Genomic DNA, 115,343 nt, shown 5'->3' with positions numbered 1-115,343 from the left:
GCCTGTCTCGCTTTATCTAATGCAATCCGAAGTGCTGCATTCGTATCTGCATTATCGCCAGACTGACGAACCGCTTGAAATATTTCTTTTGATATTTTGGTAAAAATTTTGCCACGCTTTGCGTCCTGACGCCCTTTACGGTGTTTAATATTACTCCATTTTGAGTGTCCAGCCATGAGTATAATCCCCTTTTTTATCATCTCCTTTCATCATAAAAGACACATGAAGGTTTTGGCAACCATTCATGTGTCCGTGTTCCTTACCTTGTTCTCGTGAAAGGACGACTTGCTGCATCGCCTAAATCATCGAGCATTGCATCAAACGTTGATCCAATCTCATCGAAAGCACCGCCATCACGGAGTCTTGACTCCATGTCATGGATACGACCGAATCCATTGTCTTCTGTTACAACATGAACATTTCGGTTACCAGCTAACGGCTTTGCTAATGATTCGACACGACGTTCGATGCCATTATTCGTGGAATTAACACCGACTAGAATGTCATTATCACGAACAAGGACATCGGTATCCGCTACGCCTTCTTCACGACTAACACGTTTTTCAAGCTCTCGAGCAAGCTTTCCATCGCCTGTTGCATAATAACCATTACCGTTTGGACGATCGTAACCAGTTAGCCTGCCATTTAACAGACCATTTTCATCCACCATATCCTCGCGGTGGTTACCAGTTACCCCTCGAGCCATTCCAGTCGTCTGACCTGGATAGGAATAAGATGCCTGTTGCGTATCTAATCCGTAGTGACTTGGGTTATGATACGCTGCCTCATCCCCGTTTTGATTCATGTTGCCACAAGCTGTCATTCCAGCTGTTAGCGTTAGTGCACATGTTAACGTTAAGAGCGATTTTTTCATTATTTCATTCCTCCTTTCACCTATAGCATGAGCGTGAAAGGAGGAAAACATGCTGGTTGATAAAGGCAGGATTACTCGTTATATTGATCTGGCGATAGTTCGCCAAATTCTCGGAAATCTTTAGTTTGACGGCACGTTTGACATTGCATGTTCATTGGATAAAATCCGCATACTACTGGAACAGGAATACATCCTTCCGTCATTGGTCCAACTGGATACCACATTGGCATTTGCTCAGGTGAGACAAACTGTGGATATGGAGTCGCAGGAGGCTGTGGCTGTGGCTGTGGCTGTGGCTTTGGTTTCGGCTTCTCATAAGCTGGTTTACTAACTGGTTTTTTAGGTGCTTCTTTCTTAGGTGCCTCCTCCATGATTGGCATTTCTGGCATAGGCGGTAATGGCATCGTAGTCGGGAGTGGTGGTGGTGCAACCTGCTGTTCCTTCTTCCATGATGCTTCCGCTTGGATTTGCACAGATGCCTTTTTCTTAGGCTGTGGGGCTTGAGGTGCAACTTTTTTTGGAGCCTCCTTTTTAGCTTGTGTGATTGGAGCCTCTTTTTTAGGCGCTTCCTTCTTAGCTTGTGGCATTTGCACCTCTTTAGCCGGCTTTAAAAGCGTCTCTTTTACAAATTCCTTCTTCCCCTCTTTCCCTTGAGGAATATACAGCTTCATACCTGGATAAATGAGGTCCGGATTCGATAAGTGGTGATTAGCCGCTTTTAGCGCTTCAAAATCAACGTGATATTTTTTAGCGAGCTTCCAAAGCGTATCTCCTGTCTGCACTATATGAATTTTCATTGCGTTCACCCCTCGTGCATAATAGACACAAAAAAAGCATGCCTTTTTTACACCATATGTGTAAATAAGCATGCTTATGTCCGTTATTTTTGATGCACGACACGAGAGAGTTCTTCCCACTGAAAGCATGGATAGCTACCTAATACATGGACGCCACAGCCTAGTGCTCGCAATTCCTCTGTGACAGAAGGGATCAAAATATCATCCTGCTTCATTGCAACATCAATGAGGAAGAAGTAGTTACCAAGTCCAGTTTTAGTGGGACGTGATTCAATTTTTACAAGGTTTATTTTTCTCCAAGCAAATGCAGCCAATACTTGATGCAATGCTCCTGCAAAGTCAGACGCTAAACTAACCATCATCGTTGTTTTATACGTCGTGTTCTCTGAAATAACAGGATGATTAAACGAATTATCGTCTTTTCGTAACAAAAGAAATCTCGTACGATTGTTATCGTAGTCGTTGATCGTATTTTGAGCGATTTGTAAATGGTATGCCTCTGCTGCGATATCGTTTGCAATTGCTGCCGCGTTCTCCTCTGGGTGATCCTCCACGTGCTTAGCCGCCGCCGCAGTTGAGTTTACGTAGGAAATCTCCGCATCTGGTAAATACTCTCGTAAAAACTGATGACATTGCGCAATAGCATGCGGATGAGAATACACTTTTTTAACGCCTTGCCATTCCTCGGCACGTGTCGGATGGATCAACAAATGCTGATGAATAGGCGAATCAATTTCTGCCACCATATTCATTCGCTGATGATGAATGAAGTAGTCTAGCGTAATATTAACCGTCCCCTCAATTGCATTCTCCATCGGAACAATTGCCTGCTCTACTTTATCCTCTGCTACCGCGTCCATCGTGTCCGGAATTGATCTGCATGCGATCCGCTCAGCATGAGGAAGTAATGCTAATGCCGCTGCTTCTGTAAATGAGCCCCTCGGCCCTAAATATGCTATCTTTTCCACGCCAATTTGCCCCTTTGCCTTATTATGCACCCGATCCGACGACTTCTACTTTGCGCACGGAATCAAGCTCTTGCATATGCTTAAGCAACGTTGATACGTCCTCGTTCATCGCCGCTGTCTCAATTGTTAACGTAATTGTTGCTCTTCCCTGAAGTGGGATTGATTGATTGATCGTCAATACGTTTGCACCAGTATTTGCTACCATTGACAGTAATTTTGACAGTGCGCCTGACTGATCCTGAAGGTGAATCGACAGTGTCACAATCTTCTCTTTCACCATCGTATGAAACGGGAATATACCGTCTTTATATTTATAAAAAGCACTTCTACTTAATTCAACTCGATCTACTGCTTCGTTGATTGTCCGAGTCTCCTCGCTATCTAAAAGCCTTTTTGCTTCTACTGTTTTAAGCATTGCCTCTGACAGCATATCTTCTCGGACAAGGTAAAATTGATCTGCTCGTTTCATTCTTTCACCACCCCACCGTATTTCATCATTATAAAGTGCACATTCAAGCTTTACAACTACTTGAGAAAATATAATCTGAATTTTCCTGAATATTTCGTATGTAAGGAGGGGACATTTGTCCTCCTAGCTAAGATAAAACCACCCTCGCTATGCTTAGGTGGTTTCGCTTTATTTTTAGTCAATAAATTCGAATTCATACTGAAGGATTCGAACAGTATCTCCATTTTCGGCACCAAGATCACGAAGCGCCTGGTCAATACCCATATGACGCATCTTACGTGCAAAACGCTGTACAGAATCATGACGGTTGAAGTCAGTCATCTTAAACATTGTCTCAATCTCATGTCCAGAGATCGCATACGTTCCGTCTTCATCCTGCGAAATCGTAAATGGATCTGCCTTCTTCGTATACGTGTATACAACACGCTGATCTGTTTCGTCCTCTTCGTAAAGTGGGAACGTTGGTGTTGTTTCGATCCGATTCGCAACCTCGCGAAGTAAAGCATTAAGTCCTTGTTTCGTAACAGCTGAGATTGGGAAAATTGGTACATCTGGTCCCACCTGCTCGCGGAACATTTCTAAATGCTCTTCGGAATCTGGTAAATCCATTTTATTTGCAACAACAAGCTGCGGGCGTTCTGTGAGTCGCATATTATACTGCTTTAATTCCTCGTTGATCGTGATGTAATCCTCATAAGGATCACGTCCTTCTAGTCCACTCATATCAATGACGTGTACAATAACACGTGTTCGTTCAATATGACGTAAGAATTGGTGACCAAGTCCAACTCCACTGTGTGCGCCTTCGATTAATCCAGGTAAATCAGCCATAACAAAGCTGCGCTGATCATCTGTCTCCACAACTCCTAAGTTAGGTGCAAGAGTTGTGAAATGGTAGTCGGCGATTTTTGGCTTCGCACTAGAGATTACTGAAAGGAGCGTGGACTTACCAACGGATGGGAATCCAACTAGTCCAGCGTCTGCTAAGACTTTAAGCTCTAATACAATATCCTTTTCCTGACCTGGTTCACCATTCTCTGCAATTTCAGGTGCAGGGTTTGCTGGAGTTGCAAATCGAGAGTTACCGCGTCCTCCGCGTCCCCCACGAGCAATGATTGCTCGTTGCTTATGCTCTGTTAAATCGGCAATGACGTTACCAGTAGCCTCGTCCATTATTGTTGTACCTGGTGGCACTTTAACAAGCATTGGCTGACGACTTTTACCGTGCTGGTTCTTCGTCATACCATTCTCGCCGCGTTCTGCTTTAAAGTGTCGCTGATAGCGGAAATCCATTAGCGTACGCAGACCTTCATCTACTTCAAAGACAACGTCCGCGCCTTTTCCACCGTCTCCGCCAGCAGGACCTCCGTTTGGTACATACTTCTCACGACGATAGGCAACGATTCCGTTACCGCCGTCTCCACCTTTTACATAAATCTTAACCTTATCGACAAACATCGATTTTCACCTCTTCATTATTCAGGTCAAACGAAGCTTCATATAAAAGCTTTCTTCTGACCATGTAAATTGCTCTATACGTGTGATCCAAACTTTTTTTAGTTGTTGCAGTTCTTCTTCAAATGCTTTTATATCTATTAGCTTTCCATGAAAGTCAAACTCCACATACTTTCCGTCCGTCTCACTTAGGTTAATTAATAGCTCATTTTCGACGCTACCGGCTGTTTTACCATCAAAAATATCAGACAGTAGGTTAAATAAAGATACTAAATCGTTCTCGTGCATGGACCAATCTGGATCTTCGGTGCTGACCTCATATTGAACAATAAACGGTCGGCTTTCCCAATTATAGGAGATAAGGCGCTTCGCAAACTGATCAAACCCCATTGATGATAATCTGCTCTCATTAAAAGCTTGCTGCACGACAAGCTCTACTATTGCCTCTACTTTATCCAGTCTCCCGATTTTTAAATATCCTTTAATCAACTGCAAGTCATTCAATCGATCATGACGATAATGACGCAGTACGTCGAGCATGTCCCATTGCTTCAAATCAGCCACACCCCTATGCATCCGTAATTCAGCTCACTATATAGTATAGCATTTTTTTGCACACATAACGGTTATCATAGCATAAATCAAGACGAAACAAAACTTTTTATAGGGTTACGTAAATAGACGTTTACCGTTTTAAGAAAGTAGGAAAGATAATTTACAAGTATGTACATATAGAGGAGGAAGCTCAATGACAAATATATACGGAAATACACCCTGTTTTCTGCAAGGAACAAATCTCGTCACGCATCCTGAAAAAGAACAAGAAATGAATGCAGTTGTTTACGGAGTGCCATGGGAAGGCGCTGTTACTTGGGGCGATTATACGGGCTGCGAACTAGGTCCTAAAGTAATGCGCTTAAGCTCTGGTCGCTATAGTGGATACTTGCCTGAGTTGGATCACATTGATGTCTTTGAGCATTTGAAGCTTGGGGATAAAGGCGACGTTGCCGTCACTCCTGCCGAGCCAGAAGAGACAATGGAGAAGATTCGTGCCTTTGCCTCAAACGTATGGAAGAGCGGGCTCTTTCCCATCGCATTAGGTGGCGATCACGGTATCACGTATCCCATTATTGATGCTCTAGCTAAAACTGGTAAAAAGGTTGGCATCATTCACCTAGATGCTCACTATGATAATAATCAACACTCTAACGGAGACCCTTACGGACGCGGAGCACCCTTTGCTCGCCTTTACGAAACAGAAGGCGTGCGCAACGAATCTCTCGTGCACATGGGAATTCATGGACCGCGTAATAAAAAGGAAAATGGTCAACTCGCTCAATCAGTCGGTACTACGACACTTACCATAGAGGATATTCGTCAAGCATCTTCTCCACGTGCAATCGCGAAACAGGCATATGAAATCGCAAGTAAAGACACAGATGTCGTTTACTTGAGTATTTGTAGTGATGTGTTAGATCATGCATATAATCCTGGAGGACCTGTAGATGCAAACGGACTTACTTCTTATGAGCTCTTACAAATGGTTCATGAGATTTGTACATTAGGAGTTGTCGGAATGGACTTTGTTGAGGTTTACCCACAGCAGGACCAAACGGACTTCAGCTCTCACTTCGCAAGCTTTGTCGCTCTTTATGCGTTGGCTGGAGAAATTAAGAGACAAGGTTTAGTTAAGTAATAAATAAGTCCTTGTATCTAGTTTTAAAAATAATATAGGTGGAATTAAGTATATTAACTCCCCTTAATTCGCATTTTTCATTAAGGAACTTTTTTGCCGACTACGTAAGGTGTAGTCGGTCTTTTTTTGTGGAGATAGGGCAGAGATTATGTAATCTGTTACATGTACAAAGCGAGGTTGCATCACAATTTTTGATAGAAACTGGAAGCAGATAAAGGTAGGTTTTGGCCCGTACCTATTATAGGTTGGTACATAACTCTTTAAGCAACAGGCATGATGTCCATAACTCTGAAATGCGGAACATAACTCCTACATACGGCACATATTTCTCCAAATAGGAACATTTCTTAATGTAAATCCTGCACTCCCTAAACATTTTAAAGCACTAACGCTTCATTGAACCTCAACTAGCGCCAGAACACCATACATACGTAAAAATACAGTGGCACTCCGCGCAAAAAGCTATACCATGCGTGTATTCAATAAAAGAGGTTCATCACTTTAATACAAAAGAATAGATTCATTTTTAAAGCACTCCCTTCAAACAAAGCAATTAGCCCTCACCCAATAAGTCAGTCACTCAGTCAAAATCATGTAAATCATCTTCATTCAATCTCAACAACAAAAAAAGCCACCAACCGAATAGTTAGTAGCTCTCAAACATTTATTTACCTGTCCATCACTTCATCAATCGCCTGTTTAGCCTGATTGACACAATCCGGTAAACCAATTCCGTTATAGCTTGCACCAGCGAGCACTACTCCTGGTAGTGTTTCCTTTAGCTTTTCGCGAACAGAAGCAATTTTATTACCGTGATTAACCTCATACTGAGGCATCGATTGCTCGAAGCGTTTAATTTTATAAAAACTCGGGCTTTCTTCAATTCCCATAATATCTTTAAAGTCACGCTTAACTGCTTCCATAATGACTTCGTCTGACTCATACACAATTGCCTCATCCGACGCTCGACCAACATAAGCCCGAAGTAATCCATACCCTTCAGGTGCTGTATGAGGCCATTTTTTATGCGTCCACGTGCAAGCCGTAATCGTATAGTTGGACTTTTTAGACACTACAAAACCAGTACCATCTAAATCCTTTTTAATCGCAGACAGTGGGTACGCGACTGCCACTGTTGCAACAGAAGTAGCCGTCATTTCCTTCAAAGGCTTTACAAAATCATACTGAGACAAAATCTCCGCAGTATGCTGATGCCTTGTCGTCATGATAACATGATCGACGACATCTACTGTGCCATCATTAAACGTCACTCTGTACCGCTCTCCGTCTTTCTCCACAGACGTTACAGGCATATTTACATGCGCATGCTCTAAACGTTCACCTAACGCCTCCACGATTGACTGTAAGCCACCTTCAAATGTTAAAAACATATTAGCTGGCTTTTTGTCAGGTCCAACAAAGATCGGTTGAATTTTTTGCTGGGTTGCCTGCTGCGACTTCATACCGAGGATTAAGCTACGATGCTTTTGCTCGATTTGCTGAAACTGTGGGAACGTTGCTTGTAAGCTTAGTTGATCAATATTTCCAGCGTAAATGCCTGAGAGTAAGGGCTCAATGAGATTATCGACAACTTCATCACCAAGCCTGCGTCTAAAGAAAGCTCCAACAGACTGATCGCCAGTATGATGTGATTTTGGTAACGCTAAATCGAGGGCTGCTCGAACTTTACCCTTAAAAGAAAATAATCCAGTCGATAAAAACGGCCTCCACTTCGTTGGAATGCCCATTACCGCTCCCTCAGGAATGCGGTGAAGCTTTTTATCATGCAAAATGTAAGCTCCAGATTGATTGGTCACAAGGTCATCCACAAGCCCTAGTTCGTTTGCTAGCTCACTCATACTTGTTTTGCGTGTTAAAAATGAATCTGGACCTTGCTCAATGACAAAACCGTTTGTGTAATCTGTTTGAATGCTACCACCCAAACGCGGACCAGCTTCATACAAAGCATAGTCCGCGTCCATGGTGCCTCTGGCAATCTCTTTTTGGATAAAGTAAGCTGCAGTTAATCCAGTGATTCCTCCACCAATAATTGCAACTCGTTTTTTTGACATGGTTTACTTGTCTCCTAAATGCTTTTGAATTACGTCTGCTAATCCGTCTAGGAACTCCGGCTTAGCATTCGGCATCTCAGGGCGATAGTAACCTGTTCCAACCTCATCCGTTACTACTTTACACTCGTAGTCGTTATCGTAAAGTACCTCTAAATGATCCGCTACAAAGCCAACTGGGCAATAGACAAATGCTTTGTATCCTTCTTTTTCGTATAAATCACGAGTTAAATCTTGCACGTCTGGTCCAATCCAAGGATCAGGCGTATTTCCCTCACTCTGCCAACCAATAGCAAAGTTTTTAATACCAGCTTTCTCTGCAATAAGCTTAGCCGTGTCCTCAAGCTGTTGCGGATACGGGTCACCGTTTTGAAGGATCTTTTCTGGCAAACTGTGAGCGGAGAATACTACCACGTGATGCTCTTTCTCCTCGTCAGACATTTGGCCAACTGTCTTTTTAATTTGATCCGCCCAGTACTTCACAAACTTAGGCTCCTCGTACCAGCTCTCTACGCTCGTGATCGATGGACCATTAATAAGCTCAGACTCCTCTTTTGCACGTCCGTTGTATGACTTAACGCTAAACGTGGAATAGTGAGGCGCAAGTACAATACTTACTGCTTCTTTAATACCATCTTTTTTCATTTGTAATACAGCATCTTCGATAAACGGGTCGATGTGCTTTAACCCTTGATAGACGTGAAATTCTACATCATTGTAGCGACGGTTTAATTCATCGCGCAGTCCATTAGCCTGATCCTCTGTAATTCGTGCTAATGGCGAAATGCCTCCGATATCTTCGTAGCGTTCTACTAACTCATCTAAATCCTCTTTAGATGGCTTTCTTCCTCTTCTGATATGCGTGTAGAATGGCTCAATTTCTTCCACAGAGCGTGGCGTACCATATGCCATTACTAATAAACCCATCTTCTTTTTCACGATTCATCATCCTTTGCTGTCGGTTATTTTTGCGCTAATTTTTCTTTTGAATAGTCATGAATAAAAGCAGTGAGCTGCTTTAGCTTCGCAGGATCAATCTCTGGGAAAACTCCGTGACCTAGGTTAAAAATAAAGCCTGGCTGTTGCATGCCTGCATCTAATATTGCTTTTGCCTTCTTTTCGATAACAGGCCAAGGAGCCATAAGAACACTCGGGTCTAAGTTACCCTGTACCGCTTTAACGATACCGTCACGACGAGCCTCTTCGATCGGATAACGCCAATCTAGACCAACTACATCAAGATCTAGGTCCTGCCAGTCCATCGTTAAGTGACGTGCTCCAACTCCATGCATAATAAGCGGAACGCCTTCATCTTTTAGTGAAGCAAAGATTCGTTCCATCACTGGCTTTACGTAAAAGCGATAGTCTTCTTGGTTAAGTGCTCCAATCCAAGAGTCAAAGAGCTGGATTGCCTGCGAGCCTGCATTGATTTGCGCTTTCACATACGTGATGACCATGTCACCTAGCTTATCCATTAGAGCAAACCATGTCTCGGGCTCTGCATACATCATTGCTTTTGTTTTATTGTAATTCTTTGAAGGTCCGCCTTCAATCATATAGCTCGCAAGTGTAAATGGTGCTCCACTGAAGCTGATAAGTGGAACCGTTAATTGTGTGCGTAAGATTTTAATTGTTTCTAAAACAAAATCAACGTCCTTCTCAGGAGTTAGCTCATAGAGCTTGTCTACGTCCTGCATGGACGTAATTGGTTTATCAATAACTGGACCAATTCCCGCTTTAATCTCTACATCCACTCCGATCCCTGGAAGCGGAGTCATAATATCCTTGTAAAGAATCGCTGCATCGTTATTGTACTGATCTACTGGGAGCTTCGTTACCCACGCACATGTTTCTGGACGCTTTGTAATCTCTTCTAAGCTGTATTTCTTTTTAAGCTCGCGATACTCTGGCTGCGATCTGCCTGCCTGTCTCATATACCATACTGGTACATGCTCGACTTCCTTCTTTGTTGCCGCTCTCAAAAATGTGTCATTAAACGTATTCACGTATTACACCTCTAATCTGTCCAAATCCCTCTTTTAGGTCATTCTTCCCTAAAGAAGACCGCTCAGAACATATTTTTATATCCGTTTCACATTTTAACGTTTTTTGTCGCTCTGTGAAAGTAAAAACCTCGTTTCGTCACAGAAAAGACGTGAACAAAAAAGCCCAGCCACTCAAAGTAGAGTATTTCGCTGAGCTTTTTCCTATAATAAATAGTTCTCCAATCTAGCGGCTTGAGAAAAGTTGCCAACTTGCTTCTGCAAGATTCGAGGCGTCTCCCTCTCTATTTGTAAGAGGGTCAAACGGCACGACTACATATGTGGATGAGGAGAAAAAGTTGACTCGGCTAATAGTATAACTTCCGTCACCGACAACTTCATCTACAAAGGAACGGTCTCCATTTTCTACTTTATAAATTCGATAGTGCAGACGATCATCGTCACTTTCTGACCAGCGTAAATCAATGGTGCCCCCAAACAGACCTGGGGACATATCGGCTTCTAAGTCAGAGATGGCAACAAAGCGAATCGGATCCTCTAAGTCTGTTATTCCTTCCGGACGTTCAAACGCCATTAAACGATCGCTATCAGAGGAAAGAATAGACTTAAATGCTTGTACAGCGGACGAACTCGACATGGTTATCTCTTCGCCTTCGATGGTGCGATCCTGTCCCATCCAAACGACGCCACTTTCTTCAGGTGTAAAGCCTGCAAACCAAATGTCTCGTGTCCCTTGCGATGTTCCTGTTTTACCAGCAAGTGCCCCGTCAAAGCTTCCAGCCTGACCTGTCCCTTCTGTTACTACTGACTCTAGCATACGTGTCATGTACCACGCTGTTTGCTCAGACATGACTTGGACTTCCTCACGATCAACCTGTGCGACAAGTTCACCATCTCGGTCATAAATAGCCTCGATAAAGTAGGGCTCAGAGTAAAGTCCATCATTTGCAAACGTTCGGTAGGCAGCTGCTATTTGCATGGGGCTAACTCCGTCTGTAAGACCGCCTAGTGCGATCCCAAGTCCACTTTCATCGAGATTCATCTGCTGCAGTGCTAAAAATCGCTTTGCATAGTCAACACCGATTTGGTCTAAAAGCCAAACAGATGGCATATTAATAGAATCTCTAAGCGCATCATACATGGACATTTCTCCGCTATACGAGCCGGATAAATTAGTTGGTGTATAGTCACCAAACGCTTGCTCCTCGTCCGAAAGCAAGGAGTAAGGATGATAGTTGCCAGATTCTAAAGCTGGCGCATAAACAGCTATCGGCTTAAAGGTAGAGCCTGGCTGTCTGAGCGCCGTCACTCGATTAAAGCCTTTTCTTACGTAGTCTCTTCCACCCTGAACGGCTGTTACGCCCCCGGTTTCATTGTCGAGTAGGACAAAGCTTCCTTGAACTGGGTTGGACTCAGGGGCTTCTGGAAAGGTTGCCGCCTGTTGAAATTGATTATAGGACGACTCCTGCATCTCTTGATTCATTGCGACGACGATTTCGTAGCCACCTTCTAAAATAGCCGTCTCACTAATACCATACGTGTCTACCGCTTCATCAATCACAAGATCTACATACGTTAAATGTGCAGGGTTCGCAACGATACTATGTTGCTCAGTTGGAATCGTACGCCCTTGAAGAGCAACCGTCTCCTCCGCTGTGATGTACTCCTGCTGTTGCATAAGTCGTAAGACAACGTCACGGCGCTGCTTACTATTTTCTGCATCAATAAATGGAGAATACAAATTAGGCCCTTTAGGTAGAGCGGCAAGTAACGCTCCTTCTTCAACAGCTAATTCCGAGACATCCTTATCAAAATAGAGCTTAGAGGCAGCTTGAATACCGTGTGCCCCATGACCAAAATAAATACGGTTTAAATACATTTCGAGAATTTCTTCTTTTGAATACCGATGCTCTAAGTTGATCGCAATCAATACTTCCTCTGTCTTACGTAGAATCGATTTTTCGGGAGATAAAAACACATTTTTAGCTAGTTGCTGGGTAATCGTACTTCCACCCTCTGCTGCTGACTGTGTCATAATATCCCGATATAAAGCCCGTCCTATTGAGCGAAAATCAATGCCTGTATGTTGCATAAAGCGTTGATCCTCGACCGCAATAAAGGCCTCACGTACATGCGTTGGTATCTCATCTATACCGACAACTTCTCTATTCTCCGTGAAAAGTCTCGTAATCTCTTGTCCGTCTGTATCTGTAATTGTAGTGGATTCTTTCATAATTAAATCAGTTTCATCTATTGCATAATTACCGAATAGGATAATACCAAGGTATGTGGTGACTCCTGCGATACTTACAAGCAGGATAAAAATAATACTAAACGTGATCTTTTTCATCATCATGAGCACCCCCTAAAAAAAACGTACCTACATATAATACGACTTTCTCACACATTATGTTTCAAAATCGCTCAATTTCGTGACACTTTTTGAAGAATTGTAGGAAATAATAAGTTGATCCTGTATAGTGAAAGCGTAAAGAAACGGAGGGTACGTCATGGACTCATTTGTCATTAATGAATTAACATTTTTATCTATTTGGGTAGCACTATTAGCCGGAGTTATCTCCTTTCTCTCCCCATGTGTCTTTCCTCTAGTGCCTGCCTATCTCGCGCAACTAACAGGCTCAGAGGTTTCAAATAACCAGCTTCAGGCGACGAGGAAACTCGTCTTTAGCCGTAGCATCGGCTTTATTATTGGATTTACGACGATCTTCTTAGCTCTCGGTGCCTCCAGCTCCTTTTTAGGACGCTTCTTTTTAATGAACTCTACTCTCATCGAACAGCTAGGCGGTATAATTATTGTCTTATTCGGTTTACAGATGGTTGGTATTTTTCAGTTTCAATTCTTAATGAGCGAAAAACGTCTGCACCAGCCGAAAAAATCAGCAAGCTTTGGTCGTTCTGTATTATTTGGACTCGTATTCGCTGCTGGTTGGTCACCTTGTATTGGCCTTGTTTTAGGCTCGATCCTAGCGCTTGCAGCAAGCAATAATGACCCTGCTGGCGGTATGCTCCTACTGCTCGTTTACTCATTTGGTCTGGGTATTCCATTCCTACTCGTTGCGATGCTGTATGCCAAATCATTGGACAAGATTCGCAACATCAACCGATTCCTTCCTATTTTTCAGAAAACAGGAGGGGTTGTCATGATCGCACTTGGTATTATGCTGTTCACTGGTCTCTTCTCACGAATGGCCGGCTACCTATCACAGTTTGTTCCATTCGGTATTTAATTGATTTAAGCAGGCATGCGTTTGTGCCTGCTTTTTTAATGGGAGAAAATCCTGTTCATTTTTCTACGTAAAAAATGGAAAGGTCTGACGTTGTTTGCTACACTTGTAGATGAAATGTTTAGTTGAAGGGGGAACGTGTCATGGTCAAAGATCAGCTCGAGAGTAAATTAACAGAATATTATGAGGAAATGGTGGAGATTCGCAGGTACTTACACCAGCATCCAGAGCTATCGTTTGAAGAGGTTGAAACACCTTTATACATAGCAGAATATCACAAAAAATTAGGGCACGAGGTACGCGAGAAAGTCGGCGAGCGAGGCGTTGTAGCAAAGCTTCACGGAGGTAAGCCTGGTCCAACGATTGCACTTAGAGCGGACTTTGACGCATTGCCTATGCAGGACGAAAAGGATGTGCCATATAAATCAACTGTGCCAGGTAAAATGCACGCATGTGGGCATGACGGACACACGGCTACACTACTCGTGCTTGCCAAGGTATTAAATGAGTTAAAGGATGAATTAACAGGTACGATTGTCTTTATTCACCAACATGCAGAAGAAGTCGCGCCTGGTGGTGCTCAGGCGATGATTGCCGATGGTTGTTTAGATGGTGTCGAGGCTATTTACGGCACACATTTATGGGCAACTACCCCTCTAGGCTCGATTGAATATACAGAGGGAGCGTTAATGGCTGCTGCGGATAAATTCCAAATTGACATCCAAGGTCAAGGTGGTCACGGTGCTCAGCCTCATTACACGAAAGACGCAATTTTGATTGGATCTCAAATTGTGCAGTCTATTCAGCATATCGTGAGTCGTAGCATTGACCCAATGGAGGCTGGCGTTGTTTCAGTTGGTGCATTTGAGGCTGTCAATGCATACAACATTATTGCAGATACCGCTAAGATTACCGGGACTGCTAGAAGCTTCTCTGAAGAGGTTCGTCAGACGATGGAGGATCGTTTAGGTCAAATCGTCTCCAATGTTGCCGCTTCTTACGGCGCTGAAGCTACCTGCACATATACTCGCGGTTACTCCGCTTTAATTAATCATGCGAAAGAAGCGCAGTTGATTGCAGAGCTGGCTAAGTCCATTGACGATACAAAGCAGGTAACGTTATCAAAGCCTCAAATGGGCGGCGAGGACTTTGCCTATTATTTAGAAAATGTGCGTGGAGCGTTCTTCTTTACAGGTGCCATGGATCCAGAGGCAGACTTTGCCTATCCACACCATCATCCACGTTTTGACTTTGATGAACGAGCGATGCTACATGCTTCTAAGGTATTAGGTAATGTGGTGTTAAAGGAAGTTGGGGTTTTGTAAGAGCAGGCTGAATAATTGTGGAAGAACAGCGATATAAGTATTCGTTGAATGGAGAGGCCAATGTTCGTTATATTGGCCTCTTTATTATTGGGATAGGCAGAGATGGCGCGAATGGAAGACTGTGCTGCGTGAAATTCTGCGTTAACTACGTGCAATAAAATTAATCGCGCAAGTCGAAGGGCGAACCGCGCGAGTTGAGGAGCGGACTGCGTATGTTGAGCAGTCAATCGCGCGAGAACCACCGTTAACTGGGTGCAATAAAATTAATCGCGCAAATCGAAGGGTGAACCGCGCGAGTTAAGGAGCGGACTGCGCATGTTGAGTAGCTAATCGCGCGAAATTCAGCGTTAACTGCGTGCAATAAAATTAATCGCGCAAATCGAAGGGCGAACCGCGCGAGTTGAGGAGCCGACTGCGTATGTTGAGCAGTCAATCGCGCGAAAACCACCGTGAACTGCGTGCAATAAAATTAATCACGCAAATCGAAGGACGAATCGCGCGAGTTAAGGAGCCGACTGCGTATGTTGAGCAGTCAATCGCGCGAAAACCACCGTTAACTGCGTGCAATAAAATTAATCGCGCAAACTTCCCCTAGCTCGCCGTTTCTATAAAAAATAAGCTAGGATCACATTCATCTGAATGTACTCCTAGCTCCTGCTTACTACTTTCTTTCCTTTTTATACACTCGAGGCAATCTCAGCTGACTGTGATAGCCATACACTGCCGCAACAGCAACTAAAATCAGCGTTGCTGTTACCACGTCCATAAATAGCAATCCGAAAACCGCAAATAACAGTGTTTGAAAGCTACCTAAAAAAAGTAACCAATAGCGATGCCCATTGATTCTCGTCTCCTGATCAATTGGATAGAGAGACACAATTGTATGGGTGCGATAGTGGTTTTTGAGCGTCTCTATCTGCATAGCCGTCATAAACGCAAACAACGCTGCAACTAGAACCATTCCCCATGGTAAGTCTACCGCCCAAATAAATAGTAGACCAAGTAGAGTTAGTCTCACATAGAATCCAAGATAATCATTTGCCCGAAAGAATGCTCGCGCAAATAAATACCGATACACGTTCTCGTTCTTATATGAAACAAGCTGAATAATTGGGTTCGCCCACGCTCTTGGCTTCACTTTTTCTTTTAAAGCAGGTACATCCGTGAAATTGTTTGCGACTCGGTAAAAGCTTCTCACCGTATTTTCCTCAATAAAGATTAGTCGCTCCCATTTAAGCTGGTAGATAGAGAGCTTTTTAAAATAGAGAATGTAAATGAGAGTGAGAATGACTGCGAACGCAAGGATCACCCATAGAGATTGAACGGTGATGATGGCATAGACGACCATCACATTGAGCACGAAACGAACGCCGACGTGCAGTCCCGCGCGCTCAAGCATACGTTGCTCCTCAAAGCTTGTGAGTAAATTCCACAGTTTTAGTAGTGCAAAAAGAGCGAGTGTGCCAAAGATGATGTCGCCACCTGTCCCAATCCGGTCTACGTATAAAGGTAAGAATAAAAAGAACACGAGCGATAGCCAAAACGTCTCCATTACAAGGCTGTATACAAGTGACTTTTTAAAGTACTCCTTCAAACGTGCCTCCATAGGAAGTAAAAATACGAGGTCCGCCTGCTTCATGAATGTGCGTACGCGACCTCTTGTAATCATCAAGCTAAAGACTACCGTTAAAAGAATCGCCGTTGGGAAGGTTTCCGGTAGCCACTCAATAAATTGTCCATAATAATAGCTACCAAATACGATCAATAAATAGATAGCGAATAAAAATCCACTGTTACCGATCAACCGCAAGTAGCGGATCGCCATCGTCCAATACTCATTTTTACGATCGGTCCAAAGCTCGTTATGCTCCCTCATTGGACTCTTCCTTTGTTACCTGTACATAAATATCGTCAAGATCCGCCCCCGGCATAGACGCCTGCTCGCGAAGCTCCTCGATCGTTCCCTGCATAATTAATTCCCCGTGGTGTAAGAAAATAAATCGATCGCAGTATTTCTCGGCTGTCGATAAAATATGGGTCGACATCAGAATGCCACAACCACTATCTTTAAACTCCTGCATGTGGTGCAGGAAGGAGCTAATTCCTACAGGATCGAGTCCCACAAAGGGCTCGTCCGCAATATAAAGAGAAGGATTGACTAAAAAGGCGCTCATAATCATCACCTTTTGCCTCATCCCTTTAGAAAATTGGTTAGGAAACCATTTTTTCATCTTTGTCATTCTAAATTCTTTTAAGAGGTTATTTGCTCTATTAGCAAACTCCTCCTGCGGTACTTGATAAGCCATTGCAGTAAGCTCTAAGTGCTCCCACAGCGTAAGCTCGTCATAAAGTAAAGGCGTTTCTGGTATGTAGGCGATCGATTTCCTGTACGCTTCTACGTCATCCTTAATGAGCTTATTTTGCAGTGTAATGGTTCCGCTATGAGGCTCCATCAGCCCTAAAATATGTTTAATGGTTGTACTCTTCCCTGCTCCGTTCAGTCCAATAAGACCAACTATTTCATTCCGATTTACTTCAAATGAAACATCCTTTAAAACTGGCTTCGTGCGCTGGTAGCCGCCAGTAACAGAATCTAGCTTAAGTAATTGTGTCATGGTAACCCACCTTCTTTTTTGTTCTCATGCTTACTATACCGTATTCTCCCACCTCATTAACAGTAGGAGCTTTATACACAAGTTTACTAGAATATGATACGATAGCGAATGAACGAATATTCCAACAATAATAGGTTGAGGTGATACATATGTCCGACTGTATTTTTTGTAAAATCGTAGAAGGAGAAATCCCTTCCGCTAAGGTGTATGAGGATGATCATGTTTATGCATTTTTAGATTTAACACAAGTGACAAAAGGTCATACGTTAGTTATTCCAAAGGACCACCAAAAAAATGTATACGAGCTTGAGGAGCAAACGGCGAGCGAGCTATTTAAAGCAGTTCCAAAAGTTGCGAATGCGTTAAAGCAAGCTTTTGAGCCAGTTGGTATGAACTTACTTAACAATAACGAAGCGCCAGCAGGTCAATCTATCTTTCACTACCACATTCATTTAATCCCTCGCTACGAAGGTGATTCCTTTGATGTTGAGTGGCCTGATAACTCGGGTAACTATACGAGTGACGATCGCGATAACTTAGCTAAACAGATTCAATCACAATTATCTTAACGGAGGCTAGAATAATGACCGTATATAACTTTAACGCTGGACCGAGTCCGATTCCAGCAGAGGTGTTACAACAGGCGAAAAATGAAATGTTCAACATCGAGCAATCATCTGTGGCGGTCATGGAGCTCAGCCACCGAGGTGCGGTTTATGAGAAGATTCACTACGAAGCACGTGATACGTTGCGCGAGATTTTAAATGTTCCTGAGACGTTTGAGATTCTCTTTTTACAAGGTGGTGCCTCCGTACAATTTGCGATGACGGCGATGAATTTCCTCCACCCAGATAAAACCGCACAGTTTGTCTCTACAGGCTCCTGGTCGGAGAAAGCGCAAAAAGAGGCTGGATATTTTGGTCAAACCTCCCTCCTTGCTTCATCAAAGGAAGACAACTATCGCTTTATACCTGAGGTGGATTTACACAAAGCCCCTGACGATACAGCGTATGTGCATGTAACATCAAATAATACGATTTTTGGAACCCAATGGGGGGAGCTCCCTAAAAAAGCGAAGCATCCTGTGTTTGTGGATATGTCGAGTGATATCTTAAGCAAAGAGATTAACTGGGATAACATAGACTTAGCCTACGCAGGCGCACAAAAAAATGCTGGTATGTCAGGAGTAACGCTCGTCTTTATTAAAAAGGAGTTATTAGAGCAAGCCCGTGATGTTTCCCCGTCCCTTTCGTATAAGCAGCACGCCAAGGCAAATTCTCTTTACAATACGCCACCAACTGCAGCTATCTATATGACTGGCCTTGTCGCAAAGTGGATTAAAAATCTTGGCGGTGTGTCCGTGATGGCGGATCGCGCTAAAGAGAGAGCAGACCGTATTTATCGTGCTATCGATGAGTCTAATGGATTTTATCAAGGTCATGCGGTCGAAACTAGTCGTTCACTGATGAACATCACGTTCCGTTTGCAAACGGAAGAGTTAGATAAAGCCTTCTTAAAAGAAGCGTCCGATCGAGGCTTTTTAGGGCTTAACGGTCACAGAAGTGTCGGTGGATGTCGCGTCTCTAACTACAACGCAATCACTGACGATGCGATTGATGCACTACTAACATTAATGTCGGATTTTCAGAAGTGAGATTTTTTAATATAATTTACAAGAATGCGAATTTTTCTTTAGAAACAAAAAACATTATTGTAAATTAGTAAAATGAGGACGTATGCCATACGATTGCATGCGTCTTTCGTTTTTATTTTATGTCATTATAAGGGATTAAGCGAGGTAATATCTCCCTCATACTAACATCTGTATCTGAGAAAAGCACAAATAAATATTCAGAAAATACAGAAATGATATTGAGAATAGTAAATCTATTGTGTTATTATGGATATAACATTTTCCTAGTAAAACATTGTTAGGGATAAACTTTATATGAAATGGAGGGAGACTATGGATCAGCATCCAATGCACTCTATCAAACAATCTCTTATGTTTAGTCATAAAATCGCCCAGCTCAGCAAAGCTTTATGGAAATCGATTGAAAAAGATTGGCAGGCCTGGATCAAGCCCTATGACTTAAACATAAACGAACACCACATTCTTTGGATCGCCCATCACTTAGAAGGAGCATCTATCTCGGATATCGCTAAATTTGGCGTGATGCACGTGTCCACGGCCTTTAACTTCTCAAAAAAACTGGAGGAGCGCGGATATTTATCTTTCTCAAAAAAAGATAACGATAAGCGTAACACGTATGTCTTTTTAACGGAGAAAGGAGAAGAGCTTCTACTTGAGACATTTAAGACGTATAGCCCTTCTACGTATGGCGTTTACGGTGGTTCTCTCCCCATTAAAAATCTTTACGGTAAATTCCCTGAATTCTCGGAATTGATGAGTATCGTTAAGCACGTGTACGGTCCTGATTTTATTGATATTTTTGAAAAGTCTCTTTCAAAATTTGACGAAGAGTTCACCGAGGAAGACGGTAAAATTGTTGCTGTCGCGAAAGATAGTCCTTCTGTCGACGTCACGCACTCTTAATTTATATATGAAAGCTGTCTTATTCGGGAGGCTCCCCCTTCGGAATAAGACAGCTTTTTTGTTTGGGTTCGATGAGTTGGGCGATGCGGAGATTGCGGCGGTGATGGTTATCTGTTTGTTGCGCTTAGTTATCCGTTCGTCGCGTAGAGTTTTGCGCTAATCGTTTATACTTATCCGTTCACTTACTATTCAAACACAATATTCAGAATTCATCACTATATTCACCTATTAATGTGCTTATGTAACCGCTTTTAACTCCCCCTTTTAAACCTTCTCAAATAATTTACACTTTTTAACGATTTTTTTTAAAGAAAAGCATTGCATTCTTTTCAAAAGAGGAGTAAATTACAGAAGTGGTTTTAAGAATTATTTAGTCGTCCGTTAGGGGGTTGTTTAAATGAACTGTGTCAAATCAGTCTCCATTGAACAGGAAATTGGAAAAGGACGTATGTGGTTTTTATCGATTGCGATGACTCTTGCATACTTTATGATATTCTATACTGTGTTTTCTACGTTTGTCGTGAATGCACCAATGATCGATCATGGATTTTTTGTTTTAACTGTGGCGTTACTATTAACGCTACCATTGCACTCCTTCTTACACTGCCTACCAATCTGGCTAGTAGGAAAGAAAGCTACATTTGGATTAAAGCGAAATCATTGGCCGTACTTTTGCTATTCAACAAGACAGCCATTATCTAAGCAGATTAGCCTAATTGCTACTATCTCGCCAGCGCTATTTATTACAGCTGGATCCATTTTAGCAGCGATCATGTTCCCGCAGTACTTGCATTACATCTCCATGGTATCTGCGTTAAACTTCGGTCTATGTTTACATGACTTTTTTACGTTTAAGCAAATTAGTTCTGCCCCAAGTGAATCTGTCATTGAAGAAAACCAAAGAGGTTTTTACGTATTAATAAAAGGTCAAGAATAAAGTCAAAGAGAGAGACTGCCAATCTAGCAGCCTCTCTCTTTTTATTTGGATGTTATAAGGAGTTCAATATCATTCTGTTCAAGATCTAGAGATTCTACTTGAATTTGAAAATCTTCTGATACGCCATTTACGATATCTACATAAAAGCCTCTTTCGTTTTGTGCCACCGTGATCCATTCTGGCAGGTCTACAGTTGATTCAATAAGGGCGAAAACTTGCTCTGATGGTAGCTCAAATGACGCTACGCGGAACGAATCTTCTAGTAACCAAAGATTCCCCTCCTCCGTGACTTCAGGAACGAGTGTCATTTCCACAGGAATAGACACTCCAAACAATGCAAGCTCCGTTTGAAAATAAACAGCTTCATCAATTGTAATATCAAACTCTTGATTTTCACCCTGAAGCTCCTGTTGAAGCCAACTGTTTAAGTCCTCACGCGTTGTTGTAACGGTAAAAGACGGTCCCTCTACTGTGTCGACAGCTGGACGGTCAAAGGGCTCTGCAGACGCGTCAGGTAGTTGCTGATTGATCCAAATCCCGCCTCCGATGAGGAGAAGTAGTAAAAGTGCTATAAGACTAAAAAAAGCTATTTTCCATCTATTCATAGGTTTCCTCCTCAAAATTAGTAAAGATTCTTTTCTATTCTAACGAAACTTTGTTAAACTAGAGAAGATACTTCACTCATTCCCTCGTTTTCTTTCGAGATAACGCCATTTTAAGCGGGAATGACTCATATTTACAATAGATTATAAAAGGAACGCTATTAGGGGGTCCATTTATGTATATACCGTTTGTTTTATTTGCGACATTTTACTTATTTGTGATTAACTCAATGACGAACTCATTATGTGTACAAAAAGAAATTCCGGAAGAAAAGCAGGCAAAGATTTTCCGTACCATTAATGTGTTAATCACGATCCTCATTACGTCCTCATTCTTCCGCATTTACTTAACATAAAAGAAGCGAACAGGTCATAAAACCTGTTCGCTTTTTTTAATACCACCAAGCAGCTCCAACAATTACTAACAGAATAAATAAGACAACAAGTAGCGCGAAGCCATTGTTATTTGTGTAGCTCATGCGTTTACCCTCCTAACTGATTAGCAGCACCAAGAAGCGCCGATGATGACTAACAGAATGAATAAAACAACTAGTAACGCAAATCCAGAGTGATTTCCTTGTGACATGGTCATGACCTCCTCATCCTGTATTCTTTAACAGTGTATGGAGGTCTCTTTCATGCGTATAGACGCTTTACCTATTCTAAATTTTAGGGAAAGTATGGATAGGTGATCTATTCCTGTGCTATATTAAAGTGGATGATAGCTAGGAGGGACGAATGAAAATGAAAAAGGGACTATTAATTAGTTCGTTATCCATTCTTTTGCTTGTAGCATGTACGAATGAGGATACGAATGAAGGTAATTCAACGAATAATGCAAACACAAATGAAGCATCTGGGGCAGTAATTGCCGAGACTAGCGTAGGAGATATTACGGAGGAAGAGCTTATGAGTGAGCTTCGTGCCATGTATGGTGAGCAGGCTCTTCAAACGCTTATCCAACGCAAGATCTTTGAAGCTGAAGCTTTGAATCAACAAGTGACCGATGAGGACATAGATGAAGAAATCCAATTCCTCATGGAGTCAATGGGAATGGAAGAGGAAGAACAATTTTATGAAATGATGCAAATGCAGGGAATTCCGAATGAAGAAGTTCTTCGCCAGCAAGTAACGCAGCATCTCGTTTTAGCAAGTATCGTCGGCGATCCTGAAGAAGTCGATGATGAAACACTTCGCGCGGAGTATGATCAAGGGCAAGAGGTAGAAGCTCGCCACATTCTAGTTTCAGAAGAAGAGCTTGCAAATGAGCTAGTTGATCGCCTAAACGACGGAGAAGACTTTGCTACGCTTGCAGAGGAGTACTCCGTTGACCCAGGATCTGCTGCTGAGGGTGGTAACTTAGGAAGCTTTGGTAGAGGTACTATGACGCCGCCATTCGAAAAGGCCGCATTTAATTTAGCAGAAGGTGAGATTAGCGAGCCAATTGAAAGTCAGTTTGGTTACCACATTATTGAAGTTACTGGGCGGACACCATTTGAACAGGAATTTGAAGAAGTAGTGGATCAACTCCGCTCCTCTTATAACGACCGCAAACTATTTGAAATGAACGAAGTTCAGCAAGAGCTGATTCAAAATGTGGACGTCAACGTGTTAGATGAGGACTTTGCTCACTTATCGACAGAGACAGAAGAGACATCTGATGATGATACCGAAGAAAATAACTCAGAAGAATAGTGACTATTTCATACAGGACTACCCTTATAGGGGTGGTCTTTTTCTTTTAAAATCGTACGGTAAAGACCTCCCACGCTAGTACACATACTCTAAGTACCCACAAATTATTCCGATATAGTAATAACGCGAAATTTGTCGATTCATGTAACCACTTTCTCCCCTTTAAAATAACACCCCGCATAAGTCCGCAACGTTAATCATTGTTATCTAACTGTAATGTTTTAACAAGGTTATTTAGGGAATAGAAGCATTACAACCAACATTTAAGGAGGATTATGATGAATGAACTAACTTTAGAGAATATGACATATGGACAGTTTCAACAGCAACTAGTTGAGTTAGTATTAGATAAAATGAAGGCTTCTGGTGAGCGTACTCCACTTTTGTTCTTCCCAACGGTTTTAGAACGCGTCGAGAGTTATTTATTAGTCCACTGGAAGGAAGCATGGGAGGATTGCCGCGGATTAACGTGGGCGGAATGGCAAGAATCAAAATGCGCTACTAAATTTAATGAAGAGGTTGTCGTAGAATTTACGAAGGATGAAATCAAAGCCACTGCAAGAGAGCTTGGTGGGGATGATTTTATTCAACAAACAACCTAATCACAAGAATTAAAAGATGCTATCTCCTTGCAATAATTGCAGAAGATAGCATCTTTTTTATTCGTGGAATGTTGGTTTATAAAATGACCGGTTCTCCATTGGAAAGATACGCTCGGAGAATTCACCAGGTGACACTCTCTCTAGCGCACGGTCCATCATATTCATTTTAGCATCTACATTATCAATCATATGAATGATCTCTGCTTCTCTCACAAGCGGTGGCTTCGGACTGCCCCACTCCCCTTTAGAATGGTGAGAAAGTACGATGTGCTGAAGGATTGTCACTTCCTCGCCTTGAATATCTAACTCCTTTGCAGCTTCATCAATTTCACTAGCAATCATCGAAATATGACCTAATAGCTGACCTTCTACCGTATACTGGGTGCCCATCGGTCCCGAGAGCTCTCTTACTTTCGCCATATCGTGTAGAATGATACCTGAATAAAGCAGGTCTGTATCGAGGCTTGGATATAACGTAGCAATTCCTTTTGCTAGCTGGAGCATAGAGCACACGTGATAGAGTAACCCAGAGACATATTCATGATGATTTTTAGTTGCAGCTGGCGATACAGCAAATTCTGCTTGGTGCTTTTTGTAAAGGTGGCGAGTTAATCGCTGGATTTTGGAATTTTTCATATCAAAGATATATTGATTCACTTCCTCAAGCATTTCCTCTTTATTTCGAGGAGCCGACTGCATAAAGTCCTCTGGCTTTACTTGATCCATCATAGAAGCAGGACGGATGGACTTTAAGCGCAACTGTCTCATTCCTCTAAAATCCTGCACGTCTCCCTGTACGTGAACGATCTGGCTATTTACAAAGGTTTGCTCATCCTCAGGAGTTACTCCCCACATCTTTGCTTCTATTTCACCGGTTTTATCGGAAAGCTGTAACGATAAAAAAGGTTTGCCATTACTAGCCAGACCCTTTTTAACGAGCTTTATTAATAGGTACAATTCTACGGAATCACCTATTTGATGGTGGTCGATTCCTTTTTTCATGTGGACATGCCCCTTTCCGACTATATGTTCGTATTTTTATTATACCATATTCCATTAGCTGTGTAGAAACGAAAGACACACTATTTCTGCCAATAATTGTGCTACAAAAAAGCATAAAAGCCGGCAGATTCCGCCGGCTTTTAAACTAAGTCCATTATCCTTCTTGGATATCTTTTTTACGAGGTAATACCATGCTAAAGCTTACACCATTTGATTCATTTCGAACAGATGGATACCCTCCATGTAGCTCGCAAATCCGCTTCACAATAGCGAGTCCAAGTCCAAACTGACCTTTATTCCCTTTTCTAAATGGAGTAAAGATGTGATCTAACTCTTCATCAGGAATGGTCTCCCCGTTATTGCTTACTTCGATTTTTACGTCACCGTTCTCTTCTGTCGCCTTTAGAACAATGCTATCGACAGCATAGCGCAGTGCGTTCTCAACGAGATTTTCGAGAAGAATCGTAAGAAGCTCTTTATCACCATCAAGCTCTACTTGGTCACCTTCGATATAGATCGTGACGTCCTCGCGAGCCATGCGGAAGCGCTGCTCCACGTGATAAGCAATACCACCGAATGGGAATGTTTTAAACTCCATCGGGGCTTCTTTAAGCGAATCGAGCTTCGTATAATAAAGCATATCTTTAACTCGCTTCTCCATCCGATTAGATTCTTCAATGATAACATCCATCGTCTCATTTAGATTCTCGCTCGGAACCATACCGTCCTTCACCGATTTGGCATAGCTTTTTACTACCATAATTGGCGTTTTTAGCTCATGCGATGCGTGTTGAATAAACGTTTTTTGTGCGGAGTCATAGCGGATGAGGTTTTGCCTCATCTTTTCAAACTGGTTCGATAGCTTTTCGAAGTCTTCATCACCCTCCCAGTGGAAGGGCTCCTTCCAATTCCGCTCCGCAATCTGCTCAAAGTGACTACCAAGGCTTGCTAATGGTTGCTTTAAGTAATGCTTTAGCCAAAATGCTGGCACAAGACTCATAAGTCCCGCAAAGAGCATAATGTAACTTAATCTGCCCCAAAGGCGATCCACCATTTGATCACGGTACGTATCCCACATGTAAGAAATATGGTAGTCTTCCCCATCAGTTGTGTACACTTTATAGACGACATAGAACAGGCTCGCTCCATTATAGGTCAGCTCATACCTGCCCCTTCTCGTTGTTTGTTCTTGTGCGCTATTCCCCATTTCGAGTAGCACCTCGTCTGGCACCGGATCTCCCTCGCGAATGAGTAGCTGACTAAGTAATAAAATGTGGAAAACAGAACGTTCTGCTTCCTGTCTCTCAATAAAATCAAGATCCGATTCAGGCGGAACAAAATAGCTCCCCTCTGGATTCGCAAACCTTGCCTGCTCTTGTTCGATAATTCTATAAGTTTCTTCCGTTAAAGCTCCTTGTAACGAAATTGGATAGATAACACCGATCAAAAGCGCAACGAGTAAAAGAATGGAAATAAAAGAAAACCAAATTCGCTGCGTTAAGTTCATTCGAATCATGACGAGAGGACCCGATACCCGTAACCGTACAATGTTTCTAGATGAATTCTAGGAAGCTTTTTGCGTACTCGTCTTACAACATCATCGACCGCGCGCTCGGAGCCGAAGTAATCAGCACCCCAAACATACTCAATAATGGATTCACGTGATAATGCATCTCCGATATGAGACGTTAATAAAATGACTAAATCCATTTCTTTCGTTGTAAGCTCAATAGCGCTTGATCCGTCATGCACGGTTCGAGCCGTTGGATCAATATGATAGCCGTTAAGCTCAATAGCATCCTTTTCCTGTACTTCAGGAGGATATACACGCGTTAGCATTTTTTTAGCACGAATAACTAGTTCTTCTGGTAGGAATGGCTTTGCTAAATAATCATCGCTACCAAGCTCAAGTCCGAGGACACGATCTAAGTCTTTATCTCTAGCTGAAATAAAGATGACAGGCGTATCACCAGCACTTTTAATTGCCTTTAATAGTTGATACCCATCCATTCCAGGTAGCATAATATCCAATACCCATAGGTGAGGATTATCGTTAATATGCTCGGATGCGTCCTTCCCATCAACAAAATGGGTGACTTTCCAGCCTTCTTTCTCCATATATGCTTTTATTACTTTACCTAAGTTATCTTCATCTTCAACTAAATACACATTGTAATCGCTCATTAGTGATCCTCCTTGTATAATAGACTATTCCTTTTTACTCATCGTAGTGGATGTACTGCGTTATATAGGAGGAGGGTTACTCCACACTATTTACCTACTATTCTAATACATTTTTTTAGAGAATTGAAAGTGAACGAGAATTTTACAAGAAATTAAGCACCTTCGCGTGAACTTTCTACAGTCCTACCATACGAAAGTCCTTTTTTTGGGCTTCATCTCTAATTGCTTCATGGCAGGTGAAAAATAAAAGTTGCTTTTGCTGCTTGTGAAGGAACTCCCACATTTGTTGTCTTCTACCCATATCCATGTTTACTAGTGCTTCATCAATAAACACTGGGAATGGCGTTTGACGTGTTTCCATATGGGCAAAACGTAAAGCAATATAAAGCATTTCCATCGTCCCTCTACTTAATTCAATAGGATCAAATCGCTTGCCATCATGGCGTTCGACAATAAACCGATTTTCGCCAATAGGGGCATAGATACTCACGTAACGATTATCTGTGAGCGCACGAAAATGATGGATAGCTCGTTTTACAGCTTGAGGCTGTTTATCCGTCTCGTACATATGCTTGACTTCTTCAATCATTTTAATTGCCGCTTCATACACAGCCCACTTTCTCGTTAAATCCGCTAGGTCTGCTTCACAGCGTGCAATCTCGCGGAGTGTATCTTCATACGTACCATCCTGCTCTAGCTTTTGCCTTTGTGCTCGCGTCTCTGTTAGTGCTTCAAGGAGTGTTGTATGCTCCTTTTGAAGCTTATGAAGTACTTCTTTATGCTCTTCTATCGATTCCCTTTCATGTACATGTGTAATCGCATATTCTAAGTCCTTCTTATCAGGAATCATAGAAGCGAGCTTAATATCTAGTGCTGCAATTGCTTCTTTTGCATGTAAAAATACGATGGTTGCTTCCATTGCTTGATCAAATTCCTCTGAATGCTCAAGGTGATACGTAGCATAAATTGCTTGTTCCTCATTCTTCAGAACTTGTTGCTCCTGCAGGGTCGATTGTTGCTTTTGGGCTAACGTCTGCCTATCTAACAGTAGCTGGTCACGCTTTAGTCGAAGCTTATCTTGGGTCTGTAAATCAATATTTAACCCTGCAATAAATCCATGTAGGTCATCTGGAATGTGTTCTATTTCAAGATTTGCTAAATAGTCATCCATTTCTGCCGTAGCTTTGCGAAGTTGGTCGATTGCTCGGTCCTCTCGCTTCTTGACTCCCTGCCATTCCTTATACGCGTCAATCAATAGACGGTAATATGAGGCATCCTTACCATTCGTAGCCCCAACTATTCCGGCCCACTCTGTAAACCTTCCACCTCTAGGTTTTTTATTGCGGCCTAAAGCTAAAATAATCGGATAGACAAGAACAGACAGAGCGGCGATGATCCACTGGCCAAACACGGTAGCAACTAATGCAAGTAAAAATAACGGAATCCCGGTTAACACGGGGAGCTGTGCTGATGCTTCGCGATCCTTTTTTGTATAGAGCTCATGAAACCGCTCCTCTTCGTATCTGCCTATCTGAAGAGCGGGAAACTCCTCCGTCTTAAACTCTTGTTGAATCTGTGCCTTTTCATGTTTTAGTACATTAAGCTCTGCTTCCGCATCTTCTGCTTGCTCTTGCTTACTAGTAAAGGTTGCAAAATTGGTAGTAGCATAGCGGGCTTTACGCATTCTTTCTTTCCCCCATAACGGGGGCAGTGCGTCTAGCGACGAATCTATATGGGATAAATCTGCATCGATACGCGCTAGCTCTCGGTTAACTTCGAGGCTTGCCTCTCTTATACGACCTATCGCCTCTTGATCCTGCACACTCACGAGGGTTTTTGGCTCTGGTTTTTCTTTCTCCGCAAGCCATTCTAAAAGAAGGGGACGCACTGTCACTACTTTTTCTTCAAGCTTTACGGTTTCTCTTACCTGCTCCCGTTGCTCTTCAAGCTCTAAAAGCTTCTGTCGAAGCGAGTCTTCCGATTGACAAACTGCGTCGTAAGTTAAGCGTTCAGACTCCTGCTCTCGCTTTTTCTCAAGGAGAATACCAAGCTCTTTTTCGCGTGCGTTTATGAGCGGGGTCGTCCCTCTTGCTTTATAGAGAAGCTCCCGCTTTTTTCGTAATGTTTCCTCATAGTCAAACAGCTGTTTCGTTCCACTTGTTGAATGAAATAAGTAACGCTTCAGCTCAGCTGCATCCATATGATTCATTTGTTGTAAGCTATCAAGACTTATGTGGAACATAGCTGTGAACGAATTGCGATCTAGGTCAGGCAAAAGATCCGCCAATTCACCCGTATACGTTTTTCCATCTGCTTCAAGAATGGTAAGCTCGCCTCGTTTATTTCGAATTTGCTTCCGCTCTATTGTCCACTGGCGTTCGTCTTCGTCCATAAAAACGAGTGCGCCATGATACTGTGACTGTGCCTCTTTGAATCCGAATAAAACCGACTCAATAAACGAGAGAATCGTCGACTTCCCAGCTTCATTATGTCCAAATAACACGACCCGATCTCCATTCAATGCTATTCGCCTATTTTTAAACTGCTTATATTGACCAATGATAATTTCTCGAAGTATCATTCCGACTCCTCCAGTACTTGCTGAAGAAGTAATTGCTCTGCTTCATATAAAATAGCTGCTCGTTCCTCTTCAAGCATTGGTTCCACGATAGACGTAAGCTTCTTGCGCCGAATTGCCTCAAATAAAGCATGCTCGTGCTCAAGCTTACGCCTCGCTTGAACAATATCACTGGCCACGTGATCATGAAACGACTCGATTTGAAAATCTAACACATTCTTCGTATGTACCATTATTTTTTCGATTTGTATTTGAAATTCCTGTTCCAATAATTCTTTCAGCTCTTCACGGTTACTCTCCTCAAGTAAAAACCGATGCAACGCTCCTCGACCAGAAAACTGTAACGTCAAATTGGTCGGTTTACTCTCGTCTAGTCGCTTCCGCAATAGGTTGACTATGTCATCCACATCCTGCATAGAATCTATAGAAACATGCTCTGTCTGATACAAAACCTCGTGCGTTGCCACAAACTCAAGCTCATGGCCGCCTGGATGAAGCGTCACCGCATAACAGCCTTTCTCACCAGCTTCCTTTCGATTCGTACCCTGCACATTTCCTGAGTACACAATAGGAGGATCATGCTGGAGCACTTGACGCACATGAATATGACCTAATGCCACATAATCAAGCCTTAGATCTACTAACTCTCTCACAAAAAAGGGGGCGTAAGGCTCGTGATCAGTGTTCGTAGCTTCCTGACCGTGCAATACTCCAATATGATAGTCTGCCTCAAGCGTTTTTTGATACATGGGTAGTGGATTTTCTGTATATGCTCGCGTAGGATAGCTAAATCCATATAATGCCACTTCTTCTCCGCGTGATGTGCGATGGATCATCCCTTCTCCCTCTGTAGAAAAGACATGAACGTTTTGAGGAAAAGAGACAAGTTTATCTTCTCCAATAGTTGGATCATGGTTACCGTGAACCACATACGCTTGAATATTAGCATCTAAAAGTATTTGCATGCATGTACTAAAAAACCACTGACTTTTAAGAGACCTTTTCTCTTGATCGTAAACGTCTCCAGCTATGATGATAAACTCAACATCACGGCGGACCGCTTCCTCACAGATTCGCATGAATGATTTCTCCGTTGCCTCGTAGCCAACGTTGGCGCCTGATCGCCCTAAGTGAATATCCGCACAGTGAATGAATGTAACGATCGTAGACACCCCTTTCCTTATTTTGTATTTCATAGTACGATAAGTTTGTATCCGTTTTCATTGGAGGAGGATAAAGATGAATCAGTTCTATTTAACTGCCTACGGTAAAAAAGGAGAGCACCTTATTAACGAAGTAGTCAAGGCATCGAATGATGAAGAGGCTAAAAAGCTTGCACTCGCTCGCTTAGAAGAGGAGAGCTTGCTTAATGCGCCAAGTCGCCTTGTCAAATCTTCAGGAGGCCTCCTGCATTTTCACCCGTAAAAGCCAAAAGGAGCTGCCCTTTGTTTATATAGACAAAGAGCAGCTTTCTTATTTACGTAGAGGTTGGATCAACCTGATAGAACGTGCCTGTTGTTTTACAGAGAACGCGTTCCTCATCATCGTAGATAATACATTCGACAAACTGGACGCCTCTCCCTTTTTTTAAGAAGGATGCTTTTGCCGTTAATGAACCGGTTTTTACCGTGCGCAAAAACTGTGTTTTAAGCTCTAATGATACAGATGGAAGGTCATTAAACGCCGCACAAAGGTGCCCCATAGCGGAATCGGCCAAGTATGTCATAATGCCACCATGTATGAACCCCACGGGATTAAGCATAATTTCTGTCACAGGAGCTTTGACGACAACTTCCTCTGGATCATCAAAATAGTCAAACGTCATATCTAACATTTTATACATAAAGACATCTGGCGAGCCATCCGTATGTGCTTCTACGGCAGCTTCCGCCTGTTTTGTCCATTTTTGCTTATCCATTGCCACTCCTCCTAGTATCTTACCTCTATATAAGTGTAGCGTTAGGAAGGGGAGCGGTCAACGAAAGTACGTATAACCTACATGAGTATCGAGTACTGCTTTCTAAAAACTTCTTTTATCATATACGCAACGCCTAATTCTTCGTTGGACCTCGTTACCCAATCAGCAACGTCCTTTACTTCTTTCGGCGCCTGCCCCATCGCAACTCCTAGTCCAGCGTACTGAAGCATATCACGATCTCTTTCACATGCACCGACAGCAACAATCTCCTCCTGCTTAATTTGATAAAGCTTACAAATATGCAGCAGTCCTTGTAGCTTTGATGCTTTTGGGTGAACGATTCGAAGCGTGCGGTCATTGATTCGGATCGAAGGAAATGAACCTGTCTCTGCACTCCTTCTCTCTTCTGCGTCAATAAATTCGATATCCATATGCAAGAAGGAATCTGGCTTTTCGATCAAATGGTCGGATAGTGAATCGACATAGGTTGTGGAGTAAAGTAATGGCTCAGAAGCTTTTATCGTCATACGCTTTAACAACTGACTTTTTTCTGGATGGCGATTGGCGAGCACTCTTTTCTCCCCATAAAGCTTCATATGACAGTGGTAGGATTCAAAGTGTCGAACGTTATCTAGAACGAATTCAGGTGTGAGCCTATGAGCGGCAAGCGGATATTTACTATCCTGTCCAATGAATGCCCCTTCATGGGTGATGAGTGGGAATGGCTTAAGTCGGAGTTGCTTCATGATTCGTTCTGCCGAGACATACGACCGCCCTGTAACGAGCGTAACAAACACTCCTTTGTCCTGAAGCGAATGAATCGCTTCCTTTGTCTCTCTCTGGATCTTCTCATTGTCACGAAGTAATGTCCCATCAATATCAAGCGCAACGATGCGGTATGTCATAGCTGCCTGCCCCCTTATACGCGAATACTACACCCTATGACGGCTTGCCTATATTCATGCTTGTTTAGTGAGAAAATAGGGGGCGGGTGGGATTATTGGAAAGGTGGCAAATCGAAGGATTCCGACAGGACTAACGTAGTTTTATCTTTTAAAAAACAAAAAAAGGGAGCCAACATAAAGTTGGCTCACCCTTAAGCAGAATTACTGCTCTGTATTATCTACTGCATAGAGCTCTTCAAGAGGCTCTGTGATCTTTTTGTTAACTTCGCCAACTAGCTGGCTCATGCGTTGCTCTTCTTCCATTAGTTGCATGATCTTTTCGTGCTGTTGCACTAGTTCGAACTGCTTTTGTGCTTGCTGTACTTCTTCTTCTGTAATTTCTTGACCTTGCATTTGCTTTTGCTGAAGCTCAAGCTGTACATTACGGAAGTTATCAAGCATTCTCTTTGCTACTTCGTCTTCGTTGATCTCGTTATGAAGATTTTGAAGCTTTGTAAATTCTTCGCTTTCCTTTAAAACTTGCGCTAATTCGTTCGCTTTGTCTAAAAGTGTAGACATGGATAAAATTCCTCCTTAGTTTTGTGTGTCTCATACACACTAGCTCCGTACGACTATAACATGAATAATAGTCTTTTGCACCCATTAAAGGACAAAAACTACGAGTAATCCTTGCACGAGTCCAACGAGTCCTCCAATTAAACCGCCTAAAACGGCTATCATTTTAAGCTCTTTGCTAGCGATCATTAATAGTATTTCCTCAAGTCGCCTTAAAGGAAACGCGTTTATTTCGCGTTCGACCATTTGCTTAATGCCAAGACGCTTCATGATCGTCTCTAAATACCTGCTTAAAATAAGCGAAGCTGTTGCCATTACCTGCGGAATAATTGTTTTTGTAAGTAGCTCCTCGTATCTGCCACTCCACGCCTTTAAGGGCTGATTCCACTCACTAATAAGTGGGGTCTTTCCAATGACTGCCGTCGTAATTTTATCTATATAATAGTCCATTCTGTCTTCTTCAATAAATTCGCTTGGTGGCTTTTTAAGGGCATCTGCAAGCTCATTGCGAATTAATTCTTCTATTAAAGCTGTCGTCTCTTTTTTCTGTAAAAATAATACGAGCTCTCTGGAGATTACTGCCGCTAGCGAAAATCTGGTAGCAACTCGTCCAAACATAGAGGACATGCTCCCTTTTGAGCGCAAATAGCCTACCATCAGTTGCTCTAACTGCTTTAGTCCCTCCTCGGAACCAAGATATTCGGCACCTTTTGATGTGATCGTATTTGCAATGAGTGGCACGTATTTCTCCGCCTGAAAACGCCATTCCACTGGAATAAACTCCTCAAGAGGACGGTGTTTATAATCAGAAGCCCATTCCTTCACTGTTGTTTGAATGCCGAGCTCAACCGACGCACGCAACTGTTTAAGCTGATCCTTCTTTTGCAAGTGTTCACTCAACCAATCGTCGAGCGTCACATCCTCCACGAGGAGCTCACTTACGCCTTGTTGTAGACGCTTTTCTACCTCACTAAAAAGAATCCCGTCCTTGAGTCTAACTTGCATCCCTTCAGGTGTAATTAAATGATCCTCTACTAATGCTCCGAGCTTTACCGCAATTTCTTCTCGACGCTTTGGTATTAAACCAGGTGTAAACGGGACGCGCCATTTCCCAATGTGCCACGCTCTATATGGTCTAAACAGCATTCGGATTGCGACAAGGTTAGTCCCACCTCCAAGTAATGCCCCTACAACGATCAATACGAGTATAAAAACAAAATCATTCATCCTAATCCCTCATCTCTATGGCAAACCAGCTACTCCCATCCCTTTTTTTCCAACAGGCAACATGATACGATAAGTAAAAACCGTACTATGGGAGGCAACAATGATTTCACACTTTCAATATAAACAACGGAATAAAGCTTCCGCGCAGCGTGGCTGGAGCTTTTCGTTTTTTCATAATCAAGCGAGACATACAGGCACGTACCATGCAGATGGCTCGATCGAATGGAAGCAATTAGATAGCGAGTCCAAAAAAGACGAGCTCGAGAAAGCTGTCCATGATCTCATGCTCTATCATGTATACGAAGATCATTCATCATAGTTACAGAAAGGATACCATGTATGTCTTCTAATTCAAATAAGATCACTATTACCATACCCGACTTTCCATCAATTGAAATCTCTCCTGATGCATTATCAGAAGAAGAACACGATTTATTAAAAAAGCTTGCGAACAAATCATCAAACTTAGAGCAACTAAGTAGTCAAGATGAAGAGCTATTTCAATTTTTCTTAAATAATAAAGAAGCTCCAATAAAGCCACTTGCGTCGCCCTCTAGATGTATCCACGTTGCGATGGATCGTCCGTTAGAGGATAAAGAAGAGGCTACTCTTGCTCTACGCGAATTATTTTTAGGGACCTTTTCGGTGATATGGCTCTCAGAAAGAGAGGCTGTCTTATTCCAGCAAATAACCGACGATTTTGAGGAATCCCTTGAACTTGCCTCTGTACTGGATGCATTTGCGACTGACTTTTTTGTCACGATAACCGTTGCGGTTGGTAGCTTTGAGTCGGATTGGCACAAGCTTCAAGCTCGTTTTGTAGACGAGAAAAAGCTATTTACACAGGTCAGAAAACGATTTCCCAATAAACATGCGTTTGTAGAGCAAGAATTAACGCTTTTTTACGTTATTAGTGAAATTCCTTCCGCTACGAGAAAAGAACTCGCAACCTTACTCAGTCCAGTGAGAGAGGATACGCAACTATTAGAATCCGTAAAGCTTTACTTAGAATCGAATTTAAATACGAGCCTCGCTGCAAAAAAAATGTTTATGCACCGCAATACGATGCAGTATCGCGTGGATAAGTTTATTGAAAAAACCTCTATCGATATTAAGCAGTTCCCAAATGCTGTCGCTGTTTACATGCTCCTACTTGCAGAAAGCTACAAAAAAGAGTCCTGACAGAGTGCACAAAAACGCTTTCATTTCTTTGTGCACTCTGTCAATAGATTTGAAAGCCCTTACAGGATACACTTGGTTCATAGCAAAACGGCACACACACAGAATCAATTAGGAGGAATTTTCACATGGCAAATATTAAATTCGATAGCTTATACAAAATTTACGATGGGGATGTAACAGCTGTTACAGACTTCAATCTAGATATCGAAGACAAAGAATTTATCGTATTCGTAGGTCCATCTGGTTGTGGTAAATCAACAACGCTACGAATGGTTGCAGGACTTGAAGATATCTCTAAAGGATCTCTTTATATCGGCGAAAATAAAGTAAACGATGTAGCACCTAAGGATCGCGATATCGCGATGGTATTCCAAAACTATGCCCTCTATCCTCACATGAACGTATATGAGAACATGGCATTCGGTTTAAAGCTTCGTAAGTTTGATAAAAAAGAAATCGACAGTCGCGTTCGTGACGCAGCGAAGATTCTTGGTCTAACAGAAATGCTTGATCGTAAGCCGAAGGCAATGTCCGGTGGTCAGCGTCAGCGTGTTGCACTAGGACGTGCGATTGTACGTAACCCACAAGTATTCTTAATGGATGAGCCACTATCTAACCTTGATGCAAAGCTTCGTGTGCAGATGCGTTCTGAAATCATCAAGCTTCACCACCGTCTGCAAACGACTACTATTTATGTAACGCACGACCAAACAGAAGCTATGACGATGGCATCACGTATCGTTGTTATGAAAGACGGCTTCATTCAGCAGGTTGGTGCACCTAAAGAAATCTATGACTACCCAGAGAACGTTTTCGTTGGTGGATTCATTGGATCTCCAGCAATGAACTTCTTACATGGTACATTAAAGGGTGACGCATTCCACCTAGGTGATTTTGCTGTTAAAATCCCACAAGGAAAGCTTAAAATGCTTGAAAAGTACGATCAAAAAGAACTAATTCTTGGTATTCGTCCTGAGGACATTCACGATGAGCCATTATTCTTAGATGCATCTGAAAACTCTAAGTTTGTTGCGACAATTGACGTAGCTGAACTTATGGGTGCCGAGTCTTACCTCTACTCTAAAGTAAGCGATCAAGACTTCATCGCTCGTGTAGACTCTCGTACAGATGTGACAAGCGGCAATCAGCTTGAGCTTGCGTTTGATATGAACAAAGCGCATTTCTTCGATCCAGCTGATGAGCTACGCATTCGTTAATTTGTTCCCCCTAGAGGGTATACAGCTTAGGCTGTGTATCCTCTTTTTTTCGTATTAATCGCTTGAACCCAGATATGTATAGAGGCCACATCTACCGAAGTAGACATGGCCTCTTTTTATTTCAATTATTGCTGTCCTGAAAATTGTTGCTCAGCCATTTGCACAAGACGCTTAGTAATTTCTCCGCCAACGGATCCGTTCGCACGCGCTGTAGCATCGGCTCCAAGCTGAACGCCAAATTCTTGAGCGATCTCATACTTCATTTGATCAAGTGCTTGTTGTACTCCTGGTACTAAAAGCTGGTTTGAGTTAGAAGTTCGGTTGTTAGTCATGTTTCTCACCTCCTATCGTACACATATTGTGTGACAAACGGAGAATCATATGTAAGAAACATAATAGTAAATTATAGTAATTACTTTTCTGCAAAAGTGAGCGGAGCTCCTGTTGCTGACTGAATATCTTCAAATGAACTACCATCTAAGATCTCCATTAACATGAGACCTTCCTTTGTTACATCGATAACCGCACGTTCCGTGATAATTCGGTTTACGACACCTTTCCCTGTAAGAGGTAAGCTACAGTCTCGCACAATTTTAGGGTCCCCATTTTTACTTTGATGCTCCATAATGATAATAACTTTTTTTGCACCATGGACTAAATCCATCGCGCCACCCATTCCTTTAATCATTTTACCTGGAATCATCCAGTTTGCCAGATCGCCATTCTCCGCAACCTCCATGGCTCCAAGAATCGCAACATCAATGTGCCCCCCGCGAATCATCCCAAAGGATTCTGCGCTATCAAAGTATGCTGCTCCGATCGATTCGGTGATCGTTTCTTTACCAGCATTAATCAAATCTGCATCTAGTTCCGCTTCGGTTGGATACGGACCTATTCCCAAAAGACCGTTTTCCGACTGGAGAATCACGGTTTTATTATCAGGTATATAATTCGCAACCATTGTTGGCATCCCGATTCCTAAATTCACGTAATCTCCATCTGACAGCTCCATACTTGCACGTTTAGCAATAGTCTCACGCATTTTGTGACGATCCATTACGTTACCTCCTTTACAGTTCGACGTTCAATGCGATTTTCTTGATCACCTTGAATCACTCGATTAATGTAAATGCTCGGAGTATGAACCTGATCCGCCGAAATCTCGCCTGGCGCAACGATATGCTCTACTTCTGCAATCGTGATGGTACCTGCTGCTGCGATAAGTGGGTTAAAGTTTCTGGCCGTTTTGCGATAGCGAAGATTTCCGAAATTGTCTCCTGTATGCGCGCGGACAAAACTAAAATCACCTACAATTGCTTTCTCAAGTAAGTACTCTCGACCATGAAATGATCGCACCTCTTTTCCTTCCGCGACCTTTGTTCCAACTCCAGCTGGCGTGTAAAAAGCCGGTATACCTGCTCCACCAGCCCGCAAACGCTCTGCAAGCGTCCCTTGAGGCACAAGCTCTACCTCTAACTCTCCGTTCAACACTTGGCGCTCAAACTCTTTATTTTCCCCCACATAAGAGGCAATGATTTTATCAATTTGCTTATTTTGCAGGAGTAAGCCAAGTCCATAATCATCGACCCCACAGTTGTTCGAAACAATCGTTAAACCCTTTACACCCTTATCAGCGAGAGCCTTTATACTATTCTCTGGAATACCACAAAGACCAAATCCGCCGACAAGTAACGTCGCGTTATCATGAACGTCTTTTACCACTTCTTCAAATGACGTATACGCTTGCTTCATCTACTCTCACTCCTTATACAGGATAGACGGCATGTTTTCTTCTCAAAACAGGTGGTTGCTTTGAGCTATAGTAATCGAACCTGTCTACTAAGGTTGCTCGAAGCAAATCGGCAGGAATAATGTCGTCGATAATCATCTCAGATGCCAATCGGTATATATCGATATTCTCTTTGTATTCATTACGCTTGGTCTCGATGAAGGCTCCTTGTTCCTCCTTCTCTAGTGAAGCGATTTTATTTGCATAAACCGCATTTACCGCAGCCTCTGGTCCCATTACGGCTATTTGAGCCGATGGAAGTGCTAGACAACAGTCCGGCTCAAAGGCAGGACCAGCCATCGCGTAAAGGCCTGCTCCATAAGCTTTACGTACGATAACAGATATTTTAGGTACGGATGCCTCGGACATGGCTGAGATCATTTTTGCACCATGACGAATAATTCCAGCGCGTTCCACTTTTGTCCCAATCATAAATCCAGGCACATCTGCTAAGAATAATAATGGGATCGAGAAGGCATCACATAGTGTAATAAAACGCGCCGCTTTATCTGCAGAGTCATGGAATAAAACACCACCCTTTTGCTTCGGCTGGTTTGCGATTATTCCAATCGTTTGACCATTTATTCTTGCGAATCCTGTAATGAGCTCTTTTGCAAACAGTGCCTTTATTTCATAAAAGCTCTCTTCATCAATGATACCTTCAATTAATTTATGCATATCGAATGGAGCATTTTGATTTTTAGGGATCAGCTCTTCAAGCGTTTTATCTGCAAGCTTTGGAGGAGTTGCCTCGTGCTTTGTCGTGGCTTTTTGATAGTTGCTTGGCATATAAGATAAGTAAGACCGCGCGCTTTCTAACGCCTCTTTTTCCGTTTGCACGAGCACATCGCCACACCCTGATACAGAGCAGTGCATGCGCGCGCCACCCATCTCTTCCAATGATACCTTCTCCCCAATTACCATCTCTGCCATGCGAGGGGATCCAAGATACATAGACGCGTTCCCTTCCACCATAATGACGATATCGCAAAACGCTGGGATGTACGCACCGCCTGCAGCAGATGGACCAAACAATAAGCAAATTTGAGGGATGTGACCCGAGAGTCTTACTTGGTTATGAAAAATGCGTCCTGCTCCTCGTCTGTTCGGAAACATCTCTAGCTGATCCGTGATTCTCGCTCCAGCTGAATCCACTAGATAAAGCATAGGAACAGATAGCTTTTCTGCCGTTTCTTGAATACGAATAATTTTTTCTACCGTTTTAGCACCCCAAGAACCAGCCTTTACTGTAGAATCATTTGCCATTACGCAAACCGTTTGCCCATGAATCTTACCGATAGCCGTCACAACTCCATCTGCTGGTAGCCCCTGTGCTTCACTGTTTGCAAAGCGTCCATCCTCTGTATAATCTCCGTGATCAAACAATAATTTCAGTCTTTCACGTACAAACATTTTTCCTTTTTCCTCGTTTTGCACGTGATATTTTTCACTGCCACCCTTTTCTATGACAGCAACACGTTCATGCCAACTCGCATCTAGCTTCATGTATGTTCCCTCACTCTCCAGTAAATTGCGGTCTTCTTTTCTCTTTAAATGCTTGCAGTCCTTCTAAACGGTCCTTTGTCTGGATGATCTTATGATAGGCCTCTTTTTCTACCTCAAGACCCTTTTTTAAAGGTGTATCAAGCCCACCTCGAATCGCTTCCTTTGCAGAAGCTATTGCAAGTGGTGCTTTAGTAGCTATGGTTGTCGCAATGTCCATGGCCTCATCTAATAACGCGCCTTGATAATGGACGGAGAGAACAAGACCACGATCGAATGCTTCACTTGCTGACATCGTGTGCCCTGTAAAAATCATATAAGAGGCTAGCTGCTGTCCGATTAATCGCGGTAAACGTTGCGTTCCACCTGCACCAGGAATAATCCCTAGGCCTGTCTCCGTTAATGCAAATGTCGCATTCTCCGAAGAAATTCGAAGATCACACGCTAAAGCCAGCTCTAATCCTCCACCAATACACGCCCCTTGCACAACTGCGATCGTTGGTTTTTGAAGCGTTGCCACGGTCTCAATGAACTCGCCAATTTTCGCCACAGCTAAAGCCACTTCTTCCTCATTCATCGTCGCTCGTTCTTTTAAATCGGCTCCTGCACAAAATACTCTCGTACCCGAACCTGTCAGTAAAACCACCCGCACACTCTTGTCCTCGTTCCATTGACGTAGCGTTCGTATAGCGTCTTCTAGTAGCTCCGTTGATAGAGCATTAGCCGCTTCCTTCCGATTCAACGTCAATAGAGCAATTCCATCTGTCACTTCCGCTAAAATCATGTGACTCACCTCTCCTCTCTATAGCTTAAGCTGATAGCTAGGTAGTTCCTTTTGGAGCGTTCTCTCCATAAATCTTGCTGCTTCAGTAAGCTTTGCGAGATCAACCGATGTCTCATATCCCATCGCGTGCAACATGTATACGAGATCCTCCGTTGCAATATTTCCTGTCGCACCCTCTGCGTAAGGACAGCCTCCAATACCTCCAGCTGCCCCGTCAAATGTCGTGACTCCAGCCTCCAGTCCCGCTAAAACATTCGCGCTTGCCAACCCTCTTGTGTTATGAAAATGCAGAGCTAACTTTGGCAAAACATGCTCCATCTCTTTCATAATGTGCTTTACTTGTAAAGGGTGAGCGATGCCAATCGTATCTCCAAGTGAGACTTCATCGACTCCCATCTGGAGCAAGCTTTCCGTAATCGAAGCAACTTGGGAGACAGCTACTTCCCCCTCATATGGGCATCCAAATACGGTTGATAAATAGCCTCGTACCTGCTTTTTTTCCTGCTTTGCTGTTTGCACGACCTGCTCTAAGATGACAAGCGCTTCTTGAATCGTTTTATTAATATTTTTTTTATTGTGCGTTTCACTAGCCGACATAAAAACGGCTACCTCATCAACTCCTGCAAGGAGCGCTGCTTCTAACCCTTTTTCGTTTGGCACTAGCGCACTATATGTCACGCCTTTTTTTCGCGTTAACATGGCAAACACGTCTTTCGCATCTGCTAAAGCTGGGATCCATTTAGGAGAGACAAAGGAACTGACCTCGATGTGCGTCAGTCCTGTGTCAGCTAATTCTTCAATCCATTTTACTTTATCTTCAGTAGACACAATCTGCGTCTCATTTTGTAAGCCATCTCTTGGTCCGACCTCTTTGACCGTTATAAACGGATGACTCATTTACTCGTCCTCTAGGTGCATTAAGCTATCTTCTTCGTTCACAAAGCTTCCTTCCTCAATCAACAGTTCTTTTACCACGCCACTTACTTCCGACTCGATCGGAATTTCCATTTTCATGGATTCTAAAATAACAACTTCGTCCCCTGCCTTAACTGCGTCACCGACAGCAACATTTATTTTCCATACATTACCTGCCATCGTTGTTTTAACCTGCTTCATTTACAATCACCTCTCCTATTCGTTATGATGGTTGACTAACAAAGTGCGTTGTTACTTCGCCAGCTCGGAAAGCTTCGCTTTGTAACACATCCACAAGCATCGGGATATTTGTTTTAATTCCTTCTACTTCTGATGTCGTTAGAACGTCCAAGAGCTTGTCGACGCAAGCTTCCCGTGACGAGGCATAGGCAATGACTTTACCGATCATTGGGTCGTAATAAGGTGTCACATTCATCCCTTCCTCTACCCCCATATCAAATCGTATGCCTTCTACTTCTTTAAAACGGAATTTTTTTAATGCGCCTGGACTTGGGAAAAATGTTTTAGGGTCTTCCGCATAAATTCTTACTTCGATTGCATGCTCTGATTTTCTTTTATCTCGTGGTAATGCCTCAAGTTTCTCTTTCTCACTTAGACGAAGCTGCCATTCAACTAAGTCGACACCTTCTGTCTCCTCTGTGACTGGATGCTCTACCTGAAGCCTTGTGTTTACCTCAAGGAAATAAATATTTTCTTCGTGATCTACGAGAAACTCTACAGTCCCAACACTGCTGTATTCTAATGATTCACCTATACGCTTTGCATACTCTAATAGTTGCTCAGAAGCGTTTTTGGACAGTCTTGGTGGCGGAGCCTCCTCCACGATTTTTTGGTGACGACGTTGTATGGAACAATCTCTTAGTCCAATCGCTTCTACCTCACCAAAGAGATCTCCAACAATTTGTGCTTCAATATGACGTGGTTTTTCGATATATTTCTCCAAAAATAGCGCCCCTTCACCAAAGAAGGTTTGTGCTTTTTTTGCTACGGACGAAACAGCCTTCACAAGCTCTTTCTGATCGTGTACTCGCTGCATCCCGATGCCACCGCCACCCGCAGATGCTTTTACCATAAGTGGAAAGCCTATCTTGCGCGCAGCCATTTCCAAGCTTCTCTCTGACTGATCCTCAAGCGTCATTCCAGGTACGACTGGAATTCCGATTTGCTCCATGTGCGCACGAGCATTAATTTTATCTCCCATCGCATAAATAACGGTATCCTTCGGACCAATAAACGCGATCCCTTCCTCTTCCACTTCTTTTGCGAATCCTGCATTCTCCGATAGTAATCCGTAGCCTGGATGAATCGCATCAACGTTCGCATCTTTTGCGATTTGCAGGATATTTCGCTTATTTAAATAGCTCTCACTCACGCGCGCACCGCCTACCTCATACGCCTCATCTGCCATTTTTACATGAATAGCCTCTTTATCCGCTTCTGAAAAAATAGCAACGGTCTGAATGTTTAGTTGTTGGCACGTTCGTATAATTCGAGCAGCAATTTCCCCACGATTAGCAATTAACACCTTTTTCATTTCTGTCTCCTCCTATCCTCTTGGACATCCAATTTCCCGGGCAATAACGAGTCGCTGAATTTCTGATGTACCTTCCCCAATCTCCATAAGCTTGGCATCACGTAAATAACGCTCAATCCGATATTCCTCCATATAGCCGTAGCCACCATGGATTTGTAAGGACTGATTACACGCTCTAGTCGCTGCTTCAGAAGCAAATAATTTTGCCATAGCAGCTTGTTTTTTAAATGGCTTCTTTGCATCCTTTAGAAAGGCTGCTTTTAAAATCATATTCTCAGCAAGCTCTAGCTCCATTGCCATGTCAGAAAGCTTAAATTGGATGGCTTGGAAGCTTCCGATCTGTTTGCCAAACTGTTTTCTTTCTTTGCTATATTGTAGCGCTGCTTCATAAGCTGCTTCTCCGATTCCTAAAGCTAAAGCTGCAATAGAAATTCTTCCACCATCTAGCGTATATAAGAACTGATGGAACCCTTTGTCAGGATCACCTAAAATATTTTCTGCGGGAACTTCCACATTTTCTAAAATAATCTCTGTCGTATTCGACCCTCGAACACCCATTTTTTTATAAGGAGTCCGAATAGTAAGCCCTTTTGCATCGGTTGGAACGATAAATGCCGAGATCTTTTTCTTTCCTTTTTCATCTACTCCATTCACAGCAGTGACAATAATCGTTCGTGCAAATTGAGCGTTCGTAATCCAGCACTTCTCTCCATTGATAACGTAATGATCTCCTTTTTTCTCCGCTTTCGTACGTGTTCCGCCAGCATCAGATCCAGCATTTGGCTCTGTGAGACCGAATGCACCTAAGCTCTTCCCTTCCGCTAAAGGAATAAGGTGCTCCTGCTTCTGTTTTTCTGTCCCAAAGGCGTAGAGGGGAGAGGCACCGAGCGAAACGGCAGCCGCATAGCTCAGACCAGTACTACCACAAATTTTACCGATTTCTTTAACCGCTAAAATATACGAAATCGTATCTCCACCAGATCCGCCGTATTCTTCAGGAAAAGGGATCCCAAGAAGCCCTAGTTCTCCAAGCTTTTTAAAAATTTCTTCTGGGAACCGCTCCTTTTGATCAATTTCATCCGCTAACGGCTCGATCTCTTTTTTAGCAAAATCCCTTACCATTTCCTGTACCATGCGTTGCTCTTTCGTTAATGAAAAATCCATTCTCTCTCCTCCTCTATCTTTAGGCGCTGATCCTTTATAGCTATCTTACGCCGCGACTGACTGAACATTCGCTCAGTTTTTGTATACGCTTACATTGTAAATGAAAAGGAGGATAATGTAAATATGAATATGCGTGACACGTGCATTTCTATGTTAATCTCGTTATGATGAAAGAGAAAAAGAGGCTTTCTAGAGGAGGATTTAGCATGCACGTAGTTATATTTGGAGCAACTGGTAGAGTAGGAAAAGAGCTAGTAACCCTTTGTTTACGAAACGATTATTCTGTTACTGCCTTCGCTCGATCTATCGATAAATTAAGCGATTTACCATCTGAGCTAACGTCTCGTCTTGACATTATAGAAGGAAATGTTCGAGTGAAGGAGGATGTCTATCGAGCGCTTTCTTCAAAGCCTGATCTAGTTGTTAGCTGTTTATCTACAGATAAGACGGATACACTCTCCGTTTCTTCTACTCATCTGATTGAAGGAATGAAGGAATTTGATTTGAATCGGTTTATTGCTGTTAGCACAGCAGGAATTCTTCGAGCAAAATCTGAGCCCTCTCTCTATCGTTTTGATTCAAGCGAATCGAATCGTAAAACAACGCGAGCAGCTAGAGAGCATGCAACTGTATTTGAGGCTTTTCAAGCTACCTCCATTAATTGGACATTCTTTTGTCCGACATACTTACCAGATGGTGAGGCGACAGGTAGCGTCATGTATGAGCTAGACTTCCAGCCTGAGGGAGCAAAGCAAATAACGGTTGGAGATACAGCTGCGTTTGTATTTGAACATTTGACTAATAAGGAATTTTTCCATAAGCGGGTTGGGATTGCGGAGAAGGCTGAGTAACTAGTTAAGCTTTTGTTTGTTTGTGCTTTAGGAGGAGGACATTTTTGTTCCTCCTCCTTTCGTTTGCACATCTTGAGGCCTCGTTTGTTCCTGCTGCTGCTTGTTTTTCACGTCCGCGGCATCTGTTTGCACGTCCGTGCGCTTGGTTCGTTTCTTCTTCTTTCGTTTGCGCTCCTTCCACCTCATTTGTAGATCCAAGCACTCCGTTTGAGTTTCTTCCTCTCCAAACACTACCAACGCAAAAAGACTACCACATTGTGATAGCCTTTTGCGTAAACACCTTTTCTTAACCAACTTTCTTCGAGCCTTTTTGTTGAAGCATATACATATGATGATACTTGCCTTTTTGCTCCATTAATTCCTCATGCGTTCCTTTTTCGACGATGTGCCCTTTGTCTAACACAAAGATGTGGTCAGCTTCTCGTATAGTCGAGAGTCGATGGGCAATAACGAGTGTCGTTCGTCCAGCCTTTACAACGTCTAATGCATGCTGAATGATGGCTTCGGTCTCTGTATCAACGTTAGCTGTGGCTTCATCAAGCATAAGAATGGCTGGCTTTGCTGCTAATGCACGAGCAAATGAGAGTAACTGCCTTTCTCCTGAAGAAAGCATACTTCCTTTCTCATTTATTTCCTCATGAATACCATTCGGTAGTCGGTCAATGAGAGGCTTCGCTCCAACCTTTTCTAACGCATCAAGGATCTCGGCGTCTGTTATTTGCTCATTGTCCATGCGAATGTTTGATGCAATGGTACCTGTAAAAATAAATGGATCTTGAAGTACAATTGCCATATTCTCACGAAGCTCTTGTCTCGACATGTCATGAATATCCTGACCATCAATCTTCACAGTTCCACGCTGATGATCATAGAAGCGAAACAGGACATTCATAATGGAGCTTTTGCCAGATCCTGTTGCGCCTACGAAAGCGGCGGTCTCTCCTTTATTTACTTTAAAGGAAATGTCATGGAGGACATACGTGTCTCCTTTATACGCGAAGGACACGTTATCAAAGTGAACTTCTCCGCTCAGCTTACGCTCTTTTTCAAACAAAACGGGCGTGCCAGCTTCATCAAGTAGATAAAAGACGCGATCGCCAGCCACTCTTGCCTCCTCAAGCAAGCTAAGCTGATTGACTATACCGTTAACTGGATCAAACATTCTATTAATATAATCAACAAAGGCATATAGGACGCCTAGACTTATAACAGAGCCAATCCCAAGAGAAGCCCCTCCGAAATACCAAATAAGCGCTACGAAGCAAATGCTTCTAATTAAGTTAAGCAGGTTGAATCCAGTAAGTGAGTTTAGCGTTAATAGCTTACGATTAAACCTATAGTGCGTCTCGTTAATCGTCTCAAATTCCTCTTGTACCTCTTTTTGACGTCCAAAGGCTTGAATAATAGGCATGCCTTGAATGTTCTCATTAATTCGTCCATTAATATCACTGATTTTCTCCCGAATAACGTGATTGTACGCACTAGCATACTTCCGATATACGATCATCCAGACAATAATGATCGGAACAATAATAAGAGTCGCAAGCGCAAGCCTGTAATCTAAAATGAAGAGGGCGATAAAGATACCGATTAAATAGACGACACTTGAGAAAAACGTCGCTAGTACTCTGACGTAAAGCTCTCGAATTGCCTCTGTATCATTTGTTATTCTTGAAACAATTTTACCTGCTCCTACTTGATCGAAGTACGAAATAGGTAGTTCATGCGTTTTACGAAACACGTCGTTGCGCATTCGCAAAATAATTCGATTTGCTGACTTCTCAAGCCAGTAGGCCTGAAAGTAATGAAGCACGGACGCAAACACAATTAATAAGAAATAGCCTGACATAAGTAAAAGTACATATGGAAGCTCTCCCTCAAAAAATGCATACACGTCAGAAGCAGTCATCGGTGTTGCGTTATAGGTTGCAACTTGATCACCCCGAGTAACCACTAATTGGTCTATAGCCCATTCTCTTTCACCATCAAAGGCTAAGGTACCTTCCATAGCTACGTAGGACCGATCTATTTGAAGAATCGTTATTCCTTCCTCATTATTAATAGAAGAAACACGATCACCTCGTTCATACGTTTGCCCATTAAAAGCTACTCCATCTCCATCAGTTGGAACCCATTCCTGTTCTATTCCCATGATATGATGATCAATCATATGTTTAGCAATGAAGGGACCTGTAAGCTCCGCTGCTACAGCAAAGGTTAATAATAATAAGGCAACAATAATGGTTCGTTTCGCTGTTAACGCATAGCGTAGGAGTCGTTTTTCCGTTTCTTTATGTCTCGTCGTCATTATGCGAGCACCTCCTGTTTATCCGCCATTTGCGCCTGTACCTGTTCGCGATACCAACCGCCAAGCTCCATTAGTTCATCATGTGTGCCACTTGCTATAATGTGGCCATTATCAAAAACAAGAATGGTATTTGCGTGTTTAATGGCTGACATGCGATGTGCAGCGATAAACGTTGTTTTTGACTTTCTTGCCGTTCGGATATGGTCAATGATCGCCGTTTCTGTTTTCGCATCAACGGCCGATAGTGCATCATCTAAAAGCAGGATATCCGGTTCTTTTAAAAGAGCCCGAGCTATCGCTATTCGCTGCTTTTGCCCTCCTGATAACGCAATCCCCTTTTCTCCTACCACTGTCTCCAGCCCATCCTTGAGCATCGCAAGATCTGACGTTAAGCTCGCCCGCTCGATGACATCCTCAAGTTCCGATGCAGTCGCCGTAGGCTTAGCAAACACAATATTTTCTCTAATGGTTTTAGAAAATAGGAATTGATCTTGAGGCACATAGCCAAGCCAGCCTTTTAATTGCTCTAGATCTATTTCCTCGATTGGCGTTCCATTAATAAATAGTTTTTGTGATTCAATTGGATACTCGCGTAGAAGCTGTCTTAAAAACGTGGTTTTCCCACTACCCGTTTTCCCCACGAGTCCCACGTGATCACCAGGCTTTATAAGCACATTCACGCGTTCAAGCGAAGGCGCTGTACCGTTGGGATAGTGGAAGCTCAAATCACGGATCTCCATATAAGAAGGTGTTAAAAGCCTCTTTCCGTCCTTTACTACGACGTCCTCTTTGTAGCTAAGTGTTTCGTTTAGACGATCTAAGGATGCGCTCCCTCGTTGCATGACGTTCATGAGCTCTCCAAAAGCAAGCATAGGCCAGATGAGCATTCCTAGATAAATATGAAAGGAAATGAGCTGACCGATTGTGAGCTGATTTTGGAAAACGAGAACGGCCCCGTAGCCTAGACCAACTGAATAGCTAATTCCAACAAGTATTTTAATCGTTGGTTCAAATAGCGCATCAATCCGAGCTACCTGCACGTTTTTCTGATATACATCCTCCGTTAAGTTGTGAAAGCGTTCCTGATCCTCTTTTTCACGCACGAACGCTCGTATAACACGAGCACCTGACACGGATTCAAGTACTTGATCATTCAACGTACCAAAAGCATTTTGTGCGACGGTAAACCGTTTATGAATGACTTTTCCGTACTTTCCGATAATAAAGGCCATGATTGGAAACGGTAAAAACGCCGCTAACGTTAACTGCCAGCTCACAAAGAACGTCATCATAAACAAAATGATTAGTAAAAAGGCTGTTGCATCAATCAACGTTAAAATCCCAAAGCCTGCTGTCTGAGAGATGGCTTTAAGGTCATTTGTCGCCTTTGCCATGAGATCTCCCGTTTTATTTTTTTCAAAAAAGGTAGAGGTCATTTTAAATAAGTGCGACATGTACTTCGTTCGAAGTGATCGCTCAATATATATAGCTCCTCCAAATAATAATCTCATCCATACAAATGTGATGGCATACGTTGACGTCATGATAAAAACAAACACGCCAATATACATAAATAACTGCTCTCTCGTTAACGAACCTGTTGTGACATCATCAATGACAACGCCTATCAAAAGTGGTGGGATCACCTCTAAAACACTTGCGATCATGAGTAAGCTAATCGCTATTAGGTAACGCTTCTTTTGCTCTTTAAAAAACCACCAGAGCTTCTTAATTACTGAAAACATAGTTTCACCCTATTCTATTTTTAGTCTGCTAGTCTGGGCCTGTCACATCCACCTTGAGTTCTCTCTTCATTGATAATACGTTCATCTTCATTCCTCCATCATTTTTTTTGAGCAACACAACAAAAAAGACGCGTGGAGGAATCCACGCGCCTAAAAATTTCCATTCATAGACAAAATAAAAAGCACGTGGATCTCCACGTACTAAGTCTCATTCATTTAAAAGATAAACAAAGCTACGGGAGGGGGCGTTACGTATGAAGTTACGAATTTACTCATATGCTTTTTCATGCTTCATACACCTCCATCGGAATGTTCATCCGTTATTATTGCTTGCTCTTAAAGTAGGATATCATTTCCATCTAACACCGTCAACTAGTACTTTGAGATTATTTAAAATAATCTCAATTTTTTGCCCCATTGCACCCACTCTTCATTCTTTACGATATTTAATTTTTTCCGTATGTTTCGACGATGGTTTTCCACTGTTTTTGGAGAGATCGCTAAAAAAGTTGCACTGTCGCGAACAGAGTATCCTTCAAGCTTCATGCGAAAAATTTCCTCTTCACGTCTTGTAAGCTCATGGATGACATCGTTAGGGGTTTGTACGTTTGCTTGTTCCAAACGTCCACCCTTAAGTAATCGTTGCATAATTGGCATGAGTTCATCTAATGACATTCTTTCAAATAATACGCCATTCACTCGCGGCAGTTCTTTATAGGTTTGCTGATAAATAATAATGGTTATAGCATCTATGTTAACGAGTGTTTCTATGGATGTTGCTCCTGGTAAATCAACATGTAAAATGACGACATCGAATTCGTATTTACGCGAGGATTTAAGGAATGCTTCTTTTGTATTTACAGTAACCATGTATTCAATATCGCGAATATCTTTTATAAGCTGAATAAGTCCGTAACGGAGTAGCTCATGGTCCATTCCAATAAGGATGCGCATACTACCACTTCCCTTCTTAAATCAAGTATAATAGAGAGTGTAAGAAAGGTAAATTTGTCAGGTTTGTGAAATGTGTCACATATGTTCATTTTTTGCTCATAGATTCACATTATATAGGGGTTTACACCTATAAACGTTCTTGTTAAAATGCTTTATTATTGCGTTAATACGAATTATTGATTTACTCACATGAGGGGGACACCACGATGTTTTTCGAATATGATCCGGTCCTCTATAGCAGAATTTTGACGTATGCTACGCTTGGTTTCCACGTTATTTTTGCAACAATTGGAGTAGGTATACCTCTAATGATTGCAATTGCTGAGTGGATGGGTATTAAGCGGAATGATCCGCATTATACGCTACTCGCAAGACGCTGGGCACGCGGCTTCGTTATCACCGTTGCAATTGGTGTTGTAACTGGTACTGCTATGGGACTACAACTTAGTCTATTATGGCCAAACTTTATGCAAACAGCAGGTCACACAATTGGACTTCCAATGTTTATGGAAGCATTCGCATTCTTCTTTGAAGCGATCTTCTTAGGAATTTATCTATATACTTGGGACAGATTTAAGTCACAAATGAAGCACTTCTTATTAGTTATCCCAGTAGTAATTGGTGCTACAGCAAGTGCCTTCTTTATCACGACGGTCAATGCGTTTATGAACATGCCTCAAGGGTTTGAAATGATTGATGGCGTTATTTCAAGCGTTAATCCGCTTGAAGCGATGTTTAATCCCGCCACGCCTACAAAAGTATCACACGTTATCATTACATGTTACTTAACAGCAGCCTTTGTATTAGGTGCGATTGCTGCCGTTCGTATCTTAAAAGGTAACAAATCAGCTTATCATAAAAAAGCTCTGCACTTAACAATGGTTACTGGTGCTGTCTTCGCAATTGGTACTGCACTTGTTGGTGACTTATCTGGTAAGTACTTGCATGAGTATCAGCCAGAAAAGCTCGCTGCTGCAGAATGGCACTTTGAAACAGAAACACATGCACCACTTATACTCGGTGGTTTCTTAGATTCAGATAATGAGGTTCGATTTGCTCTAGAAATTCCGTATGCATTAAGCATTTTAGCTGGAGGTACTCCAGGCACAGAGGTAACTGGGTTAAATGATTTTGATCCGAATGATCTACCTCCACTATGGGTACATTACTTCTTTGATAGCATGGTGTTTATCGGAATGTTCTTAGCATTCACATCTATTCTGTTTGTGTTTATGAACTGGAAGAAAGGCTGGAACCCATTTAATAGACCACTTATGATGATGGTCGTTGCAGGTGGACCACTTTCTATCTTGGCTATTCAATCAGGCTGGATCTTCGCAGAAGTTGGTAGACAGCCATGGATTTTAAACGGATTTATGCGAACATCTGAAGGGGCTACGACTTCTCAACACGTAGATATTATGCTTTATCTATTCTTAACTCTTTATGCGGTGTTAGGTATTACATGTATTGTTGTTCTTCGCAAAATGTTTAACCGTAATCCGGTCGAAAGAGAAATGGAGAAGCGAGGAATTGACAATCAGGAAATCGAATAAGATGTGGGCTTTTGCCCACATCCCTTTATCTTGCCTATCACTTAGCAGAAAGGAGTTATTCTTGTGACTTATGAAATAGTCGGAATCACCGTCCTCTGGACATTCTTATACGGATATTTAATCGTTGCCTCCATTGACTTTGGAGCAGGATTCTTTAGCTACTACTCAAAACGTACGAAAAAAAATCACGTGATTCATCACATTATACAGCGCTACTTATCTCCTGTGTGGGAGGTCACAAACGTATTCCTTGTTTTCTTCTTTATTGGAATCGTTGGATTCTTCCCAGAGACAGCGTACTATTACGGAACAGCTCTTTTAATTCCAGGTAGTGTTGCCATTATCCTGTTAGCGATTCGAGGATCTTATTATGCTTTTGCAACGTACGGATCAAAAGAGAGCAACTTTTTCTCCTTCTTATATGGGGCTACAGGGCTTTTAATCCCTGCCTCACTTACAACGGTGTTAACGATCTCTGAGGGAGGATACATTTCTCAGGAAAGTGGAAATGTAGAACTTCTATATGGAGAGTTATTCTCAAGCCCTTACTCTTGGGGTGTAGTTATCTTAGCAATCGTAAGTGTCCTGTTTATTTCCGCTTCCTTCTTAACCTATTACGCATCACGCGCGAAGGATGAAAAAGCATTAGAATTACTTAGACGCTACGCGCTTACGTGGGCAGCACCCTCTATCATTATGGGTATGATCGTCTTTTATTTACTAGGCGAACAAAATCCTACCCACTTTGCTAGTATGCTTGACCTATGGTGGATGTTTGCTATTTCCTTTGTTGCCTTTGCGGTTGCGACATTCTTCATTTGGAAAAGACGAAATTACGGTACAGCATTTATTCTAGTGTGTGTGCAATTCTTCGCTGCATTCTTTGCATATGGAGCATCTCACCTACCGTATCTGCTTTATCCGTATTTAACTATTTACGATGGCTTCACAAACGAGACGATGGCAATTGCGTTAATTGCAGCATTCATTGCCGGACTTTTACTTCTCCTACCTTCCCTATATCTGCTCATGCGATTATTCCTATTCGACGCAGATTATGTAGAGGGTAGAAAATAAGGAAATGGAGGGATTACGATGACTTGGTTTTTAATTATGATCGCCCCGCCCCTCATTGTCATATTTAGTATCATATTTGTTTTCTTTTGGGCTGCAAAGTGGCCAACACCACGATTTCTAAAAGATGCAGATAACAATAAATAACAGTAGAAGAAGCTAGAGCTATATACAATTGGTTCAGTTATGGAGTACAAATCATAAAAATTTTTTAATAGAACCCTAATTGATTTATAGTAGACATTGGAATTGGTACGATAAGTATCAAATAAACTAGTACAATAAAGGAGCTTGGTTAAACCAAGCTCCTTTGTCATGCATTGTAATGACATCTTATTCGACTAAAGCACTCTGTTATTTTCAGAAGTATTTTACTCTCGTTTAAACTTAAAAATAAGATAATATAAAATAGAGATAATCTTAAACATTAAATAAAACGAAAAAAAGATAACGAATAAGACAATTCCATAGAAAAATACAGATGTATGCCATAGATTTTCGAACCTCACTCTATAACTCATTCCACCTAGATGTGGCGGGTAAACAGAATAAGTCGCTATTTGCATATAAAACATAAAAATTAATAACAGAAATATAATAATAGACAGTATCCAAAATCTTCTTTTAGACATCATTATTAACCTCCTTTGTATGAGCGTGCCCCCGATTCTAACGTTATATCTTCTCTAACAGTGAAGTAGTCATTAAGACTTTGGATAATTTTTGTAATTATCTTTAACTCTCCTGCTCCCTAAGTTTGAAAAAGACCATTTCACAATTTCCTCATTCATAAGAAAATTCTTTGTTTGTCCCTCTACTTTTTGAGCAGAGGTTGCGCGCTTCAAAGCCTTTGAAATTAATAAGTTTCACTTACAGGTGTTTGACCCAATAAAAGTTTCCAAAACGATAGTTCCCTATTACTTCTCTGTTGATCATAAGTTAAATTCTTCCTTCTATTCTACGAGATAAAATATTATACTATTGTGTTTTAGCTAACAACGTGACTGTCACGATTCCAAGCAAACATGTTAGCACGGAGCTTACGATTAGTGCAGGCGTTAGTGCGCCTTCTATATTAGCTAAAATAGCAAATATGGATGCTGCAACTAACCCAATGATAGCTGCATACGTCTCAGTAGGATAAGATCGAAGCAAATAACGAACTAGCTTACTAATTAGTAAGACCCCACATACAACTCCTAAACCTATAGGAATCACAACCGGAAGATGGAGCTCAATTAGCGATCTAGTTGCCAGCTCATACAAGCCAAGTATCGTTAATGTTAATGCTCCGCTAATCCCAGGTAGTACAAGAGCACAGCTTGCTAACGCCCCAGCTACAAACATATACACATAGTCAGCAGTTGAGAGTGAATCGATTTGTAAGTCGTTTCCTCCACCTAAAAACTGACCGATAATGACAATAGAAAAAAATATAACCATTATCATATAGTGCTTTGCTGCGAAGGATAAGGTAGACTCTTCCACAGCTTCTTTCCATAAGTATGGTAAGAACCCTAAAATGACACCAACAAAAAACAATAGTGTAGGGGTTCTAAAGTGTTGAAGTAAAAAATCAATCGTAAACAGAGCGACCCCAAAACCGATTACCATTCCTAACCCAAACGTAAGTAAGAAAGGTAGTACTTCCTTATAACGCTTTGTCGTCAGCATACTTAACGAATAAAGCATTCGTTTATATATTCCTAAAATCATCGCAACTGTGCTGCCACTAATTCCTGGTACAGTTTCCGTGACTCCAATTGCGATTCCCCTGACAATAACTCCAATCATTGATCACTCCCCCATTCTACCTGACTAATTATTCCAATTGTCAAGCTACCTGTCAACTATGAAATATGGCACATTTCTACAATAATTGGCTGGACCAATCAAAAAGACTCATAGATGCACCTCTTACAAGTGCGTAACACCTATGAGCCCTGTTTAAAATTATTAGATACTTTTTATTTTTTGATCAACTAGGTTAAAACGAAAGATCAATTTCCCCCTAACTTTTTTGTTGCCTCTAATAATCTTTGATCAGAGATTTCTATAACCAATTTAACTTTTTGTTCAGCCTCTGATAAATCTGAATTCTCTTCAAGTGCTCGCCTCATTATTAGAAAAGCATCTGAGCGATAAAGCGTACCTTCTTTTAGATCAGTTATTGCTGAGCTATAATTAGCATTATCATTTTCTTCGTGAAATTTCTCTAATTTATCTGAGTGTACTTCTAAAAAAACCACCTGCATTTCTGTTTCACGAATAACCTCATCCATTGATAATTCACCGGTGAACAATTTATCTAAGGTCTCTACCTTGTAATTCTGCCAAATTTCATCATTTATTTTCATTGTCTCATCATATAGTTGATCAAGACTTATTGAATTAGTCGATTTATCATATAAATTGTTTTCTGTGATATATAGTAACGTTCCATCGTGTGCGAATCTAAATGTGACATTAAAATCTTCATTCTCTCCTTCATACTCATAAATACGATCTGCATGAATATTTATAGGCTCAGCGTGAATCATCGAAGTCACATCATCGACTGTGACCGACTCACTCTTAAACAAATTAACTATTGCATCGTATTCATTCATTGAAATGAGAGAATTAGTTTTTATCTTCTCATCCAAAGAACTATTATTTTCTTCCTGAGAGATTTCAGTTGTTATAACCTCATTATTAGATTCATTAGTAGAATGACCTTCTTCCTCCTCATCAAATAAATTGTTACTTTCATCCGATGATAGCTCCATTTCTATAACCTCATCATTAGATTGGGCAACAGAAAAATTTTGAGTTGTTATATAGAGTATGGCTACACTTAACAATCCTACAATACAAATCCATAACCAATACTTAGACTTACTTGATAATTGCTTTTTCATAAATTCACCTCTAATTGTTTTAAACTGGATATATGGTAAATGATTGAGTAACTTTCTCAGTAGAAAAGTCTTTAAATATTTTATAAGTTAAGAAACAACGTATATATAAATTAAGATCAATTCCTTCCTAACTTTTTTGTTGCCTCTAATAATATTTGATCAGACATTTCTAGAGTTAACTTTGCTGATTCTTCAGCTTCTGATAAATCTGAACTCTCTTCAAGCGCCACTCTCATTACTTGAAAAGCAAATGAGCGAAAAATCGTTGCCTCTTGCAAACCGGTCATCGCTAAATTTTCCACGTCATCATTATTTTCCTCTTTAAATTTTTCTATTTTATCTGAGTGTGCCTCTAAATTAATGATATGTATTTCTGTTTCACGAATAACCTCCTCCTTAGATAATTCACCTGTAAATAATTGATTTAAGGTTTCTATCTTATAATTATCCCAAATATCATTATTTATTTTTATGGTTTCATCATATAGTTGATCTAGACTTGTTGAATAAGTCGATTTCTTAAATAAATTGTTTTCTGAGATATGTAGTAACGTTCCGTCGTATGCGAATCTAAATACAACATTAGAACCTTCATTCTCGCCTTCATATTCATAAACACGACCTTCAAAATTATATATAGGTTCAGCAAGAATCATGGAAGAAACGTCATGTGTTGTGACAGTTTCACTCTTAAACAAATTAACTATTGCATCATATTCATTTATTGTGATGTAGAAATTACTTTTTTCCTTCTCATGCAAAGGACTATCGTTATTTTCTTCCTGAGAAATTTCAGTTGCTACAACCTCATCATTAGATTCAATAGCAGAATGATTTTCTTCCTTCTCATTCAATGAATTATTAGTTTCATCAGGTGATAGCTCCATTTCTACAACCTCATCATTAGAATGGGCAATAGAAAAACTTTGAGTTGTTATATAGAGTATGGTTACACTTGAAAATCCTGCAATACAAATCCATAACCAATACTTAGACTTACTTGAGAATTGCTTTTTCATAAATTCACCTCTAATTGTTTTCCGCTGACTATGAAGTACATAATTGTGTAACTCTCTTAGATGGAGTGTTATATTAACAGCTTTAGTTATATTAGCTAGCTACTATAAAGTACATTAGAGCAAAGTACATTAGAGCAAAGTACTTATACACCAAGTGTTTTACTCTTTAAAACCTCATTAATTAAAGCATAGACCAGACCAGCAATTCCGAAAATAATGACGGAACTATACATGTTAAGTTCATATACATCTATATAGCTACCGCCTGAAAACACAAATGACTGATTAAATACCCAAACTGCACCTAGACTAGCTACAATAATGAAAATTAACATCCTTATGATCCAAGGCCTCATAAGCTTATTGATTAATAAACTTAAAGGGAAAAACGATAGAGGATAAATAATAAACCCATGTATAAAAGTGAAAATAATATAGATAATACCTAAGTTTCTTAAACCGTAATATGCTGTAGTAGTTACTTTATTACCTTCCATTATCTCTAAACCAACAGATGCCGAAGTGAATAATACCGTAAATGCTAGCCACATATATAAGTAATGTCTGATCATATGAATGCCACCTTACATGAAATTTCCAATATAAATCTACAACAAATCATACATTTGCTTCTTTATTCTATTCTCATGAATTTATCATTTATTCTTTCAAATAAATCAATAACTAATATATATCTAACTTTCTTATAGTGAATTTCACTTCACCAAAATAGTCATATAAAAGAGCGCTTTTTTTCTTGATCATAACCTTTTTGTTAAAAATTATCAATTTATTCCTGGCTTAAATATATCTATTAGAAAACTACTTGACTCATATTTTCTGTTAAAAAGCCTAATATCAAATGCAACGTAATTCATCTGTTATATAAAATTCGAGAGAGTATAAAGATAAAGAGTCGTTAACTAGCTTTAAAGTGAGTCACATAATTCTATTTATCACGATAGGATGCCCACTATTTTTTTCAGAGCAGTACGTGCACGTATAAAAGAGCCCACTAAAAAGTGAGCTCTAACTTAAATATATGTTGAATAGAAAAACGAATATGTGCGATTAACAAACAATTACCTTATGAGATAACCGCTTTAAGTTAATTTCTCGAAAGTTAATCCTTTACTAGATTCTCTTCTCGAGCAATGTCTGAAATTAATTTAGGCAGCCAAGACTCTAATTGTGAAAACTCAAAGCCATAGGAAGCAGCTAATGCAACATCTTGATAATAAGACGCCGGGAAATTTAGTGGCGATGACTCCACATCATCACCTGGCTCCTCTACTCTAGCTTTTTTATCAACTGTATTTTCGATCAACGTAAGAAGGTCTGTTAAGGATAGTTGATCTCGAGATGACGCATTCACTGGACCTGTGAAGGACTGATCGCCGCACCATAAGAGAAATGCTGCTAGCTCAGCCGAATCAACGAAGGACACGTTAGAATCTGGCTCCGAAAATCCGATGGGTTCATTATTTGCAACCTTACGAATGTGATAGTGAAGTCGCTCCGTATAATCATCTAGCCCAAGAACAACAGGCGGTCTTATGGCAACAACGTCAAATGGTGCCTCCTGAAAGAACACCGCTTCCGCTAAACGCTTGCCCTCTCCATAATCGAAATCTTCCTTACGACCATATGTAATTGGATAAGCAAACGGATCAAAATCCTTCTCCACTTTATTTGGCTTGTCGTTAAACGCATATGTAGATAACGTTGATGTGAGAATATACCTCGACACATTCCCTTTAAAAACCTCGATTGCATCTTTGGCATCATTTGGAGCAAAGCAAATTTGGTCATAGACAAGGTCCCACTTCGTGTCTGTAAATGCCTTTTGCATGGATTCCGAATTAAATCGATCTACCTTCACATGTGATACACCACTTGAGACTGGTGTTTCCCCTCTTGTTGCAACAGTTACCTTATCACCATTCTCTACCAAAGCTTGAACTAGTCTTTTACCGAAAAAACGTGTGCCACCTAAAACTAATACGTTTCTACCCATACGATACTCCTCCTAAAATAACGTGATTGCAGTCAGTTTACCATATGTTGCAAAAATAAGATTGACATATGTTTCTTAAACACGTAATATCCTAAGTGTATCATAACGAGTAGTACACTTAGAGCACAGGAGGTGCCACCATGTTCTTTCAAATAGATCCGAGATCCAACACTCCCTTATACGAGCAGATCATTCAGCAAGTTAAAGAGATGTGTATGAAGGGTGTGTTAAAGCCGGATGAAAAACTCCCGTCTGTGCGCGAACTATCTGCGCAGATGGTCATAAATCCAAATACCGTCAGCAAAGCCTACCAGGAGCTAGAGCGCCAGGGAATCATACACACATTGCGTGGGCGAGGAACATTTATTTCTCAGGATGTCCCAACTTATTCCGATCCGAGGAGGATTCAAGAAATGAAGCAGTCGCTCAAACAAATGATCGTAGATGCCAGGTACGCTGGCTTATCAAAACAAGAAATTCTCACGTGGCTAGAGGAATTTTATGAGGAAATGGAGGGGAACAGCGATGAAGGTCCAGCATCTCTCAAAGATCATTCATAATAAAGAGATTTTAAAAGATATCGAATTTGAAGTAGAGACCGGCAATATAATCGGAATCGTAGGACGTAACGGTGCAGGTAAAACGACACTACTTCGCACGATGGCTGGCATCCTCTCTCCTACTAAAGGTGATGTCTTGGTCGAGGATAAAAGTATTTTTGAACAACATAAGTTAAAGGAGCAAATTTTATTTGTACCTGACTCCTCGGAGGCATTAAAAAACTACAGTACGAAGGAAATTTTAAAGCTCTATAAAGCTATTTATCCTAACTTCGATACGGATTATTTTCATGCACTTATGGGAAAATTTGCGTTACCACAAGTATCAAAAATTGGTACGTATTCAAAAGGAATGAAGGCACTCTTCTCCATTATTATTGCGTTTGCAACAAAAGCTCACTATATTCTCTTAGATGAGCCTACTGATGGACTCGATGTCATTGTTAAAAAACAAGTGCTTCAGCTATTAGTGGAAGAAGTTGCGGATAAAGAGCGTTCTGTCATCATCTCCTCGCACCGCTTAGATGAACTAGAGTTTATGGCAAACGACATCATTATGATCAAGGATGGTCGCGTCGACACACATTACGAGCTCGATGCTCTCAAGTCGCAATATATTAAAGCTCAGGTTGTCTTTGAAGCTGACATGCCAGACGAGCTTCACGAGCATGTAACAATCGTTGCTCAAACAGGCCGTGTGTATACGATATTATTAGATCGTCAAAATGAAGTAGCATCTAACGCTATACATTCCCACAGTCCGCTTCTTTTCGAAGAACTCTCCCTATCCTTAGAGGATATCTTTGTCGCAAAGCTTGGAGGTGAAAGCGATGTTTGAAAAAGCTCTCTGGTATCAAAACTTTAAACAATCTCGGATGATGATATGGATTCTATTTACTATATTTGTCCTGCAGATGCCGGTACAGACGATTTTTACGCTTCAAGCTTGGAGAGAGCGCTCTATCGAAGCTGAAAATACATTTGGCTATACATTTGAAATAGGTTCTTTTGAAGTAAGTAGTATTTTTTTCTATCCTGGACTTTACAATGTGATCATCGCATTAATTATAACCGTTCTTGCAGCGCTCATGATTGGATTAGAGCGCAACACGCGACGTAACGACTTTACGTTCGCTCTCCCTTATTCACGTAAAAGTCTCTTCCTTGCTAAATGGGCGCTAGGTATGACAGCTATTTTAGGGAGCTTTATCGTCAACTTTATTATTGCGTACTTATTAATCTATTTCTCTTCCTTCTCGTACGCACTAGATTTAGTATCTTTAACAGAAATTTTTGTAGCACCTTTGATTGCTTTCGCTATGTTCTATTCGTTTGCTCTATTTATCGGTACAATTTCTGGTGAAATGATTTCGCAGATTGTTCTGACGTTTATTTTTGGGTTCTTTCCGCTAGGGTTTTCTACCCTCGTTTATGACTTTTTTTTAACGAATAATATAGCAACGATATTGCCCTCTATTAATTACTGGAACTGGATAGAATATATAACCCCCTTATATTCAGTAGTTGGAGCCAATCTAAGTCTTATCGGCTTTTTGATTAATGGGATATTAACTGTGCTATTTACTGTTGGTGGTATCTACTTATATCAAGAAAATAAAATCGAACACAACGGCGAATTTTTAATTTTTAAACGCCTTACCATCGTTTTCCTAATCGGTATTACACTTTGTTTCTCCTTACTAGGCGGATTATTTATCTCAGCATTTGCACCTTGGGGATCCACATTCCTTCGCATCATTGCCTACTGGATTGGATTTTTAACCTTCCTTCTTTTCTCTTTAATCTTATCGAGGAAAATTCTGTCCATGAACCTCTTGTTTAGAGGAAAAGCCTCTTAATAGTCCGTTTGAGACGTTGTCCTAATATACTGGGGCAACGTCTTTGTTATATTTTCTTCGTAACTTTGGATTTTGTCATTACCTTCGCTCATTTCGTCATAACCGCCCCCAATTTTGTCATTACTTCTGCCCATTTTGTCATTACCGTTCCCGATTCTGTCATTACCTCCATCCATTTTTTCATAACCTCACCACATCTACATATCCCAGCTGCCTCACCCCCCCTCAAATCAACACGTTATCAAACTCCAAAAAAAGGGTACGCATAACTAGAAATAAAACGCTTGCAATACTTGTATATACAACTTATAATAGCACCATAAGCAACTAAGTTGTATATACAAGAATAGAATGTAACCGTTTTAGGAGGTCATAATAATGGGTAAGTACGATCAGCAAGTCCAGGATATTCTCGAAGCCATTGGTGGCGAAGAGAATGTCGACAAAGCCACGCATTGTGTAACTAGACTCCGGTTTTCTTTAAAGGATGAGAGCATTGTCGATACTGATAAACTAGAAAATATCGATATCGTAAAAGGCTCCTTCTCAACGAACGGACAGTTTCAGGTCATTATTGGTCAAGGTACAGTCGACCAAGTCTACAGAGAGTTAATTGCAGCAACATCTATTTCAGAGTCATCTAAGCAAGATGTAAAGAATGCATCATCTCAAAAGATGAATCCATTCCAACGAGCTATTAAAACGTTAGCAGACATTTTCATTCCTATTTTACCGGCCATTGTAACCGCAGGTTTACTGCTAGGACTTAACAATATTTTAACTGGTCCTGGAATTTTCAACGATGAACTATCATTAATTGAAATGTACCCACAGTGGGAAGGTCTCGCTGAAATGATTAACATCATTGCCAGCGCCGCATTCGCGTTTCTACCCGCATTAATAGGTTGGTCGGCAGTGAAACGATTTGGCGGTAGTGATTTACTCGGTATCGTCCTCGGTTTAATTCTCGTTCATCCGGACCTATTGAACGCTTGGGGATACGCAGAGGCATCTGAAGCGGGTGAGGTCCCAGTTTGGAACCTATTCGGCTTACAAGTCGAAGCAATCGGTTATCAAGGTCAAGTATTACCAGTACTTGTGGCATCGTTTGTATTAGCCAAAATTGAACTATGGTTACGCAATCGTGTACCTGATGCTATTCAACTATTAGTTGTTGCACCAGTTGCACTATTAGTAACAGGTTTAATCACGTTTATTGTAATCGGCCCAATCACATTTGCTATCGGTAACGGTATCACAGCAGGATTTGAGTGGATGTTTAGCGTTATTCCGACAATCGGTGGTCTCGTTTACGGACTTCTTTATGCGCCGCTTGTTGTAACAGGTATGCACCACGCATTCCTAGCAATTGATATTCAGCTTACAGGAACAGGTGACGGCACACCGCTATGGCCAATTCTAGCGCTATCGAATATTGCACAAGGGTCTGCTGCATTAGCTATGCTATTCCTCGTTAAAAACGAGAATACAAAAGGTCTTGCAGGATCATCTGCACTATCTGCTTACCTTGGGGTAACGGAGCCCGCGATGTTTGGTGTAAACATTCGCTACAAGTTCCCGTTTATTGCAGCTATCATTAGTGCGTCCATCGCCGGTGCCTTTATCGCTTATAACGGCGTTATCGCAACATCCATCGGTGTCGGCGGACTACCAGGTATTCTTTCTATCGTCCCAGGCTTCTGGTTCTCCTTCTTCCTAGGAATGATCGTCGCCTTCGTATTACCAATTATCCTTACACTTCTTTACGGCAAACTCGTTGTTCGTGAAAAGCTATAGGACACTCTCACAAAATAGTAAAAGGAGAAGAGCAGACCGCTCTTCTCCTTTTTTATACTATTGACTTCTCTGCCTCTTTTTCGTACATTAAGCTCAGTTAATCACAATAGAGTTAGGGGCTACTATAAATGAATCCATCTAAAGGTCAGCTAGAAATGCAGTTTAGCGCTCGCGTTACTCAATGGGAAAAAGAATATTTAGGGCGAGGCTCTCTCTCCTGTAAATGTGATCTGCTACGAGATATGGCAATCGTCACATTAAACGGAGTCTTAACCCCAGCGGAATATCACCTTGCCAAAGAGGTCTCCGGCAGAGAGCAATTAAAGAAATTTAGAAATGATCTCGTAGAATCTGGACGCCCTCAGCTAGAAGCTATGGTTGAAGAGACATTTAAAAGAAAACTGACCTCGCTACACACGGATATAAGCACAAAAACCGGCGAGCGACTCCTCGTTTTTAAATTCGATGCACCTTGGAACGCAGAATAAATCACTATTTCAGTTGACAAATGTACGTCCAATAGCAAATAATATCCTTAGTAGAAACTGCCTTTACAGATGCACGGAGAGCCACATGTGGAAATCCAGCATATCCCAAAAGGTACGGAGCTACCTATTAAAAACTAACTTAATCGGCGATTTGTCGGCTTTGATGGAGCGAGATAGCTCGAGCCATCTGCATACAGCGCATACTCTTTTTTGAGTGTGCGCTTTTTGTCGTTCGTAGGAGGAGAATGTGACATGGAAATGGTACTATTTATGCTGACAAGCCCACCTGTTATTCTTTTTATCGTGGGAGTGATTGCAGCGCTTGGGAATTCAAATATAAAAATTCCCGAATCCTTAAGTATCGCCCTAAATATCTATTTACTACTCGCAATTGGAATCAAAGGAGGGATTGGGCTATCTACTGTAACGTGGGCGGATTTATCCGGGCCATTAACCGCCGCTCTTACACTAGGCATTTTATTACCGCTTGTTGGCTACTTAATAGGTCGCCTACTAAAATTTCAACTAGAAGAGCGAATTGCTATGGCCGCAACATTCGGTTCTGTATCGTTAGTAACCTTTGCTGCAGCCGCTGCTCAGCTCGAAACGATTGGGATAATCTATGAGCCGTATATGACCACTCTCGTTGTCATTATGGAAATCCCAGGACTTGTTGTGGCTCTGCTTCTTTACCAAAGCTTGAAGCAACAAGTGGTTCTCGGCATCGTTCCCCAGTCATCAGTGAGCTCCGTCATGCTTGAGAGCGTGATGTCAAAAAGTATTCTGCTTTTATTAGCTGGTCTCGTAGCTGGTTTTGCCGCTCCAAATCCAGCTACTCTAGAACCATTTTTTATTGATTTATTCCCTGGAGTCTTACTTATTTTCCTGCTTGGACTTGGGTTAAAAGTTGGTAGTCATCTTCACAGTATTAAAGAATACGGACTTAAATTGGTGATAGCAGGCGTTTTATTTCCTATCATTGGTGGATTCTTTGGATATGTCGCAGCTGGGCTTACGGGGTTATCCGATGGAGGTACGATATTGCTCATGGCTCTAGCTGCAAGTGGCTCCTATATCGCTGCCCCAGCTATGCTTCAGGCATCTGTGCCAGACGTTAAGCCATCCTTTTACTTAACAATGGCTCTAGCAGTCACCTTCCCATTTAATCTGTTAATAGGAATCCCAGTCTTCATAAAAATTGTCGCTGGCTAACAAAAAGCACGTGCAAAGGAAGTGTATTCACTCCCTAGCACGTGCTTTTCTCTTACTTTCTATTATAAGCAACAGCGATTTCTGCGCCAACTTTCGCATTGTGGTAGACGAGTGCGATATTCGTCTTTAACGTCTCCCCTTCACTGATTTCTTTTAATCTAGCAAGTAAAAATGGTGTTGTATCTTTTCCCTTTACCCCTTGCTCATCCGCTTCACGAAGTGCTTGTTCTAGAATACCATCCATGTATTCTTTCTTGAGCTCACTCTCCTCAGGTACAGGATTCGCAACAACAATACCTCCATCAAGCTCAAGATCCCACTTCACTTTCATCGTTGAAGCTACAGCCTCAGCATCCGTTGCATGAATGTCTACTCCAAAACCGCTGTCTCTGTTATAAAACGCAGGGAATGCCTCCGACTGATAGCCGATTACAGGTACACCATTTGTTTCTAAATACTCAAGGGTTAGGCCAATATCTAAAATTGACTTTGCACCGGCACACACGACAGCAACATTTGTCTGAGCAAGCTCCTGCAGATCAGCCGAAATGTCCATCGTAGTCTCCGCACCGCGGTGCACGCCACCGATACCACCCGTTACAAATACCGCAATGTTTGCGATCTCCGCGCAAATCATTGTTGCAGCAACCGTTGTTGCGCCGATTGACCCATCAGCTACTACAGACGCTAAGTCGCGTCTACTTACCTTTTTCACATCTTTAGCCGTAGCCAATCTCTCAAGCTCCTCTTCAGATAAGCCGATTAAAATGTTGCCATCCATAATCGCAATCGTGGCAGGAACTGCGCCGTTGTCCCGAATGATTCGCTCAACTGTCGTTGCCATCTCCACGTTTTGTGGGTACGGCATCCCGTGTGAGATAATCGTTGATTCTAACGCGACGATTGGCTTGCCAGCCTCCATTGCCTGCTTTACTTCTTCTGAATATTTGACGTATTTCTCCATCATTCTTCCACCCCTTCTAATAGCTCTCTTGTAATGTGGTCTGCAACTGTTGTGTCCGTTTTTAATGTCTCACTAGCAACCATTAGTCCAGCTCGACATGCTGCCTCAAGCGACGACTGACGTAGCATTTCAAACACGACTCCTGAGCTAAACGCGTCGCCCGCTCCTGTCACGTCCACAACATCTACCTCAATAGCTTCGAGCGTACCCGATTCATTGGCAGAAAAGTATGCAACACCCTCTCGACCTAATGTTACGATCACGTTTTCTACACCTTGCTCGCGTAAGTGATATGCGTGCTCCTCTAACGAGTTGCCTTCCGAGATCGTTTGAAGCTCTGTACGATTTAAAATCATCGTTGTAATGCCATGCAAGCTATCCGGCAATCGATCCATTTTTTTAGCGGATACCGGCACGATAACGAGTTGTTGGTTCGCTTGTTTTTGCTTCACTACCTCTTCTAAAACCTCTTTCGAAAAGTTTGTATCCATGACAATAATAGAAGCCTGCCGCAGCTTATGCTGATGTTGCTTTACCATCGCGAGCGTCAGCGTATCGTAAATATCCATTTCAGCGAGCGCAAACATAAGCTCATTTTGTTCATTTAACACGGCTGTGTAAGTACCAGTGTTTCGACCAGCAACATGAATAGAAGCAGACGTATCGACATTCTTCAAAGACCGCAGCATTTCCTGACCGCTACTTTCCATACCAATCGTCGTAAATAAAGCCGTCTCTACTTGTAGCTTAGCTAAGTTTTCTGCAATATTACGAGCAACTCCCCCATAGCTTTCTGTGCCAAAAACAGGGTTAGAGTCCTCCCACTGAAATGCGCCTTTCACATGAAGCTTTCTATCTAAGTTAGCTCCTCCAATACAAAGGACTGTTGGTAATTTATTGAGGACGTATGCTTTTCCTAAAATAACCCCGTCCTTCATTAAATTAGAGATGTATCCAGCTACGGCAGATCTCGACAAATCTAGCTGATCTGCGAGCTCTTGCTGAGAAATATATGGGTTTTGTTGTATCAGTGCCAATAGCTGTGTTTCCTTCTTATTCACATGCTGTCACCTACCTTTACGGAAATTATAAACTTTTGTTTATCTAATAGTCAAATGTTTATTTCTCTTTCCTTTCAATTCTGCTGATTTTTCTGTAAAATCATGTCATGTAGTCATTTAAGAAAGAAGGGGTACGCATGAAATACAACTCGCTTTATCGCATCTTTATTATCGTAAAGATGTTCATCAAATTTGTACTCCAGCTATATATTTTTAATAAGCGACACAAGACGTGGGACTCTCCTACCCAAGAAAAGTGGGAGAAGCTCTTACAAAAGCAGGCGATCGAATATCGAAAGGTTGCCTTGAAGCTTGAAGGCTTAATGATAAAAGTCGGGCAATTTTTAAGTACTCGCGCCGACATTATGCCAGAGATCTTTTTAAAAGAGCTTGCAGATTTAATTGACCAAGTTCCCCCAGTCTCCTCCGATATCTCATTAGGAATTTTAGAGGAAGAATGGGGCCAAGACATTTATAACTACTTAGAATGGGTAAGTGATAAACCTGTCGCATCTGCCTCAATTGGGGAAGTCTTTCAGGCACGAATGCGCAATGGTCAGGAGGTTGCTATTAAAATACAGCGCCACCGCGTTGCGTCTATCGTACAGACAGATTTTAAAGCGCTTCGTATTGTTTTATTCATTACCGATAAATTCACGAAGTTTGGTAAAGAGATTGATACGAAAGCTTTGTATCGTGAGGTTGTATCCATCGTTGGGGATGAGCTTGATTATACAAAGGAACGTAAAAATGCTCAAAGCTTTCAGCAACGTTTTTCTGGAACGGATGCTTATTACATCCCGCAGTTTTACGAAGAATACTGTACAAGTAAAGTACTTGTCATGGAATGGATTGAAGGGCGTAAAGTAACAGATATCTCGTTTATGAAGCAACATGGAATTGACCGTAAAAAAACAGCTGCCAGCGTCTTTCAATTTTTCATTGATCAATTACTTGATCAAGGCGCCTTTCACGCTGATCCACACCAAGGCAACATATTAATTAAAGCTGATGGCACCATCGTCATTCTCGATTTTGGCATGATCGGTTATATATCACGCGGCGATTCTGCAAAAATCAGACGAATGCTACAAGGCTTCGTTCTTGATGACTATAAGCTCGTTATCGATCAATTACAGGAGCTCGGCTTTTTATTACCGAATGCGAATAAATATAAGCTTGAACAGATTTTAAGAGAATCCGTCGATTTATACCTTTCTCAAGATATCTCGACCATGGACCAAAAGCTCGTCGAGGAAATCTTCGAGGATTTACAGGCTTTGGTCCGAGAGCAGCCTATTCAACTCCCAGTTGAATTTGCCTTTTTAGGGAGAGCCGCTTCTATTGGTCTAGGGGTGTTAACCATCATTGACCCGGATATTGATTTTATCGAACTTGGCAAACCTGTTGTTCTAGAATGGTTAGATGAAGCAGATAATTCGGAAGAAGATATCAGGCTCCAAGTCTTAAAAGATTCGGTAAAACCACTTCTCTCTCTTCCGCGTAATATGAATGAATACTTAGAATCACCAAAGTCTGCTCTTCGATCAGAAGAAAGACGCCAGTTCCATTCATTTTCTAATCAGCGCTATTTGCTCATCTTAACCTTTAGTGGTCTCTTTACAGGGTTATCGCTGTTTATGCTATTTATCTCTATTCTTCTTGCACAGGAAACACTCATTTACGGCTCAACCGGTTTAACCGTTGTAAGCATAAGCACTTTATTCGTCTTCCTGATTCGTCACCATAAGTGGATCAGTAAAAACAGACCACATTAACGAGGAGGAATTATCATGAGAAAAGTACTAAAAACAGGTTTCCTATTAGGATTAGGTGCAGCAGCAACAAGTAAGGAAAAGGTTAGTCATTACGTTGATGATCTTGTATCTAAAGGGAAAGTAAAACCAGATAAAGCAGACGCACTTTATGCACAATTACTTACAAAAGGTACGGAGAAAGAAGAGGAGCTAAGCCGACGTTCAAAGGAGCGCATTCGTATGTTGTTAGAAGACATGCACCTTGTGTCTCGAGATGAGCATGCGGAGCTACTAGAGAAGGTTGATACGCTTGAAAGACGAGTGCTGGCTTTAGAGCAGGAGCTTGCAGCGAAAGAAGCTCCCGTAGACTCAAACGATCATTTGTCATAAGTATGCATATGCAGAGCCCTATGTGGCTCTGCTTTTTCTATGCAAAAAAGAGAGCCACCTCGGGCTCTCTCCTCACGTAACAGATGTTGTATAGCTAAATTCTATTGCCGAACCGACTGGCTCATAGCCTAGCTTTTTATAAACAGATTGGGATGCCTCATGGTCATCATTTGTGTTAACGCTACAAAAGCGATATCCTTCTTTAAGCAGTCGCTCTGAAAGTGCGCCTACACATGCCGTTGCGAAACCTTGACGCTCGTACTCCTCTGGCGTATAAACATAGTTTACGACGATGCCATTTGTGAGCTCACGGGCGCGCTTCGCCATTGAAACTGGCGTGCAGTATTGGTCTCGCCATAGGAAAACCTGATTATGTTTAATCTCCTGCATAACGGTCTCTTCTAAACGTTCGAGGTCAGATGCTCGCATTGATCCAAGAGCAAACTCCTCCGTCCAAGACATGACAAGCTCAAAGTCATCTTCATTTGCATACGTCAGCTTCCCTTGTGGTCGGTCAAACTCCTTCACCTTATCTAGACGAAAGATAACTTGACGTCTCACCGGCTCTGAAGCCGCGCCAGAAATTTCCGTCCAGGCACGAGTAAATGCTTCAGCACTGTCGGAGCATCCGATCACTCCATTCAAATCTGGTTTAACTTGATACATCCATTCTGCCGTCTCTTTCATTGCATCTTGTTTCCCACATATAATGAGCTTTCTTGGAGGTGTCTGGATCATGACAGATACAGGTTCACCATCACGTTCTCCTACAGCCAAAAAACAATCTGGATCTCGTTCACGTTCTAACTGGCGAAGGACACCAAGGGGCAGATTGTGCTGCACCTCACGCTTTTCGAGCATTGGCCCAACTCGCGCTAACACATCTTTTGCATGTGAATATTCCTTGAATTGCATCCCCATCACCTCATTCACGATTCTTTCTATTAGTATACTATAAATTGACGTAAAAATCCTCTCATATCCGTCAATCCATATCAACTAACTCGTGATTATGGCAACTCTTTAATTTCGGATAAACATTTGCGTCCAATAGTGACGATAAGAGCCACCTTGCGCATATCCAATTCCAATTTGATTAAATGACGTGCTCATAATGTTGGCACGGTGACCAGGTGAATTCATCCATCCTTGTACGACTTGCTCAGGCGTCGTTTGACCCGCTGCAATATTTTCACCAGCTGACTGATAAGAGATTTGGAATTGTCTCATCATATCAAATGGGCTACCGTATGTTGGACTTTGGTGAGAAAAATAATTGCGATCTCTCATATCCTGTGATTTTACTCTCGCTACGTTTGCAAGACTAGCATTCGCGCGAAGCGCAGGTAGACCTTGCTTTTGTCTCTCTATGTTTGTAAGGCGCACGACCTCTTGCTCAAACTGTGACATATTTTGATCTTGAGTCTGTGGTTGCGTTTGCGCCTGTGCTTGACCGCTTGGCTGAGATACGGTAATGCGTTGTCCTGGATAAATAACGTTCGGGTTTGTGAGCGACTGATTATTCCTTACCAACTCTTGTAGGGAGACATTATACTTTTGCGAGATTTGCCAAAGTGTCTCTCCTCTTTCTACGGTATGTGTTTGGGCACTTGCTGCTACCGCGAAGAATATAGATAAAACAAAAATCGTTGCAACTGATGCCAGTAGTTTTTTTAGCATCATAAATCACCTCCACGAGAGTAATTAAAACACAAAAAAATCCCCTTGTGGGCAAGGGGAAAAGGTTTCCAGTAAGATCTGATTGGTAAGAGAACCAATATTAGGAGAGTGATAGATCTGCCATTTTTAATGCTTGCTTTAAATTACTAACTACTGCTACATGCTCAAATGAGATTCCTAGATGAACGAGAGTTTGAGCTAGTGATGGTCGAAGCCCAGAAAAAATAGCTTTGATTCCAACTACTTTTAACGCATCGTGCAAGTTAAATAAGTTTTGTGCCACATACGTATCCATCACATGCACGCCAGATAAATCAACAATTAAGTGGGAGAGTTTGAGCTCCCTTCCACGATCTAATGCTTGCGTGAGCAACAGCTGTGACCTAGTGGAGTTAATGGTACCAATAATAGGTAGGATCGCCACCTCTTGTGTTAAAGGTACTACTGGGACGGATAGCTCCATTACTTCAGCCTGAACCTGCGCTAAGCTCTTCTCATTCTCCTCTACATACTCTTGTGTAAACGCATAGATGGTCCGATCTAAAATAGGATCAATCGCATCAGCAATTTCATAGTAATCTTTCACATCATGCACTTCGCGACCAAATTCTGCTCGAATGATTTCATAGAGAGTTCTTCGTAGAATTGGTACAACTAGCATCGCTTTTTCAGCTGACAAGCCTAGACTTGCTGCGTGATTACCAAATTCCTTGCCCCACTCACGAGCTGCGAGATTTGTATCTTCCGTTGCATGCTCTTTGAGTTCACTGCCCAAAATCTCTACATATGCCTCTAATTTCTTTAAAAAACTATCCTGCGGTATTTTAGAAAATTGAACATCGTGCTTCGTACGAAACGATTGATAAATATCATGGGCAATCGTCTCCTTTGAATGTTGAAGCGCCTCTCCAATAGAAGAGATAAGCGGATTAACCATAACGTAATCCCTCCTTGTCACCATTAAAAACTAGATGAGGTGTAAATAAAACCCTTTTGACAAAATTCATGCCTTTTTTTCGCAAAAATAGTCCAAATCTATCCTTTTAATAAGGTATGATACATAGAGTAGAAGTTTAGAAGGAGGTACCATTTTGGCAGGACACATACCAGTAGAACCACTTTACGCACCAAAGCCAAAGCGACCATTCAGGTGGCTCGTTAGGCTACTTGTATTTTTAGTAGTCATGCTCACAATCGTGATATTAGGAATATCCGTTTATGTTGGACTTAACATGACACGAACGGACACAAAACCTCTCATGGGGACTCCAGAGGATGTTGATCTCCCTTATGAAGATATGTCCTATTTTAGCGCTGACGGTGAAACATCATTAAGCGGCTGGCTTATTGAACCAGAGTCCGATGCTACGGCTACTATTATCATGAGCCATGGTTATAGGGGCAATCGTGAGGAAGAAAACGTCGGCTTTCTATCATTAGCGAATGAATTTAGAGAGGAAGGCTATCGCGTTATTCTCTATGATTTTCGTAACGCAGGCGATTCAGCAGGATCTATCACGACAATTGGAGACATGGAGCAGGACGATTTAGCCGGCACAGTCGAATGGGCAAATGAACGATTCGATGATCCAGTTATCCTTTACGGTATATCAATGGGAGCCGCAACGACATTAGGCTACGCTGGGCGCGAAGATAGCGAAGATATTGCTAGCATCGTTGTAGATAGTCCATTCAGTAGCTTACGTAGCTATTTAGAAACGAATATGTCCGTTTGGACGAATCTACCTGACTTTCCTTTCACGCCAATCATTCTTTATACAGCACCATTGTATACAGGTATAGATGTAGACCGACTCGAACCTATAGAAGCAGTTAACAGCATCTATCCAACGCCAATTCTGTTTATCCATAGCATCGACGATCCACTCATTCCATACACAGAAAGCGAGCGGATGCATGCCCTGCATCCAGATGCCTTTGACATTTGGTTACCAGAAGGTCCAGATCATGTCCAGACCTATCCAGACATGCCAGAGGAGTATTTAGAACGCGTTCTCCCATTTATAGAAGATGCACTTGCTAATTAATAGAGATAAGGCTAGGAAGTACAGCTTCCTAGTCTTTTTTATATGTAAATGAAGATTGTTTTTGGGGCTGGTGAGGTTTTAAGGGGGGAGTGTGCGTGATTTTTGATAGTTATGTTCCTTAAATGAAAGTTATGTTCCGCATTCCAGATTTATGTTCCCCATCTAGATTTTATGTGCCTTGTTTCGGAGTTATGGACTTCGTGCCCTGCCTCTCGCATAGTTATGTTCCGCATTCCAGAATTATGTGCCCCATCTGGATTTTATGTGCCTGATTTCGAAGTTATGGACTTCGTGCTCCGCGCACGCAATGTTATGTTCCACATTCCAGTTTTATGTTCCCCATTCCAGTTTTATGTTCCCCATCTAGATTTTATGTGCCTGTTCCCAGAGTTATGGACTTCGTGCCCTGCCTCTCGCATAGTTATGTTCCGCATTCCAGAGTTATGTGCCCCATCTGAGTTTTATGTGCCTGTTCCCAGCCTTATGGACTTCGCACTCTACCGTTCTCCCGAAGTTGTATCCCACACCCAACCTCATAAAATTAAACTTACTATATGAATAGCGCGCATATGACAACACCGTCATGCGCGAAGAGCCACTGTATCCAAAAAAATAGCTATTCTCGCGCTAGTTATCTATCCTTTCAACCTAAGCTCCTTAAATCATTGTGCTAACAGAGCTCACGCCTATAGAGCAAAATAAAAAGAGCAGCACCTAGTCAAGTGCTGCCTCTCCTATTTTCTCCCGCAGCTTATAGATCAAACAGGTCATCACGGTCTTGATCGGTTGTGATGATTGGTTTGCCGTCTGTAACAATGAGCGTGTGCTCGTATTGAGAAGAAAGCGAACCGTCTTGGGTACGAGCGGTCCAGCCGTTGCTGTCCATCGAGGATTGCCACTCGCCAATATTGATCATCGGCTCAATCGTAATGGCCATGCCCTCCTTCAGCCTTGCGCCGCGGCTAGGCTGCCCATAGTGTGGAATATTAGGCGACTCATGAATCGTCGGTCCGATCCCGTGTCCAGCAAAATCACGCACGATCCCATATCCAAGTGGATCAATATAGGATTGAATTGCCGCCCCAATATCTCCGATACGGTTACCGGCAACAGCCTGCTCAATTCCTTTATAAAGCGCCTCTTTCGTCGCCTGATTCAGCTTCTTCACCTCATCTGTTACGCTACCAACCTCATACGTCCACGCAGAGTCAGCGAGCCCCCCATTATAATCAACGACAAAATCAATCGTCACAATATCGCCCTCTACTAGCTTGCCTTTTCGGGGGAAACCATGGCAAATCTCATCATTAATAGACGCACATGTTGCGAATGCATAGCCTTGATATCCTTTTTGCGCAGGCTTCGCGCCTACTTTCTTTAAGGAATCCTCTACAAATCGATCAATCTCAAGTGTTGTAACTCCTGGTTTAATCATCGTCGCAATCTTTTTGTGTAAGCTTGCGACTAAACGACCAGATTCCTTCATTAACTCTATTTCACGTTCAGACTTTCTCTGAATCATTCTCTCACCTCATCAACTTTCTTCTTATTAACCCTATCTATCATATCAAGAGCTTATTCCTAATCTCAAGACCTGCGCCTACTATTTTCTATATAAACAATCCCTACGATCCCGACTAAGCTGATTACGTAAAAATAAATCGACGGATATCCGAGCACGCGCGTGACAGGCCCAACTAACGCCATCGCTAAACAAATAATAAAAATTATCCCGTTCATGATTCCCTCCTGGTCACTCAACCTCTATACTTTTACTAAAAAGGAGTCATATCCATGATAACATTATCGCCATTCACAAAAGAACATGTTGATCCTCTAATGACTTGGATCAATGCTACTGACGAGGAGTTCATGATAACTTGGTCTGGCACAACCTTCACCTTTCCCCTCACACACGACCAGCTAGATCGTTATATAGGAGAAAAAACGAGTAGACTCTTTGCGTGTTCAACGGAAGACGACGGTCTTATTGGACATCTCGCGTTGAGGTACATAAACCCGCTTACTCGATCAGCTCGCATTGGTAAAGTACTGATTAACGATGCACATCGTGGTAAAGGCTACGGTAAAAAGATGATCGAGCAAGCACTTCACGTTGCCTTTAAAGAGTTAGATTTGGTGAAAGTGACGTTAGGTGTTTTTGATAATAATCCAAAAGCTAAGCTATTATATGAGCGCTTGGGCTTTAAGGTGACGGAGATAAAAGAGAATCACGTGGTAGTTGGAGAGACATCCCTTACCCTCTATGAAATGGCAATTCTCAAAGAACAGTGGCTATATTCACGCGAAATACCTGTTAATAATGGTTAAATCTCTTGTTCATGACAGGAACATTTCACCACGTAACAATCGCATGTCATTATATTAAATGGAGCCCTTATCTATTGATCCTTGTTGAATTGCTTGGTACGATGATGCTCGTTGACATCAACTCAATTTGACATCAACGCAACAACAAAGGAGGTTCCATTATATGGACAAAAGTCAATCTACTCTTCGACGCTTTGGAATGTCAGCGATCGCAGCAGGAGCAATTCTGTTTGCAAGCGGGCAAGCAAGCGCAGCTGAAGAGGGTACAGACCTTGGCGAGAAACTCTTGTACGAAGGAAAAGTACATGAGCACGTGGTAGAACTTAAAGAGCTTTTAGGAGAAAATGATCTTCTAGATGCTACTCATAGCTTTGATAGCACATTCGATGCGCACACTGCAGAAGCAGTTCGCAACTTCCAAGCAGAAAATGATCTGCTTGTAGATGGTCTACCTGGTGTTCAAACATTAGGTGCGCTAAGTGAATTATCTCACGGCGACACTGGCTATTTAGTAGAAGAACTACAAAAAGACTTAGCAGAGCTTGGTCTTTACGGATTTAACATCGACGGTATCTTTGGACCAATTACAGAGGAAGCACTCGTTATTTTCCAAAGTAACCATGGTGTAACCGAAGACCCTCAAGGAGTTGCAGGTCCAGAAACGTATGCAGCACTTCACGAAGTAACAAGCCGCTACAATCCAGGAGTAAACCAAACTGAGCCAGCTCAAGAAGCCGCGCCTGCTGAGGAACCTGTTGTAGAAGAGCCTGTACAAGAAGAAGTACCTGCAGAAGAACCAGTAGCAGAAGAAACACCTGCTGAAGAGCCTGTAGTAGAAGAGCCTGCTCAGGAAGAAGCTCCAGCTGAAGAAGCTGTACAAGCTGAATCTACAACTGAGGCAGCGCAAGCAACAAGTAACGAAACAGACGGAACAACTCTAAACATGGAAGCAACTGCTTACACTGCTTACTGTGAAGGTTGTTCAGGTGTAACGTTTACAGGAATCGATCTACGAAGCAACCCAGACCAAAAGGTTGTAGCTGTAGACCCTGACGTTATCCCACTTGGATCTATCGTTGAAGTAGAAGGCTATGGTCGTGCTGTAGCTGGCGACATCGGTGGAGCAATCCAAGGTAACAAAATCGACCTATTCATGCCATCACGTGAAGATGCGCTAAACTTTGGTCGCCAAAATGTATCTGTAACAATCGTAGAAACTCCTTAATTATAAGGATGTAGGACGCACGCCGACATGGCGTGCGTTTTTTAGTTGTTTAGCTAGCAATTACTCCCAATTTCTATTATGATAAAGAAGACGCTGTCAAAAGGAGAGGATACATATGACATCTTTTTATGTAGAAAAGATTGATTTTTCTAACACAAAGGAATTAGAAGGAATTTATACGAAGCTTTTAGAAGAGGAAATCACTTCTGCCACACAGCTAGAGGACTGGCTAATTAGGTATTCGCGCGTGCAGGATGAAGTGGAAGAGATTTTGTCAGGCCACTACATTGAGTTCCAGTGTCAAAGTGACTCAGAAAGCGCAAAGGAAGCGGTAGAATTTGATCAGGATCACATTGAGCCAATTAAGAAAGCATTTGAAGCAAAGCTTGATGAGAAGATCCTTCAAAGTCCATATTTATCAGAGCTACCAAGCCCATACTATGACCTCTTTATTCAAAGCACTCGTAATGCAAAAAGCCTCTTTAGAGAACAGAATATCGCCCTCGAAGTAGAGGAAGCAAAGCTTGCTAATGCGTATTTTGAGACTACTGGAGGCTTAACAGTTGAGTGGGATGGCGAAGAGAAAACGCTTAGTCAAATCTCCCCTTATGCGCAGGTTAGTGATCGTGAAGTGCGTAAAAAGGCGGTCACGCTGCAGGCTAACGCATTTCTTTCTGTCCAAGATAAGCTCCAAGGGATAATGGATGAGCTCCTTGTTATTCGTAAGAAAAAAGCAGATAACGCTGGGCTTGCTAACTATCGCGACTATATGTTTAAAAAATATGAGCGCTTTGACTACACGCCTGAAGATTGTAAGCAGTTAGCTGAAGCGATTAAAAAGCACGTTGTGCCACTTAAAGAAGAGCTTCAAAGGAAGCACAAAGAAGAGCTCGGAGTAGATGAGTATAGACCGTGGGATACTGCAGCGGTAAAAGAAGGTCTACAGCCATTAAAGCCATTTGAGACAAGTGAGGAGCTTGTTGGAAAGGGTGCACACATCTTCCGCACACTAGACCCTCGATTTGCTGAACTGCTTGAGACAATGGATCAGCGTGGAATGCTCGACCTCACCTCTCGCAAAGGCAAAGCGCCCGGTGGTTTTTGCTCGAAGCTACCAGTGTCCGAGTTAAGCTTTATTTTTATGAACGCATCCAAAACGCACGGAGATATGATTACGCTTCTTCACGAGATGGGTCACTGTATTCATAATGATTTTACAACTTCCCTAGACCTCTCTGCCTATCGCGAAACTCCGATGGAATCCGCTGAGCTCGCGAGTATGTCGATGGAGCTGTTAACGATGGATCAATGGGATCACTACTATCCAAATGAAGAGGATCTCATTCGAGCTAAAAAGGATCATTTAGAGGACATCATTAACTTCCTACCTCTTGGAATGGTCGTCGATCAATTCCAGCACTGGCTCTATGAGAATCCAGGGCATACAGCAACTGAGCGAAATGCTGCTTTTAAGCAAATAAAAGAAGAATTGGACTCTACATTCGTTAATTTTGACGGTATGGAGGATTGGCAGGAGGCTATGTGGCTGCGCATTCTGCACATTTTTGAAGTTCCTTTCTATTTCATTGAGTACGTTATTGCTCAGCTCGGTGCACTACAGCTATTTAAGAACTATCGCCAAGATAAAGAAAAAGCCATTAAACAGTACACAGATGCACTAAAGCTCGGTTCATCTAAGTCTCTACCAGAGGTATACGAAGCTGCAGGCATTCGCTTCGATTTCTCTCAAGATTTAATTAAAGAGCTTATGGAATTCCTACAATCCGAGCTTCAAGCATTAAACTAAAAAGAAGAGGGGCAGATGCAACATCTCTGCGCCTCTTTTTTATGAAGAAATTAGTTGTCGTGAAAAGAGAGGAACGGCAAACGTGTGATAGATAACTTTTTAGCGTGAACGGATAACTGAGACCCGTTTCTGGATAATTGTCGGCCTTAAACGGATAATCGAGCAGCCTTTCCGGATAATTGTCGGCCTTAAACGGATAATCGAACCCGGTTTCCGGATAACTATCTGCCTTAAAAGGATAACTGAGCAGCCTTTCCGGATAACCGCACGCCGTTCCCCCCACACCAAAAAGGCTGGGACAGCTTCATCGCTTTTATCCCAGCCTCCTCTTCATTTTTAATATGGTCCACGAATATGCTCGTTTACATGCGCCTGATAAAACGTCTCCAAACGTTGCATCTCTTCGCCTGTAAAGGCAGGAACATCAACCGCACCGAGACTATCCTCCACCTGCTTCGTCGTCTTAAATCCAGGAATAACAGAGCTCACTGCATCGTGCTCCAAGATCCATTTAAGAGCAGCCTTCGCCATTGACTCACGCCCCTCTTTAATCCAATCAAGCTCCTGACTTAGAGCTACACCTTTAGCAAACGGAAGTCCAGCAAACGTCTCTCCAACATTAAACTGCTGACCATCTGCATTAAAGTTACGATGATCGTCCTCTTCAAACTGATGCGATTCTTTAAATTTACCCGTCAATAGACCACTAGCTAGTGGCACCCGTGCAAGGATTCCTACTTCCTTTTCTTTTGCAATTGGGAAGAGCTCATGTACCGGCTTTTGGCGGAAAATATTAAAAATCACCTGCAAGGCACGAACATTTTTATACGTCATAGCTTCAAGACCCTCTTCAACGGTCTCCACACTCACGCCATAGTGACGGATCTTCCCCTCCTGCTGCAACTTATCTAATACCTCAAACACACTACCATCCTTAATAATTTCTAAAGGAGGACAGTGAATTTGATACAGATCAAGTTGCTCACGCCCTAGGTTTTTCAGCGTTTTTTCCAAGTAATGGCGAACGCTCTCCTCTTGATATGTAACAGGATCGTGAATGTCACCTGCCCGACAAAACTTACTTGCCACATAAATTTGATCTTCTTGCCCTTTTGTCGCCTCTCTAATTAAGCGCTCCGCATGTCCATCGCCGTAAACGTCTGCTGTATCAAAAAAGTTTACACCTTGCTCCATCGCCTGCTTTAGGCCTCTAACCGCTTCTTCATCATTCGTTTTGCCCCAGGCTCCACCAATTGCCCACGTCCCAAAGCTTAACTCACTAATCTTTAGATCTCCAAGCGTTCGATAATTCACACTCATCACTCCTCTTCTCGTATCTTCTCCCTAACTATAGGAAAATACGTAGACGGTGACAACTAAAACGTTTTCACTCTTTTGCTTTTTCTTCTAAAATTTGTTTTTCTAACCGCTTAAATGCTTGGATAAAAGTCGTTGGGTCATCTTTTATCGTATAGGAATACACGCCACGGCTCGTGTGTAAATAAAGGATGGAATCCTCTCCACTCATTTCTCTATGAGACATATCAAAAATCTGCTCGGTCGGGAACTCACGGTGCTTTGTTAACAATCGATCCTCAAATAAGTAGAGCTTTCGTTCATACTCTACATTTTTCATTTCGATACTAGACATTTCACGCTGCACTTTAAAGTAAGGTAGTGTTGCAATTGGCTCCATCTCCATGCTCCTTTCCTATCTAGTATTCATGCTACTTGCTCCAAGGCATAAATTCAATCATTTGTCACTTCATCCTAATACCTTTCTGTGTGAAAAGACAGGAGGTTTGCTATAATAAAGATGATTTAACTGAAGAGAAAGGAAGGTGTGCGACGTGGATATCTTTACAGTCCCAGATCCTAATGACCCAAATATGGGCTATGCGTACCTCGTTATGATATTAGTATTTATTGCGGCATCCTTTAGCGTATATCGACTCAAAAAAGCGTCTAAGCGAACGAAAACGAAATCAGAGCCAAAGGCATACGATATGTATGAACCAGAATCAAAACCAGATCGAAAGGATTAAGATACAATGAGTGAGCTATTTTTGCACACACATGAAAACTACCTAACTATTCCTGGCTGGGAAGATCTTCAAACAGGTTTTACAACGAGGAATGGTGGAGTCGGCACAGGTGACTTTTCTACCCAAAACGTCGGCTTACACGTTCACGATCCAGATGCAGGCGAGAATCGCTCGCGCCTAGCAGAGATTCTCTCTGTCCCTATTGAACGTTTTGTTGGTGCGGATCAAACGCACCAGGATCAGATTGTAAAAGTCTCTCAAGCGCTGGCAGGCAAAGGATCGCTTCAATACGATACAAGTATTAAACGAACGGATGGACTATATACAAAAGAAAAAAACGTTCTTTTAACGCTCTGCTTTGCAGACTGTATCCCTCTCTATTTTAGAGGTCCTGATAACTTACTAGGCGTCGCTCATGCTGGTTGGCGTAGCACTGCACTGCACATCGGAGGCAAAATGGTTCGTCTTTGGCAGGACGTTGAAGGTGCTGACTTGCATGAAGTTCATGCAGTTATTGGTCCTGGCATCGGTCCTTGTTGCTATACCGTTGATGATCATGTGATGACGCAGCTTGGAGAGGTCCTGCAAGCATCATCTGATACCTACTCTACCGAAACGTCTAAGGGTCAGTATGCGTTAGATCTACAAGAAGCAAATAGGCTATTACTCATTCAAGAGGGCATCCCAGAGGAGAACATCCGCGTCTCCTCATATTGCACAAGTTGCGAGAGTGACCTCTTCTTTTCTCACCGCCGAGACAATGGCAAAACCGGCAGAATGATGAGCTTTATTGGTCGCTTCGAATAAGATAAAAGGTGATGCCTGCATCTAGATGCGGGCACCACCTTTTTTTGATTTTAGCTAGTTATTTTGAGGAATTCGGAAAGAGCTTTTTGCGAAAAAATACTGGGATGACGCTGAGAAGAATAAATACACTAATTGCGATAATAATGATCGTGACATCACCCCCAACAAAGCTCGAGCCTAAAAAGCTATATGCGAACGCTCCGGGAATAATACCGAGGAGAGTCCCAAAGAAAAAATCTCTTAGTCGTACCTTCGAGATTCCAGCAACGTAGCTAATCATATCAAAGTTAAATACAGGTATAAGTCGAATGAGAAGTACATATAAAAAACCGTTTTGTTCAAGCTGAACCTGCAATTTTTTGGCTTTACCTGTCCACTCTTTGCCCGCTATATTTTTACCTAGTTTCCGGGCAACAAGAAAAGAAAGAACAGCGCCTCCTGTTGCGCCAATAACGATTAACATCGTTCCGTAAATTGGTCCAAAAAGAAGTCCACCAGCAAGTGATAAAACAGATGCAGGAAAAAGGATAAGTGGTCGTACCGTATAGATGAGCACATAGGCCAAAGGAGCAAATGCGCCTAAACTTGTTATATAATCACGGATCGTTTCCGGGCTAATTTGCCATACATTTGCGTTTAAGTAGAGCAGCGTACTAATAATGATAAGTATAGTTAAAAGTAGGAAAATTGTTTTTTTAGAAACCTTAAGCTTCATCACAGTCGAGCCTCCTTTATGATTACGTTTATTGTATCACCACAGTCTTTTATTACCTATATCAACGACTTTTCTTGCATTAAAGATCATCTTACGGGTAGAAATTTATCTAGAGAGCACCAATTTATAATACCTAAAACAACAAAAAAGGCCCTCAAAAGGACCTTCTAAATGTGGACTATTTATATAAAGCTATATTCTGTTGTACTCTTTAAATGAATGCATGAAGCTATTCATCTGTATGTCTTCTTCACATTGCTTCCATCAAAAGAGAATAAAACGTCCTTTCCTTCCAGTACAGTCTCAATACATATTTTTGCACCCCAAAGCCTGTAGAGTGCTGGCAATGTTTTTTCTAAATGTGGGACGTCCAATTCTACCTCTTCATAGCTATGCGTTAATACTAACTCGCCTTTATCACCTTCATTGACTAAAAGCACCGGGATACCGCCATTCAACCGCTGATTAACAAGCGTATCGCGCACATCCGTCCAATCTTTACTTGTAATCTCATAATTCTCTTGCTTAGCAGAAAAAACGTAAAGGTCTTCCTGCTGAATAAATTCTTTCGTTAAATAATTACGCAAAAAGGAGCTGTCTGTTTCTGTTTCACGGATCTCAAACAAACGCTCGGTTCCAACTTTCTCCTCCAAATATTCAAAAAGTCGCAGTCCTAGGTGATATGGATTAACATTCGTTGTTGACGATTGGATAACATTTGCATGAAGTTTGGCAAACTCAATCGATTCTCCTTCATTCAATTCTAAATCGCGCATGATTCGTTGATGCCAAAAGGTCGCCCAGCCTTCATTCATGATTTTCGTTTCCATTTGTGGCCAAAAATAATACATTTCCTCTCGGAGCATAGACATAATGTCTTTTTGCCATTCTTCCATCTTTTTTGCTTTCTTCAAAAGAAATAACAAAAGATCTTGCGTGTCATTGTTATGATCACGCTCATCATAGTGAGATTCGTAAGGATCAATGTGCTCTTGAATTGCTAGCACATCATCAATAAAGCTCTCTACTTGTTCTCTTCCATGCCGCGTCTCATGCTTTGAAATTCGAATGGCCGTTTGAGACATGCTTTCTACCATATCTTTTCTTGTGCCTTTAAATCGGTTGTTATTCTTAAAAAAGTCACTATGCGCAAGCACGTGAGCGACAATTAGTTTATTTTGAACGAGAGAATTAGTATCTAATAAAAATGCGTAGCAAGGATCTGAGTTTATCACTAACTCATAAATTTTACTTAACCCCAAGTCATAGTGCAGTTTCATGCGATGAAATTGCTTCCCAAAGCTCCAATGTGTAAAGCGTGTTGGCATGCCATATGCCCCTATGGAATAAATAACATCTGCTGGACAAATTTCAAAACGCATGTGGTAAAAATCAAGTCCATAGTCACGCGCCAACTGTGTAATATGCTCAATAGATGTTACTAGCTGATTTTCACTCTCTCCCATTTCTCCTCACCTCCTCTTCTACATCTATGAGTGCTCCGATCCTCACATGATTAGAACAACTGTTCACTAACCAACTAAACCCTTCAATTCGCCTCCTAGTTTCTTTAGAAAATGTGGCAATTCGCCACATTCAATAAGTTGTCAAACACTTTGTCCTACTTTTGTTGTATTTTTCGATTATAATTTAGAGAGAGACACGATTTAGGAGGAACGAATGAGAAGCTGGTTAATCAATCTTAGAAAGAATATGAAATTAACACAGTCTGACGTAGCAGAAAAAGTATTTTTAGACAGAGGCTACTACGCTCAGATTGAGCATGGTGTGCGCGATCCAAGTATCGAGACTGCCATAAAAATAGCGGAAGTATTTCAAGTAGAACCAACTTTATTTTTTAACGAAAAGCTATACAATCCCTTTTATCATGTAACATCTAAACTTCCTATCATATTTGCTATATGCGATCTCGACTTACGATATACGTGGATTAGTAATCCTAGCAAGGATTTTTCTTTTCACAATGTAATAGGTAAAACCGATTTTGAAATTACACATAACAGTGGAGTTGAAGCACTGGTTGCTCTAAAAAAACGTACCTTACAAACAGAACAAATCAGTTCTGAATTAATTACCTTTCCCCTTTCTAAAGGGGATACTACGTATTTGATATACGCAAAGCCAATTTACGATGGGGATATATTGAGTGGGGTTGCTACAACATCCGTAGAATTTCACGAGTAACTAAAAACAGATGTGGGACAATCCTCCCTACATCTGTTTTTTATTGAGAGAATTCGTTTTTACTTGGGCCAATACCCCCAAAAATGAAAACGCTTACTAAATCTTTACAAACTATTATAATTTTCAGACTTTTCTTTCATACCAATGATGTAAGCGCTTTTCCGTTATTAGATTACTTAGAAATGTTAGAATTTTTAACAAAAAGCTGTTGACCTCTTTTTAAAAGCGGAGTAATATTGGCAACAACATATTCGTTCGAAATTATCAAAAACGAAAGAAAGGAGAGGGACAAGATGAGCAACCAGTGGATTTATTTGGACCATGCATTCGTTCGAAAAGAAGAAGCAGTTGTTTCGGTTTACGACCATGGATTTTTATATGGCGATGGCGTCTTTGAAGGTATTCGCGTTTACAGCGGTAATATCTTTAAGTTAGACGAACATTTAAAGCGTCTATATCAATCTGCACAATCAATTATGTTAGAAATTCCATATACAAAAGAGGAACTTCAGCAAATTATTATCGAAACAATTCGAAAAAATGAGCTGGACACTGCCTATATTCGATTAGTCGTCTCTCGTGGTCAAGGTAATTTAGGTCTTGATCCTGCATCTTGCGCAAGACCAAGACTTGTTGTGATCGCAGAAGCGCTGTCCCTCTTCCCTAAAGAGCTTTATCAAAGAGGGTTAAGCCTTGGTTCTGTTGCAACCCGTCGCAATCGACCAGATGTACTTAGTCCACAAGTAAAGTCATTAAATTATTTAAACAATATATTAGTCAAATTAGAAGCAAATCAAGCAGGCGTTGATGAAGCGCTTATGTTAAATGATCAAGGATATGTAACAGAAGGCTCTGCCGACAATATTTTTATCGTAAAAAACAAGAAAATTGTGACACCTCCCGTGTATTTAGGTGCATTAGAAGGTATCACAAGAAATGCCATTATAGACCTTGCTCGAACATTAAACTATGAGGTTGTTGAGGCTCCATTTACAAGACACGATGTGTATGTAGCTGATGAAGTATTTTTAACAGGAACTGCTGTTGAAGTAATCGCAGCTGTTCAAGTAGACGGTCGTAAGATTGGTGAAGGAATTCCAGGTGACGTTACAAATCACCTATTAGCTGCTTTTAGAGAAATAGTCACGCGCGACGGCGTTCCTTGCTACACGGATGCTGGTCAAGCTAATGTAGGATAATACAAAATATACAAATCGATGAAGAGAATAAAGGTTTAAGGTACTGTTTTTACAGAGAGTCGGGGATGGTGGAAGCCCGATACTACAGCTTAATCCGACATCGTCTCTGAGTGCGACACTGAACGAGCAATTTAGTAGGTGGAGCCGGGTGACCGTTTAGGCACCTGTTATCAAAAGGAGTTCAAGATTTAGTTGGACTTCATAAGTCAGTATTCGCGAGAGTGCTGTAAATCTCGGGTGGTACCGTGGAAAGTATAGACTTTTCTCCCCGCATAAACACGTTTTTCCTTATGGAAATAAGGGTCATACGTGCGTGCAGGGAAAAAAGTCTTTTTTATTTGCAAAAAACTTTGGAGGGATCGTAATGAAAATGGAAACAAAAGTGAAGACTCAGCCAGTCACAGCTCCTAAAACAGGAGCAGATATCCTTGTTGAAGCGCTAGTTGAACAAGGTGTTGATACGATTTTTGGATATCCGGGCGGTGCAGTACTTCCAATTTACGATGCGCTATATCGTTCCGATGCCGACTTTCAACATATTTTAACAAGACACGAACAAGGTGCAATTCATGCAGCGGAAGGATATGCACGTGTTAAAAGGAAACCCGGTGTCGTTTTAGCCACATCAGGTCCAGGTGCAACGAACCTTGTTACAGGTATTGCTGATGCAATGATGGATTCTCTACCTCTTGTAGTTTTAACTGGACAGGTAGCAACGACAGTAACTGGAACAGATGCTTTCCAAGAAGCAGATGTAATGGGCATTACAACACCTATTACAAAACACAACTATCAGGTGCAATCAAGCTATGATATTCCAAAAATTATCAAAGAAGCTTTCCATATTGCATCAACGGGTCGTCCGGGACCAGTAGTAGTCGATATTCCGAAAGACATTTCAGCAAATCCTTGTTTAGAAGTGGATGAAAGTGATTTCCATCTACCCGGCTATCAGCCAACCATAAAGCCAAATCCGATCCAAATCAAAAAACTGGCTGAAGCAATTAAACAAGCTAAGAAGCCACTTGTACTAACTGGGGCTGGCGTTCTTCACGGCGGAGCTTCCAAGGTCCTAAAGGACATCGTAGAAAGCTTCCGTTTACCGGTTACGTCTACCCTACTTGGTCTTGGAGCATTCCCTGGTGACCATCCACTCTTCCTAGGAATGGGCGGCATGCATGGGACGTACACGTCTAACATGGCGATTACGGAGTGCGACCTACTCATTAACGTTGGAGCAAGATTCGATGATCGTTTAACGATGAACCTAGCTCACTTTGCACCAAATGCAACCGTTGCTCACATTGATATCGATCCAGCGGAAATTGGTAAGAACGTGCCGACAGATATTCCAATCGTATCGGACTCAAAGGCTGCTTTAGAAGAACTAGCTAGACAGCTAAAAGACGGTCCTGAACATGAGGAATGGCTTTCTGAGCTTCAAAAAAATAAAGAGGCTTTCCCTCTTTGGTACAACAATCCAAAAGAGGATATGGTGACTCAATGGCTGATGGAACGCGTTCACCATCATACAAAAGGGGATGCGATTGTTACAACAGACGTGGGGCAACACCAAATGTGGTCCGCACAATACTATTCCTTTTCTAAACCTGATAAATGGGTAACATCTGGCGGACTGGGTACGATGGGCTTTGGATTCCCTGCAGCAATCGGAGCACAGCTAGCTCTGCCAGACGAAACAGTCATCTCCATTGTCGGAGACGGCGGCTTCCAAATGACACTACAAGAAATGTCCGTTCTTCAAGAACGAAACCTACCTGTTAAAATCGTTATCTCTAATAACGGAGCACTAGGAATGGTTCGTCAATGGCAAGAAGAGTTTTACGAGGAGCGTTATTCAGAATCACTACTAAGTGTGCAACCGGATTTTGTTAAGCTCGCAGAAGCTTACAGCATCCGAGGTCATAAAATTACAACACAGGAGGATTTCGAACGAATCTTCCCTGAGGTCCTTGCTTACGACGGACCAGTCCTACTCGACTGTCGAGTGTTGATGCAAGAAAATGTGTATCCGATGGTCGCGCCAGGACGAGGCATTCAAGATATGGTAGGGGTGAAACCATGAAACGAATCATTACATTAGTTGTTCAAAATCGAAGTGGCGTGTTAAATCGCGTCACAGGCCTCATGCAAAAAAGGCAGTTCAACATTGAAAGTATCTCCGTTGGACGGACCGAGCAAGAAGGCATCTCTAAAATGACATTTGTCGTTGATGTAGAGGATCACAGAAAGCTTGAACAGTTAACGAAGCAGTTAAACAAGCAAATTGATGTGATTAAGGTAACCGACTTATCTGATAAAGCGGTGGTAGCACGAGAGCTTGCCTTAATTAAAGTAGTAAGTAACGCACAAGTTCGCGGTGAGATTCAAAGTATTATCGAACCGTTCCGCGCTATCGTAATCGATATGAGCCGTGATAGCTTATCGATTCAGGTAACAGGTAAACCAGAAAAGATTGAAGCGCTCATTGAGCTACTTCGACCTTATGGGATCAAAGATATTGCTCGAACAGGCTTAACCGCCTTTGCAAGAGGGCAGCAGCCACAGGTGGCGGAATTGACCCACTACTCTCTATTGAAATAGCTTTACCAGATTTTCTTAAACTAGGATTGATGAAAGAACTTATATAAAACTTTGGAGGATGATGAAGGATGACAAAAGTACTTTATAACCACGATATTAATGAGAAGGCTCTACAGGAAAAGAAAATTGCGGTAATTGGGTATGGCTCACAGGGTCACGCTCACGCTCTTAACTTAAAAGAAAGCGGCTTCCAAGTCGTAGTTGGTCTTCGCCCAGGTAAATCATGGGATAAAGCTGTTGAAGACGGACATCAAGTAGAGTCAGTAGCAGACGCAACAAAACAAGCAGACGTTATCATGATTCTCCTACCAGACGAGTATCAGCCAAAAATTTATGCAGAAAGCATTGAACCAAACTTAGAAGAAGGCAACGCGCTAGCATTTGCTCACGGATTTAACGTTCACTTTAGCCAAATCGTGCCTCCTGAAAACGTGGATGTATTCTTAGTAGCTCCAAAAGGACCTGGTCACCTTGTTCGACGCACGTTTGAAGACGGCGCTGGTGTCCCTGCCCTATTTGGTATCTATCAAGACTACACAGGAAATGCAACAGAAACAGCACTAGCATATGCTAAAGGTGTTGGTGGCGGACGAGCTGGAATTTTGGAGACGACGTTCCAAGAAGAGACAGAGACAGACCTATTCGGAGAGCAAGCAGTCCTTTGTGGAGGCGTAACAAGCCTTATCAAAGCAGGATTTGAAACATTAACAGAAGCGGGTTACCAACCAGAAGTTGCCTACTTCGAGTGTCTACACGAAATGAAGCTTATCGTAGACCTTCTATATGAAGGAGGATTTGAGAACATGCGCTACTCCATCTCTGACACAGCACAGTGGGGAGACTTCGTATCTGGACCACGCGTCATTGATGCAGATACAAAAGCGCGCATGAAGGATATACTAACTGACATCCAAAATGGTACGTTTGCACATGGTTGGATCCTAGAGAACCAAGCTAATCGTCCGCAGTTTAACGCGATTAATAACCGTGAAAACAAGCATGAGATTGAAGTAGTTGGACGTAAGCTACGCGAACTAATGCCTTTCGTTAAGCAAGCCAAAAAAGCAAAGGATGTGGTGTCGAATGGCACACGTTAAGATTTTTGATACTACCCTGCGCGACGGCGAGCAATCGCCTGGCGTAAACCTAAATCGACTAGAAAAGCTTGAGATAGCAAAACAGCTTGAGCGCTTCGGTGTCGATGTGATGGAGGCGGGCTTCCCCGCTTCCTCACAGGGTGATTTTGAAGGAGTTCGTGAAATAGCTCGTACGATCAAGAACGCTTCCGTTACAGGACTTGCGAGAGCTGTTAAATCAGACATTGATGCAGCCTGGGAAGCATTGAAGGAAGGCGCTGATCCGAGACTACATTGTTTTATCGCTACCTCCCCTATTCACATGGAGTATAAGCTAAAAAAATCGCCTGAACAGGTCATTCAAACGGCTGTGGAGATGGTGAAGTATGGGAAGAAGAACTTCGATAAAATTGAGTGGTCTGCAGAAGATGCATCTCGTTCTGACTTAGACTTTCTGGCTCGCATCATTAAAGAAGTAATCGACGCAGGAGCGACTGTTATTAACCTTCCTGATACCGTCGGATATACAACACCTTATGAATACGGCCAAATATTTAACTACATCACACAGAATGTTCCGAATATTGACAAAGTTTCACTTTCAGCCCACTGTCACGATGATCTAGGTATGGCTGTTGCAAACTCGATTGCAGCTATTGAGAACGGCGCTACTCAAGTAGAAGGAACGATTAACGGAATTGGCGAGCGTGCTGGTAACGCGGCACTTGAAGAGCTAGCTGTAGCACTAACAATCCGTAAAGACTTTTATCCGCATCATACTGGTCTCGTGCTAAACGAAATTAAACGTACAAGTGACCTTGTTAGTAAGCTTACAGGAATGGTTGTACCTCGTAATAAAGCAGTTGTAGGACAAAATGCATTTGCTCATGAATCTGGTATTCATCAGGATGGTGTCCTAAAGCACGCTGAGACATACGAAATTATTACACCTGAGCTAGTCGGCGTTAAATCAAACTCCCTTGTCATGGGTAAGCACTCTGGAAAGCACGCATTTAAAGATAAATTGCAGCAGCTTGGCTATACGCTATCCGACGAGAAGCTACTTGCTGCATTTACAGAATTTAAGAAGCTAACGGATAAGAAGAAAGAAGTGACAGATGACGATCTCTTCTCCATTTTGACAGAGATTCAAACGACATCGGATGATCGCAGAAAGTACCAGCTAGAATCGTTCCAGGTAGAATATCAAGGTACAAATCAACCAACGGCAACTGCCACACTTGTCACGCCAGATGGTGAGACTGTAACGGATAAAGCAGCTGGTCAAGGTGCCGTAGAAGCACTATTTAACACGCTTGACTCCATTGTAAAAGAAGAGATCCACATTACAGACTTTAACCTAAGCTCTATTGGACGCGGTCGCGATGCATTAGCACAGGCAAATGTAAAAATGACAGTGAACGACATTGCAGTAAACGGCAGAGGCTCTTCTCAAGACGTGCTAGAGGCTGCTGTAAAAGGATATATTAACGCGGTCAATCGTGCATTTTATTTTCAAACACCGAAAAAAGAGAACGCTGTAGAAGCACCAACTCTTTAACACTCAAAAGGAGGCCTAGAAAGATGAAAAAACATATTGTACTTTTGCCAGGTGATGGCATCGGACCCGAAGTAACGGCTTCCGCACAGCGTGTACTAGAAGCAATCGCAGAAGAGTTTGACCACACATTTACGTATGAATCGAAAGCAATCGGTGGCTACGCTATTGACGAATATGGCACACCACTACCGGATGACACAACAGCAGCGTGCAAGCAGGCAGATGCCATCGTCCTTGGCGCAGTTGGAGGACCAAAGTGGGATCAAAACCCCTCTCACCTACGGCCAGAACGTGGCTTATTAGGTATTCGAAAGGAGTTAAATCTATTCGCAAACCTTCGACCTGTGCAAGGATTTGATAATCTCCTGCATGCCTCTCCGTTAAAGCGTGAGGTAGTCCAGGATAGCGACCTTCTTATCGTACGTGAGTTAACAGGGGGCTTATACTTCGGGCAACCGTCAGAGCGACGTAATGATGGTGCATCCGTTGTCGATACGCTAGCTTATGATCGGTCTGAGATTGAGCGTATAGTGAGAAAGGGCTTCGAGGCTGCTCAAGTTCGCAAAAAGCACCTTACTTCCGTAGATAAAGCAAACGTATTAGAGTCTTCAAAAATGTGGCGTGAAGTTGTCGAAGAAGTTAAATCGGATTACCCGGATGTCACGGTCGATCACATGCTCGTTGATGCCGCTGCGATGCGCTTAATTACGAATCCAACCTCCTTTGACGTCATCGTGACAGAAAATATGTTTGGAGATATTTTAAGCGATGAAGCTTCCGTATTAACTGGCTCACTAGGGATGCTTCCATCCGCAAGTATGCGCGAGGATGACTTTGGACTTTACGAGCCCGTACATGGCTCCGCACCAGATATCGCAGGTCAAGGTATTGCTAATCCGCTTGCAACGCTCCTATCTGTCGCGCTATTGCTTCGCCACTCCTTCCATCTTGAGAACGAAGCAAAGCTTATTGAATCAGCAGTAGCCGATGCATTAGATCAGGGATACCATACACGTGATCTTCATGTGAAAGGCGGACAGGTGATTAATACCGAGCAAATGACAGGGATCATCATTGACTTTATCCGTGCAAATAGTGCAACAACAAGTATCATGAACTGCTACGCATAATATCTTGTGGGGAGAGCAGCTCTCCCCTCTTCTTTTTTTAGATCATGACTTTAGACGTCAAGGAGTGAACAGCATGGCACAGCCAAAAACGATTATCGAAAAGATATGGGAAAAACATATTGTCCATCAAGAAGCAAATAAACCAGACCTACTTTATATTGATCTACATCTTGTCCACGAGGTTACCTCTCCGCAAGCATTTGAAGGCTTACGGATGAAAAATAGACAGGTACGTCGCCCTGACAGAACTTTTGCAACGATGGATCATAACGTTCCAACAATTGCTCGTCATTTCATTAGTGATCCTATTTCCAGAAAGCAAATGGAGACACTTCAAACAAACTGTGAGGAATTTGGAGTAACGCTCGCTGATATTCATCACCCTGATCAAGGTATCGTCCACGTTATTGGTCCAGAGCTTGGTCTCACGCATCCTGGTAAAACGATTGTTTGCGGTGACTCTCATACTTCTACTCACGGAGCATTTGGTGCACTTGCCTTCGGTATTGGGACATCAGAAGTAGAGCACGTGCTCGCAACGCAAACAATATGGCAGGCTAAGCCAAAGACAATGAAAGTACAGGTTAATGGAAAGTTAGGACCTGGTGTCACGGCAAAGGACTTAATTCTAGCTATTATTGGCAAGTTTGGCGTTCGCTTCGGTACAGGTCACGTGTTGGAATACACAGGTGAAGCGATTCGAGACTTAACAATGGAAGAACGTATGACGATTTGTAACATGTCGATCGAAGCTGGAGCGCGTGCCGGTCTCATTAGTCCTGACGAAACGACATTTGAGTTTCTTAAAGGAAAAAGACATGTACCTAAAGGTGATGACTACGATGCGATAGTAGAGGAATGGAAAGCTCTTGCGACAGATGAAGGTGCTATTTACGACGAGCAAGTCGAAATTGACGCTTGGGAAATTGAGCCACAGGTCACATGGGGAACAAATCCAAGCATGTGTTTACCAGTTAGTGGGAACGTCCCTTCTCCAGAGTCAGCAACATCTGACGCGGATAGAGAAGAAATTGAACGAGCACTTGCTTACATGGGGCTCGAAGCTAATCAGCCTATCACCTCTATCCCCATTCAGCACGTATTCATTGGATCCTGCACAAACTCTCGTCTAAGTGATCTACAAAGAGCGGCTAAAATCATTGAGGGGAAGCACGTTCATGAGGGTGTAAGAGCTCTTGTCGTACCTGGCTCACAAACGGTGAAAAAGGATGCAGAAGCACTTGGTCTCGATAAAATCTTTACAGATGCAGGCTTTGAATGGCGTGACGCAGGCTGTAGTATGTGTCTAGCAATGAATGACGATGTTGTTCCAGCAGGAGAGCGCTGCGCCTCCACTTCGAACCGTAACTTTGAAGGTCGTCAAGGTAATGGTGCTAGAACGCACCTAGTAGCACCCGAAATGGCTGCTGCAGCTGCAATCGAAGGTAAGTTTGTAGACGTCAGACACATGATGAGCACACCGGTCTAAAGCGGAAAGGAGACTATATATGGAACCAATTAGACAGCACACCGGTTTAGTCTATCCGCTAAACCGCTCAAACATTGACACGGACCAAATTATTCCTAAGCAATTCCTTAAGCGAATTGAACGCCAGGGCTTCGGTCAATTTCTCTTTTATAACTGGCGTTTTCATGACGATGGTTCACTCCGTGAGGACTTCACTCTGAATCAACCGAAGTATGAGGGTGCATCCATCTTAGTAGCTGGTGAGAACTTCGGCTGTGGCTCCTCACGTGAGCACGCACCATGGTCCTTACAGGACTTCGGATTTAAAGTCATTATTGCGCCAAGTTTTGCTGATATCTTTTATAATAACTGCTCTAAAAATGGGATCCTACCGATCGTTTTATCAGAAGAAAAAGTAGCTGAGTTAGTTAAAAAAGCAGAGAATCAAAGCTATCAGTTAGAAGTAGATTTAGAAGCAGAAGAAATTCGAGATAATGAAGGCTTTAGCGCCTCCTTCACACTTGTTCCTTACCTTCGCGAGATGCTGTTAAACGGTTGGGATGAAATTGCTGTTACATTAACACACGATGATAAAATTGCTGCATTTGAAGAAAAACGATCAGAGACGGTATCTTCTTAAGGTTCTGTGACTGATAAGAAGAATACGCTTCTATGATGTTTAGCGACCCTCACGCTTCTTTGTGTGAGGGTCGTTTTTGTTTTTAGTGTTTTGATGACTACTTTATGCCTTGTTTGTGCTTCCGGTCATCTTGTTTGTTCCTCTTCGAACCTCTTTTGTTCCTTTGCCTCTCCTTTGTGTCTCCGACCACACTGTTTACTCCTTCGCTTCTCCTTTGCACCTTTGACCATGACCACCTTGTTTGTTTCTTCACCTACCTTGTATCTATTCCTTTTTCCCCTCTGTTCTCTAGGTCTCTCTGCACTAGAATTTCTATAACTTAACCTCGCTTTCTCCCTTCAGCTTTGATATAATCAAATATTGGATACTTACGAGCGATTAAATTTATCGACAGAAAGGAAATGCATGATGAGCAATGTCTTACCAAGAAAAACATTTGCAATTATTTCTCACCCTGACGCCGGAAAAACGACACTGACAGAAAAAGTACTTTTACTCGGTGGTGGAATTCGTAGTGCAGGTACAGTAAAAGGTAAAAAATCAGGCAAGTTTGCCACTTCTGACTGGATGGAAATTGAGAAACAGCGCGGAATCTCTGTTACATCCAGTGTGATGCAACTTCATTATAAAGACGTACAAATCAATATATTAGATACCCCAGGACACGAGGACTTCAGTGAAGATACGTATCGTACACTAACTGCAGTAGATACTGCTGTCATGGTTATTGATAGCGTAAAAGGAATTGAGGCACAGACGTTAAAACTATTTAAGGTTTGTCGTATGAGAGGAATTCCTATTCTTACGTTTATCAATAAGCTTGACCGTGAAGGAAAAGAGCCGTTAGACCTTTTAGCCGAAATCGAAGAAACACTTGAAATGGAAACATACCCAATGAATTGGCCAATCGGAATGGGAAAACGTCTAAGCGGTATTTATAGCATCCCAGACGATACTGTCGAGGTATATAACGAGGATCACGAACGAACAGTTATACCTTATAAAGAAGCTACTCAATTAGCAGATCACGAGCGCGAAACACTCGAAGAAGAAATCATGCTTTTAGAAGAAGCAGGGAATGAATTTACGATGGAAAAGGTGCAAAACGGAGAATTAACACCTGTTTTCTTCGGTAGTGCTCTATCAAGCTTTGGCGTTCAGTCGTTCTTAGATCAATTCGTTAAGCTTGCTGCTGAGCCTCAACCAAGACGTGCTTCAGGAGAGCTTGTTGCTCCTGATAATAAAGACTTCAGTGGATTTGTCTTTAAAATCCAAGCGAATATGAATCCAAATCACCGTGATCGTATTGCGTTCTTACGTGTATGTTCTGGCTCCTTCGAGCGTGGTATGGAAGTGGTACTATCGCGCACTGGTAAAAAGATGAAGCTTAACCAATCCTCTTCTTTCTTTGCATCTGAAAGAGAAACAGTTGATGCAGCTATGCCAGGAGATATTGTAGGTCTCTACGATTCTGGTAACTTCAAAGTTGGAGACACCATTTGTACTGGACAAGATCGTATTCAATACGAAGAAATGCCTCAGTTCCCACCTGAGAAATTTGCCAAAATCACGGCAAAAAATGCATTGAAGCACAAGCAGTATCACAAAGGGATTGAGCAATTAGTACAAGAGGGTACGATTCAATTGTATAAGACTCCATATTTCGAGGATTATATTATTGGTGCCGTCGGTGATCTGCAGTTCCAAGTATTTGAATACCGAATGAAAAACGAATATAACGTCGATATTGAGTTCTCCTATATGAGCCACGAGCTTGCCCGCTGGGTAACGAAAGGCGAATTAAAGGACAATATGACGGATAGTCGCAAAATGCTTGTAGAAGACCAGCAGAAGCGCCCTGTTCTCTTGTTTGAGAATGAATTTGCTCTGCGATGGTTCCAAGATAAGAATCCAGATCTACAACTTGCTACTGGCTGGGATATTCTTGAATAGTCGACTTTAGAACGAAAACAAAAAGAAGCGTGTAAAAGTCTTCAAGACTTTTACACGCTTCTTTTCTTTGCACAGTAACTTTTGAAATGAAACGTATACGAATTAAGGCAATAACGGTGTCTCTTTCAGTGGATCGTCTTGCTTATTAGAGGGATGAGATTCTTTAATACGAAGATTGATTAGTTGATCTAGATCTTGGCTAAGCTCTAAAGCCTTCGACGAGGTAAAGCCGTGTTTGTTAGCTAACTCCATCATTTCTTTTCGCTTCCTTTCAATCTGTGCAGTTAAATCATCCTTCCTCATGAGAGCTCACCTTTATCCTGAAATTTTCTTTCTTGTTTTTGTCAGTCTACCATATTTTGTGCGCAATACTATACTAATTTGCCTTGATTTGGGCTAGATTTTTTTACTTCTTATGCTATATGAACGAAGGACGTCTCAAAACTAATTGAGACGTCCTTCGTTATCTATTAAATTGCTTCAAGCTTCTTAAGCACGCTTTGTTTGATCTCCCCGAGCTTTTCTAAAGCTAGAGCTTCCGACTCTGCCTGAACACCAAAATAACACTTAATTTTTGGTTCTGTTCCAGAAGGTCTTAAACAATACCAAGACCCGTCACTCAAGAAGAGTTTCAAGACATTTGACTTTGGAAGAGTAATGACTTCTTCTTGATCTTTATTAATAAATGTTCGAGTCGAACGTTGATAATCTTCTACGAATTCGACACCGCCCGGAAGTGTACCTTGAACAACATCGTCTCGAAAAACGTTCATAATACGCTGTATTTTTTCAGCACCCTCTTTTCCTTTAAATGTAAAGGAAGCAAGGTCTTCAAAATAATATCCGTATTTTTTATATAATGCTTGTAAGCCTTCATACATAGTAAGACCTTGCGACTTATAGTAAGCCGCGAGTTCGGCTGCTAAAATTCCTGGCTGAATAGCATCTTTATCGCGGGCAAACGCTTCGATTAAATAGCCAAAGCTCTCTTCGTATCCGTATAAGAAGCTATACTCGGAAGTTGATTCAAACTCACGAATCTTTTCTCCAATAAATTTAAATCCAGTTAGAACATCTAAGGTTGCAACATCATAGTGATCAGCAATTGTGCGACCAAGCTCAGATGTTACGATAGTTTTAATCATAACACCATTGTTAGGAAGCGTTCCAAGCTCTTTTTTCTTCATCAAAAGGTAATCGAGTAGAAGTGCTCCTGTTTGGTTACCTGTGAGAACTTGATAGTCTCCTGACAGATTCTTAACCGCAAGCCCCACTCGGTCTGCGTCTGGGTCTGTAGCAATTAATAAGTCGGCATCCTTTTGCTTACCTAGCTTAATCGCATATTCAAATGCTTTAGGCTCTTCAGGATTTGGCGATGCTACCGTACTGAATTCTGTATCTGGCTGGGCTTGCTCTTCCACCACATAAACGTTCGTAAAACCTGCTTGAGAAAGTCCCTCTGTCATTGGCTTTAACGCCGTTCCATGAAGTGGTGTAAAAACGATAGACAGATCATCTCCATGTTTTTTAATAAGATCATGATCAATTGTCACTGTTTGGAGTTTATCAAAATAAGCACGATCAATATCTTCGAGCACCCATTCTAAGAGACCAGATGCTTCTAGATCCTTTGGATCTCCAGTATGTACATCCAACTCATCAGCCACTGCGTTCACGTGTGCGATGAGTCGGTCAGCGTCCTCAGGGATCATTTGGGCGCCATCTTCTCCATACACTTTAAATCCATTGTACTCAGGTGGATTATGACTTGCTGTTATCATGGCACCCGTAAAGGTCTGGAGCTCTCTTACTGCAAAAGATAGCTCTGGAGTTGGGCGAAGCTCTTTAAAGACATATGTTTTAATACCATTTTGTCCAAGTGTCGCTGCCGCTTCAATCGCAAATTCTTTAGACATTCTGCGATTATCATAGGCAATAACGGCACCACGCTTCACTGCGTCTTCTCCAGCTTCTTTAATAAATTCTGCCAGACCTTGCGCTGCTTTACGGATCGTATACACATTCATCCTGTTTGTGCCTGGACCGATTTCCCCACGCATACCACCTGTACCAAATTCTAAGTTTTTGTAAAAGCTATCCTCAAGCAGTTTTTCATCATCAGACATAGCCTTTAACTCGGTAGCAATAGATGCATCAATCTCCTGCTTCTGGTTCCATCTTTCATAATGCTTCTTGTAATCCATTTTTATAATCCCCCTCCGTCGTGACGTATACTTTAGTTATACGCATTTGGGAGAGTTTAGTAAAGGGCTTACAGTTAATTTTTTTCTTTCGTTTCAACTGGATTCTTCGCGTAATAGATCTCTTCCTCTAACATTGTTACATGGAAATCAATCTGATCTTCTGTCCATTGGAAGCGATTCGCCATGTATTTAATTACGTTATCTTTATATTTTTGAACAAAATCAATATCAAAGAACAGCGCGCTCGTGCGACGGTTAAAGAAATCAATTGGTGAATATACCATTTCTTCTTCAATTCCATATAGAAGTGAACTAAAAACACTTACAGGCAAGCCGTATAGCTTTCCTTCTTCTCCAGATGTTTCTGCAATCTCATAGACTCGAGACACGTTTGAGCCATATAGAGTTGCTAGTCTCTCCGCTTCATCTAACGTAAAGCCTAGAGTGGTGCCTGCATCTACAGCATTCTGAACGAAGGAGGATAGCTTCGCTGATCCGCCAATATCTCCACCCGAAAGCTTAATCTTATCTGTTGTACACTTTTTCTTATTTCCTTGCTTTTTAGCTACAATATCGACGATTCTCTCAGCCATTTTACGATAGCCTGTGAGTTTACCTCCGGCGATTGATAAAAGACCCGAGTCTGATTCAAAGATTTCGTCTTTACGTGAAATTTCTGAGGCACTCTTACCCTCTTCATGGATAAGCGGGCGTAATCCAGACCAGCTAGATTCTACGTCGCCACGAGTGACCTTTACAGTTGGGAACATATAGTTTGTTGCATCAATTAAATAATCAATATCTGCTTCCGTCATTCTAGGAGTAGCAATGTCTGCTTTGTAATGTGTATCTGTCGTGCCGACATATGTCTTCCCTTGCCTTGGGATTGCAAAACACATACGTCCATCTTCTGTATCAAAGTAAACGGCTTGCTTTAATGGGAAGCGTGATGAATCTAATACGATATGGACGCCTTTTGTAAGATGAAGATATTTACCTTTTTTAGACTTATCTTTTTCACGAAGATCGTCTACCCACGGGCCCGCAGCGTTTACTACCTGTTTTGCATGGATATCATAGGTTTTGCCACTTCTATGATCCGTAATTCTAGCTCCGACTACTTTCCCATTTTCATAGAGTAATTCTTCTGCTTTTGCATAGTTAACAGCTAACGCACCTCTATGGACGGCTTCCTTCATAATTTCGAGCGTAAGACGAGCGTCATCCGTTTTATATTCAACGTAATAGCCGCCGCCCTTAAGTTTATCTTCTCGTAATAATGGTTCCATATTTAGCGTTTCTTTTTTATTCAACATATTACGTTTTTCATGACGTTTAACACCTGCTAATGTGTCATACACTTTTAACCCAACTGATGTAGCAAGTTTTCCATACGTCCCACCTTGAACGATTGGTAACAGCATCCACTCGGGCTTCGTTACGTGAGGAGCATTCTCATAAACAATCGCACGCTCTTGCCCTGTTTCTGCTACGATCTTAAATTCTAATTGCTTTAAATAACGTAGTCCACCGTGTACGAGCTTCGTTGAACGACTTGATGTCCCAGCAGCAAAATCCTGCATTTCAACCAACCCTGTTTTAAGACCTCGTGCAGTCGCATCTAAGGCGATACCAGCTCCGGTGATTCCTCCACCAACTATTAAAATATCAAGTTCACGCTTAGACATCTCCTCTAAATAACGCTCTCGTTGCATCGCTGAAAATGGTTTTACCATCTTAAACATCCTCTCTATGTGCGTTTTTGAAGATACAAAAAGAGACCACAACGTAAGAAGCGCATCACAAGTAGTTTGTTAGCCCCTTAGTCGTGGTCTCCCTCTATTCTCCAGACCTTCTATTAATTTAGATTCATTATAACATAGAAGTTAGGAGCGTAAAAGTAATGTTATCGCTTAAATGCCATTGTTGCTTTCACAGCAGTTTGCCAACCGCTGTATAAGTCTTCTCGAACGTCTTCTTTCATATCCGGTTCAAACGTTTTATCAATAGCCCACTGCTTCGCAACTTCTTCTTTGCTTTCCCAGAACCCAACAGCAAGGCCTGCTAGATAAGCAACTCCTAATGCTGTTGTTTCTTGAATGACAGGTCTCTCAACTGGTACATCGAGAAGATCACTCTGGAACTGCATGAGGAAATTATTTGCAACTGCCCCACCGTCAACGCGAAGTGTTTTTAAAGCAATGCCAGAATCTTTTTCCATCGCATCTAAAACGTCCTTCGTCTGATAGCTTAGTGATTCAAGAGTTGCACGTACGAAGTGCTCCTTCTCAGTACCACGAGTGATACCAAACACCGCTCCTCTTACATCGCTATCCCAATATGGTGTTCCAAGACCTACGAACGCTGGTACAACATACACACCGTCAGTAGATTCAATTTTTGTCGCATAGCCTTCTGTGTCTTTTGCGTTATTAATAAGGCGAAGCCCATCGCGTAGCCATTGAATCGCTGAACCAGCTACAAAGATACTTCCTTCTAGCGCGTATTCAACCTTACCATCAATCCCCCATGCAATTGTTGTTAACAGTCCATGCTCTGATTTTACAGGCTTCTCTCCTGTATTCATGAGCATAAAGCAACCTGTTCCATACGTATTCTTCGCCATCCCTTTTTCGAAGCACGTTTGACCAAATAATGCCGCATGCTGGTCTCCCGCTGCTGCTGCAATAGGAATCTCTTCTCCAAAGAAATGATAGTCTACTGTTTTTGCATATTCTCCTGAAGAAGGCTTTACTTCTGGAAGCATAGACTTCGGAACTCCTAAAATATCTAATAGTTCATCGTCCCATTTTAAATCAAAGATGTTATACATAAGCGTTCTTGAAGCATTTGTGTAGTCAGTTACATGCGCCTTACCTCCAGATAGCTTCCAGATTAGCCATGTATCAATTGTTCCAAATAGTAGCTCTCCGTTCTCTGCTTTCTCTCGAGCACCTTCTACATTATCTAATAGCCACTTTACTTTCGTTCCCGAGAAATAAGCGTCAATTAATAGACCAGTTTTATCACGGAATAAATCATTATGGCCTGCTTTTTTTAGCTCTTGGCAAATTCCATCTGTTTGACGAGATTGCCATACTAACGCGTTGTAGATTGGCTTTCCCGTGTTCTTATCCCAAACTACGGTAGTTTCACGTTGATTTGTTATTCCAATCGATGCAATCTCTTTAGGAGAGACATTTTGATTGTTAAGTACTTCTGCAATAACAGAAAGAATAGAAGACCAAATTTCGTTGGCATTATGTTCTACCCAGCCTGGCTTAGGGAAGTGTTGCTTAAATTCTTTTTGTGCGACATCTACTATTTCCCCTGCTTTGTTGAATAGAATAGCTCGTGAACTAGTTGTACCTTGATCGAGTGCTAAAATATATTTCTTTTCCATAGTGATGACTCCTCCTTAAACTTTTTTCTGAGTAGGGTTATGCACGACGTACTTTTTGTCTTGTAAATCGACGTCTTTTTTTTCGAGCATCATAGTAAGTACGACAGCTCCTGCAAATAACGCGATAAAGATCCATAAAGCTGGTTGAATCGTTCCTTCAAAAATTGCCACGTACGTAAGCGATCCTAGACCACCACCGATAATCGGACCAGCAACTGGGATCCATGCATAGCCCCATTCTGAAGATCCTTTATCCTTAATTGGTAAAAGCGCATGCATAATACGTGGACCCAAGTCTCTTGCTGGGTTGATTGCGTAACCAGTAGTACCACCTAAAGATAAACCGATTGCAACAATCAAGAAACCAACAATAAGTGGATTCAATCCTTCTGTAAACTGATTCGCCCCGATAAAAAGAAGACCGATAACAAGAACGAATGTACCTAAAACTTCACTAAAAAAGTTAGATGGTGAATGCTTAATTGCTGGTGATGTTGCAAAGACACCTAGCTTCGCACCTTGATCTTCTGTTTTATTGAAGTGTGCATAATACTGGAAATAAACGAGTGTTGAACCAATCATGGCTCCAATCATTTGCGCTAAGATGTATGCTGGGACATCTCCCCATGCAAAATCACCAACTAGAGCAAAACCTACTGTAACTGCTGGATTTAAATGCGCGCCACTAATTTCACCAACTGCATAAACCCCTAATGCTACACCAAGCCCCCATGCTGCTGTGACAACGATCCACCCCGCGCCACTTGACTTCGTGTCCTTCAATACAACACCTGCTACTACCCCTGCACCAAAAATGATAAGGATCATCGTACCAAACACTTCACCTAAAAATGGTGACATAGTAAATCCCTCCCTTTTTAGAGACAAAAAAGACCAATGAAATGCAGCCGAGCATCGTACGCTACCCGGAACAGATTCATTGGTCTCCATAGTCTCCATGAATGAAATATTAACTTAACCCAATTAAAACAGCTTTTGAAAGCGTTGTCAATGGGTTTTTAATATTTTACTCCCACAATTCACGGTTAGATGTAGTGACGGCAGTAGCTCCAGCGTTGCAGGCTGCCTGAACCTCTTCCTTCGAACGAATTAATCCTCCTGCTATGACTGGAATCTTTGTCTCTCTAGATACTTCCGAAATAATGTGCGGAATAATCCCTGGTAAGATCTCTACACAGTCAGGATTAATCGTTTTCATCATTTGATAGCTTGACTCAAGTGCAATGGAATCGAGCAAAAACAGACGTTGTATAGTTATTAAATTAGCCTTCTTTGCCGTAAGTAAAACGCTTTTTCGTGTAGAAATTAATCCATCAGGCTTAATATCCTGACATAAAAACTGCGCTGCGTACTCATCACTCTTTAATCCCTGGACTAAGTCAGCGTGCATCAATACTTTTTTATCACTACGTTGGATCGTTTTGACAAGACTTTTTATTTGTCCGATGTGCGTGTTCAACAAAATCACGTAAGGGCTATTCGTCTTTAATGCCTTATCGATATCCTTTAAGTTTCGAATTGCTGGTAATACCTTGGTGTCTATTCCCTCTAACATGACACCCCTCCTCGTCCAGTAAATGCTCGTCTATGTCTACTCGTCCTCTACCGTATCAAATGTAAAGGTTGTTACCTTTTTGTACTCTTCGTCTGGTTTAACTAGCACTAAGTCAATGTGGTTTGGAATTTGCTGCGTCTCTAAACAAATAGCTCCGTGCTGGAAAACAGGCTTCGTATTCATCTTTGTGCCTTCTAATAGCATGTTGCCAGTATAAATGACTATAGCTTCGTCATCCGTTCTAATTGTCATTCTACGGCCACTTTCTTTTTCCATTAAAACAGCGGCAATCTCCCCATCATTTAATACAAATGGATGATCAATTCCACCTGACGCAAGAGTAATTTGGTCATCCTTCTCGTAAATGGCCTTTTTAAGAAGCTTAGGCTTTCTAAAATCAAATGCTGGATGCTCCTCCACTGAGGTTTTTGCAACAGGGAGTGATTCTGAATCGATTGTATAGAAATAATTGCTGTTTAGCATCAGCTCGTGGTGAAGAATCGATTTCGTTTTCGTGCCTGATAAACGGAAATAAGCATGCTGCGTTAAATTTATTGGCGTTGTTGTATCTGTTGTAGCATGATAGGTCACAACAAACTGATTCTTCTCTGTCAACGTATACGTTACTTTGATCGCTACATTACCAGGATAGCCACCTTCACCATCTGGACTTTTATACGTAAAAATAAGCTCATGACCTTTCTCTTCTACGTCCCAAAAGACGTGTGAGAGTCCTTTATTTCCTCCGTGTAGATGGTTGTTTCCATCGTTTTTATCCACTTCCGCCCTCAAACCATCAACGTGAAAAACGCCATGCTTTGTGCGGCCTGATGTACGACCAACTAGTGACCCTATGTACCCATCGTTTTTTTCATATTTTTTATAATCATCGTATTTGAGCAAGACATTCTCTATTTCTCCATGACGATCTGGCGTATATATACCTGTAAGCGTCGCACCATAGTTAAGTGCTGTCACCTTCATACCAGAATCATTATGTAATTCATATTCGTACACCGCTTTACCATCAAATCTACCGACCTGTTTCATATGACACTCCTCCTTTTATACTAGCCTACCATTCATTATATAAGAAAAAAAGGAAGGTCAACACAAGTATGTTTGACTCTTCCTCTTTATTAACCTTATTATTCGCTGTAATCAATACGATAAAGATCTTTTCTACGATCACGCCACTGTGTCACATTTCCAGATTTTCGAGAACGACGAAGAATCTCCAAGTCAACATCCCCGACTACAACTGTCTCAATATTTGGATGACACTCTCCAACTATACCATCTCTTGCAAAGGAGAAGTCAGATGGAGAAAAGATTCCTGATTGCGCATACTGGATATCCATATTTTCTACGTGTGTTAAGTTGCCGCATGTTCCAGCGATCATGGTGTACACCTGATTTTCGACAGCACGAGCTTGCGCACAATAACGCACTCGCAAATAGCCTTGACGATCATCTGTACAGAAAGGGGTGAAGATGATGTTTGCACCCTTCTCAGCCGCAATACGACCAAGCTCTGGGAATTCAATATCATAGCAGATTTGGATCGCGATCTTTCCGCAGTCCGTATCAAATACTTCTACTTTGTCTCCACCTTTAATCCCCCAATATTTGCGTTCATTTGGAGTAATGTGGATCTTGTACTGCTTCTCAATGGTACCATCACGACGGAATAGGTAAGCAATGTTGTAAATGTCGCCTTCCTCTTCAACGAAGTGAGATCCACCAATAATATTAACGTTATATTTAATCGCTAAATCAATAAACAAATTAATATAGTCTTCCGTGAAATCTGTCAATCTGCGAATCGCACGACTAGGGCTTTTCTCGTCAATAAACGATAATAGCTGCGTCGTAAAGATCTCTGGGAAGACGACGAAATCGGAGTTGTAGCTAGCACCAACATCCGCATAGTATTCGCACTGCTGTGCAAACTCGTCAAACGAATCGATCTTTTTCATCATATACTGAATCGCACAAATTCTAACCGGTAGCGCTGTTTTAAAGTGACGTTTTGACGTAGGTCTATAATCAACGTTATTCCATTCCATGAGGGTTGCGTAACGAAGCGATGCCTTATCATCGTCTAAATAATTACGATTAATACGTTTTAGTGTAAACCCGTTCATCACTTGGAATGTCAAAACAGGATCATATACATTGTGAGAGGTTACTTCTTCTACGTACTCACGAGGTGTATACTCAGCCGCATAATTCTTATAGTTAGGAATACGTCCACCTATAATAATACTCTTCAAATTCATTTGACGAGCAAGATCTTTACGCGCTTCGTATAAACGTCGCCCAATCTTCATACGACGATATTCCGGATGAACTGCCACCTCGATACCATATAAATTGTATCCCTCACTATCATGGTTTGTAATATATCCCTCATCAGTAATTTCATCCCATGTATGCTGATCATCATACTCATCAAAGTTAATAATCAAGCTTGAGCTTGTCCCAATAATTTCGCCTTCCGCTTCCACACAAAACTGTCCCTCTGGGAACATCTCAATATGGCTTTCTAACTGGTCTCTCTGCCAAGGGTCCATGTTAGGAAAACAAATTTTAGATAGCTCAATAATATCATCTATATCTTCTTTTTTTATGTTACGGATAACAATCTTTTTTTCAAATTTCGACATGTCTAATGAACTCATTTTTATTCCTCCAATCCCGTTGCCTTCATTAAATCTATACGAATTATAGGCGAATTGCAATAAACATCTTCCTCTAATACAAAAACCGTGTCGAATCACCTCCGACACGGTGTAATAGCTAAGCAGACTGCTCTTCTAAAGAAATATGAACATGTAATAATCCAAGCGTAGAACCCATTGGGATAGTAATAAATTTACGAGCCGAATGGAAGCGAGATGCTCCCTCGTTTACTACAGGTGGTGTGACATCAATGATACAGGACTCTTTAGATAACTCTGTCGCTGTTGATCCAGCTACCCAGTTACCAAACTCTTGAATGGCACTCCATCCAATCTCATCGAGTGTATCAACTGTCATTCCACCCATCATTGTACCTACAATTTTTTTAGCAGTATCTGAGGTTAAGGAACAGATGATTTGACCCGATAGCTCTCCACTAACTCCTAAAACTACCGCTACGTCATTAGAGTCAATGGATCCAATCCCCATATGAGGTTTATTGGGTGTTAAATCTACCCCAAGATGGCTTGTCATGATGGTTTTCGTTGCTCGACAAACAGCATTTATATGCGTTGCATTCATTCTACTTCCCCGCTCTCTTCTTTACTTAGATTCTACCTTTTGCCTTGTCTCTTGCCACTGCTCGCGAGCTCTCGCTACTATAGCTGGCTCTAGATGCTTATTTTTATGCTGAATTATTTTGGAGAAATACGTAATAGCAAGGTCTCTGTTACCTAGTTGTCTATGACTCTCTCCTAAAATAAACATAAGCGTTAGTTCTGTCATCTCCGTTGCTTTAAAATCACCAATATTATAAGACGTCTCATAAGCTTTAGTTGCGTATGTTAAAAAACGCCTAGTATTAGCTTCGTCATCTAAATATCTGTATAGCCAGGAAAGCTTTAAACAAACTCCTGCAACAACAATCTCAGGCTGCTCTGTTTTTTTTGCCGTTAAAATCGCTAGTTTATACGTATTAATAGCCTTCTCATAAGTGCGTTCCCCGTCAAAAGACTGCGAATGCCATTTATGAGTGACTTCTTCATGAAATCGAGTTTTAATTTCTTGTTTTTGTATAGCAGTAAAATTATCCGTGCTAGCAAAACCACATTGATCACATACATAAACTTCGTAAAGTAAAGGGTTGTGAAGAGGATTTTTATATTCTTTATAAAAATCATTATGTGATTCTGCAACTCGAATTGCTCTTGAACGAAGCTTTTTAGATGAATAAACATGCTCGCATATGTTGCAATGGAGTTTTTTATCATAAAGCGCTCCAATATCCTCCTTCATACCCACCCCTCCTCTAAGCGTATTGGCATAGTCACATTATATACGAATGGTTCTAAAGATGGAATAGCAAAGTCGAAAAAATGATTTATTATGAATAAAGAACTAGTCGAACTACTAGGTATTTTGTCAAAAACACGTATAAATTGTCGAATTTACGTTGACAGAAATGTGCACTAGTTAATTATACCCTAAAAAATATTCTACAAACAAAAGACCACCCATAAAGTATGGGTGGTCCATATATTTATCTACTACCTTTTTCATACGGTGTATTAAGTGCTTTTGGTGGATCTGCTTTACCTACAAATCCAGCCAGTGCTAAAATCGTCAACACGTAAGGTAATATCAAGAAGTAAACCTGTGGAATGCTAGACAGACCCGGAAGCTGCTGTGCAGACGTACCTAATGCCTGAGCAAATCCGAAGAATATTGCTGCACCAAGCGCTCCAAATGGATGCCACTTACCAAAAATTAATACAGCAAGCGCCATAAAGCCCTGTCCAACAATTGTTCCTCCTGCAAAGTTACCAGCAGATGTAATTGCAAAGACAGCTCCACCAGCTCCACCGAAGGCTCCACTTAGCATAACGCCAATATAGCGAAGACGATTCACTTTAATACCCATTGTGTCAGCTGCCATTGGATGTTCTCCGACTGAGCGGAGACGAAGTCCGAATGGAGTTTTGAATACAACGTACCAAACAACGAAAACAATCCCAATAGCAATATATGTTGTTAAAAACATTCTCGTGAAGAACATCGGACCAATCAATGGAATATCAGATAGAATTGGTACTGTTGTTGTAAAAATTCGGTCACTAATTGTATCTGTTTGTCCACGACCAAACACTTCTCGAACAATAAATACAGTTAGTCCAAGAGCTAAGAAGTTAAGTGCTACACCACTTACGATCTGGTCTGCACGAAACGCTATGGAAGCCACTGCATGAAATAAAGAGAAGATAGCACTTAAAATAATCGCGACAACAATTCCCATCCAAGGAGAAAGCGCTCCAAATCCTATAGATTCAAAATAAAGTGTACCAACAATACCGCCGAAAGCTCCCATTACCATGAGTCCTTCGAGTCCGATATTTACAATACCAGATCGTTCACTAAACAAGCCACCTAGAGCTGTTAGTAATAAAGGTGTAGCCGCAATTAGAGCAGCCGGTACGATGATATAAAGGACATTTAAGATAACATCCATTTATTTCGCCCCCTTCTTGCTTTGCAGGCGGCTATAGATCCAGCGAATCAAATAGCTTGAAGCTACAAAGAAAATAATAAATGCAATGATAATCTCAACAAGCTCAGGCGCAATACCAGCCGCAGCCTGCATATTGTTCGCTCCTTCTTTTAAAGCACCGAATAAGAATGCCGAGAAGAAAATTCCGAGTGAAGAGCTCGCACCAAGTAATGCTACAGCGATACCATCAAATCCATAGTTTGTGAAGGATGGAAGGATGTTTGCATATTGATATGTTCCTAGTCCAAGCATTGCTCCACCAACACCTGCGAACGCACCAGAAATAGACATAGAAAGTATAATATTTCCTTTTACACTCATACCAGAGTAAGCCGACGCATTTTTGTTATAACCAACTGAGCGAAGCTCGAAGCCACGCTTGGTTTTCCATAAAATAAACCACATTACGAAACAAGCTGCGATTGCTAGTAAGAACCCCCAGTGAAGTCGCGAAAATTGAGTAATCTGCATAAGCCAATCAGATGCTAAAGATGCAGTTGGTGCGATAATTTCAGTACGTTGAGCTGAATCAATGAAATAAGTTCGAATAATTGAATTCACAACGTGCATAGCAATGTAGTTCATCATGATTGTTACGATAACTTCGTGCACTTCAAAGCGAGCTTTTAATAGCCCTGGAACAAATCCCCAAAGCGCACCAGCAAGTGCTCCTGCAGCAAGTGCCATAGGCAGGTGAATAATCATTGGAAGATCAAACGTAAAACCTACGTAAACAGAAGTGAACCAGCCGACAATAAGCTGTCCTTCTACCCCAATGTTTAAAAGTCCTGCACGGAAAGCAAATGCTACTGCTAGACCAGAGAAAATCAACGGTGTCATACGCTGAAGCGTCTCACCGAAATAGTACGTATCCCCAAAAACACCTTGGAATAGCGCTACATAACCTGTAATAGGGTTATTTCCGCTTAATAACATAATAATAGCACCAGCTATAAAGCCAAACGTAATCGCTATTAGAGGGACAATTAACCCAAAAAATCTACCCTTTAACATTTCCGTCATGTCGTTGGTTCACCTGCTTCCTTAGAACCACCAGCCATCAATAGACCTAGCTCTTGTTCATTTGTTTCTTTAGCATCTACGATAGCTACAATTGTTCCTTCGTATATAACTGCTATTTTGTCACTTACATTCAGAATCTCATCTAACTCTAAAGAGATTAAAAGAACGGCACGACCTTTATCACGCTCTTCTACGAGCTTTTTATGAATAAACTCAATCGCACCTACATCAAGACCTCGTGTTGGTTGTGCTGCTATTAATAAATCTGGAGAACGGTCTATTTCACGTGCGATGATCGCTTTTTGTTGGTTACCACCTGAAAGAGCACGCGCAGGTGTTTTTTCATTTGGTGTACGAACATCAAATTCTTCAATAAGTGCTTTTGCCTTTTCATATATCTTGTTGTAGTTTAGAATTCCGTTATTTGTATATGGCTTTTGATAATACGTTTGTAAAAGGATGTTTTCACCGATTGTGAATTCAAGTACAAGACCATGCTTATGGCGATCCTGTGGTATGTGACCGACCCCTGCCTCTGTTACCTTACGAGGCTTATAGCTAGTCGTGTCCGTCCCGTTTACTTCAATCACACCGCTCTTCGCTTTGCGAAGTCCTGAAATTGCTTCAATCAATTCCGTTTGACCGTTACCATCAACACCAGCTACTCCAAGAATTTCCCCAGCCTTCACTTCAAGGTTCAAGTGATCAACTGCAGACACCCCTCTTGCATCTTCTACAACTAAATCACGAATTGACAAAATAGGTTCTTTTGGATTCGCTGGTCCTTTCTCCACTTCAAAGCTGATTTCGCGACCAACCATCATTTCAGCTAGAGAATTTTCCGTAGAATCAGCAACGTTTACTGTACCAATTCCTTTACCTCGACGAATAACCGTACAGCGGTCACAAACTTGCAAGATCTCTTTTAGTTTATGTGTGATTAGGATGATAGATTTACCTTCCTTAATCAGGTTTTTCATAATTTGAATAAGTTCTTTAATTTCCTGTGGTGTCAGTGCAGCAGTTGGCTCATCAAAGATAAGGATATCTGCTCCCCGATAAAGTGTTTTTAAAATTTCCACACGTTGCTGCATACCTACGGAAATATCCTCAATTTTAGAACGCGGATCTACTCGTAACCCATACTGATCCGAAATTTCTTGAACATCTTTCTCTGCTTTTTTAATGTTAATTGCACCATTTTTCTTAGGTTCACTACCTAAGATAATATTTTCTGTAACTGTGAAGTTCTGCACAAGCATAAAGTGCTGATGCACCATTCCGATTCCCAGATCATTGGCAACGTTTGGATCAGTGATGTTCACTTTTTCTCCGCGAACTCTAATCTCACCTTTTTCAGGCTGATACAAGCCGAACAAGACGTTCATTAATGTTGATTTACCTGCTCCATTTTCGCCTAACAACGCATGAATTTCGCCTTGTTTGACTTGTAGCGTAATGTTATCGTTAGCTACGATTCCAGGAAATTCTTTGCGTATTTGGTTCATTTCAATTACGTATTCCAAGTTAACAACCCCTATCAAGCTACTGAGAGAATAGCCACAGATTTTCGGATAAAAGTGTCGAAATCTGTCGTTTCATAGCAGAATTTTCGTGTTTTTTGTATAAACAAAGGCTAGCGCAAGACTAGCCTTTGCTTCATCTTATGTTGTAGAAGTCGTTATTAAAGCTTATAGAGAGCCAATAAACGCTTCATACTCTTCATCTGTTTGTGGTACTTCGATTTCTCCGTTAATGATTTGTGCTTCGTAGTCTTCAACCGCTTGAATCGCTTCATCAGAAACGTTGTCGCGAGTCTCTGCAATACCAACACCCTCATCATCTAAACCGAACTCAAGGATTTCTCCACCTGGGAATTCTCCGTTTAACGTTTGCTCAGATACAAGGTAAACAGCTTGGTCTACACGCTTAACCATTGAAGTAAGGATTACGTTTCCGCCATCCCAGCTTCCTTCTGTTAGTGCTTGGTCTTGGTCAACGCCAATTGCCCAAACAGTATCACCATTACGATTACGGTCAATAGCTTCAGTGAATAGTCCGTTACCAGTACCACCAGCTGCATGATAAATGATATCCGCGCCGTTAGAGTACATTGTATTTGCAATTTGTTGACCAGCAGATGCATCGTTGAAGTCTTGAGCATACTGAACTGCGATATCGATATCAGGGTTTACATACATCGCACCAGCTTTAAATCCACTTTCGAACTTCTTAATTAGTGGACTTTCTACTCCACCGATGAATCCGATTGAATCAGTTTCTGTATGCATTGCTGCTACAGCACCAACAAGGAATGAACCTTGGTGTTCAGCGAATGTAATGTTAGCAATGTTTGAAACTGGGTTTCCGTCAGCATCGTTTACAACTGTATCAACAATTGCAAAGCTTTGGTCTGGGTTTTGCTCAGCTACAGTACGGATATCGTCCTCCATTAAGAACCCGATAGCGAGCGTTAGTGTCGTACCTTCACGTGCTAAACGGTTTAAGTTTGGCGCGTAATCAGATGCATCACTAGATTGGATATAGTCTACGTCAGCTGCTGGGTAGTCTTCTCCAAATTGAGTTAAACCAGCCCAAGCAGATTCGTTGAATGAACGGTCATCAATACCACCAACGTCAGTTACCATCTTAGAAGAGAAGCCTTCGCCGTCTCCAGATGCGTCGCCGCCGCCATTGCCTTCGTTATTGCCTTCATTTGCTGGCTCTTCGTTTGCTGGCTCTTCGTTATCAGCAACGTTATCAGCTGCAGCATTGTTACCTGCGTCGTTTCCGCCACCATTATTTACTGGTGTTGTGTTCTCATCATCAGATCCACATGCTGCTAGTAGGACACCAGCTGCTAAAACGGATGAAAGTAAAACTGTTTTTCTTTTGTTCATGATGAAACTCCCCCTCAAAAATAACATAATTTTTTAAGGTTTCGAGTCTGTCGTTTGTCAGATTCAAAACCATGACACCATTATGACATACATTGACGAAAATGATAATCTTAAAAACGTTTACATAAAAGAAATATTTTACTTGTACGATGTCTGACCTCTAAAAATGACACACCAATTCGTTTGGTAGCGTTTTCTTCGGTCGAAATTAATATACCACTTATTCTGCCCAATAGAAATAGTTTTTTTACATTTTTTCATATGTTTTTGAAAGAAATTTATTCTATCAGGACATGTGTCCTTGAAACACAGAAAAAATAGTGCGTTCCCATTGTCTATCAAAAAATGTTAGAATAGTCAGTATATAATAGTAGAAATGGAGAGGTGTTCGGATGAATAAACATTCTGTTTTAGTTTGTGATGATTCAGACCTGTTTCGCTATCAGTTTGTACATGCTCTTGAGAGTGAACCTATGATAACGTTACTTGAAGCTAAGGATGGAAATGAAGCAGTAGAGATGTATCATACGCACGTTCCATCACTCGTGTTCATGGACATCGTAATGCCAAATAAAGACGGTATTCAAGCATTAAAAGAAATTGTGAGAACTCATCCAGACGCTAGCATTATAATGATGTCTTCGTCTAATCAGCATGCTCATCTTCGTCGTTCTGTTCACCTCGGCGCGAAATCCTTTGTCCAAAAGCCTATGTTACCTCACACAATTAAAGAATTATTGGAAGAATACATTTATCAAACAAGCTAGTTTTCGAGGCTGGAATCATATCCAGCCTCTTTTTTTACGATAATAGAATGTAGGTTGTAATACGCTCTCCCTTACATTCAAGAAGCCTCTTGCTTATATTTATCTACAATGCGGTTTAACTCCTCCGTCGTATCTTTTAACTCATTCGTGTTTTCTGCCACTTCCTCTACCTGATGCTGTTGAGAGTCCATTGTTTTCGTTACTTCTCCTATATTAGTAGTTGCACTAGCTGCTGTTTCAGCTGTTCGTTCGACAGTTTCTTCCATTTGTTCCGTTTGCGCTGCAATGCTCTGTATGGATGTCGCATTATCCGTTACTAATGATTCCATTTCTTTCACACGCTCAAAAATTTGTTCGAAATATGCACCTGTTTCTCTCATTTGTATAAGACCACGCTCTGCTTCCGCTGATCCGTTGGAGAGTGATTCGCTCACCTGCCTCGTATCTGTCTGAATTCGCTCAACAATTGTCGTAATCTCCGCTACTGCAAGCCTTACCCCTTCTGATAGCTTACGGATTTCATTTGCTACAACAGCAAACCCTTTTCCGTGATTTCCTGCTCTTGCCGCTTCTATCGATGCATTGAGCGCTAATAGATTAGTTTGATTTGCTATTTCTTCGATTGTTTGAACAAACTGTGCAATATCCTCCGATCGATCCCCTAATGATGTCACTCGACTAGACGACTCCTGAACCATTCGATTTGTCTTCTCAATTTCTTTTACCGAAGTGCTCATTTTTTTGTTGCCTTCTTTCGTCAGCTCACTAATTTCCTCAGACGATGCGTATAACTTATTACTTCGATCGTGCACCTCTCTCATATTAAGTGAATACGCCTTCATAGCACTTGAAATATCTAGAAAGGCATTTGATTGCTCTTCCATTCCTGCTAGTAATGTTTGCATAGACGAATACACGTTGGTGCTGTTCGTCTTTAAGTTTGTCGTAAATACTGTTAAGAAGTCCGTTTTATTTTTTACATCATCAGAAGTTGCTTGCATAGACAGCATGGTCTCCTGTAGTTTTTCTTTTACGTCATCTAAGGCACGTGATAGTTCCCCAAGCTCATCTCGAGTGTCATCCTTAATAGAAGGAACGTGAATATTTCCCTTCGTCAAATTTGAGCTATACGCTAAAATAGTGCGCAATCTCTTACGAATGCTTCGGTTAATAAGGATTAAGAGCCCGAGCGAGACGATCATTGACGCAAGGAATAATACACTTAATAATACAGTCACAAAATCTAAACTTTCATTTGTAGAAACTGCGGAGGACTCTCTCGCATCATCGACCATAATTCTAAGCTGTTGTAGGGCGTAGAAATTCCGATCTTTTATGGTTTGCGCTCGATTAATAATAACCTCGGTAAAGGTAATATTAGATAAATCTCCAGCAACTTCGTCAGCCTGTCTGAAGAAAAGGTCATTTAGCTGTGCGTCGTTTCCTTCTATTAGAGTAGTCAAGCTAACCATCTCATCTGTATCTAAATATGGGGTGATATCTTCTAAGAGTCGACTAAATTCCTCGCTACTTGCTGTATAGGCAGCTGTAATCTCTTCATTAGGGAAGAATATGTACTCCAATAAAAGACCATAGCGTTCCTCAAATAATTGCGTCATATCAGTGAGCATAACAGCCCGATCCCCACTCCGCTGTAATTCTGTCACATCATCTTTTGCACCAGCTAGCGCTGTATAAACAAGTAGTGCTGATAATAGAAAGAAACCTAATGTGCTAGCAAATACAACAGCATACTTTCTCGTTAGTCTCCAATGCCTTATTCCAAACCATGAAAAACGACGGTTACCTTTATTAGTTAATGATCGTTTAATGCCTAATGATTTTTTTCTCCCCATTAAAACCACCACTTTCCCCTTTAATGATATCGCTTACATTATAGCATGATTCTAAAGTCTTGTGTCATTTGATTTTACCAAATCCCAAAACACATCCATAATAGCTAATTTAGAAGATAAAACAGCTAGGAATTCACACGAAATGTGTAAAGTCCTAGCTGTTTTGACTTACTCCTTTTATTTATCTCCTCGTAAGGAGAGACCTTTAATAAAGTATCTGTTAAAAAATGCATAAAGTAGTAGTACCGGTAATGTGAATACCATAGAAGCCGCCATGATATAATTCCACTGGGTGATAAATACACCTTTAAATTGGTTTAATCCAACTGGTAATGTGTACATCGATTGATCAGACATGACAATTAGTGGCCTCATAAAATCATTCCAAGACGCCATGAATACAAAGATTGTCTGAGCAGCAAGCGCTGGCTTTGCCATTGGAAGGACAATACGAAAGAACGTCCCTACTCGAGAAAGTCCATCTATCTGTGCAGCTTCTTCTACTTCTTTCGGGAAGTTAACGAAAAATTGTCTCATCATAAAGATAAATGTCGCGTTTACCATAGCAGGAATGATGAGTCCGTGATAAGAGTTTAACCATCCTAATTGATTTAAAATAAGATAGTTTGGGATCATGGTAATTTGTCCTGGGATCATTAGTACTGCCAAGACTAAAATAAACATCGATTTTCGACCAGGGAAGGAGATTCTTGCTAACGCATACCCTGCCATCGAATTGAATAATAGATTTAAAGCAGTACCAATAACGGCTACTAGCACACTGTTAAACAACCACCTCATAAACATAGGTTGTTCCATAAAGATAAATCGGAAATTATCTAACGTAAAGTTTTGAGGAATTAAGTTCATATTATGCGTTAAAATTTCCTCTAACGATTTAAAGGAAGACGATAGTGCCCATAAAAACGGGAAAAGAGTAACTAACGCATAAAGAGAGAGAATTACGTAGAGAATCGAACGTTTTACACTT

112 protein-coding genes (2 of these 112 cut by a window edge) are annotated in these 115,343 nt (G+C 41.6%); 43 read left to right on the top strand and 69 right to left on the bottom strand.

Translation table 11 applies throughout. The features are described 5' to 3' along the window. From FLK61_RS07155 to FLK61_RS07125, 7 genes are all read right to left on the bottom strand, one after another. Positions 1-176, bottom strand: the start of a protein-coding gene (locus tag FLK61_RS07155; protein WP_176008798.1) for a YebC/PmpR family DNA-binding transcriptional regulator. It extends 550 nt beyond the left edge of the window; the window shows 176 of its 726 coding nt (coding positions 1-176); its start codon is at positions 174-176; its stop codon lies off the left edge, out of view. An 83-nt stretch (positions 177-259) separates the two neighbouring features. Further along, complete coding sequence (locus FLK61_RS07150; protein WP_176008797.1) at positions 260-874, bottom strand: YhcN/YlaJ family sporulation lipoprotein; 615 nt, start codon at positions 872-874, stop codon at positions 260-262. A 71-nt stretch (positions 875-945) separates the two neighbouring features. Beyond that, complete coding sequence (locus tag FLK61_RS20195; RefSeq protein WP_283811894.1) at positions 946-1,671, bottom strand: SafA/ExsA family spore coat assembly protein; 726 nt, start codon at positions 1,669-1,671, stop codon at positions 946-948. Positions 1,672-1,754: 83 nt separating this feature from the next. Further along, a complete protein-coding gene (gene pheA / locus FLK61_RS07140) occupies positions 1,755-2,639 on the bottom strand; it encodes a prephenate dehydratase (RefSeq protein ID WP_176008796.1) in 885 nt (294 codons plus the stop codon). A 22-nt stretch (positions 2,640-2,661) separates the two neighbouring features. Further along, complete coding sequence (locus tag FLK61_RS07135) at positions 2,662-3,108, bottom strand: ACT domain-containing protein (RefSeq protein WP_176008795.1); 447 nt, start codon at positions 3,106-3,108, stop codon at positions 2,662-2,664. 174 nt (positions 3,109-3,282) lie between these two features. Further along, positions 3,283-4,566 carry a GTPase ObgE gene (gene obgE, locus FLK61_RS07130; protein WP_176008794.1) on the bottom strand — a complete coding sequence of 428 codons (1,284 nt, stop codon included), beginning with the start codon at positions 4,564-4,566 and terminating at the stop codon, positions 3,283-3,285. 21 nt (positions 4,567-4,587) lie between these two features. Further along, a complete protein-coding gene (locus tag FLK61_RS07125) occupies positions 4,588-5,118 on the bottom strand; it encodes a Spo0B C-terminal domain-containing protein (protein WP_176008793.1) in 531 nt (176 codons plus the stop codon). Positions 5,119-5,311: 193 nt separating this feature from the next. On the opposite strand from FLK61_RS07125, the gene FLK61_RS07120 reads away from it, so the two are divergent. Beyond that, complete coding sequence (locus FLK61_RS07120; protein ID WP_176008792.1) at positions 5,312-6,259, top strand: agmatinase family protein; 948 nt, start codon at positions 5,312-5,314, stop codon at positions 6,257-6,259. Between the two features lie 668 nt (positions 6,260-6,927). Here FLK61_RS07120 and hemY read toward each other — a convergent pair. The 4 genes from hemY to FLK61_RS07100 all read right to left on the bottom strand — a co-directional run bounded on the left by hemY (position 6,928) and on the right by FLK61_RS07100 (position 12,687). Further along, positions 6,928-8,331, bottom strand: a complete 1,404-nt coding sequence (gene hemY, locus FLK61_RS07115) for a protoporphyrinogen oxidase (protein ID WP_176008791.1) — start codon at positions 8,329-8,331, stop codon at positions 6,928-6,930. 3 nt (positions 8,332-8,334) lie between these two features. After that, positions 8,335-9,270, bottom strand: a complete 936-nt coding sequence (hemH, locus tag FLK61_RS07110) for a ferrochelatase (RefSeq protein WP_176011166.1) — start codon at positions 9,268-9,270, stop codon at positions 8,335-8,337. 20 nt (positions 9,271-9,290) lie between these two features. Beyond that, positions 9,291-10,334: a uroporphyrinogen decarboxylase gene (gene hemE / locus FLK61_RS07105; protein ID WP_176008790.1), complete on the bottom strand. Its 1,044-nt coding sequence runs from the start codon at positions 10,332-10,334 to the stop codon at positions 9,291-9,293. A 223-nt stretch (positions 10,335-10,557) separates the two neighbouring features. After that, on the bottom strand, positions 10,558-12,687 hold the full coding sequence (locus FLK61_RS07100) for a transglycosylase domain-containing protein (protein WP_347338992.1): 2,130 nt from the start codon (positions 12,685-12,687) through the stop codon (positions 10,558-10,560). 154 nt (positions 12,688-12,841) lie between these two features. On the opposite strand from FLK61_RS07100, the gene FLK61_RS07095 reads away from it, so the two are divergent. Both FLK61_RS07095 and FLK61_RS07090 read left to right on the top strand, forming a co-directional pair. Then, positions 12,842-13,579: a cytochrome c biogenesis CcdA family protein gene (locus FLK61_RS07095; RefSeq protein WP_176008789.1), complete on the top strand. Its 738-nt coding sequence runs from the start codon at positions 12,842-12,844 to the stop codon at positions 13,577-13,579. 140 nt (positions 13,580-13,719) lie between these two features. Then, positions 13,720-14,901 carry an amidohydrolase gene (locus FLK61_RS07090; protein WP_176008788.1) on the top strand — a complete coding sequence of 394 codons (1,182 nt, stop codon included), beginning with the start codon at positions 13,720-13,722 and terminating at the stop codon, positions 14,899-14,901. 661 nt (positions 14,902-15,562) lie between these two features. Here FLK61_RS07090 and FLK61_RS07085 read toward each other — a convergent pair. Together FLK61_RS07085 and FLK61_RS07080 are read right to left on the bottom strand one after the other, a co-directional pair. Next, positions 15,563-16,777 (bottom strand): ABC transporter permease, encoded by a 1,215-nt coding sequence (locus tag FLK61_RS07085; protein ID WP_176008787.1) that lies wholly within the window; start codon positions 16,775-16,777, stop codon positions 15,563-15,565. Continuing rightward, a complete protein-coding gene (locus FLK61_RS07080) occupies positions 16,764-17,516 on the bottom strand; it encodes an ABC transporter ATP-binding protein (RefSeq protein ID WP_176008786.1) in 753 nt (250 codons plus the stop codon). Before FLK61_RS07080 ends, FLK61_RS07085 begins: the two co-directional genes overlap by 14 nt. A 149-nt stretch (positions 17,517-17,665) precedes the next feature. Here FLK61_RS07080 and FLK61_RS07075 point away from each other — a divergent pair, with 149 nt between their 5' ends. The 4 genes from FLK61_RS07075 to FLK61_RS07060 all read left to right on the top strand — a co-directional run bounded on the left by FLK61_RS07075 (position 17,666) and on the right by FLK61_RS07060 (position 21,010). Further along, the gene (locus FLK61_RS07075; protein WP_176008785.1) at positions 17,666-18,085 is read left to right on the top strand and encodes an HIT family protein; all 420 of its coding nucleotides are present in this window, start codon (positions 17,666-17,668) and stop codon (positions 18,083-18,085) included. A 14-nt stretch (positions 18,086-18,099) separates the two neighbouring features. Then, positions 18,100-19,170: a 3-phosphoserine/phosphohydroxythreonine transaminase gene (serC, locus tag FLK61_RS07070; RefSeq protein WP_176008784.1), complete on the top strand. Its 1,071-nt coding sequence runs from the start codon at positions 18,100-18,102 to the stop codon at positions 19,168-19,170. Between the two features lie 312 nt (positions 19,171-19,482). After that, positions 19,483-20,073, top strand: coding sequence for an HTH-type transcriptional regulator Hpr (locus tag FLK61_RS07065; RefSeq protein ID WP_176008783.1), 591 nt, complete (start codon positions 19,483-19,485; stop codon positions 20,071-20,073). Between the two features lie 397 nt (positions 20,074-20,470). Further along, positions 20,471-21,010 (top strand): DUF3267 domain-containing protein, encoded by a 540-nt coding sequence (locus FLK61_RS07060; protein ID WP_176008782.1) that lies wholly within the window; start codon positions 20,471-20,473, stop codon positions 21,008-21,010. A 41-nt stretch (positions 21,011-21,051) separates the two neighbouring features. On the opposite strand, the gene FLK61_RS07055 is transcribed toward FLK61_RS07060, so the two are convergent. Next, positions 21,052-21,615, bottom strand: a complete 564-nt coding sequence (locus FLK61_RS07055; protein ID WP_176008781.1) for a YpmS family protein — start codon at positions 21,613-21,615, stop codon at positions 21,052-21,054. 173 nt (positions 21,616-21,788) lie between these two features. On the opposite strand from FLK61_RS07055, the gene FLK61_RS07050 reads away from it, so the two are divergent. Further along, positions 21,789-21,968 (top strand): hypothetical protein, encoded by a 180-nt coding sequence (locus FLK61_RS07050; protein ID WP_176008780.1) that lies wholly within the window; start codon positions 21,789-21,791, stop codon positions 21,966-21,968. 36 nt (positions 21,969-22,004) lie between these two features. Here the strand turns inward: FLK61_RS07050 and FLK61_RS07045 are convergent, their stop codons facing one another. Together FLK61_RS07045 and FLK61_RS07040 are read right to left on the bottom strand one after the other, a co-directional pair. Beyond that, a complete protein-coding gene (locus FLK61_RS07045; RefSeq protein WP_176011164.1) occupies positions 22,005-22,091 on the bottom strand; it encodes a YjcZ family sporulation protein in 87 nt (28 codons plus the stop codon). Positions 22,092-22,111: 20 nt separating this feature from the next. Beyond that, a complete protein-coding gene (locus tag FLK61_RS07040; RefSeq protein WP_176011163.1) occupies positions 22,112-22,198 on the bottom strand; it encodes a YjcZ family sporulation protein in 87 nt (28 codons plus the stop codon). Between the two features lie 152 nt (positions 22,199-22,350). On the opposite strand from FLK61_RS07040, the gene FLK61_RS07035 reads away from it, so the two are divergent. Then, the gene (locus FLK61_RS07035) at positions 22,351-23,307 is read left to right on the top strand and encodes a foldase protein PrsA (protein WP_176008779.1); all 957 of its coding nucleotides are present in this window, start codon (positions 22,351-22,353) and stop codon (positions 23,305-23,307) included. A gap of 275 nt (positions 23,308-23,582) precedes the next feature. After that, positions 23,583-23,909, top strand: a complete 327-nt coding sequence (locus tag FLK61_RS07030) for a hypothetical protein (RefSeq protein WP_176008778.1) — start codon at positions 23,583-23,585, stop codon at positions 23,907-23,909. A gap of 57 nt (positions 23,910-23,966) precedes the next feature. Here FLK61_RS07030 and yhaM read toward each other — a convergent pair whose 3' ends face one another. The 5 genes from yhaM to FLK61_RS07005 all read right to left on the bottom strand — a co-directional run bounded on the left by yhaM (position 23,967) and on the right by FLK61_RS07005 (position 30,845). Further along, complete coding sequence (gene yhaM / locus FLK61_RS07025) at positions 23,967-24,911, bottom strand: 3'-5' exoribonuclease YhaM (RefSeq protein WP_176008777.1); 945 nt, start codon at positions 24,909-24,911, stop codon at positions 23,967-23,969. A gap of 154 nt (positions 24,912-25,065) precedes the next feature. Continuing rightward, positions 25,066-26,427, bottom strand: coding sequence for a sensor histidine kinase (locus tag FLK61_RS07020; protein ID WP_176008776.1), 1,362 nt, complete (start codon positions 26,425-26,427; stop codon positions 25,066-25,068). After that, entirely contained in the window at positions 26,424-27,095 is a 672-nt protein-coding gene (locus FLK61_RS07015; RefSeq protein WP_176008775.1) for a response regulator transcription factor, read from the bottom strand. Before FLK61_RS07015 ends, FLK61_RS07020 begins: the two co-directional genes overlap by 4 nt. A 175-nt stretch (positions 27,096-27,270) precedes the next feature. Beyond that, positions 27,271-29,676 carry an ATP-binding protein gene (locus tag FLK61_RS07010; RefSeq protein WP_176008774.1) on the bottom strand — a complete coding sequence of 802 codons (2,406 nt, stop codon included), beginning with the start codon at positions 29,674-29,676 and terminating at the stop codon, positions 27,271-27,273. Continuing rightward, positions 29,673-30,845: a metallophosphoesterase family protein gene (locus tag FLK61_RS07005; protein ID WP_176008773.1), complete on the bottom strand. Its 1,173-nt coding sequence runs from the start codon at positions 30,843-30,845 to the stop codon at positions 29,673-29,675. Before FLK61_RS07005 ends, FLK61_RS07010 begins: the two co-directional genes overlap by 4 nt. 67 nt (positions 30,846-30,912) lie before the next feature. Between FLK61_RS07005 and FLK61_RS07000 the strand changes: the two genes are divergently transcribed. Beyond that, positions 30,913-31,098 carry a YhzD family protein gene (locus FLK61_RS07000; protein WP_176008772.1) on the top strand — a complete coding sequence of 62 codons (186 nt, stop codon included), beginning with the start codon at positions 30,913-30,915 and terminating at the stop codon, positions 31,096-31,098. A gap of 52 nt (positions 31,099-31,150) precedes the next feature. On the opposite strand, the gene FLK61_RS06995 is transcribed toward FLK61_RS07000, so the two are convergent. From FLK61_RS06995 to FLK61_RS06980, 4 genes are all read right to left on the bottom strand, one after another. Continuing rightward, entirely contained in the window at positions 31,151-31,591 is a 441-nt protein-coding gene (locus FLK61_RS06995) for a PaaI family thioesterase (protein WP_176008771.1), read from the bottom strand. Between the two features lie 77 nt (positions 31,592-31,668). Continuing rightward, positions 31,669-32,496: an HAD family hydrolase gene (locus FLK61_RS06990; RefSeq protein WP_176008770.1), complete on the bottom strand. Its 828-nt coding sequence runs from the start codon at positions 32,494-32,496 to the stop codon at positions 31,669-31,671. A gap of 201 nt (positions 32,497-32,697) precedes the next feature. Then, positions 32,698-33,054 (bottom strand): YlbF/YmcA family competence regulator, encoded by a 357-nt coding sequence (locus FLK61_RS06985; protein WP_176008769.1) that lies wholly within the window; start codon positions 33,052-33,054, stop codon positions 32,698-32,700. A gap of 84 nt (positions 33,055-33,138) precedes the next feature. After that, the gene (locus tag FLK61_RS06980; RefSeq protein WP_176008768.1) at positions 33,139-34,278 is read right to left on the bottom strand and encodes a DUF445 family protein; all 1,140 of its coding nucleotides are present in this window, start codon (positions 34,276-34,278) and stop codon (positions 33,139-33,141) included. Between the two features lie 100 nt (positions 34,279-34,378). On the opposite strand from FLK61_RS06980, the gene FLK61_RS06975 reads away from it, so the two are divergent. The 3 genes from FLK61_RS06975 to FLK61_RS06965 all read left to right on the top strand — a co-directional run bounded on the left by FLK61_RS06975 (position 34,379) and on the right by FLK61_RS06965 (position 36,677). Then, complete coding sequence (locus FLK61_RS06975) at positions 34,379-34,597, top strand: DUF5342 family protein (protein ID WP_176008767.1); 219 nt, start codon at positions 34,379-34,381, stop codon at positions 34,595-34,597. Between the two features lie 20 nt (positions 34,598-34,617). Continuing rightward, a complete protein-coding gene (locus FLK61_RS06970) occupies positions 34,618-35,460 on the top strand; it encodes a PucR family transcriptional regulator (RefSeq protein WP_176008766.1) in 843 nt (280 codons plus the stop codon). 125 nt (positions 35,461-35,585) lie between these two features. Continuing rightward, positions 35,586-36,677, top strand: coding sequence for an ABC transporter ATP-binding protein (locus FLK61_RS06965; protein WP_176008765.1), 1,092 nt, complete (start codon positions 35,586-35,588; stop codon positions 36,675-36,677). 125 nt (positions 36,678-36,802) lie between these two features. Here FLK61_RS06965 and FLK61_RS06960 read toward each other — a convergent pair whose 3' ends face one another. From FLK61_RS06960 to FLK61_RS06920, 9 genes are all read right to left on the bottom strand, one after another. Beyond that, complete coding sequence (locus FLK61_RS06960) at positions 36,803-37,009, bottom strand: alpha/beta-type small acid-soluble spore protein (protein WP_176008764.1); 207 nt, start codon at positions 37,007-37,009, stop codon at positions 36,803-36,805. An 80-nt stretch (positions 37,010-37,089) separates the two neighbouring features. Next, positions 37,090-37,734 (bottom strand): 3-oxoacid CoA-transferase subunit B, encoded by a 645-nt coding sequence (locus tag FLK61_RS06955; RefSeq protein WP_176008763.1) that lies wholly within the window; start codon positions 37,732-37,734, stop codon positions 37,090-37,092. Beyond that, a complete protein-coding gene (locus tag FLK61_RS06950; protein WP_176008762.1) occupies positions 37,734-38,429 on the bottom strand; it encodes a CoA transferase subunit A in 696 nt (231 codons plus the stop codon). The genes FLK61_RS06955 and FLK61_RS06950 overlap by 1 nt, the downstream gene beginning before the upstream one ends. Positions 38,430-38,442: 13 nt before the next feature. After that, positions 38,443-39,972, bottom strand: a complete 1,530-nt coding sequence (locus FLK61_RS06945; RefSeq protein ID WP_176008761.1) for an acyl-CoA carboxylase subunit beta — start codon at positions 39,970-39,972, stop codon at positions 38,443-38,445. 10 nt (positions 39,973-39,982) lie between these two features. Beyond that, positions 39,983-40,753 (bottom strand): enoyl-CoA hydratase-related protein, encoded by a 771-nt coding sequence (locus FLK61_RS06940; RefSeq protein ID WP_176008760.1) that lies wholly within the window; start codon positions 40,751-40,753, stop codon positions 39,983-39,985. A gap of 18 nt (positions 40,754-40,771) precedes the next feature. After that, positions 40,772-41,650 (bottom strand): hydroxymethylglutaryl-CoA lyase, encoded by an 879-nt coding sequence (locus FLK61_RS06935; protein WP_176008759.1) that lies wholly within the window; start codon positions 41,648-41,650, stop codon positions 40,772-40,774. After that, a complete protein-coding gene (locus FLK61_RS06930; protein ID WP_176008758.1) occupies positions 41,651-41,869 on the bottom strand; it encodes an acetyl-CoA carboxylase biotin carboxyl carrier protein subunit in 219 nt (72 codons plus the stop codon). It lies immediately after the preceding gene. A gap of 22 nt (positions 41,870-41,891) precedes the next feature. Further along, positions 41,892-43,223: an acetyl-CoA carboxylase biotin carboxylase subunit gene (locus tag FLK61_RS06925; RefSeq protein ID WP_176008757.1), complete on the bottom strand. Its 1,332-nt coding sequence runs from the start codon at positions 43,221-43,223 to the stop codon at positions 41,892-41,894. A gap of 12 nt (positions 43,224-43,235) precedes the next feature. Further along, complete coding sequence (locus FLK61_RS06920; RefSeq protein ID WP_176008756.1) at positions 43,236-44,387, bottom strand: acyl-CoA dehydrogenase family protein; 1,152 nt, start codon at positions 44,385-44,387, stop codon at positions 43,236-43,238. Between the two features lie 206 nt (positions 44,388-44,593). Here FLK61_RS06920 and FLK61_RS06915 point away from each other — a divergent pair, with 206 nt between their 5' ends. Beyond that, entirely contained in the window at positions 44,594-45,238 is a 645-nt protein-coding gene (locus FLK61_RS06915; protein WP_176008755.1) for an NAD(P)-dependent oxidoreductase, read from the top strand. A 286-nt stretch (positions 45,239-45,524) separates the two neighbouring features. Here FLK61_RS06915 and FLK61_RS06910 read toward each other — a convergent pair whose 3' ends face one another. The 3 genes from FLK61_RS06910 to FLK61_RS06900 all read right to left on the bottom strand — a co-directional run bounded on the left by FLK61_RS06910 (position 45,525) and on the right by FLK61_RS06900 (position 50,245). Further along, positions 45,525-47,546: an ABC transporter ATP-binding protein gene (locus FLK61_RS06910; RefSeq protein WP_176008754.1), complete on the bottom strand. Its 2,022-nt coding sequence runs from the start codon at positions 47,544-47,546 to the stop codon at positions 45,525-45,527. Then, positions 47,546-49,291 (bottom strand): ABC transporter ATP-binding protein, encoded by a 1,746-nt coding sequence (locus tag FLK61_RS06905; RefSeq protein WP_176008753.1) that lies wholly within the window; start codon positions 49,289-49,291, stop codon positions 47,546-47,548. Before FLK61_RS06905 ends, FLK61_RS06910 begins: the two co-directional genes overlap by 1 nt. Positions 49,292-49,681: 390 nt before the next feature. Next, complete coding sequence (locus FLK61_RS06900) at positions 49,682-50,245, bottom strand: response regulator transcription factor (protein ID WP_176008752.1); 564 nt, start codon at positions 50,243-50,245, stop codon at positions 49,682-49,684. A gap of 206 nt (positions 50,246-50,451) precedes the next feature. Here FLK61_RS06900 and FLK61_RS06895 point away from each other — a divergent pair, with 206 nt between their 5' ends. The 3 genes from FLK61_RS06895 to cydS all read left to right on the top strand — a co-directional run bounded on the left by FLK61_RS06895 (position 50,452) and on the right by cydS (position 53,022). After that, on the top strand, positions 50,452-51,801 hold the full coding sequence (locus tag FLK61_RS06895) for a cytochrome ubiquinol oxidase subunit I (RefSeq protein ID WP_176008751.1): 1,350 nt from the start codon (positions 50,452-50,454) through the stop codon (positions 51,799-51,801). Between the two features lie 63 nt (positions 51,802-51,864). Then, entirely contained in the window at positions 51,865-52,878 is a 1,014-nt protein-coding gene (locus tag FLK61_RS06890) for a cytochrome d ubiquinol oxidase subunit II (RefSeq protein WP_176008750.1), read from the top strand. A gap of 18 nt (positions 52,879-52,896) precedes the next feature. Then, positions 52,897-53,022 carry a cytochrome bd oxidase small subunit CydS family protein gene (cydS, locus tag FLK61_RS20320; protein ID WP_430708796.1) on the top strand — a complete coding sequence of 42 codons (126 nt, stop codon included), beginning with the start codon at positions 52,897-52,899 and terminating at the stop codon, positions 53,020-53,022. A gap of 831 nt (positions 53,023-53,853) precedes the next feature. Here cydS and FLK61_RS06885 read toward each other — a convergent pair. From FLK61_RS06885 to FLK61_RS06865, 5 genes are all read right to left on the bottom strand, one after another. Further along, positions 53,854-54,669, bottom strand: a complete 816-nt coding sequence (locus tag FLK61_RS06885; RefSeq protein ID WP_176008749.1) for a DUF368 domain-containing protein — start codon at positions 54,667-54,669, stop codon at positions 53,854-53,856. Positions 54,670-54,875: 206 nt separating this feature from the next. Further along, positions 54,876-55,775: a hypothetical protein gene (locus tag FLK61_RS06880; RefSeq protein WP_176008748.1), complete on the bottom strand. Its 900-nt coding sequence runs from the start codon at positions 55,773-55,775 to the stop codon at positions 54,876-54,878. A gap of 116 nt (positions 55,776-55,891) precedes the next feature. Continuing rightward, the gene (locus FLK61_RS06875) at positions 55,892-56,794 is read right to left on the bottom strand and encodes a hypothetical protein (RefSeq protein WP_176008747.1); all 903 of its coding nucleotides are present in this window, start codon (positions 56,792-56,794) and stop codon (positions 55,892-55,894) included. A 143-nt stretch (positions 56,795-56,937) separates the two neighbouring features. After that, the gene (locus FLK61_RS06870; protein WP_176008746.1) at positions 56,938-57,366 is read right to left on the bottom strand and encodes a hypothetical protein; all 429 of its coding nucleotides are present in this window, start codon (positions 57,364-57,366) and stop codon (positions 56,938-56,940) included. A gap of 551 nt (positions 57,367-57,917) precedes the next feature. Next, on the bottom strand, positions 57,918-58,811 hold the full coding sequence (locus FLK61_RS06865) for an NAD-dependent epimerase/dehydratase family protein (protein WP_176008745.1): 894 nt from the start codon (positions 58,809-58,811) through the stop codon (positions 57,918-57,920). Positions 58,812-58,951: 140 nt separating this feature from the next. On the opposite strand from FLK61_RS06865, the gene FLK61_RS06860 reads away from it, so the two are divergent. The 6 genes from FLK61_RS06860 to FLK61_RS06835 all read left to right on the top strand — a co-directional run bounded on the left by FLK61_RS06860 (position 58,952) and on the right by FLK61_RS06835 (position 64,727). Then, positions 58,952-59,371, top strand: coding sequence for a GntR family transcriptional regulator (locus FLK61_RS06860; protein ID WP_176008744.1), 420 nt, complete (start codon positions 58,952-58,954; stop codon positions 59,369-59,371). Beyond that, positions 59,337-60,209 carry an ABC transporter ATP-binding protein gene (locus tag FLK61_RS06855; protein WP_176008743.1) on the top strand — a complete coding sequence of 291 codons (873 nt, stop codon included), beginning with the start codon at positions 59,337-59,339 and terminating at the stop codon, positions 60,207-60,209. The genes FLK61_RS06860 and FLK61_RS06855 overlap by 35 nt, the downstream gene beginning before the upstream one ends. Then, positions 60,202-61,230: an ABC transporter permease subunit gene (locus tag FLK61_RS06850; protein ID WP_176008742.1), complete on the top strand. Its 1,029-nt coding sequence runs from the start codon at positions 60,202-60,204 to the stop codon at positions 61,228-61,230. Before FLK61_RS06855 ends, FLK61_RS06850 begins: the two co-directional genes overlap by 8 nt. Positions 61,231-61,608: 378 nt before the next feature. Next, positions 61,609-63,027, top strand: a complete 1,419-nt coding sequence (gene treP, locus FLK61_RS06845; protein WP_176008741.1) for a PTS system trehalose-specific EIIBC component — start codon at positions 61,609-61,611, stop codon at positions 63,025-63,027. Between the two features lie 128 nt (positions 63,028-63,155). Then, entirely contained in the window at positions 63,156-63,515 is a 360-nt protein-coding gene (locus FLK61_RS06840; protein ID WP_176008740.1) for a Na-translocating system protein MpsC family protein, read from the top strand. A 252-nt stretch (positions 63,516-63,767) separates the two neighbouring features. Beyond that, positions 63,768-64,727, top strand: a complete 960-nt coding sequence (locus FLK61_RS06835; RefSeq protein WP_176008739.1) for a sodium-dependent bicarbonate transport family permease — start codon at positions 63,768-63,770, stop codon at positions 64,725-64,727. A gap of 52 nt (positions 64,728-64,779) precedes the next feature. Here FLK61_RS06835 and FLK61_RS06830 read toward each other — a convergent pair whose 3' ends face one another. After that, the gene (locus tag FLK61_RS06830) at positions 64,780-65,691 is read right to left on the bottom strand and encodes a pseudouridine-5'-phosphate glycosidase (RefSeq protein WP_176011162.1); all 912 of its coding nucleotides are present in this window, start codon (positions 65,689-65,691) and stop codon (positions 64,780-64,782) included. Beyond that, positions 65,691-66,752 (bottom strand): carbohydrate kinase, encoded by a 1,062-nt coding sequence (locus tag FLK61_RS06825; RefSeq protein ID WP_176008738.1) that lies wholly within the window; start codon positions 66,750-66,752, stop codon positions 65,691-65,693. The genes FLK61_RS06830 and FLK61_RS06825 overlap by 1 nt, the downstream gene beginning before the upstream one ends. Before the next feature lie 137 nt (positions 66,753-66,889). Here FLK61_RS06825 and FLK61_RS06820 point away from each other — a divergent pair, with 137 nt between their 5' ends. Both FLK61_RS06820 and FLK61_RS06815 read left to right on the top strand, forming a co-directional pair. Further along, a complete protein-coding gene (locus FLK61_RS06820; RefSeq protein ID WP_176008737.1) occupies positions 66,890-68,530 on the top strand; it encodes an ABC1 kinase family protein in 1,641 nt (546 codons plus the stop codon). 15 nt (positions 68,531-68,545) lie between these two features. Then, complete coding sequence (locus tag FLK61_RS06815; RefSeq protein WP_176008736.1) at positions 68,546-68,899, top strand: phasin family protein; 354 nt, start codon at positions 68,546-68,548, stop codon at positions 68,897-68,899. A 72-nt stretch (positions 68,900-68,971) separates the two neighbouring features. Here the strand turns inward: FLK61_RS06815 and FLK61_RS06810 are convergent, their stop codons facing one another. The 3 genes from FLK61_RS06810 to FLK61_RS06800 all read right to left on the bottom strand — a co-directional run bounded on the left by FLK61_RS06810 (position 68,972) and on the right by FLK61_RS06800 (position 71,516). Continuing rightward, entirely contained in the window at positions 68,972-69,814 is an 843-nt protein-coding gene (locus FLK61_RS06810; RefSeq protein ID WP_176008735.1) for a GNAT family N-acetyltransferase, read from the bottom strand. Between the two features lie 108 nt (positions 69,815-69,922). Beyond that, complete coding sequence (locus FLK61_RS06805) at positions 69,923-70,579, bottom strand: CAP domain-containing protein (RefSeq protein WP_176011161.1); 657 nt, start codon at positions 70,577-70,579, stop codon at positions 69,923-69,925. A gap of 100 nt (positions 70,580-70,679) precedes the next feature. Continuing rightward, positions 70,680-71,516 (bottom strand): STAS domain-containing protein, encoded by an 837-nt coding sequence (locus tag FLK61_RS06800; protein ID WP_176008734.1) that lies wholly within the window; start codon positions 71,514-71,516, stop codon positions 70,680-70,682. Positions 71,517-71,670: 154 nt separating this feature from the next. Between FLK61_RS06800 and FLK61_RS06795 the strand changes: the two genes are divergently transcribed. After that, positions 71,671-72,627, top strand: coding sequence for an alpha/beta hydrolase (locus FLK61_RS06795; protein ID WP_176008733.1), 957 nt, complete (start codon positions 71,671-71,673; stop codon positions 72,625-72,627). Between the two features lie 751 nt (positions 72,628-73,378). On the opposite strand, the gene map is transcribed toward FLK61_RS06795, so the two are convergent. Continuing rightward, a complete protein-coding gene (map, locus tag FLK61_RS06790; RefSeq protein WP_176008732.1) occupies positions 73,379-74,149 on the bottom strand; it encodes a type I methionyl aminopeptidase in 771 nt (256 codons plus the stop codon). A 65-nt stretch (positions 74,150-74,214) separates the two neighbouring features. Further along, positions 74,215-74,367, bottom strand: coding sequence for a hypothetical protein (locus FLK61_RS06785; protein ID WP_176008731.1), 153 nt, complete (start codon positions 74,365-74,367; stop codon positions 74,215-74,217). 54 nt (positions 74,368-74,421) lie between these two features. On the opposite strand from FLK61_RS06785, the gene FLK61_RS06780 reads away from it, so the two are divergent. From FLK61_RS06780 to FLK61_RS06770, 3 genes are all read left to right on the top strand, one after another. Further along, positions 74,422-74,958, top strand: a complete 537-nt coding sequence (locus tag FLK61_RS06780; RefSeq protein WP_176008730.1) for a GNAT family N-acetyltransferase — start codon at positions 74,422-74,424, stop codon at positions 74,956-74,958. A 163-nt stretch (positions 74,959-75,121) separates the two neighbouring features. Next, the gene (locus FLK61_RS06775; RefSeq protein WP_176008729.1) at positions 75,122-76,183 is read left to right on the top strand and encodes a peptidoglycan-binding protein; all 1,062 of its coding nucleotides are present in this window, start codon (positions 75,122-75,124) and stop codon (positions 76,181-76,183) included. Between the two features lie 115 nt (positions 76,184-76,298). Next, positions 76,299-77,990, top strand: coding sequence for a M3 family oligoendopeptidase (locus FLK61_RS06770; RefSeq protein WP_176008728.1), 1,692 nt, complete (start codon positions 76,299-76,301; stop codon positions 77,988-77,990). A gap of 336 nt (positions 77,991-78,326) precedes the next feature. Here the strand turns inward: FLK61_RS06770 and FLK61_RS06765 are convergent, their stop codons facing one another. Together FLK61_RS06765 and FLK61_RS06760 are read right to left on the bottom strand one after the other, a co-directional pair. Then, the gene (locus tag FLK61_RS06765) at positions 78,327-79,304 is read right to left on the bottom strand and encodes an aldo/keto reductase (RefSeq protein WP_176008727.1); all 978 of its coding nucleotides are present in this window, start codon (positions 79,302-79,304) and stop codon (positions 78,327-78,329) included. Positions 79,305-79,377: 73 nt separating this feature from the next. After that, positions 79,378-79,686 carry a hypothetical protein gene (locus FLK61_RS06760; RefSeq protein WP_176008726.1) on the bottom strand — a complete coding sequence of 103 codons (309 nt, stop codon included), beginning with the start codon at positions 79,684-79,686 and terminating at the stop codon, positions 79,378-79,380. A 154-nt stretch (positions 79,687-79,840) separates the two neighbouring features. Between FLK61_RS06760 and FLK61_RS06755 the strand changes: the two genes are divergently transcribed. Together FLK61_RS06755 and pgeF are read left to right on the top strand one after the other, a co-directional pair. Then, positions 79,841-80,035, top strand: coding sequence for a hypothetical protein (locus FLK61_RS06755; RefSeq protein WP_176008725.1), 195 nt, complete (start codon positions 79,841-79,843; stop codon positions 80,033-80,035). 6 nt (positions 80,036-80,041) lie between these two features. Then, a complete protein-coding gene (pgeF, locus tag FLK61_RS06750) occupies positions 80,042-80,842 on the top strand; it encodes a peptidoglycan editing factor PgeF (protein ID WP_176008724.1) in 801 nt (266 codons plus the stop codon). A gap of 58 nt (positions 80,843-80,900) precedes the next feature. Here pgeF and FLK61_RS06745 read toward each other — a convergent pair whose 3' ends face one another. Both FLK61_RS06745 and FLK61_RS06740 read right to left on the bottom strand, forming a co-directional pair. Further along, positions 80,901-81,557: a TVP38/TMEM64 family protein gene (locus FLK61_RS06745; RefSeq protein WP_176011160.1), complete on the bottom strand. Its 657-nt coding sequence runs from the start codon at positions 81,555-81,557 to the stop codon at positions 80,901-80,903. A gap of 233 nt (positions 81,558-81,790) precedes the next feature. After that, on the bottom strand, positions 81,791-83,023 hold the full coding sequence (locus FLK61_RS06740; protein ID WP_176008723.1) for a SpoVR family protein: 1,233 nt from the start codon (positions 83,021-83,023) through the stop codon (positions 81,791-81,793). 214 nt (positions 83,024-83,237) lie between these two features. Between FLK61_RS06740 and FLK61_RS06735 the strand changes: the two genes are divergently transcribed. From FLK61_RS06735 to FLK61_RS06690, 10 genes are all read left to right on the top strand, one after another. Then, positions 83,238-83,762 carry a helix-turn-helix domain-containing protein gene (locus FLK61_RS06735; protein WP_176008722.1) on the top strand — a complete coding sequence of 175 codons (525 nt, stop codon included), beginning with the start codon at positions 83,238-83,240 and terminating at the stop codon, positions 83,760-83,762. A 293-nt stretch (positions 83,763-84,055) separates the two neighbouring features. Continuing rightward, the gene (gene ilvE / locus FLK61_RS06730; protein ID WP_176008721.1) at positions 84,056-84,961 is read left to right on the top strand and encodes a branched-chain-amino-acid transaminase; all 906 of its coding nucleotides are present in this window, start codon (positions 84,056-84,058) and stop codon (positions 84,959-84,961) included. A gap of 364 nt (positions 84,962-85,325) precedes the next feature. Beyond that, positions 85,326-87,047 carry a biosynthetic-type acetolactate synthase large subunit gene (gene ilvB, locus FLK61_RS06725; protein ID WP_176008720.1) on the top strand — a complete coding sequence of 574 codons (1,722 nt, stop codon included), beginning with the start codon at positions 85,326-85,328 and terminating at the stop codon, positions 87,045-87,047. After that, positions 87,044-87,565, top strand: coding sequence for an acetolactate synthase small subunit (gene ilvN, locus FLK61_RS06720; protein WP_176008719.1), 522 nt, complete (start codon positions 87,044-87,046; stop codon positions 87,563-87,565). Before ilvB ends, ilvN begins: the two co-directional genes overlap by 4 nt. Positions 87,566-87,633: 68 nt before the next feature. Further along, positions 87,634-88,662, top strand: coding sequence for a ketol-acid reductoisomerase (gene ilvC, locus FLK61_RS06715; RefSeq protein WP_176008718.1), 1,029 nt, complete (start codon positions 87,634-87,636; stop codon positions 88,660-88,662). Then, the gene (locus FLK61_RS06710) at positions 88,649-90,202 is read left to right on the top strand and encodes a 2-isopropylmalate synthase (RefSeq protein ID WP_176008717.1); all 1,554 of its coding nucleotides are present in this window, start codon (positions 88,649-88,651) and stop codon (positions 90,200-90,202) included. The genes ilvC and FLK61_RS06710 overlap by 14 nt, the downstream gene beginning before the upstream one ends. A 23-nt stretch (positions 90,203-90,225) precedes the next feature. Beyond that, a complete protein-coding gene (gene leuB, locus FLK61_RS06705) occupies positions 90,226-91,332 on the top strand; it encodes a 3-isopropylmalate dehydrogenase (protein WP_176008716.1) in 1,107 nt (368 codons plus the stop codon). 73 nt (positions 91,333-91,405) lie between these two features. Further along, a complete protein-coding gene (leuC, locus tag FLK61_RS06700; RefSeq protein ID WP_176008715.1) occupies positions 91,406-92,821 on the top strand; it encodes a 3-isopropylmalate dehydratase large subunit in 1,416 nt (471 codons plus the stop codon). Between the two features lie 19 nt (positions 92,822-92,840). Further along, entirely contained in the window at positions 92,841-93,440 is a 600-nt protein-coding gene (gene leuD / locus FLK61_RS06695; protein WP_176008714.1) for a 3-isopropylmalate dehydratase small subunit, read from the top strand. A gap of 408 nt (positions 93,441-93,848) precedes the next feature. Continuing rightward, on the top strand, positions 93,849-95,393 hold the full coding sequence (locus FLK61_RS06690; RefSeq protein ID WP_176011159.1) for a peptide chain release factor 3: 1,545 nt from the start codon (positions 93,849-93,851) through the stop codon (positions 95,391-95,393). Positions 95,394-95,495: 102 nt separating this feature from the next. Here FLK61_RS06690 and FLK61_RS06685 read toward each other — a convergent pair whose 3' ends face one another. From FLK61_RS06685 to FLK61_RS06620, 14 genes are all read right to left on the bottom strand, one after another. Next, positions 95,496-95,696 (bottom strand): aspartyl-phosphate phosphatase Spo0E family protein, encoded by a 201-nt coding sequence (locus FLK61_RS06685; RefSeq protein WP_176008713.1) that lies wholly within the window; start codon positions 95,694-95,696, stop codon positions 95,496-95,498. Between the two features lie 167 nt (positions 95,697-95,863). Further along, a complete protein-coding gene (locus FLK61_RS06680) occupies positions 95,864-97,597 on the bottom strand; it encodes a phospho-sugar mutase (RefSeq protein ID WP_176008712.1) in 1,734 nt (577 codons plus the stop codon). Positions 97,598-97,671: 74 nt separating this feature from the next. Beyond that, positions 97,672-99,333 (bottom strand): glycerol-3-phosphate dehydrogenase/oxidase, encoded by a 1,662-nt coding sequence (locus FLK61_RS06675; protein ID WP_176008711.1) that lies wholly within the window; start codon positions 99,331-99,333, stop codon positions 97,672-97,674. Between the two features lie 170 nt (positions 99,334-99,503). Further along, complete coding sequence (gene glpK, locus FLK61_RS06670; protein ID WP_176008710.1) at positions 99,504-101,000, bottom strand: glycerol kinase GlpK; 1,497 nt, start codon at positions 100,998-101,000, stop codon at positions 99,504-99,506. A gap of 15 nt (positions 101,001-101,015) precedes the next feature. Further along, positions 101,016-101,861 carry an MIP/aquaporin family protein gene (locus FLK61_RS06665; protein ID WP_176008709.1) on the bottom strand — a complete coding sequence of 282 codons (846 nt, stop codon included), beginning with the start codon at positions 101,859-101,861 and terminating at the stop codon, positions 101,016-101,018. Positions 101,862-102,027: 166 nt separating this feature from the next. Then, positions 102,028-102,576 (bottom strand): glycerol-3-phosphate responsive antiterminator, encoded by a 549-nt coding sequence (locus tag FLK61_RS06660; protein WP_176008708.1) that lies wholly within the window; start codon positions 102,574-102,576, stop codon positions 102,028-102,030. A gap of 36 nt (positions 102,577-102,612) precedes the next feature. Then, the gene (locus FLK61_RS06655) at positions 102,613-103,626 is read right to left on the bottom strand and encodes an aldose epimerase family protein (RefSeq protein ID WP_176008707.1); all 1,014 of its coding nucleotides are present in this window, start codon (positions 103,624-103,626) and stop codon (positions 102,613-102,615) included. 98 nt (positions 103,627-103,724) lie between these two features. After that, positions 103,725-105,260 carry a GNAT family N-acetyltransferase gene (locus tag FLK61_RS06650; RefSeq protein WP_176008706.1) on the bottom strand — a complete coding sequence of 512 codons (1,536 nt, stop codon included), beginning with the start codon at positions 105,258-105,260 and terminating at the stop codon, positions 103,725-103,727. 118 nt (positions 105,261-105,378) lie between these two features. Next, complete coding sequence (locus FLK61_RS06645) at positions 105,379-105,843, bottom strand: chemotaxis protein CheX (RefSeq protein ID WP_176008705.1); 465 nt, start codon at positions 105,841-105,843, stop codon at positions 105,379-105,381. Between the two features lie 21 nt (positions 105,844-105,864). Next, a complete protein-coding gene (locus tag FLK61_RS06640; protein WP_176008704.1) occupies positions 105,865-106,557 on the bottom strand; it encodes a DUF2225 domain-containing protein in 693 nt (230 codons plus the stop codon). Between the two features lie 244 nt (positions 106,558-106,801). Further along, entirely contained in the window at positions 106,802-107,767 is a 966-nt protein-coding gene (locus FLK61_RS06635; RefSeq protein WP_176008703.1) for an ABC transporter permease, read from the bottom strand. After that, positions 107,768-108,820: an ABC transporter permease gene (locus tag FLK61_RS06630; protein WP_176011158.1), complete on the bottom strand. Its 1,053-nt coding sequence runs from the start codon at positions 108,818-108,820 to the stop codon at positions 107,768-107,770. A 5-nt stretch (positions 108,821-108,825) separates the two neighbouring features. Then, positions 108,826-110,355 carry an ABC transporter ATP-binding protein gene (locus FLK61_RS06625; protein ID WP_176008702.1) on the bottom strand — a complete coding sequence of 510 codons (1,530 nt, stop codon included), beginning with the start codon at positions 110,353-110,355 and terminating at the stop codon, positions 108,826-108,828. A gap of 165 nt (positions 110,356-110,520) precedes the next feature. After that, on the bottom strand, positions 110,521-111,729 hold the full coding sequence (locus tag FLK61_RS06620) for a BMP family lipoprotein (protein WP_176008701.1): 1,209 nt from the start codon (positions 111,727-111,729) through the stop codon (positions 110,521-110,523). A gap of 392 nt (positions 111,730-112,121) precedes the next feature. Here FLK61_RS06620 and FLK61_RS06615 point away from each other — a divergent pair, with 392 nt between their 5' ends. After that, positions 112,122-112,496 carry a response regulator gene (locus tag FLK61_RS06615; RefSeq protein WP_176008700.1) on the top strand — a complete coding sequence of 125 codons (375 nt, stop codon included), beginning with the start codon at positions 112,122-112,124 and terminating at the stop codon, positions 112,494-112,496. Positions 112,497-112,573: 77 nt separating this feature from the next. On the opposite strand, the gene FLK61_RS06610 is transcribed toward FLK61_RS06615, so the two are convergent. Both FLK61_RS06610 and FLK61_RS06605 read right to left on the bottom strand, forming a co-directional pair. Then, positions 112,574-114,352, bottom strand: a complete 1,779-nt coding sequence (locus FLK61_RS06610; protein ID WP_176008699.1) for a methyl-accepting chemotaxis protein — start codon at positions 114,350-114,352, stop codon at positions 112,574-112,576. A 177-nt stretch (positions 114,353-114,529) separates the two neighbouring features. After that, on the bottom strand, positions 114,530-115,343 hold the 3' portion of the coding sequence (locus FLK61_RS06605) for a carbohydrate ABC transporter permease (protein ID WP_176008698.1). 11 nt of this gene lie beyond the right edge of the window; only the last 814 of its 825 coding nucleotides appear in the window; the start codon falls outside the window, past its right edge — the gene reads right to left on this strand; its stop codon occupies positions 114,530-114,532.

The organism is Paenalkalicoccus suaedae (assembly GCF_006965545.2).
Classification (GTDB): domain Bacteria; phylum Bacillota; class Bacilli; order Bacillales; family Salisediminibacteriaceae; genus Paenalkalicoccus; species Paenalkalicoccus suaedae.
The sequence above is the reverse complement of the archived record's forward strand: the minus strand, read 5'-3'. Positions and strand labels throughout refer to the sequence as shown.

Excerpts from the sequence above, each read along its gene's own strand:
- FLK61_RS06905 (WP_176008753.1), bottom strand. The coding sequence starts at position 49,291 with ATGTTTTCAGTAATTAAGAAGCTCTGGTGGTTTTTTAAAGAGCAAAAG.
- FLK61_RS06785 (WP_176008731.1), bottom strand. The coding sequence starts at position 74,367 with ATGAACGGGATAATTTTTATTATTTGTTTAGCGATGGCGTTAGTTGGG.
- treP (WP_176008741.1), top strand. The coding sequence starts at position 61,609 with ATGGGTAAGTACGATCAGCAAGTCCAGGATATTCTCGAAGCCATTGGT.
- leuD (WP_176008714.1), top strand. The coding sequence starts at position 92,841 with ATGGAACCAATTAGACAGCACACCGGTTTAGTCTATCCGCTAAACCGC.
- FLK61_RS06805 (WP_176011161.1), bottom strand. The coding sequence starts at position 70,579 with ATGCTAAAAAAACTACTGGCATCAGTTGCAACGATTTTTGTTTTATCT.
- FLK61_RS06935 (WP_176008759.1), bottom strand. The coding sequence starts at position 41,650 with ATGAGTCATCCGTTTATAACGGTCAAAGAGGTCGGACCAAGAGATGGC.
- FLK61_RS06965 (WP_176008765.1), top strand. The coding sequence starts at position 35,586 with ATGGCAAATATTAAATTCGATAGCTTATACAAAATTTACGATGGGGAT.
- FLK61_RS06835 (WP_176008739.1), top strand. The coding sequence starts at position 63,768 with ATGGAAATGGTACTATTTATGCTGACAAGCCCACCTGTTATTCTTTTT.
- FLK61_RS06900 (WP_176008752.1), bottom strand. The coding sequence starts at position 50,245 with ATGCGCATCCTTATTGGAATGGACCATGAGCTACTCCGTTACGGACTT.
- FLK61_RS06650 (WP_176008706.1), bottom strand. The coding sequence starts at position 105,260 with ATGAGTTCATTAGACATGTCGAAATTTGAAAAAAAGATTGTTATCCGT.
- FLK61_RS07075 (WP_176008785.1), top strand. The coding sequence starts at position 17,666 with ATGTCCGACTGTATTTTTTGTAAAATCGTAGAAGGAGAAATCCCTTCC.
- leuB (WP_176008716.1), top strand. The coding sequence starts at position 90,226 with ATGAAAAAACATATTGTACTTTTGCCAGGTGATGGCATCGGACCCGAA.
- FLK61_RS06945 (WP_176008761.1), bottom strand. The coding sequence starts at position 39,972 with ATGAAGCTAGATGCGAGTTGGCATGAACGTGTTGCTGTCATAGAAAAG.
- FLK61_RS07015 (WP_176008775.1), bottom strand. The coding sequence starts at position 27,095 with ATGAGCGATTACAATGTGTATTTAGTTGAAGATGAAGATAACTTAGGT.
- FLK61_RS06770 (WP_176008728.1), top strand. The coding sequence starts at position 76,299 with ATGACATCTTTTTATGTAGAAAAGATTGATTTTTCTAACACAAAGGAA.
- FLK61_RS07030 (WP_176008778.1), top strand. The coding sequence starts at position 23,583 with ATGATGAATGAACTAACTTTAGAGAATATGACATATGGACAGTTTCAA.
- FLK61_RS06645 (WP_176008705.1), bottom strand. The coding sequence starts at position 105,843 with ATGAATGCAACGCATATAAATGCTGTTTGTCGAGCAACGAAAACCATC.
- FLK61_RS07020 (WP_176008776.1), bottom strand. The coding sequence starts at position 26,427 with ATGATTCGAATGAACTTAACGCAGCGAATTTGGTTTTCTTTTATTTCC.
- FLK61_RS06635 (WP_176008703.1), bottom strand. The coding sequence starts at position 107,767 with ATGGATGTTATCTTAAATGTCCTTTATATCATCGTACCGGCTGCTCTA.
- yhaM (WP_176008777.1), bottom strand. The coding sequence starts at position 24,911 with ATGAAAAAAGGAATCGACCACCATCAAATAGGTGATTCCGTAGAATTG.
- FLK61_RS06615 (WP_176008700.1), top strand. The coding sequence starts at position 112,122 with ATGAATAAACATTCTGTTTTAGTTTGTGATGATTCAGACCTGTTTCGC.
- FLK61_RS07000 (WP_176008772.1), top strand. The coding sequence starts at position 30,913 with ATGAATCAGTTCTATTTAACTGCCTACGGTAAAAAAGGAGAGCACCTT.
- obgE (WP_176008794.1), bottom strand. The coding sequence starts at position 4,566 with ATGTTTGTCGATAAGGTTAAGATTTATGTAAAAGGTGGAGACGGCGGT.
- FLK61_RS06665 (WP_176008709.1), bottom strand. The coding sequence starts at position 101,861 with ATGTCACCATTTTTAGGTGAAGTGTTTGGTACGATGATCCTTATCATT.
- pgeF (WP_176008724.1), top strand. The coding sequence starts at position 80,042 with ATGAGTGAGCTATTTTTGCACACACATGAAAACTACCTAACTATTCCT.
- FLK61_RS06930 (WP_176008758.1), bottom strand. The coding sequence starts at position 41,869 with ATGAAGCAGGTTAAAACAACGATGGCAGGTAATGTATGGAAAATAAAT.
- FLK61_RS06990 (WP_176008770.1), bottom strand. The coding sequence starts at position 32,496 with ATGACATACCGCATCGTTGCGCTTGATATTGATGGGACATTACTTCGT.
- FLK61_RS07100 (WP_347338992.1), bottom strand. The coding sequence starts at position 12,687 with ATGATGATGAAAAAGATCACGTTTAGTATTATTTTTATCCTGCTTGTA.
- map (WP_176008732.1), bottom strand. The coding sequence starts at position 74,149 with ATGATTCAGAGAAAGTCTGAACGTGAAATAGAGTTAATGAAGGAATCT.
- FLK61_RS06885 (WP_176008749.1), bottom strand. The coding sequence starts at position 54,669 with ATGATTGGAGTTATTGTCAGGGGAATCGCAATTGGAGTCACGGAAACT.
- FLK61_RS06970 (WP_176008766.1), top strand. The coding sequence starts at position 34,618 with ATGTCTTCTAATTCAAATAAGATCACTATTACCATACCCGACTTTCCA.
- FLK61_RS06745 (WP_176011160.1), bottom strand. The coding sequence starts at position 81,557 with ATGAAGCTTAAGGTTTCTAAAAAAACAATTTTCCTACTTTTAACTATA.
- ilvB (WP_176008720.1), top strand. The coding sequence starts at position 85,326 with ATGAAAATGGAAACAAAAGTGAAGACTCAGCCAGTCACAGCTCCTAAA.
- FLK61_RS06690 (WP_176011159.1), top strand. The coding sequence starts at position 93,849 with ATGAGCAATGTCTTACCAAGAAAAACATTTGCAATTATTTCTCACCCT.
- FLK61_RS06830 (WP_176011162.1), bottom strand. The coding sequence starts at position 65,691 with ATGGAGAAATACGTCAAATATTCAGAAGAAGTAAAGCAGGCAATGGAG.
- leuC (WP_176008715.1), top strand. The coding sequence starts at position 91,406 with ATGGCACAGCCAAAAACGATTATCGAAAAGATATGGGAAAAACATATT.
- serC (WP_176008784.1), top strand. The coding sequence starts at position 18,100 with ATGACCGTATATAACTTTAACGCTGGACCGAGTCCGATTCCAGCAGAG.
- FLK61_RS06620 (WP_176008701.1), bottom strand. The coding sequence starts at position 111,729 with ATGAACAAAAGAAAAACAGTTTTACTTTCATCCGTTTTAGCAGCTGGT.
- FLK61_RS06940 (WP_176008760.1), bottom strand. The coding sequence starts at position 40,753 with ATGATTTTAGCGGAAGTGACAGATGGAATTGCTCTATTGACGTTGAAT.
- FLK61_RS07150 (WP_176008797.1), bottom strand. The coding sequence starts at position 874 with ATGAAAAAATCGCTCTTAACGTTAACATGTGCACTAACGCTAACAGCT.
- FLK61_RS06985 (WP_176008769.1), bottom strand. The coding sequence starts at position 33,054 with ATGTCTACACTTTTAGACAAAGCGAACGAATTAGCGCAAGTTTTAAAG.
- FLK61_RS06610 (WP_176008699.1), bottom strand. The coding sequence starts at position 114,352 with ATGGGGAGAAAAAAATCATTAGGCATTAAACGATCATTAACTAATAAA.
- FLK61_RS06895 (WP_176008751.1), top strand. The coding sequence starts at position 50,452 with ATGTTTTTCGAATATGATCCGGTCCTCTATAGCAGAATTTTGACGTAT.
- FLK61_RS06640 (WP_176008704.1), bottom strand. The coding sequence starts at position 106,557 with ATGAAGGAGGATATTGGAGCGCTTTATGATAAAAAACTCCATTGCAAC.
- FLK61_RS06630 (WP_176011158.1), bottom strand. The coding sequence starts at position 108,820 with ATGTTAAAGGGTAGATTTTTTGGGTTAATTGTCCCTCTAATAGCGATT.
- FLK61_RS07045 (WP_176011164.1), bottom strand. The coding sequence starts at position 22,091 with ATGAGCTACACAAATAACAATGGCTTCGCGCTACTTGTTGTCTTATTT.
- FLK61_RS06775 (WP_176008729.1), top strand. The coding sequence starts at position 75,122 with ATGGACAAAAGTCAATCTACTCTTCGACGCTTTGGAATGTCAGCGATC.
- FLK61_RS07050 (WP_176008780.1), top strand. The coding sequence starts at position 21,789 with ATGTATATACCGTTTGTTTTATTTGCGACATTTTACTTATTTGTGATT.
- ilvE (WP_176008721.1), top strand. The coding sequence starts at position 84,056 with ATGAGCAACCAGTGGATTTATTTGGACCATGCATTCGTTCGAAAAGAA.
- FLK61_RS07055 (WP_176008781.1), bottom strand. The coding sequence starts at position 21,615 with ATGAATAGATGGAAAATAGCTTTTTTTAGTCTTATAGCACTTTTACTA.
- FLK61_RS06955 (WP_176008763.1), bottom strand. The coding sequence starts at position 37,734 with ATGGATCGTCACAAAATGCGTGAGACTATTGCTAAACGTGCAAGTATG.
- ilvN (WP_176008719.1), top strand. The coding sequence starts at position 87,044 with ATGAAACGAATCATTACATTAGTTGTTCAAAATCGAAGTGGCGTGTTA.
- FLK61_RS06875 (WP_176008747.1), bottom strand. The coding sequence starts at position 56,794 with ATGAAAAAGCAATTCTCAAGTAAGTCTAAGTATTGGTTATGGATTTGT.
- hemY (WP_176008791.1), bottom strand. The coding sequence starts at position 8,331 with ATGTCAAAAAAACGAGTTGCAATTATTGGTGGAGGAATCACTGGATTA.
- FLK61_RS07040 (WP_176011163.1), bottom strand. The coding sequence starts at position 22,198 with ATGTCACAAGGAAATCACTCTGGATTTGCGTTACTAGTTGTTTTATTC.
- FLK61_RS06820 (WP_176008737.1), top strand. The coding sequence starts at position 66,890 with ATGAAATACAACTCGCTTTATCGCATCTTTATTATCGTAAAGATGTTC.
- FLK61_RS06925 (WP_176008757.1), bottom strand. The coding sequence starts at position 43,223 with ATGAAAAAGGTGTTAATTGCTAATCGTGGGGAAATTGCTGCTCGAATT.
- FLK61_RS07090 (WP_176008788.1), top strand. The coding sequence starts at position 13,720 with ATGGTCAAAGATCAGCTCGAGAGTAAATTAACAGAATATTATGAGGAA.
- glpK (WP_176008710.1), bottom strand. The coding sequence starts at position 101,000 with ATGGAAAAGAAATATATTTTAGCACTCGATCAAGGTACAACTAGTTCA.
- FLK61_RS07095 (WP_176008789.1), top strand. The coding sequence starts at position 12,842 with ATGGACTCATTTGTCATTAATGAATTAACATTTTTATCTATTTGGGTA.
- FLK61_RS06710 (WP_176008717.1), top strand. The coding sequence starts at position 88,649 with ATGGCACACGTTAAGATTTTTGATACTACCCTGCGCGACGGCGAGCAA.
- FLK61_RS06815 (WP_176008736.1), top strand. The coding sequence starts at position 68,546 with ATGAGAAAAGTACTAAAAACAGGTTTCCTATTAGGATTAGGTGCAGCA.
- FLK61_RS06865 (WP_176008745.1), bottom strand. The coding sequence starts at position 58,811 with ATGGGTAGAAACGTATTAGTTTTAGGTGGCACACGTTTTTTCGGTAAA.
- FLK61_RS06920 (WP_176008756.1), bottom strand. The coding sequence starts at position 44,387 with ATGGATTTTTCATTAACGAAAGAGCAACGCATGGTACAGGAAATGGTA.
- FLK61_RS07035 (WP_176008779.1), top strand. The coding sequence starts at position 22,351 with ATGAAAATGAAAAAGGGACTATTAATTAGTTCGTTATCCATTCTTTTG.
- FLK61_RS06740 (WP_176008723.1), bottom strand. The coding sequence starts at position 83,023 with ATGGGAGAGAGTGAAAATCAGCTAGTAACATCTATTGAGCATATTACA.
- FLK61_RS06860 (WP_176008744.1), top strand. The coding sequence starts at position 58,952 with ATGTTCTTTCAAATAGATCCGAGATCCAACACTCCCTTATACGAGCAG.
- FLK61_RS06780 (WP_176008730.1), top strand. The coding sequence starts at position 74,422 with ATGATAACATTATCGCCATTCACAAAAGAACATGTTGATCCTCTAATG.
- FLK61_RS07080 (WP_176008786.1), bottom strand. The coding sequence starts at position 17,516 with ATGACACAATTACTTAAGCTAGATTCTGTTACTGGCGGCTACCAGCGC.
- FLK61_RS06760 (WP_176008726.1), bottom strand. The coding sequence starts at position 79,686 with ATGGAGCCAATTGCAACACTACCTTACTTTAAAGTGCAGCGTGAAATG.
- FLK61_RS06980 (WP_176008768.1), bottom strand. The coding sequence starts at position 34,278 with ATGAATGATTTTGTTTTTATACTCGTATTGATCGTTGTAGGGGCATTA.
- FLK61_RS06910 (WP_176008754.1), bottom strand. The coding sequence starts at position 47,546 with ATGACGACGAGACATAAAGAAACGGAAAAACGACTCCTACGCTATGCG.
- FLK61_RS06680 (WP_176008712.1), bottom strand. The coding sequence starts at position 97,597 with ATGGATTACAAGAAGCATTATGAAAGATGGAACCAGAAGCAGGAGATT.
- FLK61_RS06675 (WP_176008711.1), bottom strand. The coding sequence starts at position 99,333 with ATGGTAAAACCATTTTCAGCGATGCAACGAGAGCGTTATTTAGAGGAG.
- FLK61_RS06880 (WP_176008748.1), bottom strand. The coding sequence starts at position 55,775 with ATGAAAAAGCAATTATCAAGTAAGTCTAAGTATTGGTTATGGATTTGT.
- FLK61_RS06870 (WP_176008746.1), bottom strand. The coding sequence starts at position 57,366 with ATGATCAGACATTACTTATATATGTGGCTAGCATTTACGGTATTATTC.
- FLK61_RS06735 (WP_176008722.1), top strand. The coding sequence starts at position 83,238 with ATGAGAAGCTGGTTAATCAATCTTAGAAAGAATATGAAATTAACACAG.
- FLK61_RS06810 (WP_176008735.1), bottom strand. The coding sequence starts at position 69,814 with ATGCAATTCAAGGAATATTCACATGCAAAAGATGTGTTAGCGCGAGTT.
- FLK61_RS06685 (WP_176008713.1), bottom strand. The coding sequence starts at position 95,696 with ATGAGGAAGGATGATTTAACTGCACAGATTGAAAGGAAGCGAAAAGAA.
- FLK61_RS07085 (WP_176008787.1), bottom strand. The coding sequence starts at position 16,777 with ATGAGGGAGCATAACGAGCTTTGGACCGATCGTAAAAATGAGTATTGG.
- cydS (WP_430708796.1), top strand. The coding sequence starts at position 52,897 with ATGACTTGGTTTTTAATTATGATCGCCCCGCCCCTCATTGTCATATTT.
- FLK61_RS06960 (WP_176008764.1), bottom strand. The coding sequence starts at position 37,009 with ATGACTAACAACCGAACTTCTAACTCAAACCAGCTTTTAGTACCAGGA.
- FLK61_RS07060 (WP_176008782.1), top strand. The coding sequence starts at position 20,471 with ATGAACTGTGTCAAATCAGTCTCCATTGAACAGGAAATTGGAAAAGGA.
- FLK61_RS07010 (WP_176008774.1), bottom strand. The coding sequence starts at position 29,676 with ATGATACTTCGAGAAATTATCATTGGTCAATATAAGCAGTTTAAAAAT.
- FLK61_RS06950 (WP_176008762.1), bottom strand. The coding sequence starts at position 38,429 with ATGAAGCAAGCGTATACGTCATTTGAAGAAGTGGTAAAAGACGTTCAT.
- FLK61_RS06800 (WP_176008734.1), bottom strand. The coding sequence starts at position 71,516 with ATGGTTAATCCGCTTATCTCTTCTATTGGAGAGGCGCTTCAACATTCA.
- ilvC (WP_176008718.1), top strand. The coding sequence starts at position 87,634 with ATGACAAAAGTACTTTATAACCACGATATTAATGAGAAGGCTCTACAG.
- FLK61_RS07065 (WP_176008783.1), top strand. The coding sequence starts at position 19,483 with ATGGATCAGCATCCAATGCACTCTATCAAACAATCTCTTATGTTTAGT.
- FLK61_RS06995 (WP_176008771.1), bottom strand. The coding sequence starts at position 31,591 with ATGGATAAGCAAAAATGGACAAAACAGGCGGAAGCTGCCGTAGAAGCA.
- FLK61_RS20195 (WP_283811894.1), bottom strand. The coding sequence starts at position 1,671 with ATGAAAATTCATATAGTGCAGACAGGAGATACGCTTTGGAAGCTCGCT.
- FLK61_RS07120 (WP_176008792.1), top strand. The coding sequence starts at position 5,312 with ATGACAAATATATACGGAAATACACCCTGTTTTCTGCAAGGAACAAAT.
- FLK61_RS06660 (WP_176008708.1), bottom strand. The coding sequence starts at position 102,576 with ATGTTAGAGGGAATAGACACCAAGGTATTACCAGCAATTCGAAACTTA.
- FLK61_RS07135 (WP_176008795.1), bottom strand. The coding sequence starts at position 3,108 with ATGAAACGAGCAGATCAATTTTACCTTGTCCGAGAAGATATGCTGTCA.
- FLK61_RS06850 (WP_176008742.1), top strand. The coding sequence starts at position 60,202 with ATGTTTGAAAAAGCTCTCTGGTATCAAAACTTTAAACAATCTCGGATG.
- FLK61_RS06855 (WP_176008743.1), top strand. The coding sequence starts at position 59,337 with ATGAAGGTCCAGCATCTCTCAAAGATCATTCATAATAAAGAGATTTTA.
- FLK61_RS06840 (WP_176008740.1), top strand. The coding sequence starts at position 63,156 with ATGAATCCATCTAAAGGTCAGCTAGAAATGCAGTTTAGCGCTCGCGTT.
- FLK61_RS06655 (WP_176008707.1), bottom strand. The coding sequence starts at position 103,626 with ATGAAACAGGTCGGTAGATTTGATGGTAAAGCGGTGTACGAATATGAA.
- FLK61_RS06975 (WP_176008767.1), top strand. The coding sequence starts at position 34,379 with ATGATTTCACACTTTCAATATAAACAACGGAATAAAGCTTCCGCGCAG.
- FLK61_RS06915 (WP_176008755.1), top strand. The coding sequence starts at position 44,594 with ATGCACGTAGTTATATTTGGAGCAACTGGTAGAGTAGGAAAAGAGCTA.